General features: G+C 43.3%; 99 protein-coding genes and 1 riboswitch (2 of these 100 cut by a window edge). Of the genes, 80 read left to right on the top strand and 19 right to left on the bottom strand.

The window, feature by feature from the left end; genetic code table 11:
* Positions 1-51: the start of a YwpF-like family protein gene (locus NAF01_RS23595; protein ID WP_197217663.1), read on the bottom strand. 408 nt of this gene lie to the left of the window's left edge; the window shows 51 of its 459 coding nt (coding positions 1-51); its start codon is at positions 49-51; its stop codon lies beyond the left edge, outside the window.
* A gap of 265 nt (positions 52-316) precedes the next feature.
* Between NAF01_RS23595 and ssb the strand changes: the two genes are divergently transcribed.
* Positions 317-685, top strand: coding sequence for a single-stranded DNA-binding protein (gene ssb, locus NAF01_RS23590; protein ID WP_250801348.1), 369 nt, complete (start codon positions 317-319; stop codon positions 683-685).
* Between the two features lie 5 nt (positions 686-690).
* Positions 691-882, top strand: a complete 192-nt coding sequence (locus tag NAF01_RS23585; protein ID WP_250802533.1) for a hypothetical protein — start codon at positions 691-693, stop codon at positions 880-882.
* A gap of 146 nt (positions 883-1,028) precedes the next feature.
* On the opposite strand, the gene NAF01_RS23580 is transcribed toward NAF01_RS23585, so the two are convergent.
* Positions 1,029-1,430: a helix-turn-helix domain-containing protein gene (locus NAF01_RS23580; protein WP_163142370.1), complete on the bottom strand. Its 402-nt coding sequence runs from the start codon at positions 1,428-1,430 to the stop codon at positions 1,029-1,031.
* 205 nt (positions 1,431-1,635) lie between these two features.
* Between NAF01_RS23580 and NAF01_RS23575 the strand changes: the two genes are divergently transcribed.
* Entirely contained in the window at positions 1,636-2,022 is a 387-nt protein-coding gene (locus NAF01_RS23575; RefSeq protein ID WP_163142372.1) for a hypothetical protein, read from the top strand.
* A gap of 7 nt (positions 2,023-2,029) precedes the next feature.
* Here NAF01_RS23575 and NAF01_RS23570 read toward each other — a convergent pair whose 3' ends face one another.
* Both NAF01_RS23570 and NAF01_RS23565 read right to left on the bottom strand, forming a co-directional pair.
* On the bottom strand, positions 2,030-4,849 hold the full coding sequence (locus tag NAF01_RS23570) for a DEAD/DEAH box helicase (RefSeq protein WP_197246531.1): 2,820 nt from the start codon (positions 4,847-4,849) through the stop codon (positions 2,030-2,032).
* Positions 4,842-6,458, bottom strand: coding sequence for an SWIM zinc finger family protein (locus NAF01_RS23565; RefSeq protein ID WP_197246533.1), 1,617 nt, complete (start codon positions 6,456-6,458; stop codon positions 4,842-4,844). The genes NAF01_RS23570 and NAF01_RS23565 overlap by 8 nt, the downstream gene beginning before the upstream one ends.
* Positions 6,459-6,718: 260 nt before the next feature.
* Here NAF01_RS23565 and NAF01_RS23560 point away from each other — a divergent pair, with 260 nt between their 5' ends.
* A complete protein-coding gene (locus NAF01_RS23560) occupies positions 6,719-7,930 on the top strand; it encodes an MFS transporter (protein WP_197217679.1) in 1,212 nt (403 codons plus the stop codon).
* Between the two features lie 751 nt (positions 7,931-8,681).
* Here the strand turns inward: NAF01_RS23560 and NAF01_RS23555 are convergent.
* Positions 8,682-10,208 (bottom strand): alpha/beta hydrolase, encoded by a 1,527-nt coding sequence (locus NAF01_RS23555; RefSeq protein ID WP_434964689.1) that lies wholly within the window; start codon positions 10,206-10,208, stop codon positions 8,682-8,684.
* A gap of 166 nt (positions 10,209-10,374) precedes the next feature.
* Positions 10,375-10,458: riboswitch (cyclic di-GMP riboswitch) on the top strand.
* Positions 10,459-10,519: 61 nt separating this feature from the next.
* On the opposite strand from NAF01_RS23555, the gene NAF01_RS25025 reads away from it, so the two are divergent.
* From NAF01_RS25025 to NAF01_RS23460, 18 genes are all read left to right on the top strand, one after another.
* Positions 10,520-11,449, top strand: a complete 930-nt coding sequence (locus tag NAF01_RS25025; RefSeq protein ID WP_284709491.1) for a methyl-accepting chemotaxis protein — start codon at positions 10,520-10,522, stop codon at positions 11,447-11,449.
* 969 nt (positions 11,450-12,418) lie between these two features.
* On the top strand, positions 12,419-12,751 hold the full coding sequence (locus tag NAF01_RS25090) for a hypothetical protein (protein ID WP_319003795.1): 333 nt from the start codon (positions 12,419-12,421) through the stop codon (positions 12,749-12,751).
* Between the two features lie 28 nt (positions 12,752-12,779).
* A complete protein-coding gene (locus NAF01_RS23535; RefSeq protein WP_250801345.1) occupies positions 12,780-13,142 on the top strand; it encodes a hypothetical protein in 363 nt (120 codons plus the stop codon).
* Between the two features lie 39 nt (positions 13,143-13,181).
* The gene (locus NAF01_RS23530) at positions 13,182-13,586 is read left to right on the top strand and encodes a hypothetical protein (protein WP_250801344.1); all 405 of its coding nucleotides are present in this window, start codon (positions 13,182-13,184) and stop codon (positions 13,584-13,586) included.
* A gap of 33 nt (positions 13,587-13,619) precedes the next feature.
* A complete protein-coding gene (locus NAF01_RS23525; protein ID WP_250801343.1) occupies positions 13,620-14,426 on the top strand; it encodes a YwqG family protein in 807 nt (268 codons plus the stop codon).
* Positions 14,427-14,560: 134 nt separating this feature from the next.
* Positions 14,561-15,127, top strand: a complete 567-nt coding sequence (locus NAF01_RS23520) for an SMI1/KNR4 family protein (RefSeq protein ID WP_226618715.1) — start codon at positions 14,561-14,563, stop codon at positions 15,125-15,127.
* Positions 15,128-15,176: 49 nt separating this feature from the next.
* Positions 15,177-15,833 (top strand): hypothetical protein, encoded by a 657-nt coding sequence (locus NAF01_RS23515; protein WP_250801339.1) that lies wholly within the window; start codon positions 15,177-15,179, stop codon positions 15,831-15,833.
* The gene (locus NAF01_RS23510; RefSeq protein WP_250801338.1) at positions 15,764-16,333 is read left to right on the top strand and encodes a hypothetical protein; all 570 of its coding nucleotides are present in this window, start codon (positions 15,764-15,766) and stop codon (positions 16,331-16,333) included. Before NAF01_RS23515 ends, NAF01_RS23510 begins: the two co-directional genes overlap by 70 nt.
* 153 nt (positions 16,334-16,486) lie before the next feature.
* Positions 16,487-17,419 (top strand): GntR family transcriptional regulator YhfZ, encoded by a 933-nt coding sequence (yhfZ, locus tag NAF01_RS23505; RefSeq protein ID WP_250801337.1) that lies wholly within the window; start codon positions 16,487-16,489, stop codon positions 17,417-17,419.
* A gap of 68 nt (positions 17,420-17,487) precedes the next feature.
* Positions 17,488-17,862 carry a PRD domain-containing protein gene (locus tag NAF01_RS23500; RefSeq protein ID WP_197217709.1) on the top strand — a complete coding sequence of 125 codons (375 nt, stop codon included), beginning with the start codon at positions 17,488-17,490 and terminating at the stop codon, positions 17,860-17,862.
* A gap of 1 nt (position 17,863) precedes the next feature.
* Complete coding sequence (locus NAF01_RS23495) at positions 17,864-18,223, top strand: DUF2620 domain-containing protein (protein ID WP_061792828.1); 360 nt, start codon at positions 17,864-17,866, stop codon at positions 18,221-18,223.
* Between the two features lie 27 nt (positions 18,224-18,250).
* Complete coding sequence (locus NAF01_RS23490) at positions 18,251-19,543, top strand: YhfT family protein (RefSeq protein WP_048007995.1); 1,293 nt, start codon at positions 18,251-18,253, stop codon at positions 19,541-19,543.
* 30 nt (positions 19,544-19,573) lie between these two features.
* On the top strand, positions 19,574-20,491 hold the full coding sequence (locus NAF01_RS23485; RefSeq protein WP_048007996.1) for a phosphotriesterase family protein: 918 nt from the start codon (positions 19,574-19,576) through the stop codon (positions 20,489-20,491).
* Complete coding sequence (locus tag NAF01_RS23480; RefSeq protein WP_250801336.1) at positions 20,491-21,633, top strand: aminotransferase class V-fold PLP-dependent enzyme; 1,143 nt, start codon at positions 20,491-20,493, stop codon at positions 21,631-21,633. The genes NAF01_RS23485 and NAF01_RS23480 overlap by 1 nt, the downstream gene beginning before the upstream one ends.
* Before the next feature lie 27 nt (positions 21,634-21,660).
* Positions 21,661-22,821, top strand: a complete 1,161-nt coding sequence (locus NAF01_RS23475) for a YhfX family PLP-dependent enzyme (RefSeq protein WP_250801335.1) — start codon at positions 21,661-21,663, stop codon at positions 22,819-22,821.
* A 2-nt stretch (positions 22,822-22,823) separates the two neighbouring features.
* A complete protein-coding gene (locus NAF01_RS23470) occupies positions 22,824-24,017 on the top strand; it encodes a phosphopentomutase (RefSeq protein ID WP_250801334.1) in 1,194 nt (397 codons plus the stop codon).
* A 121-nt stretch (positions 24,018-24,138) separates the two neighbouring features.
* The gene (locus NAF01_RS23465) at positions 24,139-25,875 is read left to right on the top strand and encodes a methyl-accepting chemotaxis protein (protein WP_250801333.1); all 1,737 of its coding nucleotides are present in this window, start codon (positions 24,139-24,141) and stop codon (positions 25,873-25,875) included.
* 178 nt (positions 25,876-26,053) lie between these two features.
* Entirely contained in the window at positions 26,054-26,671 is a 618-nt protein-coding gene (locus tag NAF01_RS23460) for a cell wall hydrolase (RefSeq protein ID WP_197217733.1), read from the top strand.
* 46 nt (positions 26,672-26,717) lie between these two features.
* Here NAF01_RS23460 and NAF01_RS23455 read toward each other — a convergent pair whose 3' ends face one another.
* Positions 26,718-28,139 (bottom strand): YfcC family protein, encoded by a 1,422-nt coding sequence (locus NAF01_RS23455; RefSeq protein WP_250801332.1) that lies wholly within the window; start codon positions 28,137-28,139, stop codon positions 26,718-26,720.
* A 333-nt stretch (positions 28,140-28,472) separates the two neighbouring features.
* On the opposite strand from NAF01_RS23455, the gene NAF01_RS23450 reads away from it, so the two are divergent.
* The 12 genes from NAF01_RS23450 to NAF01_RS23395 all read left to right on the top strand — a co-directional run bounded on the left by NAF01_RS23450 (position 28,473) and on the right by NAF01_RS23395 (position 43,582).
* Positions 28,473-29,039, top strand: a complete 567-nt coding sequence (locus NAF01_RS23450; protein ID WP_197246561.1) for a LysM peptidoglycan-binding domain-containing protein — start codon at positions 28,473-28,475, stop codon at positions 29,037-29,039.
* A gap of 534 nt (positions 29,040-29,573) precedes the next feature.
* Positions 29,574-32,354: a DUF6359 domain-containing protein gene (locus tag NAF01_RS23445; protein ID WP_250801331.1), complete on the top strand. Its 2,781-nt coding sequence runs from the start codon at positions 29,574-29,576 to the stop codon at positions 32,352-32,354.
* 70 nt (positions 32,355-32,424) lie between these two features.
* On the top strand, positions 32,425-34,404 hold the full coding sequence (locus NAF01_RS23440) for a bifunctional metallophosphatase/5'-nucleotidase (RefSeq protein ID WP_250801330.1): 1,980 nt from the start codon (positions 32,425-32,427) through the stop codon (positions 34,402-34,404).
* Between the two features lie 229 nt (positions 34,405-34,633).
* Positions 34,634-35,659 (top strand): LacI family DNA-binding transcriptional regulator, encoded by a 1,026-nt coding sequence (locus tag NAF01_RS23435; RefSeq protein WP_197246564.1) that lies wholly within the window; start codon positions 34,634-34,636, stop codon positions 35,657-35,659.
* Between the two features lie 26 nt (positions 35,660-35,685).
* Entirely contained in the window at positions 35,686-36,954 is a 1,269-nt protein-coding gene (locus NAF01_RS23430) for an ABC transporter substrate-binding protein (RefSeq protein WP_250801329.1), read from the top strand.
* Positions 36,955-37,007: 53 nt separating this feature from the next.
* A complete protein-coding gene (locus NAF01_RS23425) occupies positions 37,008-37,931 on the top strand; it encodes a carbohydrate ABC transporter permease (RefSeq protein ID WP_197217751.1) in 924 nt (307 codons plus the stop codon).
* Between the two features lie 12 nt (positions 37,932-37,943).
* The gene (locus tag NAF01_RS23420; RefSeq protein WP_197217753.1) at positions 37,944-38,777 is read left to right on the top strand and encodes a carbohydrate ABC transporter permease; all 834 of its coding nucleotides are present in this window, start codon (positions 37,944-37,946) and stop codon (positions 38,775-38,777) included.
* Positions 38,778-38,789: 12 nt separating this feature from the next.
* Entirely contained in the window at positions 38,790-40,058 is a 1,269-nt protein-coding gene (locus NAF01_RS23415; protein WP_250801328.1) for an FAD-dependent oxidoreductase, read from the top strand.
* A gap of 36 nt (positions 40,059-40,094) precedes the next feature.
* On the top strand, positions 40,095-41,741 hold the full coding sequence (locus NAF01_RS23410) for a glycoside hydrolase family 13 protein (RefSeq protein WP_250801327.1): 1,647 nt from the start codon (positions 40,095-40,097) through the stop codon (positions 41,739-41,741).
* Between the two features lie 147 nt (positions 41,742-41,888).
* Positions 41,889-42,209 (top strand): hypothetical protein, encoded by a 321-nt coding sequence (locus tag NAF01_RS23405; RefSeq protein ID WP_197217759.1) that lies wholly within the window; start codon positions 41,889-41,891, stop codon positions 42,207-42,209.
* Between the two features lie 467 nt (positions 42,210-42,676).
* On the top strand, positions 42,677-43,174 hold the full coding sequence (locus NAF01_RS23400) for a hypothetical protein (protein WP_250801326.1): 498 nt from the start codon (positions 42,677-42,679) through the stop codon (positions 43,172-43,174).
* 246 nt (positions 43,175-43,420) lie between these two features.
* Complete coding sequence (locus NAF01_RS23395) at positions 43,421-43,582, top strand: hypothetical protein (protein WP_250801325.1); 162 nt, start codon at positions 43,421-43,423, stop codon at positions 43,580-43,582.
* Between the two features lie 79 nt (positions 43,583-43,661).
* On the opposite strand, the gene NAF01_RS23390 is transcribed toward NAF01_RS23395, so the two are convergent.
* The 5 genes from NAF01_RS23390 to NAF01_RS23370 form a co-directional block, all read right to left on the bottom strand.
* Entirely contained in the window at positions 43,662-45,776 is a 2,115-nt protein-coding gene (locus NAF01_RS23390; protein WP_250801324.1) for an SA1320 family protein, read from the bottom strand.
* Between the two features lie 13 nt (positions 45,777-45,789).
* Positions 45,790-46,722 carry a DUF1672 family protein gene (locus tag NAF01_RS23385; RefSeq protein WP_250801323.1) on the bottom strand — a complete coding sequence of 311 codons (933 nt, stop codon included), beginning with the start codon at positions 46,720-46,722 and terminating at the stop codon, positions 45,790-45,792.
* A 226-nt stretch (positions 46,723-46,948) separates the two neighbouring features.
* Positions 46,949-47,164, bottom strand: a complete 216-nt coding sequence (locus NAF01_RS23380) for a DUF1672 family protein (RefSeq protein ID WP_250801322.1) — start codon at positions 47,162-47,164, stop codon at positions 46,949-46,951.
* 160 nt (positions 47,165-47,324) lie between these two features.
* Complete coding sequence (locus NAF01_RS23375) at positions 47,325-48,266, bottom strand: DUF1672 family protein (protein ID WP_226618694.1); 942 nt, start codon at positions 48,264-48,266, stop codon at positions 47,325-47,327.
* A gap of 23 nt (positions 48,267-48,289) precedes the next feature.
* On the bottom strand, positions 48,290-49,192 hold the full coding sequence (locus NAF01_RS23370; protein WP_226618693.1) for a DUF1672 family protein: 903 nt from the start codon (positions 49,190-49,192) through the stop codon (positions 48,290-48,292).
* A 228-nt stretch (positions 49,193-49,420) separates the two neighbouring features.
* Between NAF01_RS23370 and NAF01_RS23365 the strand changes: the two genes are divergently transcribed.
* From NAF01_RS23365 to NAF01_RS23265, 21 genes are all read left to right on the top strand, one after another.
* Positions 49,421-50,716 carry an amidohydrolase gene (locus NAF01_RS23365; RefSeq protein WP_250801321.1) on the top strand — a complete coding sequence of 432 codons (1,296 nt, stop codon included), beginning with the start codon at positions 49,421-49,423 and terminating at the stop codon, positions 50,714-50,716.
* Between the two features lie 17 nt (positions 50,717-50,733).
* On the top strand, positions 50,734-52,155 hold the full coding sequence (locus NAF01_RS23360; protein ID WP_250801320.1) for a M20 family metallopeptidase: 1,422 nt from the start codon (positions 50,734-50,736) through the stop codon (positions 52,153-52,155).
* Between the two features lie 755 nt (positions 52,156-52,910).
* Positions 52,911-54,458, top strand: coding sequence for an AbgT family transporter (locus NAF01_RS23355; RefSeq protein WP_035328366.1), 1,548 nt, complete (start codon positions 52,911-52,913; stop codon positions 54,456-54,458).
* A gap of 20 nt (positions 54,459-54,478) precedes the next feature.
* Entirely contained in the window at positions 54,479-55,753 is a 1,275-nt protein-coding gene (locus NAF01_RS23350) for a M20 family metallo-hydrolase (protein WP_250801319.1), read from the top strand.
* A gap of 56 nt (positions 55,754-55,809) precedes the next feature.
* Positions 55,810-57,048 carry a M20 family metallo-hydrolase gene (locus NAF01_RS23345; RefSeq protein ID WP_250801318.1) on the top strand — a complete coding sequence of 413 codons (1,239 nt, stop codon included), beginning with the start codon at positions 55,810-55,812 and terminating at the stop codon, positions 57,046-57,048.
* 21 nt (positions 57,049-57,069) lie between these two features.
* Positions 57,070-58,380: a helix-turn-helix domain-containing protein gene (locus NAF01_RS23340; RefSeq protein ID WP_197246588.1), complete on the top strand. Its 1,311-nt coding sequence runs from the start codon at positions 57,070-57,072 to the stop codon at positions 58,378-58,380.
* A 305-nt stretch (positions 58,381-58,685) separates the two neighbouring features.
* The gene (locus NAF01_RS23335; RefSeq protein WP_048009178.1) at positions 58,686-59,576 is read left to right on the top strand and encodes an acyl-ACP desaturase; all 891 of its coding nucleotides are present in this window, start codon (positions 58,686-58,688) and stop codon (positions 59,574-59,576) included.
* A 713-nt stretch (positions 59,577-60,289) separates the two neighbouring features.
* Positions 60,290-60,646: a SpoIIAA family protein gene (locus NAF01_RS23330; RefSeq protein ID WP_048009177.1), complete on the top strand. Its 357-nt coding sequence runs from the start codon at positions 60,290-60,292 to the stop codon at positions 60,644-60,646.
* Positions 60,647-60,983: 337 nt separating this feature from the next.
* On the top strand, positions 60,984-62,252 hold the full coding sequence (gene codB, locus NAF01_RS23325) for a cytosine permease (protein ID WP_250801317.1): 1,269 nt from the start codon (positions 60,984-60,986) through the stop codon (positions 62,250-62,252).
* Positions 62,242-63,507, top strand: coding sequence for a cytosine deaminase (locus NAF01_RS23320; RefSeq protein ID WP_197246613.1), 1,266 nt, complete (start codon positions 62,242-62,244; stop codon positions 63,505-63,507). Before codB ends, NAF01_RS23320 begins: the two co-directional genes overlap by 11 nt.
* A gap of 424 nt (positions 63,508-63,931) precedes the next feature.
* Entirely contained in the window at positions 63,932-65,551 is a 1,620-nt protein-coding gene (locus tag NAF01_RS23315) for an ABC transporter substrate-binding protein (RefSeq protein WP_048009174.1), read from the top strand.
* A gap of 58 nt (positions 65,552-65,609) precedes the next feature.
* Positions 65,610-66,677: a M42 family metallopeptidase gene (locus NAF01_RS23310; RefSeq protein WP_250801316.1), complete on the top strand. Its 1,068-nt coding sequence runs from the start codon at positions 65,610-65,612 to the stop codon at positions 66,675-66,677.
* A 1,082-nt stretch (positions 66,678-67,759) separates the two neighbouring features.
* The gene (locus NAF01_RS23305) at positions 67,760-68,695 is read left to right on the top strand and encodes a 3-hydroxyacyl-CoA dehydrogenase family protein (protein ID WP_250801315.1); all 936 of its coding nucleotides are present in this window, start codon (positions 67,760-67,762) and stop codon (positions 68,693-68,695) included.
* 18 nt (positions 68,696-68,713) lie between these two features.
* A complete protein-coding gene (locus NAF01_RS23300) occupies positions 68,714-69,475 on the top strand; it encodes an SDR family NAD(P)-dependent oxidoreductase (protein ID WP_250801314.1) in 762 nt (253 codons plus the stop codon).
* A gap of 57 nt (positions 69,476-69,532) precedes the next feature.
* Positions 69,533-70,816 (top strand): histidinol dehydrogenase, encoded by a 1,284-nt coding sequence (hisD, locus tag NAF01_RS23295; RefSeq protein WP_250801313.1) that lies wholly within the window; start codon positions 69,533-69,535, stop codon positions 70,814-70,816.
* Between the two features lie 51 nt (positions 70,817-70,867).
* Entirely contained in the window at positions 70,868-71,872 is a 1,005-nt protein-coding gene (locus NAF01_RS23290; RefSeq protein ID WP_197217813.1) for a LacI family DNA-binding transcriptional regulator, read from the top strand.
* Between the two features lie 38 nt (positions 71,873-71,910).
* Positions 71,911-73,221: a GntP family permease gene (locus NAF01_RS23285; RefSeq protein WP_197246628.1), complete on the top strand. Its 1,311-nt coding sequence runs from the start codon at positions 71,911-71,913 to the stop codon at positions 73,219-73,221.
* An 820-nt stretch (positions 73,222-74,041) separates the two neighbouring features.
* A complete protein-coding gene (locus tag NAF01_RS23280) occupies positions 74,042-75,841 on the top strand; it encodes a sigma 54-interacting transcriptional regulator (protein ID WP_250801312.1) in 1,800 nt (599 codons plus the stop codon).
* A 152-nt stretch (positions 75,842-75,993) separates the two neighbouring features.
* Positions 75,994-77,190: an iron-containing alcohol dehydrogenase gene (locus tag NAF01_RS23275; RefSeq protein ID WP_250801311.1), complete on the top strand. Its 1,197-nt coding sequence runs from the start codon at positions 75,994-75,996 to the stop codon at positions 77,188-77,190.
* 15 nt (positions 77,191-77,205) lie between these two features.
* Entirely contained in the window at positions 77,206-78,555 is a 1,350-nt protein-coding gene (locus NAF01_RS23270; RefSeq protein WP_197246632.1) for a GntP family permease, read from the top strand.
* A 21-nt stretch (positions 78,556-78,576) separates the two neighbouring features.
* The gene (locus NAF01_RS23265; protein WP_197217825.1) at positions 78,577-80,034 is read left to right on the top strand and encodes a CoA-acylating methylmalonate-semialdehyde dehydrogenase; all 1,458 of its coding nucleotides are present in this window, start codon (positions 78,577-78,579) and stop codon (positions 80,032-80,034) included.
* Positions 80,035-80,110: 76 nt separating this feature from the next.
* On the opposite strand, the gene NAF01_RS23260 is transcribed toward NAF01_RS23265, so the two are convergent.
* The 5 genes from NAF01_RS23260 to NAF01_RS23240 are packed head-to-tail and all read right to left on the bottom strand — an operon-like array spanning position 80,111 to position 85,018.
* Positions 80,111-80,395 carry a PTS sugar transporter subunit IIB gene (locus NAF01_RS23260; RefSeq protein ID WP_250801310.1) on the bottom strand — a complete coding sequence of 95 codons (285 nt, stop codon included), beginning with the start codon at positions 80,393-80,395 and terminating at the stop codon, positions 80,111-80,113.
* 15 nt (positions 80,396-80,410) lie between these two features.
* Complete coding sequence (locus tag NAF01_RS23255) at positions 80,411-81,079, bottom strand: L-ribulose-5-phosphate 4-epimerase (protein WP_250801309.1); 669 nt, start codon at positions 81,077-81,079, stop codon at positions 80,411-80,413.
* 29 nt (positions 81,080-81,108) lie between these two features.
* Positions 81,109-82,467: a PTS galactitol transporter subunit IIC gene (locus NAF01_RS23250; protein ID WP_250801308.1), complete on the bottom strand. Its 1,359-nt coding sequence runs from the start codon at positions 82,465-82,467 to the stop codon at positions 81,109-81,111.
* Positions 82,468-82,497: 30 nt separating this feature from the next.
* Positions 82,498-82,956: a PTS sugar transporter subunit IIA gene (locus NAF01_RS23245; protein WP_250801307.1), complete on the bottom strand. Its 459-nt coding sequence runs from the start codon at positions 82,954-82,956 to the stop codon at positions 82,498-82,500.
* A gap of 19 nt (positions 82,957-82,975) precedes the next feature.
* Complete coding sequence (locus NAF01_RS23240) at positions 82,976-85,018, bottom strand: BglG family transcription antiterminator (RefSeq protein WP_250801306.1); 2,043 nt, start codon at positions 85,016-85,018, stop codon at positions 82,976-82,978.
* 284 nt (positions 85,019-85,302) lie between these two features.
* Between NAF01_RS23240 and NAF01_RS23235 the strand changes: the two genes are divergently transcribed.
* The 15 genes from NAF01_RS23235 (at position 85,303) to NAF01_RS23165 (ending at position 100,474) form a co-directional block, all read left to right on the top strand.
* Entirely contained in the window at positions 85,303-86,271 is a 969-nt protein-coding gene (locus NAF01_RS23235; RefSeq protein ID WP_250802532.1) for a sugar-binding transcriptional regulator, read from the top strand.
* 122 nt (positions 86,272-86,393) lie between these two features.
* On the top strand, positions 86,394-86,726 hold the full coding sequence (locus NAF01_RS23230; protein ID WP_250801305.1) for a bh protein: 333 nt from the start codon (positions 86,394-86,396) through the stop codon (positions 86,724-86,726).
* Between the two features lie 349 nt (positions 86,727-87,075).
* Positions 87,076-87,501, top strand: coding sequence for a transcriptional regulator GutM (locus NAF01_RS23225; protein ID WP_250801304.1), 426 nt, complete (start codon positions 87,076-87,078; stop codon positions 87,499-87,501).
* 14 nt (positions 87,502-87,515) lie between these two features.
* Positions 87,516-88,043: a PTS glucitol/sorbitol transporter subunit IIC gene (gene srlA / locus NAF01_RS23220; RefSeq protein WP_250801303.1), complete on the top strand. Its 528-nt coding sequence runs from the start codon at positions 87,516-87,518 to the stop codon at positions 88,041-88,043.
* A gap of 12 nt (positions 88,044-88,055) precedes the next feature.
* Positions 88,056-89,069 carry a PTS glucitol/sorbitol transporter subunit IIB gene (gene srlE, locus NAF01_RS23215; protein ID WP_250801302.1) on the top strand — a complete coding sequence of 338 codons (1,014 nt, stop codon included), beginning with the start codon at positions 88,056-88,058 and terminating at the stop codon, positions 89,067-89,069.
* Between the two features lie 144 nt (positions 89,070-89,213).
* Positions 89,214-90,152: a sugar-binding transcriptional regulator gene (locus tag NAF01_RS23210; RefSeq protein ID WP_250801301.1), complete on the top strand. Its 939-nt coding sequence runs from the start codon at positions 89,214-89,216 to the stop codon at positions 90,150-90,152.
* A gap of 253 nt (positions 90,153-90,405) precedes the next feature.
* Positions 90,406-91,683: an NAD(P)H-dependent oxidoreductase gene (locus NAF01_RS23205; RefSeq protein WP_250801300.1), complete on the top strand. Its 1,278-nt coding sequence runs from the start codon at positions 90,406-90,408 to the stop codon at positions 91,681-91,683.
* A gap of 37 nt (positions 91,684-91,720) precedes the next feature.
* Positions 91,721-92,074, top strand: coding sequence for a PTS glucitol/sorbitol transporter subunit IIA (locus NAF01_RS23200; protein WP_250801299.1), 354 nt, complete (start codon positions 91,721-91,723; stop codon positions 92,072-92,074).
* A 163-nt stretch (positions 92,075-92,237) separates the two neighbouring features.
* Positions 92,238-93,218 (top strand): thiamine pyrophosphate-dependent dehydrogenase E1 component subunit alpha, encoded by a 981-nt coding sequence (locus NAF01_RS23195; RefSeq protein WP_284709513.1) that lies wholly within the window; start codon positions 92,238-92,240, stop codon positions 93,216-93,218.
* 17 nt (positions 93,219-93,235) lie between these two features.
* Positions 93,236-94,225, top strand: coding sequence for an alpha-ketoacid dehydrogenase subunit beta (locus NAF01_RS23190; RefSeq protein ID WP_250801297.1), 990 nt, complete (start codon positions 93,236-93,238; stop codon positions 94,223-94,225).
* 16 nt (positions 94,226-94,241) lie between these two features.
* A complete protein-coding gene (locus tag NAF01_RS23185) occupies positions 94,242-95,579 on the top strand; it encodes a dihydrolipoamide acetyltransferase family protein (RefSeq protein ID WP_250801296.1) in 1,338 nt (445 codons plus the stop codon).
* A gap of 13 nt (positions 95,580-95,592) precedes the next feature.
* Complete coding sequence (gene lpdA, locus NAF01_RS23180) at positions 95,593-96,993, top strand: dihydrolipoyl dehydrogenase (RefSeq protein WP_250801295.1); 1,401 nt, start codon at positions 95,593-95,595, stop codon at positions 96,991-96,993.
* 56 nt (positions 96,994-97,049) lie between these two features.
* The gene (locus tag NAF01_RS23175) at positions 97,050-97,316 is read left to right on the top strand and encodes a phosphocarrier protein HPr (RefSeq protein WP_250801294.1); all 267 of its coding nucleotides are present in this window, start codon (positions 97,050-97,052) and stop codon (positions 97,314-97,316) included.
* A 178-nt stretch (positions 97,317-97,494) separates the two neighbouring features.
* Positions 97,495-98,463 (top strand): methyl-accepting chemotaxis protein, encoded by a 969-nt coding sequence (locus NAF01_RS23170; protein WP_226618664.1) that lies wholly within the window; start codon positions 97,495-97,497, stop codon positions 98,461-98,463.
* A gap of 13 nt (positions 98,464-98,476) precedes the next feature.
* Positions 98,477-100,474, top strand: coding sequence for a methyl-accepting chemotaxis protein (locus NAF01_RS23165; protein ID WP_250801293.1), 1,998 nt, complete (start codon positions 98,477-98,479; stop codon positions 100,472-100,474).
* Between the two features lie 672 nt (positions 100,475-101,146).
* Here the strand turns inward: NAF01_RS23165 and NAF01_RS23160 are convergent.
* Genes NAF01_RS23160 through NAF01_RS23150 form a run of 3 tightly spaced genes read right to left on the bottom strand, consistent with a single transcriptional unit; the run spans position 101,147 to position 102,696 of the window.
* Entirely contained in the window at positions 101,147-101,422 is a 276-nt protein-coding gene (locus NAF01_RS23160; protein WP_048009162.1) for a hypothetical protein, read from the bottom strand.
* Positions 101,407-101,667, bottom strand: a complete 261-nt coding sequence (locus NAF01_RS23155; RefSeq protein WP_250801292.1) for a CGCGG family putative rSAM-modified RiPP protein — start codon at positions 101,665-101,667, stop codon at positions 101,407-101,409. Before NAF01_RS23155 ends, NAF01_RS23160 begins: the two co-directional genes overlap by 16 nt.
* A 60-nt stretch (positions 101,668-101,727) precedes the next feature.
* A complete protein-coding gene (locus NAF01_RS23150) occupies positions 101,728-102,696 on the bottom strand; it encodes a nuclease-related domain-containing protein (RefSeq protein WP_250801291.1) in 969 nt (322 codons plus the stop codon).
* Positions 102,697-103,227: 531 nt separating this feature from the next.
* Here NAF01_RS23150 and argH point away from each other — a divergent pair.
* From argH to NAF01_RS23100, 10 genes are all read left to right on the top strand, one after another.
* Positions 103,228-104,718: an argininosuccinate lyase gene (gene argH / locus NAF01_RS23145; protein ID WP_250801290.1), complete on the top strand. Its 1,491-nt coding sequence runs from the start codon at positions 103,228-103,230 to the stop codon at positions 104,716-104,718.
* Positions 104,719-104,943: 225 nt separating this feature from the next.
* On the top strand, positions 104,944-107,061 hold the full coding sequence (locus NAF01_RS23140) for a BglG family transcription antiterminator (protein ID WP_250801289.1): 2,118 nt from the start codon (positions 104,944-104,946) through the stop codon (positions 107,059-107,061).
* Positions 107,062-107,074: 13 nt separating this feature from the next.
* Positions 107,075-107,344, top strand: coding sequence for a PTS sugar transporter subunit IIB (locus NAF01_RS23135; RefSeq protein WP_250801288.1), 270 nt, complete (start codon positions 107,075-107,077; stop codon positions 107,342-107,344).
* Between the two features lie 123 nt (positions 107,345-107,467).
* Positions 107,468-108,730 carry a PTS ascorbate transporter subunit IIC gene (locus tag NAF01_RS23130; RefSeq protein WP_048009154.1) on the top strand — a complete coding sequence of 421 codons (1,263 nt, stop codon included), beginning with the start codon at positions 107,468-107,470 and terminating at the stop codon, positions 108,728-108,730.
* 374 nt (positions 108,731-109,104) lie between these two features.
* On the top strand, positions 109,105-111,144 hold the full coding sequence (locus NAF01_RS23125; protein ID WP_250801287.1) for a sigma 54-interacting transcriptional regulator: 2,040 nt from the start codon (positions 109,105-109,107) through the stop codon (positions 111,142-111,144).
* Positions 111,141-112,559 carry a CoA-binding protein gene (locus tag NAF01_RS23120; RefSeq protein WP_250801286.1) on the top strand — a complete coding sequence of 473 codons (1,419 nt, stop codon included), beginning with the start codon at positions 111,141-111,143 and terminating at the stop codon, positions 112,557-112,559. The genes NAF01_RS23125 and NAF01_RS23120 overlap by 4 nt, the downstream gene beginning before the upstream one ends.
* Positions 112,534-113,220 carry a CoA transferase subunit A gene (locus NAF01_RS23115; RefSeq protein ID WP_250801285.1) on the top strand — a complete coding sequence of 229 codons (687 nt, stop codon included), beginning with the start codon at positions 112,534-112,536 and terminating at the stop codon, positions 113,218-113,220. Before NAF01_RS23120 ends, NAF01_RS23115 begins: the two co-directional genes overlap by 26 nt.
* On the top strand, positions 113,207-113,863 hold the full coding sequence (locus tag NAF01_RS23110; RefSeq protein ID WP_250801284.1) for a 3-oxoacid CoA-transferase subunit B: 657 nt from the start codon (positions 113,207-113,209) through the stop codon (positions 113,861-113,863). The genes NAF01_RS23115 and NAF01_RS23110 overlap by 14 nt, the downstream gene beginning before the upstream one ends.
* A gap of 13 nt (positions 113,864-113,876) precedes the next feature.
* Positions 113,877-114,881, top strand: a complete 1,005-nt coding sequence (locus tag NAF01_RS23105; protein ID WP_250801283.1) for a TAXI family TRAP transporter solute-binding subunit — start codon at positions 113,877-113,879, stop codon at positions 114,879-114,881.
* Between the two features lie 31 nt (positions 114,882-114,912).
* On the top strand, positions 114,913-115,343 hold the 5' end (the start) of the coding sequence (locus NAF01_RS23100; protein WP_250801282.1) for a TRAP transporter permease. It continues 1,537 nt past the right edge of the window; only the first 431 of its 1,968 coding nucleotides appear in the window; the start codon lies at positions 114,913-114,915; the stop codon falls past the right edge of the window.

Raw genomic sequence — 115,343 nt, 5'->3', positions numbered from 1 at the left:
CAGGCCATTTTCTTCCACCAATTGCAGAGAAACAAGTTTAAATGTTTTCATGGCTTACCTCCATCTCTAAAATAAGTTGTTTTAAAAAATTATAACACAGCCCAAACTGAAAGCGAATTTGACAGTTTGTCGAATTTTCTTTTTATTAATGCTGAAAATCGCATTATCGAGGCAGTTTTTTGCCGAAAAGGGGCGGAAAATTAAATTTTAACGGTGTTATTGCCGAAAAAGCACTGTGAAAAACACATTTTCGCTTTTTTACATAGTGAAGAAGTTCCGGCTATGATAAGGCTATCAAAGAGAGGAGATGAATACCATGATCAATCAAGTGACCCTGGTCGGAAGGCTGACAAAGGATCCTGAGCTGAAAAGGACACAGGAGGGAATTCCGGTAACAAATGTGACACTGGCAGTTAACCGCCAGTACCGCAACCAGAAGGGTGAAATCGATGCAGATTTTGTGCAGTGCACCTTATGGAAGAAAACGGCTGAAAATACATCTCAGTATTGCCGGAAAGGAACCCTGATTGGAGTAACCGGGCGGATCCAGACAAGGCATTATGATAATCAGGAAAAGAAGCGCATTTACGTAACAGAGGTGGTAGCGGAATCCGTCCGCTTTCTTGAACGGAAGAAGACAGAGGACATTTCGGTGACTGTAACCAAGGAGGAGCTTCCGTTTTGAATGAAGTGTCTGAAAGAGAAAAGGCATTGGAATATATGCTCGAAAGCCTCATCAAAATGCTCGGAAAATCAAACCACAGAGTCGATGATCTGAACAAACGAGTCCTCCAGCTTGAAGCGCTCATCCGTGAAACGGTCATGTTAAACGGCCATACACAAAAGCTTCAAACAGCTAAACGCTTCTCCATCATGAATTGACGGCATCCCCCATCCAGCTGTCCACACATTTTCCTTCCATATAGAGAATCAATCATATCCCCAAAACCTCCCCAAATTGGAACCCGGTACTCATGTGCCGGGTTATTTTTATGGTGACAGGCATCGCCCGAATTTTGTCGAATAACCTAAAATTCCTTCAATGCATGAATGTTGTTCTTAATCATTCTCACAGCGAGGGCTTTTTTCTTTTCGTTAAAGGTGTATATATCCAGGAGGGCTTTTTTCAGGTCCGGATAATGGCTGATGATCTCCCGGATCATTTCCATATCCTTATCATCCGGGTTTTCTTTTAAAACGGACTTGTCCGCCGCTGAGTAGGAGGACGGGCTCTCCAATTCATCAGTCAATAAGGTCTTATTCACTTTATATACTTCTGCCATTTGTACGAGGGTTTGGTAAGTGGGGGTGACCTTGCCTGTTTCGTATTTGCTGATGGTTGAGCGATCCACTTTCAGCATTTCTGCTGCAAAATCCTGAGTCCACTTTCGGTCTGTTCTTAACTTTTTCAGTATTTCAGGTAAAGACATCCTTTTTCACCGCCGTTTGCTTTCTTTCCTTTAACTTAGCGGGAATAAAGTGTAAAAAGGCTGTTTGTGAACGGTGGTCACACTAATAAACGTGATTATTATTCACGGATAATAAATACTGCTGCATAGGTATTAAGTACCAGGGAGGATTTTCACGGAATATGTCGAATATATTTTTTGAAAATAATAAAAAGGAGGGGATTTAGTGGGTAAAGGAGATAAAACCGGGTACCTGTATTTTCAAACAGAAAATAAAAATCTAAATACCAATCATCAGCCAAGCTTCTTTGATGCGCTTCAGCTCATTAAGCTCCAGAATAATAAATCCTATCAAAGAATTCCTCTTAGAAGCCATACTTCACTTATGTTCAACGATACGGAACGAACTATTCACTACAAGTTTAACTTCTTATTAAGTCAGGTGGCAATTAACGCCGGGGACAAGAAACCTACATACCAGCTGCTATCCTGTTTCATTATAAAGGAAGGAAGCAAAGTCACTTTCCTGACGCAAATGCCCAATAAGCCGGAATATGCGAAAATAGAAGAACAGCCTTCAAGCCTTTATGCATATCAAGGACTTGAAGACTGAACCATTTTTATGTCAGGTGAACCAGATCCCGCAGCTCATCTGTTGAAAGCTCGGTAATCCAGTTCTCGCTCGTAATGATCTGGTCATTAAGGGATTGCTTTTTTTCAAGCATAGCATCAATTTTTTCCTCGAGTGTGCCGGTGGCAATCATTTTATGCACATGAACAAAGCGATTTTGCCCAATCCGGTAGGCGCGGTCAGTCGCCTGATTTTCCACAGCAGGATTCCACCAGCGGTCATAATGGATAACATGGTTTGCTGCCGTCAGATTCAAACCGGTTCCGCCGGCTTTAAGCGACAGCAGGAATACCGGGAAATCATGATTCTGAAAACGGCTGATCATAGAATCCCGCTCCTGCTTTGGCACGCTTCCGTTTAAAAACGGCACGTCGAATCCGAATTGTTTTTTCAGCAGGCGGGCGATCATATTCCCCATTTCGATATATTGGGTGAAAATCAGGCAGCTTTCGCCCTGTTCATGAACAGCACTGACGAGTTCGCTTAATTTCTCAAGCTTTACAGAACGCTCAAGGACATGCTTAGGCTTCTCTTCTTTTAAATAAAGGGCCGGATGGTTGCACAGCTGCTTTAAGCGGCTTAATAACTGCAGAATCAGTCCTTTGCGCTCAAACCCTGAAAGCTTTTCGATCTGTGCGAATGTATCCTGGACAAGCTGCTCATATAGGGAAGCCTGTTCAGCAGTCAGCGGACAATACTCCTTCTGCTCAAGCTTATCAGGCAGGTTCAGGGCCACATCTTCATCCTTCTTCGTGCGGCGGAGCAGGAAGGGGCGAATATAGGCCTGCAGCTGCTTAACTTTATTTTTGTCGTCATCCTTCTCAATCGGCAGAACATAGCGCTTTTGGAACTGACCGAGACTGCCAAGATAGCCGTGGTTCGTGAAGTCAAAAATGGACCAGAGTTCGGTCAAACGGTTTTCCATCGGCGTGCCGGTGAGAGCAATATGATGCTTGCCCTTTAACTTCCGGACAGCCCTCGATTGTTTTGTCTGGGCATTTTTAATATTTTGGGCTTCATCAATCGAAATGGAGCTCCACTGGACTGCTTCAAAATCCTCCAGATCCATATGGGTTAGTCCATAGGAGGTCAGCACAATATCAGACTCCATTACTTTTTCAGAAAAGCTTTCTCCCTTCAGGCGGTTGGATCCGTAATGGAGATATACGCTCATGCCGGGGGCAAAGCGCTCGATTTCCTTTTGCCAGTTGCCGAGGACAGATGTAGGGCACACGATGAGAGATGGGCCGCTGTCTTCCTCTTTTTTAACTTTTAAAAGATAGGAGATCAGCTGAATCGTTTTTCCAAGACCCATATCATCTGCCAAAATGGCGCCGAAACCATACCGGCGCAAAAACAGCAGCCAGCTCATCCCGAGCTTCTGGTAAGGGCGGAGATCACCCTTGAAGCTTGCCGGGACCTCTTCAAGCGGAAGGTTTTTAATATCGCGGAGCTGCTTCACCATCTGTTTCCATTGGCGGTTAAGCTCGATCTGAATCCGGGCAAATGTTTTAGGGTTATCCAGATCATCTTCCTGAGGGCTCCCGTCAGCCATAAGCTCCTGCTCAATCAAATCGCGGACATGCAAACCTTCTTTTTCCGCTTTCTTCATTAAATCCTGGATATGGCGGACGAAGTGGGGGTCCAGCTTAATCCAGCGGCCGCGAACGTATACGAGCCGTCTTTTTTCCTCTACCATGCCCCGGAATTCTTCCTCTGTTAAGTCAACGCCATTCATGCTGAAGCGCCAATCATAATCAAGCATGGACTGCAGCCCGACAAACGAGGGGCGATGGCCTCCTGTTCCTTTCACTTTTGCTTTTACCTTGAGGCTTGCGTTCTTCATTGCCTGCCACCAGGATGGAAGCAGAATTTCCACGCCAAGTGCCAGCATGGTTTCGCTCGCCTCAGTCAGAAAAGTCCAGGCTTCATCTTCCGTCAGCATAGTCGAAATCTCGCCAGGCTTGCCTTCAAGCCAAGGGAAAAGCTCCAGCCAGCGCTGGATTTCTTTTTCAATTGAGTCTTCATAATCATGCCAGTCATGCGGATAATTCGAATAATCCTTGTAGTCGGCAAATACATCAGGGTTCTTTTTTCCGCGCAGAAAAATCGTCAAATCCCAGCTGGTATCGATATCGCCGGGTTCTTCCAGCTTAAGTCCGATTGAAAAAGGAGCTTCATTTGCTTTGACCCCGATCCATTCCTGCCAGCTTTGTTCATCAAAATAAGCGGCAAGGTCACGCGGTGAGAGATGCTCACTTCGCAAAGCTTCAAGCTTCTCACCGAACTGTGATTTTGCGTCCTGGTTTTGATTCATATAGCCATCAAGGGACAGGTGGAATAAATCCCCGATAAACTCCCTGACTGGAGAGCCCTCTACTGTCTGCTCCCAAAAGCTTGTGCCGAATTCGGTGATCACACTTTCCGGCAGTGCCCAGCGGAATTGATCCTGTTCCCAGGCGGCAAAGTCCGGCATCCATTCCTGGTCCACGATCGAGTCATAAAGAGCAGGAGAGGAGGCCAGCAGAATTTCTGCCGTTTCATCCCAGCTCCAATCAATCAAACGGTTGAATTGCTCTGCCGCAAACAGGGTAACCAGCTGCCAGCCGCTTACAGAGATCCCTGTGATCCCGTCTGACTCGGCAGCATCAAGCATGCTTCCGAAAAAGCTTTCCCTGTGGTGGTTAAAAAGAAGCGGCTTCCATTCCTTCGGAGAAAGCAGGCGCCCCTCTTCATCAACAGCAAAAATCAGGTAGCGGTCATTGTTTATTGGTTTCACTTTCACATGAAGAAATCTCGTTTTAAGCATCGATTAGCTTACCCCTTTTGCATTCTTCCTGAAAGGCGCGGAGACGTTTCGTTTTTTCAAGCAGCAATTCAAGAAAAAGCTGCCAGTCTTCCTGGCGTTTCAGCTTGTTGTACAGCGTGCGAAGCTTTTTCATTTTCCGGACGGCCTCGCGGTAATGATCTCTGTTTTTCATATTAATATGGCCTGTGATGGACTGATGATAAAGCGGCAGGAGGATGGAGGGCTCCTTTTTGCTGATTTCCCTGATCCGGTCCTTGCCAAGAGAATCAAGATCAAAGCCAATAAACGCCTGCAAGTCCGCCCATTTCATGAATTCACCTTTTTCGAAAAGCAGATATTCATAGTCACTGTAGCTGTACGGCAGCGTCTCCATCAAGGCTTTTTCGTATAAATCCATTTTGCTGCTCTCCAGGCAATAAGGAGAAATAGCTTTTATGGACATCCGGGTAAAATCCATGCAGGCGTAATAGTCATCAATTTCTTTCAGATAATCACGTAATTTATGGATAAATGCTTCTGCATACGGGCCCATCCGATTCCAGTCCTTATTGGCTGAAAAGTAATCGAGCCAGTAAAGCATGTAAGGTGTCATTAAGACATTTGGCACATTTAAAACACTAAGTGCCTGTTCATCATTGCGTTCAAGAATCTGAAGGTGCACATAGCCAGCCAATATCGGCAGGTTAGGCTCCTCTTCTATGGAGGATTTCAGGTTCTCGATCTCCGCTTCACGCCATTCTTTCTTTTTGAAAAAATGCGTCCATAGCAGCCGGTATAAATGTGTTCGTTCATATTCCATCCCAAAAGAACCGGTGATCAGTCCGGCAGAATCATCCTTCAGCTTTTCGATAAATTGATCGAACGCGAACGGGAGGGAGTGCACCGACAGTTTATTCATGATCTCAACGGAATCCTCCATCAGGGACTGATAGAGATGGCGGTAATAGCGGTCAATCAATTCCTTGCCATGGCCGTACTTCCTGCTCAGCGCCATTAGCTTTTTGAATGAAAAAACATAGCCGATCAGAAGGTAAAGAAGCTTCCATTCCTGCTCCACCGGTGCTCCCGCTTTCATGCGGCGCAGATACACATGGAAAAGCTCAGGCAGGACATAAGGACGAGGCTCTCCCTGTTTTTCCATCAGCTCGGTAAAGCTTTCGTCGAATGAAGCAGCCCAGAGATCATAATCCGCCTTCATCTGGCCGGAGGATTTTAAAAGATCCTTCGCTTTTTGAAGTCCCCAATTCTTGGCGGTCTGCTTTTCCTTAATCGGCTTCCGCCACTCTTCAATCCACGTGGACACACTCCTGGCCTTGGAAAGAAGCTGCAGAAAGACCGCGGTCTGATGGCGGCAAAAGCCTTCGGCCGGACAGGAACACTCACTTAAATGAATGTACTCAAGATCCAGTTCTACCTTTGCGGGAGTCACATCCTGTACGGTCGCCAACACCTTATCACCTTCAAAGCGAAGCTGATACACAAGCCCCTGCCGAAAAAGCATCAGTCCCTTCTGCACCAGGCGCGCATCCTCCTCATCCTCAGCCCGCAGCAGCCCCTTCAGCTCATTCGCTGCAAACTCCAAAGGCTCCAAAAACCGCTCCGGAATCATATTCATACCTCCTAATTGGTAACAGGCACCACCGAATTTTGTCGAATCTATTTAGAACAAGGCTCCCGTAAAACGGGTTAGTCGACCCTGTAAAGTACATTCCTTTATTATAACATTTAGGACAGCTGGAATGAAGGTGCGCACTGTTTCAAAAAAAGTTGAGGGAAGTTTTTAATGGGAATCGAGAGGGGGAAATTTTCGATTCCTTTTAAAGGAAATGGTATGATGAATTTAACGCTTTAATGGAACAGGGTGAAAAAATGACTGCCGTACAAGCTCGACAACAGGAATCAAATAAATATTCGCTGCAGGATGCAGGCTTCAAAAAAATGATGATTGCAATGACAAGTGCATCCATTTTAGTATTTGCCAATTTATACTTTGTGCAGCCGATTATGCCGCTGCTGGCAGATTCATTTGACGTCACATCAGCAGCAGCCGGTTTATCACTGTCTGCTGCTGTAGTTTCTATGATTTTCGGATTATTATTTTTCGGATTTCTGTCTGATCGAATCGGACGGGTTTCCATTATGAATTTCACACTTGTCTGCACCATGATTCCGCTGGTGCTATTGCCGATTGCACCTAACTTTGAAACCTTTCTGGTGCTTCGCTTCCTGCAGGGCTTTTGTATAGCGGGCCTGCCCGCAGCAGCCATCGCCTATTTAGGGGAGGAACTCGCTCCAGGCAGCATCAGCCTAGGCATCACCATGTATATTGCAGCGAATGCCATTGGCGGAATGGCCGGCCGCATCTTCGTCGGGTACATTGCAGATATGGCCAGCTGGCAGACTTCTGTCTACTGCCTGTTTGGATTTTCCATTTTGCTATTCATCATTTATTTTATAACTCTGCCAAAATCTCATTATTTTAGTCCCAGTAAAAGATCTGTACAAAAAGACCTGTCAGGAATGGCCTCACATCTGAAAAATACGAAGCTTTTCCCTGCATTCGCGATGGGGATCCTCCTCCAATTCTCGTTTACAGGAGTATGGACGTACCTGGCCTTTTATCTGGAACAGGACCCCTTTAATCTCTCTGTAAAAAATATTTCTTTTACCTACCTGGCGTACAGCTTTGGTATAGTAGGCTCCATTCTTGGCGGAAGGTTATCCTCTTATTTTAGGCAAACCACACTGGTTTCGGTTGGAACTGTCATTTTAATAGGAGGGACCTTGCTTACAAATGTGCAATCCTTATCGGTAATTGTGATAGGCCTATGCCTGACCTGCCTGGGGTTCTTTGTGGCGCATTCACTAATGGCGGCTATTGTAAATGAGCGCGCTGCCCATCACAAAGCCGGTGCTTCGAGCCTCTATCTCGTAAGCTATTATCTTGGAGTCGCAACCGGTGGGACGCTTGCCGGTCTGGTATGGCAGACCGGAGGCTGGACGGGGATTACCGTGGTTTCCTTTGGACTGATTCCGGTGGTGGTGTGGCTGTTGGCAGGAAGCAGGAAGGTTCTTCGCTGAAATGATAGGGTGTTTTGGGAGGGATGAGCGGATTTATCTGGGGTAACTTCGGACCGAATGAGAAGAAATGATGGAGTTTGAGTCTGAACTTGGAGCAACTTCAGACAGAGAAAGCAGAAATTATCCACTTTGAGTCTGAAGCCGGGGGAACTTCAGACACAGAATGCAGGAAAGCGCCAGTTAGAGTCCGAACCTGGGAGAACTTCGGACACAGAATGCAGGAAAGCGCCAGTTAGAGTCCGAACCTGGGGTAACTTCGGACACAGAATGCAGGAAAGCGCCAGTTAGAGTCCGAACCTGGGGTAACTTCGGACACAGAATGCAGGAAAGCGCCAGTTAGAGTCCGAACCCGGGAGAACTTCGGACACAGAATGTACGAGCGCCCGAGTTAGAGTCCGAACCCGGTCCAACTTCAGACACAAAAAGCAGGAAAGCGCCAGATACAGTCCGAACCCGGGGGTAACCTTCGCCTCTAATTTGCCCTCCAGCACAAACCCGAAGCAGGAAAGAACTGCTTATTAACCAAAAAACTCTTAAAAGCCCCAATCAAAAACGACTGGGGCAGCATATTTAGAAGATATTTTATCTAAAACTGCAACTAGATGCATTCATAAAAATCATTATGTGCGGATAGCCTCAATTTCTGTGCGGATAAGATTTTTTCTGTGCTTTTAACCCAAATTTCTGTGTGGATAGAAATTTTTCTGTGCGGAAGGCATTTGTCCAATTTCCGAACCACATCTCCGCCACTCTAACGAGGGTCCCGTTCCAGCCCAGTTTTCAAATCAATGACCTTAACCGGGTTCTCCGGTGCATCAACCGTTTTGCTCGCAGGAGCCGCATTTCCGTTTTCCACCCAGTCAACTAGCAGGTCAAATGATTGATGAGCATAAGGCAGCAGAGGCTGAAGCTCTTGATCCGGATCAGTGCCCGGGTTCCAGACAAGGCTGTCAACATGGTTGCCGTTCTCAATCGTATACATTCTGTGCAGGTCCTGCTTTCCGGCTTTCTTGACCAGCTTTTGATATCCCTTTGCATGGATCTCCGGGAAAATAAGCGAATCAAGGGAACCTGTAAAAGAAATGAGCGGCACATCAATATCGCCCGTATTGGCCACCGCCTTAATATTTTCTTTCACTTCCTTCGGACGGGTCACATACTTATAATCTTCAAAAATAGGATCATAGGAACGATCTCTCACGCCATTAACGAAGTTCAGGTAATTGCTCCAATCCGTCCGGCCTGGTGCTTCAGGATCGAAATGGTCCCGATAGATATTCAGCGAGATAAACCAGTATACCTGATCATGGTAGGCCCACAGTTTTTCCGACCCTTTTGGCAAACCTGCTTTATATAGCTCTTTAACCGCTTTTTGCTGGTCTTTGCCGCTGCCGTACAAAGCTTCCTCAGCATTATTCACAACAGTGGTCAGGGAACTGATCAAGTTTTCTTTTTTCTCCGTCCAGAGAACACCTTCCCAGTCGACTCCTCCATCAAAAAGCCGCGGTTCTCCGGTTTTCACCGGATCATCATTTTCAAGAGCATAACGCACGACGTATCCGCCATTGGAAATTCCCATCGCATATGTAGGAATCTTATGCTGTGCGGATACTAAATCACTCGCAGGGTCAGAAGAATCCGCCGGATCGATCAGCCCATCCGAATGTGAGCTGGCTAAGTACTGCTGTGCGGCTTTCGTAACCTGGCGGAACCGCTGATGCCACTCTGCTACAATATCATCTTCATTGACCAAAGCATTTTTTACTTTTGCAAATGGATCATCCGAATCAGTCTCACCCTGGGTGCCTTTATCGATCGCAGCAAAAGCATATCCTTTTTCCAATACATAATCGCTGAAAAGCAGATCGGTCGATGTTTCATTTCGTGTCGCCGGGATTCCCGAAACAACCAGCCGGCCATTCCAGTGATCCGGAACCCTTATGACAAACTGTGCATCTTCAAAAATACCATTTACCTGTGTTCCCGTTACAGAAGCCGGCTTGTACATTTGATGCCATCCGGTTCCTTCCGCTGCATTTCCCCATAGATAAGGAACCAGGCCGATATTACCGTAAAGGGTTGCCTGCTGATATTGCAGGGGATTCTTTGTTGTGAGCCAGTTGTTGCCGGCGCCGTCAAAGTATTGTTCTGTTACTGTGTGCGCACCAGGTATGATCGCCTGGTTTTCCACAGCAGTTTGCTCCGCAAAACTACTTTCCGGAAAAAGTGAAAAGCTTAAAACAGAAGCCAAAGATAATGCAATCAGCTTATTTTTCAGATAAATCCATCCCTTCTTCATCATTTCTTACAGTTCTATTCTACTTTTACTAATTATGGGAATCATGGGTCTTAATGTTTAATTATTAGAATTTTCAGCATATGAAAAAGCAGAGCATTTAAAATTGTGATACCAAACCGATACTAGTACTATAGACATATAAATAGAACAAGTTGGAAGCAATGAGAATTCAAGGTAATTTGGGCGCTTGAATGAATTCGAGCTAGTAGCGCAACCGGCCAGCACTTACAGGGGAACAGTTCTTTTGTAAGGATATGTTCTTACAAACTTTTTTTGAAAAGAGGAAGAGCATGCTTACAACGTATCAGCCTAATCATGTTAAAAGCACACAGGTCCTAGAAAAAGAAGCTGTTTTGGCTGCAATTGAAAATTCTCTGGCGATGATTGAATTTGATGGGAATGGGAAAGTGCTCTGGGCAAATGAAAATTTTGCCCGCACTGTGAAATATCGGGCAGAAGAGATGCCAAATATGATGCATAAGCAATTTTGCACCCGAGAATTTGCCGCCAGCAGGGAATACCAGGAGCTTTGGAGAAATCTGCGCAATGGCAAAAGCTTTCAGGAAAAAATCCAGCGTGTGACCAAAAAGGGAAACCTTATTTGGCTCGAGGCTACATACACACCGGTCTTCGGGAATGACGGCAAGGTCGCTGGTGTCGTGAAGATTGCAACAGATATAACAGAACGGGAAACGAATACAGCACAGGTGGCATACCAGCTTCAGGAAATGTCAGAAGCCCTTAGTGAAAAAGCAAAAGCTGGAATTGAGAGAAGTGAAGAGGCCGCTCAGGCAATAGGCAAGCTCGTTCATGAGTCCAAAGGAAACCTGGAAATCCTCCATTCTCTAAAATCACAGGCGCAATCCATCGGCAGCATCGTAAAAACGATCCGGGAAATAGCGGCGCAAACCAACCTGCTCGCCTTAAATGCAGCCATAGAAGCCGCGCGTGCAGGCGAGCATGGCAGAGGCTTCAACGTCGTTGCCGGGGAAGTGCGAAAGCTCGCAAACCGGGTGCAGGACTCCATTCAGGAAGTCAACGCCCATATTGAAGGAATATCAAGTGAAATCAACAAAATTAGTGACGCCACCCTGCAATCGCAGTCAGGCATCTCTGAAAATCAGGTTCTTAATGAACAGGCGGTATCCGCATTTAAAGATATCGGGGAAGCAGCAAAAAAGCTGGATGAGCAGGCGAAAGGTTTTAAGGGTATTTTATAGGAAAACGTATAAAACGTTATGATGGGGCTGCTTTTATAGCAGCTCTTTTTTTGTTGATAGGAAAAATGGATGGCGGCGGAGAAATTCTATAGTATGCAGTAAGTTAAATGAAAAAGAGGTATACATATGCCATTTTATTATGAAGGGAATGTCTATATCCGCAGGAGTGAAACTGGAGAGAAGGTAATCTTTGAAAATCCGGCCGCTATAAATGAGAGTGTGGAATATATCAATAAACATAGCATTAAACATGTGGGTGTGTCAGATTTTGATTCTCCAGATGTTTATTTTTTGAATGAATGCCCGGGTATTGAACATTTGGATGTTTTTAATTCTTTTATAAAAGACTTGAGCGGCATCTATAGCTTAAGGGACCTAAGGATTCTATCGATAAATGAAACAACCACTAAAAATGTTTTTAAAATAGGAGAACTTAAGAATCTGCAAGAAGTATACGGGCAACTGCCGAGTAAAACGGCCGGACTGAATGAATTAAGTAAGCTAACCAGAGCCCAGCTGTGGAGCTATAAGCCGAAAGCCAGGAATCTCACTGAATTTAGTGGGTTAAAAAGCTTAAAAGAGCTTATTTTAACACAATCAAATATTGTCACACTTGAAGGAATCCAAGAGATAGTGAGCCTGCAAATGCTTCAGTTGAATTATCTTAGGAGTTTAAAAGATGTTAGTGCGCTTCGCAAAGTGAAGGCTCCGCTGATTGATGTGGAGTTTGAGAGCTGCAAGGGGGTTGAAGATTTTTCATCTATTGGTGAGTTGATGCATTTGGAACAATTAAAGCTGATTAATTGTGGGGATATACCCTCAATTCGCTTTACTGAAAATCTGCCTAAGCTGAAGGCTGTTATCTTTCCCGATACGCATGTACAAGATGGCGATCTCTCTGTGTGTGAAAACATTGAGGAAGTGTATTACACCAAGCAGAAAATTAAGAATAGGGATCCGGAAAAGGATATGAAGCTGGGGGATCTGGCTCTGCCTACAAAAGAGTGGGAAACGAGAATGGCAGATGGTGATGATCTGTTCACAAAAGAAAATATAAGAGCTGCCAATAAGGTTCTTGATTCGTTTATGAAAAATCTGACCCAAGATAGCGGATTGACGGAAAAAGAGATCAAGAAATATGTAAAACAAGTGACTCTAAAGCTGAACAAGCTAAATGAAAAGTATGATTACTTTATTGAAACACTTGAAAGAGAAGAGCTCTGTGAATACATTATGGAAGCTGCAGGCATAGCGGGTTTGGAGTTTGACGGGGACATCACAGAGGAGTGGAGGGAATGGTAATAGCTGTTTTTGAAAGGAGGTTTTAATCATGGAGATTCCAGAAGAAGCTGACCTAATATCGGTGTTTGAATCATTGCCGGGGAGAAAAGATGAGACGGAGAATTTTTATTATGACACTTCATCTTTTATTTTTGAAAACGAAAATGAAGTAATGGAGGTCAGGCTATCTCCTTTTTATGATGAATTTATAATGGATGTAAAAGAAAAAAACTCTAATGAAGTTCTTTCCTATATGAAGCTGCTATCTGTAAGGAAAATAGAAATTGCCGCGGACGAAAAGGAATATGCGATCATTCGATTGTTTCATGGTGAATCAGATTTATATGAAAACATTATAGAAATAACGTTAAGGCCCAAGTTTAAGCTGATTTTTAAAGAGCAGTATCGGTGAGTTGAGCTTTTTTAAAGAATAATGAGAGTAGCTGATGGTATGAGAATTCAGGATAAAGACTTTACCCCACAGTTAAAAACGAAGATTGAAGATATTGAACAGAAACTCAAAGAACAGGCTGAAAGACTCCAAAAAGAGCATAAAACCGCTTTTTCAAAGAAAGGCCTCAAATTGGAAGCTGCCTTTGACCAAGAGGGCAATGATGTCTTTCAGCCTGGATACAGTTCCTCCATTTCAGTAGGATTTACTGACAAGAACGGTGACCTCATAGACTTAAAGATTATTAAAATTTGGGAATGCGAACGCATCCTTTTAGGCATGCCAGTCTTACGGAAATTCCCTGGTTCCAAAGTGGCCGGAGAGCTCCTGGATGAATCGCCGGAAGAAATAAGCATAGAATTAAAGGAATATATGGATGAAATTTTAACAGAAGAGACTAAATAGGTGGATTGAATAGAATTAGGAGGATAGAATCTTATGACCAGTTTAGTATTAAAGCTGCCGAAGGAATTTGAAAAATATCGGGCCGAATTAGAAAAAACAGCTAAACCGTTTGTCAGTATCCAAGCAGAAAGAGGGGAGACCACCCTTTTTGAAAGTAAGTTTGGAGGACATCCCTACCTTCCAAAGTTGAGCGATCACCCAAAGGATGAGCAGGGGAATTATATGAATCTATTTGCACAGATTAATTTCGAAGAAGTTCCCCGCATTGAGCCGTTGCCTGAAAGCGGGATTCTTCAATTCTATCTCTCGCCGGCTGATGATGTGTACGGGCTTGATTTTGATAACCCGACTGCTCAAAGAAACTTCCGGGTTATTTATCATCCAAGTATTGTAAAAGATGAGGAAGACCTGGTGACAGACTTTTCGTATGTACCTGATTTAAGTAATGAATATGATCCGATAGTCCAGGAAGCAAAGATGAGTTTCCAGCTTAAGATCGCTCCTGTACCTGCTGATGACTTCCGTTTTGAGGACATGGTCAATATCGACTTATTCGAATCCATCGATCATCCGGACTATGAAGATTTACATGAACTCTACTTTGAGGAGTTAGGTGCAGAGGGCCATAAAATAGGCGGTTATCCTTACTTCACCCAGCAGGATCCGAGAGAAAAAAGTGATCCAACAGGAGAATATACCATACTGCTATTCCAGGCGGATACGGACGATGATATTGACCTGATGTTCGGGGACAGCGGGGTTGCAAACTTCTTTATAAAAGAAGAAGATTTAAAAAACAGGAATTTCACTAATGTTCTTTATAATTGGGATTGCTGTTAGGTGAACCTGGTACATTCCCGTATCATGTTTATCAGTCTGAAAGTTTTTATGAATGTGAGCCTTTGCGAATAATACATTAAAACAATGAAAATTTAATTCCTATTGATACAGTCTTTCGGAAAAGGGGATTAAACATGTCAAAAATAGTCAAAGCTGATGTTCTAAAAAAAGAATTAGATCAAATCTATGAGACAGATAAGAAAAAGCTTCGAACCAATACTGTCCTATATGGCCATTTAGGAGAAGGCCGCTGGCATACCCACATACAGCCAGGCCTATTACTTAAGGCGATCGTGGATTATGAAACAAAAACAAAGGTTCACTTTCCATCAGTTTATAAAGAATTTCTAAGAAACTGCAATGGCTGTTACTTATTTGACATCCTTAGAGTGTCAGGAATAGGCCCGGAGACTTACAGAGGGCTAAGTTATGAAGAACAGGTTCACCAGGCATTTGATTTAGAAGTTATGCAGGACTTATACCGAAAAAAAGGAACCCCGGAAAATCATTTTATTTTTGCTGATTCGCTTGTGAAAAATACGTACTATGTGATTGATATGCTTAACGAGAATATATTGGAGATAGAATATAGATCCAAAAAAATCCTGAAATCCTATAAAAATCTGGAAATCTTTTTTAGGGAAGTGATTTTGGAGGGAAAAAACAATTTAGCAAATAGGATATTTTATGAATTTGAGTAAATTTATGATATTGAGTTCTTTCGATCACGTTAGGCAGAGGGGAATTTAGGTGGAATTAAAAGAGATTATTCTACACGATGCAACCAATAGACAAAAGAAGAATGAAGTTGGCTTTAATCTCCAGACGAATGTTTTTTCACTGATAGTAAGCCGTTACTTGCAAGGGGCATTAACTGATGAAGTGGAATCTTTGATGGTTTACTGTTTGGCAGATATGAAGGAAACCATCGTGGATTCCTATACAATCGAGAATGGTTTAACCATCAAGATCCCATATAATCCAAAGGAATTTTTGGATTTACGTGATCCAGAAGAAAAATATATCGAGTATTGCAGAGTATTCAATGAATTTATTTCTCCTGTTTTTCAGGAAAAGAGCTGGAATTATACTCCGGTTAAGGATGCTCTTGAAAAAATTAAAGAACACAAGTATTCGGTAGAGTTTTTATTAAAAGGCACTCCCAAAAAGAGCACTGATAAAGAACACACTGCCTATGTTGTCGGAGTCCATACGGTTGCTTCCTTTAAGCTAATGGCCAAAATTTATCACAAAAGCGGCCTGATGGTTAAGGAAGAAGTCCTTGTTGAAGAGGTGCCAAGCCATGTCGTTTATGGAAGATTTTTAGGAAAACCGGAGTGGGTGGATCATCGCACCTTTCAAGTAGCATCGAAATCAAGCCAGTGGGTTGGGGTTATTACAATATAGTAAGGGGATGGAATGTGAACTGGTTTAGGAGAAGAAAAATGGTTTCTTTGGATAAAAAAGATAAGGAATTTGCTGAAGCAGCTTTAAAGCAGATCTTTGTAAAAGGAATGGTCATCAGAATAAAATCTGCTGGGCCAGATTCTTTCTATCTCTATTTCTCTTTGAAACATCCGTCTAATCAATCCCAATCCTGGCTTCATATTGAGGATCCTAAATGGACAGTTTTTGACCAGGCGGTGAACTTTCATGAAAAGACTATAACAATTAAAGAGAATACCATGTCTATAGATAGTCTTTTAAATGAGGAAGTTGTGGATATTTGGTTAGGTGAAAACATGCCGCATTTGTATGTAGCTTTTCAATCAGGAAAAATATTATCTGTGAACGGATCTCATGAAATGTATGAGTGCTGGCAGGCTGGCGATGGTTGCCGTCAAGGCGAGGAGGAATGGTTAATTGCAGCTGTTCCGGGTAACCGTATTGCTTATTGGACACCTTAATCACATAAGCAGAAATTTAACAAAATATGAATCCTTTATAGACTAAATAAACAAACAAATGAAAAAACTTTAGCTTGAATTACTTAAATAAAAACGCTACACTCATAATATACAGTTTTCCGTATATTGATCAAAGTAAAGAGGTATTACAATATGAGCCGTATTTGGGAAAGTTTATATTCAAAGAATGGGCTGGCTGCCAAGTTTATTGCAAAGGAGCTTATTCAGTTTTCAGAGGGAGAGAGAATCCCCCGGGTAAGTGATTTTACAGACAAGCTATCCCTGGGCCGCGGGACTGTGCAGGGGGCGTTAAGGGTGCTGGAGGATCTGCATGCCATCTCGCTTGAATCCAGAGGGCATCTGGGAACGTTTCTGAAAAAAAGGGACATCAACCTGCTGTATGAGATTGCTGGCATCGGGCCGGTTATGGGCGTAATGCCGCTGCCTTATTCCCGCAAGTATGAGGGATTGGCGACTGGCATTGTCGAAGGGTTTGAAGAGATTAACAAGAAGTCTGGCCTCGCTTATATGAGAGGAGCCCGAAGGCGGGTTGAATCATTAAAAACCCGGCGCTACGATTTTGCTATCATGTCCCAGCTGGCGGCAGAAGAGGCCGTACAGGAGTTTGATGGCCTGGAAATACTCCATACTCTTGGACCGGAGACTTATGTCACGTCCCATAAAGTCTTTTTTTCAGATAGCAAAAACAGCGAGATTACAGATGGCATGAAAATTGGAATTGACTATTCATCTGCTGACCAGGCCAATATCACCCTCCTTGAATGTGAAGAACACAAGGTTGAATTGATAAAGGTGGACTATATGCAGCTTTTCAATATGCTGAAAAACGGCAGTATTGATGCAGCTGTCTGGAACGCAGATGAAGCGAGAGCACTAAAAACGTTTGCTTCCTCTGATTTTAAATCGAAAAGAGCAAAGGAACTGGCCGTAAAAGCAACCAGAGCAGCCATTGTCATTGAAAGTGAAAGAACAAATATCAGGGAACAAATCGAGCTCCTCCAGTTCAATAAAGTGGAAGAGATCCAAATGCTGGTAGAGGAAGGGAAAAAATATCCGCACTATTAAGAAACTGAAGTTCTAGTTTCTTAGCACTATTAATATACTAAATACTGTATTTTGGAGGGATTAAAATTATGGATCTAAACCAACTGCAAGAAAGAATGGATATCCTATTAAGCTCATCAGTTGTCAGCACAATAGCCGCTGATATAACGACATTGGCTTTTATGCACCTGCAGTCACACTTGAAAAAGGATGCTATAGAAGGGGCGGAAATGCTTTTCACCCATTTGCCGACAGCTCTGACGAGAATTGAAAATGGCGAACAGGTGGAGGCTCCGCATCCTGCCCTGCTGGATGAAGTCAAACAGTCACCGGAAGCATCCACAGCAATGAAGGAAATCGATTTTGTACAGCAGCAATGGAAGAATCAGCTCCCCCAAGAGGAAATCGATTTTCTGCTTATACATTACACAAATGTACTGCAAATCAACAAAGGAGGAAATTAAGATGAAAATTGTAGTTGGCGGACAGGTGGATAAAAAAGAGATTGAGAGCTTAATAAAAGAGATTGATAGCAGCATAACGACGATGGTCAAGTCCGATCTGGAAGCAGCGATGGCTGTTAAGACGGGACAGGCAGATTATTATGTAGGAGCCTGCCATACAGGCGGCGGCGGTGCTTTAGCCATGGCGATCGCCCTTCTCGGCAAGCCAAACTGCGAGACAGTTTCCATGCCGGGGAAAAAGCCTGTTGAGGAGAAAATTGTAACCGCTGTCAGCGAAGGGAAGAAAGCATTCGGTTTTACAGCTGACCACAAAGAAGCCGCAGTGCCTATGATTATCAAAGCTTTAAAGAATAAAAGCTAATCCATTTTAATTGAGGGGGAAAAAGAAATGGAAATGACATTAATTATCCTGATCGGTGCCGTTGCTGCTGTTTTGGCCAATATGAATATTGCCGTTTTTAATGATGGGCTCCGTCCAATTGTCTCCGAACATGTGGAAGGGCGAATGACGAGAAGGGACCTGGCCTTTACTGCCTTTGCAATGAGTTTCGGACTTGTAATCGGATTTGGAATACCTTTTACACTCTCGGCGAGTATCATCCTCGTTCACAGTATCCTGCTGGGAACAGATATTATCGGTTTGCTGACGCCGAAAAATAAATGGGGAACCCCGCTTGCGGCAGTAATTGGCGGTGCTTATGGAGCAGGGCTTTTAATCGGGCTCGAAGGCTTTGTGAAGCTGTTCGATTATCTTCCGCTTAATTTCCTTGAAGCTATGGGAGCGGTCGGAACACCGGTCGTCGTTACATTTATGGCATTCCCGGCACTTGCGGTGGCCATGCAATTCAGCGTAAAAAAAGGGGTTATTACGTTTATCGTATCCGCATTGATCAGACAGCTTGCTGTCTGGCTGAATGAAAGCGGAGTTCTGACGATTTCAGGCACGACAGTAACACTGAACCAGGAAGGAATGGCCCTTATTACAGGAATGATCTTCCTGCTTGTTTTTGCCATGAAGGAAAAAGCTGAAGAAGGCTCATCCATCGACCTTGCCGCTGTATTCAGTGATAAAGTGGCTAAAATCAGAAAAAATGTTGTGTTCTTTATGATTATTGGCGGTCTTATTGCAGCTGCTACGAATCTATGGATTATGGCAGGAGACCCGATCTCTCTAAATCTATTAGCAGAGGGCAAAGCAACAGATGCCGGAATTGCTGCGGCTGCCCGTGCGCTCGGCTTTATTCCGCTTGTCGCCAGTACAGCGATCGCAACAGGTGTATACAGCCCGGTCGGATTCACACTCATTTTCGTCGTCGGATTTTTCTCCCCGAATGTTTGGGTAGCCTTAATCGGCGGTGTCATTATTATTTTCATTGAAGTTATGCTATTAAGCTCAATTGCAAGATTCCTTGATAAATATCCCGGTGTCCGTAATTCCGGGGAAAATATCCGCAGTGCGATGACCAAGCTTCTGGAAGTAGCACTATTAATCGGTGGAGCGAACGCTGCCAATGCGATTGCACCAGGGTTTGGATTCTTCTTTATTGCAGGCTTCTACTTGCTTAATGAAGCGGCAGGACGCCCGATTGTCCGCATTGCGGTTGGCCCTGTGGGTGCCATTGCAGTCGGAATCATAGCCAATATCCTGGTTGCAATTGGAATCATGAACATACCTCAGTAAAAAACATTAAAGAGAACGGAGCGGACAGCCATGATACAAACCGTACTTGGAAAAATTGCTCCGGAAGAATTGGGGATTTGCTCGGCTCACGAGCATCTCTCCATTGATCTTTCGCGAGTGAAAAAAGATCCGGATACGATTCTGGATGATGAACAGGGCATGCGTGAGGAACTGGAGGATTTCTATCGTCTCGGCGGAAGGTCAATGGTGGAAGTGACAAATGACGGCATGGGCCGGGATGCTCTTGTGCTAAAAAGGCTGAGCGAGGCAACCGGGGTTCACCTTATTACATGCACAGGCTTTTATAAAGATCCTTATATCCCGGATTTTGCAGACGGCTGGAAAGCGGAGCAGTTTGCACAGCATTTTATAAAAGAAGCCAAGGAAGGGATTGCTGATACGGGCATACTTCCGGGTGTCATCGGGGAAGTGGGCACAAGCAAAAATGAAATGAAGCCGATCGAACGTGAGCTGTTAATTGGTGCCGCCATGGCCGGTACCGAAACCGGCCTTCCGGTGACCACTCATACAACGCTCGGAACACTCGGGCTTGAGCAGGTGCAGCTGCTGACGAAGCATGGCCTGCCGGCTGATCAGATCATCATCGGCCATCAGGACCTCAACCCGAATAAAGACGAAGTTCTCGCTGTTTTGGAAACAGGAGCCTATATCGCGTTTGATACGATTGGAAAAAATAATTACCGTCCCGATGAAGATAGAGCTGACTTTCTTATTGATTTTATAAACCGCGGATATGAGAAGCAAATTCTTCTGTCAGCTGACTTAACCCGCAAATCCCATTGGAAGAAGAACGGAGGCCCGGGCTACGGTCTTGTGCTTGAGACGTTTATTCCAAAATTGAAGAAATCCGGAGTGCCGGAAAGCATCCTTCATCAATTTTTGACCGTTAATCCATCCAGAGCTTTTTCAATAAGGGAGCGATCATAGTGTCCACATACAACCGAGCCCAATTAAAGTACGCAAATTCAGTTTTGCCAAGCTTATCCATACAGGAAGCACAGGAAAAACAATTCAAACTGGTTGACAGTATGAGCCGCCATTTCAAGGGCAGGCAATTTCTTTCGATGGGAGACCTTGGAGTTTCCCCCATATATAAGCGTCCGGAACAAACGTATCTTGTTGAAAGAGTTCTGGCTGATTTCTTTGAAACAGAAGACTGTGCCCTTGTCAGGGGAGCCGGAACAGGCGCGATCCGCAATATTCTAAGCATGCTTCTGTCTCCTGGAGATGAAATGTTCATTCACACGGCCCCTGTTTATACGACGACAAAGGAAACGTTAAGAATCTTAGGCATCAAAACAGTCCAGGCAGATTACAACCATCTTGAGGAAGTCAGAACAGCCATCAGAACTAATCAAAGTCCTAAAGTTTTCTATATTCAGCATGCCCGCCAGCAGCCTGCAGATCATTACCAATTGGCCGAAGTCATCAAAGCTGTGAAGGAAGAACGCCCGGATCTTCCAATTGTCGTGGATGACAATTATTGTGCATTGAAGACAAAGGGAATTGGCGTGGAATTAGGAGCGGATTACTCAACCTTTTCGGGATTTAAGCTTCTCGGGCCGGAAGGAATTGCCGTCATAGCCGGCAAAAAAGACGCCATCGAACGGGTGCATCACAATAACTACTCGGGAGGCGGCCAGGTACAGGGCTACGAAGCCATGGAGCTATTAAGAATGATGACCTTCGCGCCTGTCTCGCTGGCTATTCAGAATGAGCAGGTGGAAGAACTTTGCCGCCGTCTGAATGAAGGCGCTGTGAACGGAATTCGTGCCGCTTACATGACGAATGCCCAATCCAAAAACGTCATTGTAGAGCTGGAAAATCCGATTGCCCAAAGCGTGATCAGCATCAGTGACGAGCATGGAGCGGCCACCCATCCGGTTGGGGCGGAATCAAAATATGAAATCATACCGATGATTTACCGCGTTTCCGGCAGCTTTTTGGAAGCACAGCCCGAGCTGAAGGAATATGGCCTGCGCATCAATCCGATGAAATCAGGAGCAGACACGATTATCGGCATTCTCGAAAAAGTGATTCCTATTGCAAAAGAAGTGCAGCATCGTTGATACCCGTAAATAAAGGGGGAAACTTCCATGTTTTTAGATGTAACAAAGCGCAGAAATCCTAAGCTGATTCAATCAGGTGTCACCCTGCATCAAAGTGGGCAGATACCCCCGAATACGTACGTGATTGACCTCGATATACTCGGAGAGAATGTGGCAGCTCTGGCAGAAACGGCAAAAAATCATGACTTTACGCTTTATTTCATGAGCAAGCAGCTTGGAAGGCTTCCATTTATAGGAAAGTTTATTGCAGAGCACGGCATTGAAAAGGCGGTTGCTGTTGAATTCGATGAAGCCAAAACACTGGCAGAAGGCGGCGTAAAAATGGGGAACGTCGGCCACCTGGTCCAGCCGGGGAAAAATCAGTGGCCGGAAGTGCTGTCATGGAATCCTGAGGTCATTACCCTATTTTCCCTAGCGCGTGCCAGACAGCTGTCTGATGCGGCTGTTCAATCAGGAAGGGTGCAGGATGTACTTCTCAGGGTATATGCAGAAGGCGATATGATTTATCCCGGACAGCAGGGCGGATTTCGATTGGAAAAGCTGGATGAAGAGCTTCCCGAACTGGCCGGGCTTCCCGGGATTAACGTAGCAGGCGTCACAACCTTTCCGAACTTTCAGCTATCTGAAGATAAGAAAAGCATGGAACCGACTCCTAACTTTACAACCCTTTTAAAAGCAAAAGGCATTCTGGAGAAAAAGGGCATTACTGTAAAACAGGTAAACGGTCCAAGTGCGACCAGCTGTGAAACCATACCGTTCCTGGCAGAACAGGGTGTAACACATGGAGAACCGGGACATGCCCTTACCGGAACGACCCCGCTGCACGCGTACCGGGATCTCCACGAGAAACCTGCCATTGTATATGTAACCGAAGTGTCCCACCAGGACCAGGAGCAGTATTACGTCATCGGCGGGGGCTATTACGGCCGTTCCCATTTAACCGGGTGTCTTGTCGGTAATAATGAAAAAGACATACTTAACCAGTATGTAAAAGCAATCGAACCGGCTCCTGAAGCAATTGATTACTATGGTGCGATTGAGAAACCGAACGGCTTTCAGGTTTCTGAAGGCGATACAGCTGTTTTCTCTTTCCGCACCCAGGTGTTCGTCACAAGGGCCCATATTGCCCTGGTTAAAGGAATTCAAAGCGGAAAGCCGGAATTGGTTCACTTTGAGAGGAAGTGGTAAGGATGGCAAAAGCAATTCTGCTGGTGATTGACAGCTTTGGCATCGGTGCAATGGAGGATTGCGGAGAGTTCAGCCCTTCTGACTGCAGGGCCAATACCTATAAGCATATTCGGGAATCGGCTGATTTTTTAGAAATACCGACTCTATATAAGCTTGGGCTGGGAGCGCTTGTGGATGGGAAGAAAGCCCCTGCCAATGCTTACGGCTTCTCGGCATTGGCACATCACGGGGCAGACACGTACCTCGGGCACCAGGAAATTGCCGGGAGCTGCCCGAAGCGCTCGAATAAAAGACTGATGAAAGATATTCATCCAGATCTGGCCAAGGCATTAACTAAAGCAGGCTATCAGGTTGAATACCCATGGAATGACCGGCCGGTTCTATTAGTAAATGGTGCCTGTGTCATCGGGGATAATCTTGAGTCCTCACTGGGAAATATCATCAATCTAACTGCTGATTTTAATAAAATGCCTTTCCAGGAGTTAAAGGAAGTCGGGAAAATTGTCCGCCAGAATGTAGATACCAGCCGGGTCATTGCTTTTGGAGGACCCTATACAACCATTGGACATATCCTGTCAGTTGTACATGAAAAAAATCCAGGCCAGTGGGGAGTGGATGCCCCGAAGGCCAAGGTGTACGGAAAAGGCTATGAAGTCTATCACATGGGCTACGGCGTAAACATAGACGGACAATTTCCGATGATCGCTGCCCGGCATGGGCTCAAAGTCCATCGGATTGGCAAAACGGCAGATGTCCTGCATGGCGAGGGGCCGGCAGACCCTATCGTTGATACTGAAAAGGTTCTGCAAGCTTTAGAGAATTCCTATTTAAAAGAAAAAGAGGATGCCGCGTTTCTGGTAAATGTACAAGAGACAGATTTGGCAGGCCATGCGGAAGATACAGAATGGTATGCGAGTCTGCTCAATACAACCGACCAGTGGCTCAGAGAATTCCTGCCCAAGATGGCAGAGGAAGATCTAATAATTATCATGGCTGACCATGGCAACGACCCGACCATCGGACACTCCAACCACACGAGAGAATACGTTCCGATCCTCGCTGCCGGTAAGCGGATAAAACCGGTTAACATCGGAAAGCGCAATTCGATGGCGGACGTTGGGGCGACATTCAGCGAGTTTTTTGGACTGCCTGCCACTGAGGAAGGCAAGAGTTTTTTGAAGATGATGATAGATTAAGAGAGATGCTGGAGCCGGAATGGTTTCAGTATTTTTTGTTTTTCCTGATTTTTCTAGTGCTATTTAACTAGGTTAAAAGTTATAATTCATATATGAAATATTTACTAATGGAGTGAAATATATGAAAAAACTCAGCGCTAGAATTGCATTGGTCATGGCTCTTGGAATGGCAATTGTATTACTCGGCAATATTGCTATGCTCTACTTGAGCACGAAAAATTCAGTAGAGTCCTCTATTGAAAATTTTAGTTTAAGCATTGCAGATAATATAGCTTCAAAGATGGATACCGAAAAATATGATGATTTTTTAAAGAATCCCAATCAGTCGGAAACCTATTGGGACCTTCGGGAGCAGCTGAATGATTTTCGCGAGAAGACAGGCGCGTTTTACGTATATACGTTAATGGCTGATTCCGACAAGAAAGAACTCTTTATAATGGTTGATGGCCTGCCGAAGGACTCCGATATTGCTGCAGACATTAAAACACCGACAACGGCTACAACATATGAAGATATTTCTCCTGTCCTGGATGGAAAAGGATCAAGTTCACCGATCGTTCATGATCCGGAATATGGAGACTATCTTTCAGCATTCGTACCCATTAAATCAGATGGAAAAGTAATCGGGATATTGGGTGTCGATATTAATGCAGAGAATGTTAACAGCATTTCAGATCAAGTACTCCTGGAAGTGCTGCCGATGAACCTGGTGATAAATATACTGTTAATCCTTGTTGTGGTTACCATTCTGGCCTGGTTCGTCAAAAAAAGACTGCACCCGCTGCAAAGCATCAGTTCAGCCGCTCAATTAATGGCTGATGGCGATCTTCGCGGAGCAGAAGAGAAGGCAAGTTCGATTAAAGTAAAAGGAAATGACGAAATTAGACATGTGACAGAGTCTTTCAAAAAAATGACACAATCTACGAAGGAGATGGTTGAAGACATAAAATCATCCTCAGAAGCACTCCTGGTTTCCTCAGGGAAAATAGAAAACAAGATGGAAGAAATCAGCCAGGCCAGCAGCCTGATTGTCAGAGGGATTCAGGAAGTGGCAGGGGCTACTGATACACAGCTGATCAGAAGCGAGGAATCTGCAAAAGCAATAGAAGAAATGGCTATAGGCATTCAGCGCATTGCGGAGGCTTCCACAGATGTGAGCGAACAATCCAATACAGTTACACATCAGGTAAAAGAAGGATTTGATGAAATTCAGTCCATCATCCGGCAGATCAATGAGATTAAAAAGACCGTAAATGATTCATCTCTATTTATAGAAGAGCTGGGTACGCAGGCTATTGAAATTGAGGATATCGTGAACCTGATATCCGGCATAGCGGAGCAAACCAATCTGCTTGCATTAAATGCAGCCATTGAAGCTGCACGGGCAGGAGAACATGGCAAAGGCTTCGCGGTTGTATCCCAGGAGGTTAAAAAGCTGGCTGAAGGTTCAAAAGCATCAGCTGCACAAATTGCCGAAAAGCTAAATCACTTTAGATCGTCTATTGAACAGGCAGTCGGAAATATGCATGCGAGCTCCGGCAAAGTGGAAGAAGGCACAGTTCTGGTTAATAGCGCCGGCGAGAAATTCAATCAGATTCTGCATGCGGTTGAAGGAGTTACCGGGGAAATTCAGGAGGTTTCTGCTGTAACAGAAGAGTTATCAGCCGGATCAGAAGAGATCTCTGCATCCATTGATGAATTTGCGGGTCTATCTAAAGACACAGCGCAAATTTCCCGGGAGGTCGCAGCCTCAACAGACCAGCAGGAGAATGCGGTAGAAAAGATTTCAGAACTGACTCTTCAGCTGAGCAGTCTTTCTAAACAGCTGGAACAGTCGGTGGAGAAGTTTAAATTATAAATGGGGAGCCGTTCTTTATAGAGAGCGGCTTTTTCTATCCCTTTGACCTATCCGGAAAATTAAACCATTTGACCGAGTTTTCTAATGGATCATATAGGGAAACAAGCAAAGGTACTCTTATTACCCTTATCAAAAGGAGGGCAGTTGAGTTCTAAAAAACATAAAGAGGAGTGTCCAAATGAATTACATAAAGTGGATTACGGCCGTTGCCGCAATGGTATTTGTGCTGAGCTTCAGTCAGCCGAAAGCAGATGCTGCTGTTTTAAAGAATGGCTCTGCAGGCCCGGAAGTTACATATATTCAATCAGCATTGCAAAAGCTTGGTTATTTTAATACAGACCATACAGGGTATTATGGAATGGTAACAGAGAACGCGGTTAGAAACTTTCAATATGATTTCGGTTTAGCGGCTGATGGCATCGTAGGAGTTAACACAGCAGAAATGCTTCGGAATGTGGACATGCTGGCTCATGTCGTTTATGGGGAAGCGCGCGGAGAGAGCTATGAAGGCCAGGTGGCAGTTGCCGCTGTCATTCTCAATCGTATGGAGTCAAATGAATTTCCGGATACACTCTCCAATGTCATTTTCCAAAAGAATGCCATTACAGCTGTGAATGACGGACAGTACTGGCTGCAGCCGGATGCTACAGCTTACCAGGCAGTAAAAGATGCTTTTGATGGCTGGGACCCCACAAATGGTGCTACATACTATTACAACCCTTATACGGCGACAGATCAATGGATTTTCACTCGTCCAGTGATAAAACAGATTGGCAATCATAAATTTGCCTATTAAATATAAGGCACCTTTACCCCATGTAAAGGTGCCTTAAATCTTCTTATTAAACAGGCCCCCAATTAATCAGAACCCCGGCACTAAGCATGACAACAGCAATCACACACCAAATCAGGAAGAGCGGCATCATCCACTTGGCCCATTTGATCCAAGGTACACCGGCTACGGCAAGGCTGGCCATGAGCGGACCTGATGTCGGGAAGATACTGTTGGTGAATCCATCACCAAACTGGTAGGCCTGCACCGCAACCTGGCGGGTAATCCCAATCATATCTGCCAGAGGAGCGAGGATAGGCATCGATATCATCGCTTGCCCGCTTCCCGATGGGACAAGGAAATTTAGAATGGCATTGGAAACAAACATCCCGATTGTCGCCAGGATAGGGGATAGCCCTTCCAGTGGAACGGAAAGTGCATGGACAAATGTATCGAGAATACTTGCGTTTTCCATGACAATCAGAATGGCTCTGGCAACACCAATAATTAATGCTCCGTATACAAGCTTTTGGCAGCCTTCCAAAAAGGTTAAAGCCACTTGATTATAATTCATGCCTGCAATAATACCCGAAATGAGACCAATGATTATAAAAAAGGCAGCCATATGATTAATTGTCCATTGGAATTGAATGGTGGCAAAAATGAAAAATAGCAGTGACAATCCGACAAAGCTGAGAATCAGTTTATGCCGCCCTGTGAAAGGTGCTTCAAGATTGTCATCTAAAGAGGATGTTGCATTGGATACTCCGACCAGGCTTTTAGATGGATCAGCAAGGACCTTCCTGGCATAGCGCCAGGTGTAGAGGATGGTTACACCTACGATTACAACAAATGCGATAAGCCTTAAGGCCATTCCGGAGAATAAGGGGACATCGGCAATCGATTGAGCGATGCCAACCGTATAGGGATTCAGGAACCCGACATTAAAGCCGGCAAAAGTGGCCCCGAACGTAATGGAAACTGCTACAAGAGCATCAAGCTTGAGGGCCCGGGTGATGATCAGTCCGATTGCGACAAAAGGGATAACCGAATTGGCCACAGCCCCGACGGCCCCTCCTAATGCAAATAAGATAGAAACAACAGCGATAAGCCAGAATTCTTTTCCCTGTGTTTTGGTAACAGCACGTAGAATACCTCCTTTGATAGCACCTGACCGTTCAACTACCTCAAAGGCTCCGCCTGCAAAAAGAACAAGAAAAATCAAGCCGCCAGACTGGACCATTCCTTCCTGAAGTGCCAGGAATATATCCATAAAACCAGTCGGATTCCCTTCCGCTTCTGAATATGTACCTGGTACAACTCGTTCTACCTCATCGACGGTTTCTCTTTCAAAAGCTCCGGCCGGCACAAAATAAGTAGCTGCTACTGCCATTAATAAAACAGCGAAGAGGATAACATAAGTATCCGGCATCTCCCATTTTCTTTTCTTATTAGTTTCTAATCCTGTTTCTTGCGATGTCTCTGCTCTCAATATTCTTAAATCCCTCCATTCGTTTTTTCCTTTATACAACTGCAGTATTACCATGTAAAAGGAAGTTGCTGTCTATTATAAAGAGATATAAACAATAGTTCAAATAGTTAGAAAATGGTACAGAGTTTTAAATTTACTATTTTCCTGGCACATTAAGCTGCAAATCCAAAAGAATATTAATACGCATAATGAATTTCAAATGCAAATCTGGTAATTTTTATTACAAATATATTAAAAACGTCTTAATTTGTAACAAAAAAAGAGTTTTACTGACATCTTTCTGTTATCTAATGGTGTTAATATGTTCCTATCAAGGGACATAAAGGAGATATCATGAAGAAATTAGTAATCTATTTAATCACAGCTGTTTTTCTATCGTTTGGATTTTCCAATGTCACTTCAGCCGCAGGAAATACGTATACAGTAAAAAAGGGAGATACGCTTTGGGCCATCTCTAAAAAACATAACGTTACCGTAAAGCAAATCAAATCATGGAATAAATTATCTTCAGATACAATTAAACCAAAGCAAGTGCTTAAAGTTACCGGAGCTTCAGCGAAAGCTGCAGCACCTAAAAAGACAGCTGTAAAGGCTGCATCAAAGAAAGCTTATAAAGAAATTAAAGTGAAAGCGACTGCCTACACTGCCAGCTGCAAAGGCTGCAGCGGCATTACCTATACAGGAATCAACCTGAAAAAAAATCCGAACGCCAAGGTTATTTCAGTCGATCCGAAAGTCATCCCACTGGGTTCAAAAGTATATGTTCCAGGTTACGGGGAAGCAATTGCCGCGGACAAAGGTTCTGCTGTAAGAGGCAACAAAATTGACGTCTTCATTCCAAATAAACAGAAAGCCCTGCAATGGGGCAGCAAAACGGTTACTATAAAAGTTTATAAGTAGCATAAACTTGAGAGAATCTCCCTGATGGAGGTTCTTTTTTTATTCCCAATTGTGAACACTGCAAATAAAAGGAATAAAATTGCAAATCAAACATCATAGTTGCAAATAGAATCCCTAAACTTGCAAATAGATCTCCAAAACTGCAAATAGAATCCCGAAAACTGCAAATAAAATAATTCCACTCATGCAAAAAGCTAAAAAAAGCCTCGCGATGGCCATTTCTCTAAAAATGTCACATTCGGAATGCCACCTGTGTAAGCTCCGCAAGCGTATATCCAGATACATTTTAGTAAAAGGTTACTATGATTACAAAATTATAAAATTATATCTGCAAAACAGAAAACTAGTGCTAAAAGATTAGTGGGAGTCCCGTTTTAGGGTCTTAATGCCTGATGATTATATATGCACATTTGCTTATTTTTTATAGTTTACTCAATTTTTACAAATATCAGATTGTACGCTAAAAAGAAGAGTGATTTACTAGAGTGGTAGTATGTGTAAACGCTTTAAAATATGGATATAGGAGAGGATCGCATGATAGAAAAGCAGCGCATAAAGTTCATTAGCTTTATGAGTATTTTTGCATTAATTCTTAGTCTATTCAGTCCCTTTGCCGCGGCGAGTGCAGAAGAAGTGAAGTCTGTGGCAGAAGCGATTGCGGATAATAACGGCACAGCAACGGTTGAAGGATATATTGTGGGAACGACCGCAAATGGACCGAAATATACCCATACCGGCCCATTTTCTGTGAATACAAATTTGGCCATTGCCGATTCCCCAAGTGAAACAGACCCCAGTAAAATACTGCCGGTTCAATTACCGAATAATTCCATCAGGACAGATCTGAATTTAAAGGACAACCCGGATCATCTCGGGAAAAAAATCCAGATTACAGGCTCTCTTGAAGCATACTTTTCAGTCCCGGGGTTAAAAAGCCCAACAGCTTACACATTTGTAGAAGATACTGGCACACCACAGGTTTCAGCTGTCACAGCTTCCCCTGAGGCGGGCCCTGTTAAAGCTGGAACAGAAGTAGAACTATCGACCTCCACTGATGGCGCTGTAATTCATTATACAGTTGATGGATCAGAACCGACTGCTGAAAGCACAGTATATTCCGATCACATCGTTATTAATGAAGAGACAACGATTAAAGCGATAGCGGTCAAAGACGGTTTAACAGACAGCAAGGTGTCTGTATTTCAGTACATGATTGGGCTGGAAGATTTGCGCATTCATGATATTCAAGGTGCAGGCCACTATTCCCCATATGCGAACCAGCAGGTTTCAGATGTTGAAGGAATTGTCACTAAGGTAGTGGATAACAGCAATTTCTACATGCAGGATCAGCAGCCGGATGATGATGAAAATACATCTGAAGGTATCCTCATTTATAAAAAGGGCCACGGTGTAACGGCTGGAGATCTGGTATCCGCTTCGGGCCAGGTTAAAGAGTGGGTGCTTGACGGCTATTCAGACAAGCTGAAAACAGACCTTCCTGTGACAGAAATCAATGCAGCATCGATCGAAATCATTGCTTCCGGTCAGGAACTTCCTGCTCCGGTGGTTATTAACAAAGAAAATCTTCCGACTGAAACTATTGATAATGATGAATTAACAGAATTTAATCCAGAGCAGGATGGAATCGATTTTTACGAAAGCCTGGAAGGCATGCTGGTTCAAGTGGACAACGCTAAAGTAGTTGCCCCGCAGAAATACGGCGAGCTTGTAGTTGTGCCAGGAGATGTGGATACGAACACAACGGCAGGCGGACTGCGCATTTCAGAAAACGATTTTAATCCAGAGAGAATCACGCTTGATATTAACGATGAAGATTTTGTTGCCAAAATGGGTGACAGCTTTAAAGGCAGCATTCAGGGTGTTGTCAGCTACGGCTTCAGTAACTATAAAGTGTTAAGTGACGCAGACTCCCTACCGGAATTCGTGGAAGGCTCTGCGACAAGAGAAGAAACAAGCCTTGTCCCTGAAGAGGATCAACTAACGATCGCTTCTTATAATGTTGAAAACTTCTCAACAAAAACAGATGCGGAAAAGGTTACGAGATTAGCAGAAGCAATCACAGATAAAATGAAGCAGCCGGATATCATTGGCCTGACAGAAGTACAGGACAATGACGGACCAACTGATAGCGGCACAACAGCAGCAGATCAAAGTGCAGCATTATTAATTGAAAAAATTAAAGAGCTTGGCGGGCCAGCCTACACATACACAGACATTGCACCGGAAGATAAACAGGATGGCGGCCAGCCGGGAGGAAATATCCGTGTCGGCTTCCTTTATAATGCTGAACGGGTGACATTAACCCAAGGAGAAAAGGGATCAGCAACCGATGCTGTTGATTTCGAAAACGGCCAATTAACGCTGAACCCAGGGCGTATTGATCCAACAAACGAAGCTTTTGAAGATAGCCGTAAAGCATTGGCAGCCCAGTTCGAATTCCAGGGCGAAAGCGTTATTGTCGTAGCTAACCATTTTAACTCGAAAGGCGGAGATCTTCCGTTATTCGGAAAAGAGCAGCCGCCAGTCTTAAGCAGTGAAATCCAACGCATGAAAATCGCTAACGTTATTAACGGTTTTGTAAAGAATGTAAAAGCGGAAGACCCTGATGCCAATGTCGTCCTGCTTGGCGACTTTAACGATTTTGAGTTCTCCAATCCTTTACAGGCACTAAAGGGCGATGAACTGACTAATATGATTGAAAAAGTGCCGGCTGAAGAGCGATACACCTATACGTACCAGGGAAATGCACAGGTGCTCGATCATATTTTAGTATCCAACAACCTGGCAAAGAAAACAGAAGTAGATATTCTTCATATCAACTCGGGCTTCATGGAAGAGCACGGCCGTGCAAGTGACCATGACCCTGTCCTGATTCAGACAAGCTTAAAGCCGGCAGTAAAACCGGAAGAGCCTAAATATGATCATGTTTTCAATCTGGTAAACCACCATGCGAAGAAATTCGTAGTAGGACCGCATAATGCATTAGTTGTGATGGATGGCACTTCCAGCCTCTCGCAGGGTCTATGGCTGAAGAAATCAGCTGCCGTTAAAGGCGAAGGCCTGAAACATACAAAAGTGGTCATCAGCTCCGCCAACAAAGGGGCAGTTGTGGATCTAACAGGATCAGAAATTAAAGAAGTCATGATCGAAAGTGACAAAGTCGTGGAAATCCGCGGTGCTGAAAATGTGCAGAAGTGGACACTTGGGAAAAAGGCTGATCCATCTCATATCATTTTCAAAGATTCGGATGGGGAAGTAATGGAGTCTCCTTATGAGGAAGAAGGAGCGGCATAACAATTGAAGCCGGAGTGCAGCAGCTCCGGCTTTCAATCCCTTTGATTAAAAATTGAAAGGAGCATTTATTATGAAATTACCTATTAAAGTATTATCTACAGTAGCCTTATCAGCAGCATTAACCATCTCTGCAGCCATTCCGGCAGGCCTGGTTTCAGCAAATGAGACTTCAGCTTCAGATTTCACACTTTCGTTAATGCATACCAATGACTCACACGCAAATATGGACAGCGCCGCAAAGAAAGTGACGGCGGTAAAGGAAGTAAGAGAAGCAAAGCCGGATGCCCTGCTAGTTGATGCAGGAGATGTTTTTTCCGGAACTTTATATTTTAATAAATTCCTTGGACAAGCTGATCTTGAATTTATGAATCTCATGGGCTATGACATTATGACTTTCGGTAATCATGAGTTCGATTTGGGTTCAAGTGCGGAAGGACATAAAGCACTGGCTGACTTTGTAAAAGGAGCACAATTCCCATTCGTCAGTTCAAACGTGAACTTTTCTCAAGATGCCAACCTGCAGGGACTGTTCAGTGATCTTATATCGAGCGAACCTGCTGATGGTAAAATATATAATGGCATCATCAAAGAAGTTAACGGAGAAAAAGTAGGATTCTTTGGCTTGACTACAGCTGAAACAGCCAGCATTTCAAGTCCGGGTAATGTAACATTCGAAGATTATCTTGAAGAAGCAGAAAAAGCAGTAAAAGCTTTCGAGGGCATGGGTATTAATAAAATAGTAGCTGTCACACATATTGGCTATGATGATAACCCGAATGTGGATAATGACTTAAACCTGGCGGCTCAAGTAGATGGAATTGATGTGATTGTTGGCGGACACAGCCATACGCAATTAAATGCCCCAGTAGTTGTGGTAGCTGACGAAACAGGAACGGCAAAGGATCCTACAGTTATTGTACAAGCCGGCCAGTACAATAATTATCTCGGAACGCTGGATGTGCAGTTTGACGAGGCAGGAAAAGTAGTCGGGCATGCTGGCCAGCTTATTAAAGTAGCGGATAAAGCAGAGGACCCTGAGGCAGCAGTGCTGCTTGAAAAATACTCTTCACAGATAGAAGAATTAAAGAACACGGAAATCGGAGCAGAAACGCTGGCTGCCCTTGAGAATCCGCGTACAAGCGGAGACAGCACAGGACCAAGTGTACGGAAAAATGAAACCGCCCTGGGCAACCTGATTACAGACGGAATGCTGGCAAAAGCAAAGCAGTATAACAGCAATGTCATCATGGCACTCCAAAATGGAGGCGGCATTCGTGCAGGGATTGATGCAGGGCCAATCACAGTTGGCGAAGTAATCACTGTTCTTCCATTTGGCAATACATTAGCCACTATGGAGGTAACGGGAGCTGAATTAAAAGAGGCCTTTGAAATCAGCGTAGGACAATATCCTGCAGAAAATGGCGGCTTCCTGCACGTGTCCGGTGCAAAAGTAAAATTCGATTCGACTAAACCTGCCGGTGAGCGGATTGTTTCGATTGAATATAAAAATGAACAGGGCACTTACACTGAAATCCAGGACAATCAAACCTACACAATCGCTACGAATGCTTTCACTGCTAAAGGCGGAGATGGATATACAGTCTTCGCAAAAGCTTACCAGGAGGGCAGAGTAACAGATCTTGGACTTTCCGATTGGGAAAACTTCGCGGATCACCTATCCAGCCTGGGCACAATCAAACCGGCGGTGGAAGGGCGTATCATAGATGTTGACAGCCTGCCTCCAGTAACAGAGCTAGATTTTGAAAAGGAATATAATCTTACTGATGATAAAAAGAAGAAATTAGTAGTGAACAAGGTTTCCTTTATTAATGTGGAAGAAACAGCAGAGATTAAAAATGGCATCTGGCTGAAAAACTCTGCTGTATTGCAGGGTGATGGCCTTAAGAATGTGAGTGTCCGTGTAACGCCAAAGAAAGAGCCAATCATCGTGGACTTTAGCGGTGCAGAAGTGAAGGAAGTCATTATTGAGAAAAGTGATTTAGTGGAGCTTCGAGGAGCAGAGAATATTAAGAAGCTTACTATTAAATAAGTAGTAATTTGATGCCGGCCCTGTGTGGCCGGTATTTTTCTGTTGTATTGGGGTTCAATACTCTGTTAAACCAAGTGGGAAAGGTAATAAATAAAAAGAGTAAATTTTATATTGACAGTCATTTTCGAAAAGTCTATTATTATGTTAACGCTAACATAATATTTCATTTAAGAGTGTTTTTTTTAAACGCAAAAATGTTAACGTTAACATTTCGAAAAGAGTAAGAAGGATGATGCTGGTGACTCGAAGTTCAAATTTAATAGAAGTCGCAAAAGCTGCCGGAGTCTCTAACATGACCGTATCCAGAGTCATCAATAATAGCGGAAATGTGTCAGAGAAAACCAGGCAAAAAGTATTAAAGGCAATAAAAGAGCTTAATTATCAGCCCAATTTAATTGCCAGAAGTCTTGCAAGGAAAAAAACGAACATCCTTGGGCTTGTCGTGTACACCGATAAAGGCGTCCACCCTGCTTTTTACAATGAGATTATTAACGGAGTTCAGAAGGGGGCATCCGAATTAGGGTATGATCTGCTGGTTTTCGCAAATCGTGAAGATCAATCATACAGTGACCGGATCACTCATTCGAGCTTTGTTGACGGTGTAATATTTATGGGCGTAAAGATTAATCAGCATGATATCAGGAATGTACATGAAAAAGGGTTTCCTTATGTCTTTATTGGAAAGAGAGAGATTGAAGGAATTCAGCCTTATTTCATATCGCCTGATTACGTGAAAGGCACGAGGATGGCAGCTGAACACTTAATTGAGCTGGGGCACACGAAAATAGGATTCATAGGACAATCAAGAATCATTGAACCTGACTATGATAAATTGCTCGGATACCAGGAAGCTCTGTTTAAGCACCATGTTGTCTATAATCCTCAGCTTGTTTTCGAAGAAAGCCAGACACAATTGGATGGCTATAACGCCATGAAAGAATTGCTGAAGCAAAAGCCCACAGCTGTGATTATTAACAACACGTATGCAACGATTGGGGCAACGACTGCCATTAAGGAAGCAGGCCTTCAGATTCCGGAGGATATCTCCGTTATTGGATTTGATGATAACCAGGAGCTTAATGAACAGTTTAATGACTTTATTGGGCTGGAGCTTTCCACTATCCGAATCCCTAAGGTGGAGCTGGGCAGGGAGGCAGCAAGGATGGCGATATCTTTACTGGAAGGAAATGAAACGCCTAAGGCCAATTTTATAGATCTTCACTTTATGAAAAATAGTTCATGTAAAAAGTTATAAATTCATATTTTTTGAGGAGGATTAAGATGTTAAGAAAAAGTAAAATGTCTTTGCTGTTCGCATTCGTCCTTATTTTATCCCTGTTTGTAAGCGCTTGCGGTGGATCTGAGAACGGGGGCGGCGAAGACGGAAAAGTTGAACTCCGTTTCATCCTTAATAATGACAGCCCAACTCTTGTAGAACAAATTAAGGAATTTGAAAAAGAAAATCCCGACATTAAAGTAAATGTTGAAAAAGTTCCTTTAGATCAATTCTTTGAAAAAATTGAAACAATGATTGCTGGAGGCAGAACACCTGACTTATTATACACTCCAGTACTAGCAACTCAGCGATATGCCAATATGGATCTGCTTTTGGATGTTTCCGGCGATCTTAAGGAAGAGAAGGATGATTTTCTCCCTTCTACTCTTGTAAGTGTAAAGAATGGAGATAAAGTAGTGGGAGTTCCTCATTTTACAGACAGCATTGCTGTTTTCTATAATAAAGATCTTTTTGAAAAAGCTGGCGTGAAAGTACCTGAATCCATTGAAACAACATGGAACTGGGAAGAATTCACTGCAGCTGCGGAAAAAGTAAAAAGTGCCAACAACTTAAAATATGGTGTCAGCACAGGAAGTGATGTATCACAATTTCTTCCATTCCTTTATCAAAATAAAGGAACTGTCTTAAGTGAAGACCAAAAATCTGCTGGAATCAATTCTGATTCCTCCATTGAGTCCATCGAATTTTTCAAATCATTATTTGATAAAGGTCTGGCTTCCAAAGAGTCCTTTATCGGGTCAGAAAAATCAGATGAGCTATTCAAGCAGGGACAGCTTCCAATGGTTATCACTTTCTCTGGACTGATCAATTCATTTGAAAAAGATATTCAAGGGTTTGAATATGGTGTGACATACTTGCCGAAAAAAGAAGTAACGGCAACGAAGCTGGGCGGGGCGAACATTGTTTCTTTTAATGAGACAAAGCATCCAAAAGAAGCAGTCAAACTGATGAAATACTTAACAAGCGAAGAGAAAATGGCTGAGTTTGCAGCTAAAGAAGGGGTCGTTCCTACCCGGACGAGTGCACAGGAATCTGTAGATTATGGGGCTATTGATGAAGGAATGCAAATCATTATTAACGAGATTAATAGTGTTCCTGAATTTGCAGTGAAAGATTTTTCAATTCCTGAATACTTAGGCTATAAATCAATTCTGACAAGCGAAATGCAATCGGTGATCTTAGGCGAAAAGTCTCCGCAAGAAGCTGCTGAATCTATGGAAAAGCAAATAAACAATTCGGTGCTAAAAAAATAATGAAGGATGGAGGGGCAGCATCCCCTCCTTTCTAATTCCAGGGGTGATATTACATGGATTTGGTCAAGTCAATAGAAGTGAAAGAGGGACGCAATCATCTGGCGGCAAAACGATATAAATGGAAACAAAAATTAACTCCGATTGGATTTATGTCACCTGTTCTTCTTATTTTCTCCCTATTTTTATTCTTCCCGGTTTTATTTGCTTTCTTTATGAGCTTCCACCAATGGGGAATGATTGGAACGCCCGAATTTGTAGGCGTTGAAAACTATGTGCGTCTATTCAAAGACCCGCTTTTCTGGATTTCGATTAAGAACACTCTAATCTTCTCTCTTTCTGTTCCTTTAAAGGTGGCCATCGCTTTATTTATTGCGGTGCTTTTGAATCAGAAGATAAGGGGCTTAGGATTTTACCGGGCTGCCTTTTTCTTCCCGGTAGTTCTTTCCATGGTTGTCGTCGGATTGGTCTGGCAATGGATGTTCAGTCCAAGCTACGGCTTTATCAACTATGTATTAGAAAAGCTTGGCTTGCCGCTGCAGAATATGCTGATTGATTCAGATCAGGCAATGATTGTTTTGATTATTGTAAGTATCTGGAAAGGACTGGGGAGCAACCTGTTGTTATTTCTTGCCGGTTTACAAGCCATTCCGAGCAGTGTATATGAAGCTGCAGAAATCGATGGTGCTAATTCCTGGCAGAAATTTTGGCATATTACCGTACAGCTCCTGAAGCCTACAACACTATTTGTACTCATCATTACGTTAATCGGTTCATTTAAAATATTTGATCTGGCGTATGTCATAACAGGCGGCGGACCTGGCACGAGCACAATGGTTCTTGTTCATTATATTTATCAGGAGGCATTCCAGCGATTTGATATGGGGTATGCATCTGCGGCAGCATATGTATTCTTTATCATTCTATTTATTTTAACGCTGGTTCAAATGAGAGTGTTTAAATCCGACAGTGAATTCTAGGAGGGACTTTCTATGAGCAATAGACGCAGAGAGATGTTAAAGCGAATACCTTTATATGCATTTTTGATATTCGGTTCAATTGGGATGCTTGTTCCATTTGTCTGGATGATTTCAAGTGCTTTGAAGCCCAATAATGAAATCTTTACAAGTCCTCCTACATTCCTGCCCAAGGATGCAAATTGGGGGAATTTTATAGCAGCATGGAACTCGGGAGACTTCACTCAATATTTTATTAACACTTCGATTATATCAGTATTAACAACAGTCATTACCTTATTTATCTGTTCTTTGGCGGGCTATACGTTTGCGAAATTTAACTTTATGGGAAAGAAGCTGCTCTTTCTGTTATTTCTGGGAACGATGATGATCCCCATGCAAGTCATTATGATTCCGATATTTCTGATGATGTCAAAAATCGGTTTATTAAATTCTTATTGGTCTGTTATCCTGCCGCTGGTGGCAAACGCTTATGGGGTTTTCCTGATGAGGCAGTTTATGAGCACTATTCCAACTGAGCTTATGGAAGCGGCCCGAATTGACGGATGCTCGGAATTCCGGATTTTCTGGCAGATTATTTTGCCTTTAACCAAACCGGCACTGGTCACCTTGGGAATCTTAACGTTTCTTGGAGCCTGGAATGAATTTTTATGGCCATTAATTATGCTGGATTCACCGGATATGATGACGCTCCAAGTCGCTTTAACTCAGTTCCAGGGACAGTATGAGGTGAAATGGAATCTTTTAATGGCGGCATCTGCCTTATCCATGATTCCGATTGCTTTAATCTTTATTGTTTTTCAGCGTTATTTGGTAGAAGGAATCGCATCATCAGGGGTAAAGGGATAGGAGGAATTGGAGATGGAAATGTATACTCAGATAAAAAATATAGAGATTTCAAAACAGGCAGATGTAATCGTAGCTGGCGGCGGCCCTGCCGGGATTGCGGCTGCCATTGCATCAGCAAGGCAGGGAGCAGATACCATCCTACTTGAACGCAATGGTTTTTTAGGAGGAATGGGCTCCGCTGCACTTGTAAATCCGTTCATGAGTTTTTCCTCAGGGAAAACCCAGCTGGTGAAAGGCATCTTTCAGGAAATGATTGATCGTCTGAAGGACGCGGGAGCATTTGGAGGAGGAGGGCATGCCTGGTCCTTTGATCCTGAAGTTTATAAATATGTCCTGAATGAAATGGCTCTCGAAAGCGGGGTCCGGCTTCAATTCCATTCTTTTGTGGTCGATGCGGTGACAGAGGGGAATCTGATTTCAGGGATAATCATTGAAAGCAAATCAGGACGTCAGCTGTTAAAAGCAAAAACATTCATTGATTGTACTGGGGATGGCGATCTGGCAGCCAGAGCAGGAGCGGAATTCAAGATTGGACGTGAGTCTGATGGCCAGTGTCAGCCTGCAAGCATTATGTTCAAAATGGGTGGAGTCACAAACCGGAAAAAGGCTTGTGAGTATGCAGTTGAAGATGAAAGGCTTCCACAGGGAAGGGTATTATTTTTTAAGATGCCGCGTGAAGGAGAGGTCATGATTAATATGACCCGCATCGTCAACGTGGATGCCCTGGATGTGGATGATTTAACAAGAGCAGAAATCGAAGGCAGAAAGCAAGTCAAAGAGATTGTTGAATATATGCAAGAAAACGTGGAAGGGTTTGAAAACTCTTACCTGGTTACGACAGGTCCGCAAATTGGCATTCGTGAATCACGCCGGATTATGGGTGAATATGTTTTAACTGCTGAGGACGTACTGGAATGCCGAAAGTTTGATGATGCTATTGCTTCCTGCTCCTATATGATTGATATTCATAATCCAACAGGGGCCGGGACTGAGAAGGTGATTCTGCCGAAGGGTCAATGGTATGACATTCCTTACCGCTGCCTGCTTCCAAAGGATTTCGATAACCTTCTGGTAGCGGGGAGATGTATTTCTTCTACACATGAAGCTCATTCTTCCCTCCGTATTCAGCCGACATGCTATGCAATGGGCCAGGCAGCAGGCATGGCAGCAGCACTGTCTGTCGATAAGGGCATCCATCCTAAAGCACTTAATACGGAAGAGTTAAGAAGCAATCTATTAAAAGAAAATTGCTTTATCAGGGAAAGTATTTCATCAAGCTGACCTATTTATCAGGATGTGTGAAGGCGGGGGATAGTCTTGAAAAAAACATGGTGGAAAGAATCGGTGGTCTATCAGGTATATTGGAGAAGTTTCTATGACTCCAATGGAGACGGGATCGGTGACCTGGAAGGCCTTCTGTTAAAGCTGCATTACATTAAAGATCTTGGGGCGGACGTCATCTGGCTGAATCCTATGTATCAATCTCCTGACAAAGATAATGGATATGATATTTCGGATTATTATGGGGTAATGGAAAAGGCAGGGGATATGCAAACTGTCGAGCGGTTAATCTCTGAAGTTCATAACCTTGGTATGAAAATAATTATGGACTTAGTCGTTAATCATACGTCTGATCAGCATCCATGGTTTCTGGAGTCCAGGTCTTCGAAGGATAACCCGAAAAGAGACTGGTATATTTGGAAAGATGCTAAAGATGGAAAAGAACCAAACAATTGGCGCTCCTACTTTGCCCCCTCACCGTGGACGCTGGAAGAGAAAACGGGCCAATATTATTTCCATTCTTTTGCTGCAGAACAGCCTGACCTGAACTGGGAAAATCGCGAAGTGCGTGAAGAAATCTACAGGATCATGCGTTTTTGGCTCGATAAAGGAATAGACGGATTCCGTATGGATGTTATCAATCTGCTGGCAAAACAGAAGGACTATAGAGATGCGGCTAACCCGTATGACCTCTCCTACTTAGGCAATAACCCGGGAATACATGAATACCTGCAGGAAATGAACCATGAAGTCCTTAAACACTATGACATCATGACGGTGGGGGAAATCCCATTTGTCACGCCTGAAGATGGCTTATTATACGTTGGAGAAGATCGAAATGAACTCCATACCTTATTCCATTTTCAGGTGGCTGATGATATGCCATCCTGGGATATGCTTCGATACAAGGAAATTCAGAAGCAGTGGTATGAAGGGTTAAAGGGGAAAGGCTGGAACTCGCAGTTTTTAAATAACCACGATCATACACGGCAGGTAACCAGATATGGAAATGATGGGGAATACCGGGTAGAATCGGCTAAATTACTCGGTACGCTAGTTCATACCATGCCGGGAACTCCCTATATTTTTCAAGGGGAAGAAATAGGAATGACCGGTGTATGTTTCGAAAATATCTCAGATTACCGGGACATCGCTATGAAAAATAAGTACAATGAGCTGGTAAGACGGGGTGAAGATCCTGTTCAGGTCCTTAAAGATCTGCAGCCGCTAAGCAGAGACAACTCACGAACACCTGTACAGTGGGATGACAGCAAAAACGCCGGTTTCACAAGCGGTATTTCATGGATAAAAGTAAACCCGAATTACAAAGAAATCAATGTTAAAAGGGAGCTTGAAACTCCGGACTCCGTCTTCCATTATTATAAAAAGCTGATAGCATTGCGGAAAGAAAATGAAGTTATGGTTTACGGTGACTATGCGGATCACTCTGATGGCCAGGAAGAATTATATATCTATACCCGGTCTTTGGGGGAAGTTACATGGCTGATAGTCCTTAATCAAAGTGAAAGAACAAATGAGGTCAAATTACCGGAGATTGCACATGGTACCGGGAAAGAACTTCTGCTTGGCAATTATGCTGAAATTCCAGTAGGAGATTCTGCAGAAAAGCTAGTTATGCGCCCTTATGAAGCAAGGATTTATAGAATTTTGAACAAGCGGTGAAATGATGAACCTCTTGCATAGTATAAAGTTATTCTTCCCAGTAAGCTGGAAAGCATGAGGACGGTTGAACCGTCCCCATGTTCACCCAAAATTGTCACATTTACCTTAGGAAATTTGTTATATACTATAATAGAGGAGGTGTGAACAATGAACGAAGCAAAAATGGAAAGTATGCTTGCCCAATTAATAAAAATGGTTGGCAGTCTTCAATCTGATATGCAGGAAATGAAAAAAGAACAACTAGAAATGAAAATAGAGCAGCAAGGAATGAAGTACACCCAGCAGAGTATGCAGGGGGAACTCAAAGAGGTTCAAAACAAGCTGAAGGAACTGGAAACTAAAAGTGATCAGCGCCATCAAGAGATCTTAGAGCACTTTAAAGTCCTTGAAAGAGACCAGGATTTTATATGGGAGAAAACCGCAAGAAATGAAAGAGATATCGGCAATATCAAAAGACAGCTTACTTGAAAAGTCAATCTCCTTTGAAATTAAAACTCAAAGTGTAATTTAACAGATCATTTACACAGCAAAGTTTATATTTTCCCCTCTTTTTCTCTTCTTTGGTTATTGCTAAACCCCCCACAAAAAATTTCAAACAAAAAGTCAAGCACTGTAGATGCCAGCATCTAGAGTGTTTTTCTTTGTTTAAGATATATTGAAAAATTAGTGCTGGAAGAGAGCACACCCTAGTTCCTCAGAACTTCTCCTGAAATTTCTTTAGCAAAGCCTTGCTCCGAATTTAGTAACATGTAAAGGGTACGTATATATAGTGGGCTATGCTTTCGTATGTTACATTATATTTATAGATTTACATTGAATGCTGACCCTATTAAAGCAAATGTTGAAATTAGACTCAGCAGCTTTGCGCTTTATTAAATATGCTAAGACAATGCTATTGTTTGATGCAGCTTTTATGGAATATGGGAGGAACAAGGATGTCTGCTATAAAGTTTATAAATCTTGATGGAGAAGAAATATATGTGTTTAACAGTGCCATCTATATTTTTGAATCGTCATCCGGAAGTACGCTGGAAGTAGACATGATTGTTAGCGAAGTTACTCTAAGAAAATATCAGGACAGGGACAGTCTGATCACAGAAGTTGTATTGGAGGACGGCAGGCAGATAAGCTCCTTTATGTTTCTAAAGGCTGTGCCAGGAAAGCTGCCCCGGCTGAGCTTATTTTGCGAAATAGATCCGGAAGAGTCATATGAAGGGCTCTTAAGAATAAGAGAGGATGCTCCGGATTTTCCCGATATTGAAGCTGGCATTACCCTGGAACAGATTCGAAAAGTGGAGATGCCCAATGAAAAAATCACACTTAAATTAAACCTGCCCATTAACCAGGTGGAATGGCTGAAGGAGCAGAAAAATAAGGAATTGAATGAGCTTTTTAAAGAGCTGTTAGGGGAGTATCTTGAGAGGGCAGAATAATTCAATCTAACGTTTGTTTAAATCGTACACTACACTTACCAGCGGCTGCATAAAGAGCAGGCCTTTGGCGGTTTGGCGAATTTGCAAATAGAATTATGGAATCTGCAAATAGAGGAATTAAATTTGCAAATAGGAGCCTGAAACCTGCAAATAGCTGCCGGAAACTTGCAAATAGAGCAATCAATTTGCAAATAGCCGCTGGAAACTTGCAAATAAACAATGGGCTTGCAAATAGGAGCCGGAAACTTGCAAATAGAGCAATCAAATTTGCAAATAGCCGCTGGAAACCTGCAAATAAACAATGGGCTTGCAAATAGGAGCCTGAAACTTGCAAATAGAGAAATGAAAATTGCAAATAGCTGCTGGAAACCTGCAAATAGAATAATCAATTTGCAAATAGACAATTAAATTCTGCAAAAAAACTATCAAATACAGCCTATATAAAAGGAAAACCGAGCTGCCACTCAGCTCGGTTTATTTATGCCTATTAATTTATCGTCCCGCGATCCACCTGTTCGTACAATACCCCCATATTACCCTTCACTTTTTTAGAAACGTCACACAATGCCTCAATCGCTTCAGCTTTGTGATTCCCAAGCTGATACACCACATCATCAAACAGCATTTCCATTTCTCTTAAAATAGCAATGGATGCAAGGTTATAGAGGTGGACATTATAGTAGCCGCTGTTATTGAATATGGCTGTCTCAACATAAGGCCTGAAATTCTCTAATAGAGTAGGATACTCCGCCATTAATCGGTCTAATCCTTTTCTGATGCCTTCAATCGTACCGGCAAATTCATCCAAAGGCTCCAGCGCGTTGTTGACGCTGTTTCGGATTTTATCGTCAAAGTCCGAAAACAGGCCGAATAACTTGCCGGGGATGGTGTAGTCCAAGGCGAATTTGGTTGCGCCTTTGATAGTGCTCGACAGGAGTTCAAGTGCATTTTCAATGTTCAGGGTAATCACCCAGCCCTTATGCAATATAGGAAAGAGAAGTGCCTGGGTTGATGCAGTGAAAGCAGAATAAGACGTATCCATCTGGAATTCCTTAATCTTCATCCTCAGCTCCATATATGGGGAATCTTCCAGCTTATACGTATTCGTTCCCTGTACGGATATGGAATTGGAATGGGTGGATTTGCTTCTAATCGACTGTCCCAGGGAAAGGTCCCGGTCATGAAAGTTAGAGGCAACATCCTGAACTTGTTTCTGATATTCGCTGATATGCGAAAGAAGCTTATCCCTGTTATTGTTCACGATTCCATAATGGGCTTTTAATTCACTGACTACAGCATCATACCAAAGTTCTTTTCCGCCCTCAAAAAGTTCCGGGATTTTATTGGAAATAATCCGGATAAGGCTTTTGGAAAGATCCTGAACATCTGCTTTCAAATCGTACAAAAAGCCGCGGATTTCATTAAAGATGCCTTCCACACTGACGTTCGTCCGGAAAATATGTTCAAGCAGCTCAGCAGGCGGTGAATTCAGTATATAGTTCAGGGATTTAGCATGACTTTCCGCCACATTTAACAAAGAAACCAAATGGTCAATTTCGGCTGTTAATCGGTTGCTGATCGAAGTAATCCCCATAAACAGCGGTTCACTGATCAGATTTTCAAACATCTCTTCGAAAATCTTCTGCAGACGGCTGAGCCGTTCATAATAACGGCTGGCTTCATCGTCTACAATGGCAACCGAATTGCCCAAGTATTCGTGAGCAAGATTCAGTCTTTCCATTACATGGTTTTGCAGGGAGGAAGCCAGAAGATCAAGGCTCTCCTTGTTAATCTCAATGCGGTCTGAGTGCCCGCCATACAGCGGTACTCCCGTCCAAATGCTGGATACGATATGGGCATCTGCATCCACATAGATTTTTCCATAACCCGGCTTGCCGACTTCTCCGATAACATAAAACTGAGTGCCATCTTCATTCCTCAGATAGCCTGTATGGTTTGTAGCAAGCTTTGAGAATTCTGGAATCCCATTGAAGATTTCATACTGTTTTCCTGGAATCCTGCCATGCAGATCCAATGCGATTAAAGTCTGAGTCAGCACATCGTAGCTGCTGAAGTAGTTTGTGATGTTGTCATACGTTTTATCAGGGTCCATCATTCCATCAGGAAGGAGGGCAGGGTTCAGTGTTACGGCCTTAACCTCTGGATTTTCAATTGCTACTGCACCAACCAGACCGCCGCCAAGTGAATTTCCTGCGATCGATTGGACGCCGCCAAATTGTTTGTATTTTTCATTCATTTCATTAAAATAATTTCTTGCTTCAGCTAGCTGTGCAGGTGTCAGGTCACTTAAAAGCTGGGCATCTGTAATAATATCCTGCTTGCCGTATTCTCCATGTGCATCTGTTCCTACATAGATGATGGATATTTCTTCAGTCTCCATATTTACAACTGTCATTGCATCAAGCCCGGTTGGATCTTCATAGTGCTCGTGGCGAACCTGATATTTTATTCCATTTACTTTTAGGATTTCCCCTTTTTGGGGATAGGTATAGGCATAGTAGCCAGCTAGCTCAACCAAATCTTTATCATTGTTTATGGAGATATTTTCATTTATATTTGGTGAACCATTAAGTGTATTCATTTATTCACCTGCTTTATTCTTTGATAATATCTTTTAGTAAATCCAGTGAATTATCTCCCATACCGCTGGAGCTCTGCTTATCAATAAAATTATCATTTAACACAAAACTATATGAACCTCTAGGGATTGAGGTCATTTCTTCAAGGTCTTTTATGATTTTATCAAACAACTTTTTATCTGGATTTGCACTTTTATCAGCCATAAATAATTGAATATTAATGAAAAGGTTTTCTGCCGAGAATGAATTGTCCTCAAAAGCCTTCCTGAGGTTTTCTGCACTTTCATCAGGATTTTTCATGAAAAGGTCATATACAGGTTGGATAGCTGTCTCATCGGCTATTGAAATAAAATAATAAGGGGTTGAGAAACCCTTGCCTCCAACTTTTTGAATGGCTTCATAAGTTTTGCCAGTAATTTGACCTTCTGCTGCAAGTGAATCAAAGTAGTTATCGAGTTGATTAAATTCTTTTTTGAAGATCATGCCATACAACCCGCCTTTAATGGCATTCTCGACCTGGAATTCGTCCGCCCATATCTTTTCCGTCATTACTTTCTTTTCCAGTTCATCTATTGGTACTACAGCATAGGTGTAGAAATGCGGTTCGCCTTTTGATTCTACAAACACAGTGGCCCCATCCTTTGCACCTACCACATTATGCACAGTTACGTCTGTCATATATTTCTCTTTGAAAAAGCTGGTGGCAGCTTCCTCTATCTGAGCAAGGTTTTTATCAGCAATTTCATCTGTCACTCTTCCATATGGTAATGCATAGCCCTCACCTGTATAATCCTGAACGCTAATCTTAGTTTCTTCAGAAGGGGCAGCCTGTGTTTCTTTTGTTTTTTCAGTGTCTTGATTGTTATTTGTGCTATTCATACCAGAACATCCTCCAAGCATTAATGATATCCCAACACTGCAGAGTAAAATTTTTGTTTTCTTGTGCATTATTTACATGTCCTCCCTAAAGGAATGTGCCATTCAAAGTTATATCCCTTATTTTAGCGGATAGAGTTATATTTTTACAGTTTAAACGTGGAAAATTACACTTTTTAGGTGAAAATAGGTAAATAGTCAGATAGGGGAAGGGAAGATTGTACTAAAGTTAGATCGTCCATGCTGTTTCAAATGGTATGGAGCTTAATATTACAGTTCTTACTCCTTGACAACTTGGTTAGGGTAATCTCTCTAAGGAATTTTCTTTAAAGCCCTCAGAAGTTTCCCTGTGGATTAAGTTATCATTAAGGAATATCCCATAAGAGCCTCTAGGATTGTTTTTCATTTCATCCAGATCTTTTACAGCGTGATTAAAGATCTTTTCACTTGACTTAGCATCCTTGTCTTTCATAAATAGTTGAATGCCGATTGTTAAATTTTCTACTTTCATCAAATGCAGTTTTTTAGTTTCTCAACCTTCTCCTTATTGACTCATTGATCCTAACAATCCATCTCTCTTAAAATGGCAATGGATGGGAGGTCTATCATTTATCTGACGAAATATCTTAGCAACAGTTGGTGAACTCTTATTTGTATTCATTTATTCACCTTCTTTAATCTTTTATAATATAGTCAGGGAAGGACTGTTCCAAAGAGTTATCCTTAGTCCCATCTGCACTCTGTTTATCAATGAAATTATCATTAAGAAAAAGACTGTAAGAACCTCTAGGAATTGAAGTCATCTCTTCGAGTTCGTTCACGATTCCATTAAATATTTCTTTGTTTGGTTCTGATTCTTCGTCAGCCATGAAATATTGTATATTTATAAAGAAATTTTCAGGATTAAATTGTGTTTCATCATAAGCTTTCCGTAAGTTTTCTACACTTTCATCAGGATTATTTATATAAAGGTCATAGACTGGCGTAATAGCCAACTCTTCATCTGTCATGGAAATAAAATAATAGGGTGCCATAAAACCTTGTCCGCCAGCATTTTGGAGGGCCTCTTCTGTTTTACCTGTTACTTGTCCATAAGCCGCAACTGACTCAAGGTAGTTATCGAGCTTCTTGAATTCTTCATTAAAAATCATGTGATACAATCCGCCTTTAATGGCATTCTCCACCTGAAATTCATCCGCCCAAATCATTTCTGTCTTCACTTTTTTTCCTTGTGCATCAATTGGTACTACAGCATAAGTGTAGAAATGCGGCTCACCTTTTGATTCTACAAACACAGTAGCCCCATCCTTAGCACCGACTACATTATGCACCGTTACATCGGTCTTATATTTCTCCTTAAAAAAATTGAGGGCAGCTTCCTCTATTTGAGCAAGATGATCATCAGCGATTTTATTCGTTTCTTTTCCATATGGAAGTGCATAGCCTTCCCCGGTATAATCCTGAACACTTACCATTGTTTCTTCAGAGGCGGCAGCCTGTGTTTCTTTTGTTATTTCACTGTCTTTATTGTTGTTCGTGCTATTCTTACCAGAACATCCTCCAAGCATTAGGGGTATTCCAATAATAGTAAGCATTATTCTTGTTCTAATATTCATCGCTCCAATAATCCTCCCAACCTTTAATCTCTCACAATATAATCCGGATAACTCCTCCTTAAAGAATTATCTTTAACACCTTGAGACGTTTCTCTCTGAATCAGGTTGTCATTTAAAGTAAAGCTATAGGACCCTTTGGGAATACCGCTCATTTCTTCGAGATCCCTGGTTACCCGATTGAAAATTTCCTCACTCGGCTCTGCACCTTTATCGCTCATGAACAGCTGAATATTAATAGAGAGATTTTCTAAGTCAAATAGGTTTTCAGCAAAGGCATTCCTTAACTCTTTTTTACTGGCATCAGGTTTTCTTAAGTATAGGTCATATACTGGTTTAATCGCTGCCTCAGCACTGAGCATGTTAATAAAATAATAGGGAGTCATAAAACCGAGACCGCCTGCATTCTGAAGTGCTGCCTTTGTTTTCCCCGTTACGCGCCCTTCTTCTGCAAGGGACTCTAAATACCCATCGAGCTTTTGAAACTCTTCTTCAAAAATCATGTGATATAAACCGCCCTGAATGGCTTCCTGTATTTTGTATTTCTCAGCCCCGATGAGGTGAGGCAGTACCTTATTATCCTGGATCTGTACATAAGCATAAGTATAAAAATGCGGTTCACCTATTGATTCCACAAATACCTTAACACCCTCCAGTACACCGACCATATTATGAACCTTCACATCGGTTTTGTATGTTTCCTTGAAATATTTAATTGTGGCTTCCTCAATCACATCCTGGTTTGCTTCAGCAATCTTATCCGTTTTTTTCCCGTAAGGCTGACGGTATTCTTCTCCAGTGTAATCCTGAACACGGATATACACCTTTTGAATATGTTCCTCTTCACTATCACGAAAGAAATAGGAACACCCTCCAAGAAAAATAGACAACCCAATTAGTACAAGCAGGAATATTTTTTTCATAGGCATGTTTTTCCTCCAGATTAGATGATTGCCTTTATTTTAGTGTAAAAAGTAACTTTATTACAGTATTAAATATGAAATTTTACACTAAATATGTAAATTAGGAAAAAGGTATTGTTGTTAGATTATTTATTGGATAAAAACCAATTTGAATTTTCTAATAATATGTGTATAATACATTTAAGGTAATGAAACGGAAAATGTCCGAAATAAATTTCAACAAGGGGGATCACAATGGACAGCAGCTTTTTAAAGGAAATAACTCCCCAGCTGATCAAATGGCGGCGCACTTTACATGCACTGCCTGAACTGGGGTTCATGGAGTACATCACTACATACCGGATCGGAAAAGAACTGGAAAAGATGGGTTTCAAACTTTATATAGGTAAAGACGCGCTTGAAGAGAATTCCCGTATGGGGCTTCCTGCACAAACTGATCTGGAGGCACAAGAGAAAAAGGCAAGGGAATGGGGAGTTGAAGAGTCCTGGCTCGATCAAATGCGCGGCGGCAATACCGGGCTTGTGGCAGTCTGGGATACTGGCAGAACAGGAGACCATGTTGGTTTCCGCTTTGATATTGACGCCCTGCCGATAAATGAATCAGCAGATCCTGCCCATCGTCCAGCTCAATACGAATTTATCTCAAAAGAAGAGAATGTGATGCATTCGTGCGGACATGACGGACATACCGCCATCGGCCTTGGGGTTGCTCAGTATATTTCTTCCCATAGTGACCAGCTTAAGGGCCGCTTTACCCTTTTGTTTCAGCCGGCAGAAGAAGGTGGTCGAGGGGCTCGGGCCATGACAGACAAAGGCTGGCTTGATGATGTTGATTATTTTTATTCAGGCCACATCGGCATTAAGTCCCTGCCCGTTGGAACAATCGCAGCCATAACGCCAGGATTTCTGGCTTCAACCAAATACAATGCATATTTTAAAGGAGTTTCCTCACATGCCGGCATCAATCCCGAACTCGGGAAAAATGCTTTATTGGCAGCGACAACAGCTGCTAACAACCTTTACGGCATTCCGCGCCACCATGATGGTGTCACCAGGGTGAATGTTGGGAAGCTGGCCGCAGGAAGCGGCAGGAACATCATCCCGGGCGACAGCTATATGGAAATTGAGGTACGTGGTGAGACTCCGGAAATTGCACAATATATGGCTGAAAAAGCGACCCGGATTCTTCAGGCGGCAGCAGATATGCACGATGTGTCCTGCACACTTGAAGCAGTCGGAGTTACGGAAGTGGTTGTCTGTGATGAAGAGCTGATCCCGAAAATTACCGAATGGTGTGCATCAAGCGAGCTTGTGAAGGAAGTGCTGCCATCTGTCCCTGTCTCCGGATCGGAAGATGTCAGCTTTATGATGAACAGGGTCCAGAAGCATGGCGGCAAAGCTACGTTTATGCTGTTTGGAACGAAGCTTGACTATCCTCACCACCATCCTCAATTCGATTTTGACGAAGATGCTTTACTGGTTGCGGTCGATGCTTATATTCATATCTTAAATGGCGGTTCGGCCATTTAGAATTAAGGGAGGAAATCATGAACTTTACAAAATCCTTTTTGGCAGAAAATAAAGAGACATTTGAAAAAATAAGCGAGTATATCTATCACCATCCTGAAACTAGATTTGAAGAGTATGCATCAGCAGAATTTCTGGCATCCCAATGTGAAAAAGCAGGCTTCCAGGTTGAACGGAATGCTGGAAATATTGAAACTGCTTTTGTAGCTTCTTACGGAAGCGGAGCTCCTGTTATTGGCTTTCTTGGTGAATTCGATGCTCTGTCCGGATTGGGGCAGGTGCCAAATAAAACTTCGTATGAACCAACCGAGCTGAATGTCGGTCATGGATGCGGCCATAACCTCCTGGGGACCGGCGCCTTTGCGGCAGCCTGTGCTGCAAAAAAATATTTAGAAGAAAACAATCTGCCTGGGACGGTTAAGTTTTTTGGCTGTCCAGGCGAAGAGGGCGGCTCCGGAAAAACCTTCATGGTCCGCGAAGGAGTATTTGAAGGGGTGGACGCAGCCTTAACATGGCATCCATCTCCGGCCAACAGCATCATGAGCTTATCGAGTCTCGCAAACTATCAGGTTTATTTCAGATTTAAAGGCTTATCCTCACATGCGGCGAACTCGCCTCATCTTGGACGAAGTGCCCTCGATGCGGTTGAGCTCATGAACGTAGGTGTGAATTACCTTCGCGAGCATGTCGTGCCGGAAGCCAGAATGCATTACGCCATCACCAACACAGGAGGCATCTCGCCGAATGTCGTACAGGCAGACGCCGAGGTCCTTTATCTGATCCGAGCGCCAAAGGTTCAGCAGGTGGACGAAATCTATAAACGGGTATGCAAAATCGCGGAAGGCGCAGCTCTGATGACAGAAACAGAGCTTACCATTGAGTTTGACAAGGCCTGCTCCAATTATATTCCAAACCGCAGCATTGAAAAAATTCTCTATCAAAGCCTTCAGGAAGCCGGAATTGAAAAGCCGGATGAAGAAGAAAAGGTCTTTGCCGAAAAGCTTTGGACAACCCTATCAGATGGTGAAAAAGAAAGCTATTTAGATATTTTACGAGGGTTTGGCTATGTGGGGGATGGCAGTGAATTTGAGGGGAAATACCTGGCTGAAACCATCTCAGCCTATGAACCTTCCAAAGAAGTCCTTGCCGGCTCTACCGATGTCTCAGATGTAAGCTGGGTTGTTCCAACTGCGCAGCTGACAGCCTCAACATCAGCACTGGGAACACCGCTGCATACCTGGCAGATGACCACTCAAGGCATCAGCAGCTATGCGCACAAAGGGATGCTCCGGGCAGCAGAAGCTATGGCATTAACCGGTGTAAAACTGCTGACCGACCAGGAGAAATTGGAAGCTGTTAAACAGGAATTCAAAGAGTTTAAGGAAGCTAATCCTTACACATGTCCAATTCCGAAAGAGGTTAAGCCTTCTGCTTTAAAGTAGAAGGGGACGAGTGAGTCTGAGCTGGAGCAACTTCGGACAGAGAAAGCAGAAATACGGTGGTTTGAGTCCGAACCCGAAGCAACTTCGGACAGAGAAAGCAGAAATACGGGGTTTAGAGTCCGAACCCGAGGCAGCTTCGGACAGAGAAAGCAGAAATACGAGCTCTTGAGTCCGAACCTGGAGCAACTTCGGACAGAGAAAGCAGAAATGCGGGGTTTTGAGTCGGAACCCGGAGCAACTTCGGACAGAGAAAGCAGAAATGCGGTGTTTAGAGTCGGAACCCGGAGCAACTTCGGACAGAGAAAGCAGAAATACGGGGTTTAGAGTCCGAACCTGGAGCAACTTCGGACAGAGAAAGCAGAAATACGGGGTTTAGAGTCCGAACCCGGTGCAACTTCGGACAGAGGAAGTAGAAATGCTGTATTTAGAGTCCGAACCCGGTGCAACTTCGGACAGAGAAAGCAGAAATGCGAGCTCTTGAGTCCGAACCTGGAGCAACTTCGGACAGAGAAAGCAGAAATACGGGTTTAGAGTCCGAACCCGGTGCAACTTCGGACAGAGAAAGCAGAAATACGGGGGTTAGAGTCCGAACCCGGATTACCTAGAATCCCTTCGAACAAAAGATCATAAACCCGAGGGGGTGAATCTCAATCCGGCGAACTTGCCAGAACGCGAAAGCAAGCATACACATTGAAAACCAACGAGGCTTAATTCATAAGTAATAAATACCAAAAACAGAAAAGCGAGGGGAGTATATGAAAACAGAAAAACAAGGAAAGAAAGTGGTAACAGAAAACAAGAAGCCAGGGATTGCCCAGCGATTCCTCAATGGGGTCGAAAAGGTAGGAAACAAGCTCCCGGATCCATTTATATTATTTGCCGGGCTCGCAGTGTTAGTTATTATTGTTTCAGCTATATTTAGTGCCTTTGGTGCTACTGTTGTCCACCCTGGCTCGGGAGAGGAACTGGAAGTTAAGAACCTGGCATCTGGAGAAGGCCTGAATTTTATCCTGACATCCATGCTTGATAACTTCACCGGGTTCGCACCTCTTGGCCTGGTTCTGTCCATGATGCTCGGGATTGGTCTTGCCGAGAAAGTCGGCATGCTGGATTATGCCATTAAGAAAACAATTTTAAAATCACCGCCGGCATTAATCACGTACACTGTTGTGTTTGTCGGGATCATGGGGAATATCGCATCCGATGCTGCGATGGTTCTGGTGCCGCCGCTTGCCGCAATGGTCTTCTACAAAATCGGCCGTAACCCGATTGCCGGTTTGGCAGCAGGGTATGCATCAGCCGGAGCCGGCTTTACAGCAAACCTGCTGATTGCTGGAACAGATGCACTATTGGCCGGGATTTCAACAGAAGCTGCCAAGATTATTGATGAGAATATGGTCGTTACACCAATTGATAACTGGTATTTTAATATTGTTTCCGTATTTGTTTTAACCATTGTCGGTGGACTTGTCACGACTAAGTTCATTGAACCGCGTCTTGGAGAATACAAAGGCGAAGAGGTTAAAGAAGCGATTAAGGAAGATCCACCTAATGCAGGGAAGGCTTTGCGAAATGCAGCGATTGCCGGATTCGCCTATATTGCCCTAATTGCGGGAGCGATCCTTATACCAAATAGCCCGTTAACCAATGAAGATGGCGGACTCGTTCCATCTCCATTCCTGGATGGCATTATTCCAATCATTCTCTTCTTCTTCATTATTATCGGTACTGTATATGGAGTAACAGTCGGCAACATTAAGAGCAGTAAAGATGTGGCTAATTTCATGGCAGAGGCTATGAAGGACTTAGCATCCTATATTGTCTTAATCTTCGCAATCGCTCAATTTATCGCGTACTTCAGCTGGTCTAATATCGCAACATGGGTAGCGGTTAATGGAGCAGAGTTCCTGAAAGACGTGGAGTTCACCGGAATCGGATTGATTATTGGCTACATCATTTTTACAGCTTCCCTGAACTTCCTGATCACTTCAGGTTCAGCGAAGTGGGCGCTTGAAGCACCAGTCTTCGTTCCAATGTTTATGCAGCTTGGCTATCACCCTGCATTTACACAGGTGGCTTACCGTGTAGCAGATTCATCTACGAATATTGTGACACCGATGATGCCATATATGGTTATCGCCCTGTCGTTTATGCAGAAGTATGACAAAAAAGCGGGAATTGGAACATTCATTTCCTTAATGCTTCCGTACTCGATTACGTTCCTGATCACGTGGATCATTATGCTTTTAGTTTTCGTTTTCTTTGGAATCCCGTTTGGTCCGGGAATCGGTCCTTATCTATAAGAATAGGATGTGGTTAAAAAGTGAGTAATCTTGAAATTCAATTAAAAGAGTGGCGCCGTGATTTTCACCGTTATCCAGAGGGAGGCTTCCTGGAAATGCGGACAGCCTCCATTGTCGCATCGATCCTGGATGAACTTGGCTTCGGGCTGGAAATGGGCAGGCAGGTAATGGCTGCTGATTATTTTATGGGTAAGCCAAATCAAGAGGAAACTGCCGCACATTATCAATGGGCTCTCGAAAATGGGGCGAAAAAAGATTATATTGAACCCTTCAAAGATGGATACACAGGCATTGTCGCGACTATGGATACAAAAAAGGAAGGACCGACCATCGCCTTCCGTGTGGATATGGATGCATTGCCGATCCATGAATCAGAGGCAGACAGCCATTTTCCGCAAAAAGAAGGATTCAGGTCTGCAGTTCCAAACACCATGCATGCCTGCGGACATGATGCCCATACAACCATCGGGCTTGGCCTGGCAAGCTTGATTGCTGAAAACAAAGACAGCCTTAAGGGGAAAATCAAACTGATTTTTCAGCCTGCAGAAGAAGGCACCCGCGGGGCTCGTTCAATGGCCGAAGCCGGAGTTATCGATGATGTGGATTATTTAATTGCCTCACATGTCGGCACAGGAGTTCCAGATGGACATTTTGTGGCATCAAAAAACGGATTTCTGGCAACGTCAAAACTTGATGTAACGTTTAAAGGAGTTTCTTCCCATGCAGGCGGAAATCCGGAAGAGGGGAAAAACGCCCTGCTGGCATCCGCTTCTGCCGCTCTGAATATTTACGCTATTCCGCGTCATTCAGAAGGGGCAACCCGCATCAACGTGGGTGAATTGCATGCAGGCTCAGGCCGCAATATTATCGCAGATAAAGCGGTGCTGAAAATTGAAACACGCGGGGAAACGACAAAAATTAACGAATATGTCAAAGCACAGGCCGAAGCAGTTATTGCAGGATCAGCCCAAATGTATGGAGTAGAATACGAGATTCATACTGTAGGCGAGGCCATTAGTGCTCATGGTTCAAAAGAGCTGGCATCCGTCCTGCATGCCTGTGCACAAGAAGCTTCCTATATAAAAGAAAGCATCCTCGAAGACAATTCACCTGCAGGCTCTGAGGACGCAACCTTCTTCATGGAGCGTGTTCAGCAAAATGGAGGACAGGCCACCTACTGCATTTTCGGCACAGAACTGGCGGCAGGCCATCATAACGAGAAGTTCGATATTAATGAAGGCACGATGAAGAATGCCGTCCAGCTGCTGTTTGAATCTATAAAAAAATTAAATTAAGGAATAGATGAGGCAGAGCAATCTGCCTCATTTTAGATCAGGGAGGAGTGTTGAGAATGAAAGAATGGCTGGATAAGCATCTGAAAGCGTTAAATTTAACAGACAGCATGAACCAGGCAGAAGGGTTCTGCCGGTTAGGCTACACGGAAGAAGAATGGCGGGCCATTGATGTATTTGTTTCCATTGCTGAGGATATCGGTTTGAAGGTTCGAAGAGATGAAGCGGGGAATGCGATTGCCCGCTGGGAAGCTGAAGATTCATTACCGGCTGTTGCCGTAGGTTCTCATGTGGATACCGTAAAGGGCGGAGGAGGCTATGATGGAGTTGCCGGTGTCCTTTGCGGTCTGGCTGCCGTAAAGAAATTGAAAGAAGAAGGGTTCCAGCCTGCTTCCTCAATTGAAGTCATTTGTTTTGCATCTGAGGAATCATCCCGTTTTGGCGTATCAACCATTGGCAGCAAGGCAATGAGCGGCCTTCTTAATAAGAATGATGTGGAAGGTGTAACGGATGAGGATGGCATCACCATCCTCCAGGCAGTCGAGGACATGGGACTGTCATGGGATGCAATTGAAGATGCTGAACGGCCGGAGTCAGCTTTAAAAAGTTTTATCGAGCTTCACATTGAGCAGGGAACCAGAGTGGAAGATGCCGGTGCAGACTTTGGAGCAGTAACGGCAGTTGCCTGTCCAATCCGCTTAAAGGTAATCGTCAATGGACAGATGGGGCACACAGGAACGACCCCGATGGGCAAACGAAAGGATGCCTTTGTTGCAGCGGCACCTCTCGTTCCATTTATATCAGAGAAAGCTCTTGCTTTATCGAATTCCAGTGCGGTGCCAATTGTGGCAACAGCAAGCACCTTTGAACTAAAGCCGAACGCCATGAATGTAATTCCCGGAACGGTTGAGCTTGGAATTGATATCCGCAGTGTGGATGATTCACTGAAAAAAGAAATGGAGAAGCGTATCCGTGAAAAATGTCATCAGCTTGCGGAATCTTTTGGTGTTACAATAGAAGTAAAAACGCTTGTTCATAATCCATCCGTTCAGCTTGATGAGGCAGTGATGCGAAAATTGCAGCATTCAGGTGAAGCGTTGGGATACAAAGCCTTGGTGCTTGAAAGCGGCGCAGGCCATGATGTGATGAACATGGCGGCCAAATGGCCTTCAGGGCTTTTATTCATTCCCTGCAAAAATGGCCTCAGTCATCATCCTGAGGAGTTTGCCTCTATTGAAGATCTGGAAATGGGAACAAAGATTATCGCACAATATTTAAAAATTGAAACTAGCATATAAAGAAGAAGCAGGTGGAAAAGAATGAAAATTCGCGTTGGGGTAGTGGGACCGGGAGACTCCGTTGGACACATTCTTGCCTTGTCGCGTGAATACAGCGAGCTTGAGATGATTCCATACATTTATAAGGAAACAAAAGAAACGGAAAAGATAATCAGGGAACATAAAACGGAAATTGATTTATGGTTTTTCTCCGGACAGGCCCCTTATTTTTACGCGCGTTCAAAAGGGCTGATCGGGGAAGAAAATGCCCATTATCCCCCTCTATATGGCTCCAGCCTGCTGGGAACACTCCTTGAAGCGCATCTCAGGGAAGGCGGATTTCAGCAGGCAAGCTTGGACACCATTCAGGAGTCCGAGCTGGATATACTTAAGAATACATATTTTTTAGGAGATTTGAACATCCACACATTTTCTTACAATGAATACGAACCGGCAGAGGAAATCATCCTTTTTCATAAGGAGCTTTATGAGAAAGGAAAAACGGAGGTCGCATTGACATGTGTCCAGGAGGTTCATGACCGACTGAGGGAGCAGGGAATCCCATGCTACCGGGTGGTTCCGTCACCTGTCGCGATCAAACTTGTGCTCCGCTACTTAAGGGAAAGAGGCCAATCCAACTGGTATAAACGCTCCCAGATAGCGATTATGGGAATGGAAGTCGTTCACTCTCCAAGCTCACTCGAAGAGCAGCATTTTACCTATGAAATGAAGCGGCATGAGCTGGAAATCAAGCAGGTCATGCTTGACTATGCCGAAAAAGTGCAAGGCTCCTTTGTGCAGATCGGGGATGGTCTATTCTTTATTTATACAACCCGGGGCGAGATGGATATGCACTTTCAGGAAGCGTCCATGTACTCTCTTATAGAAGAAGCGAAAATCCACAGCAAGCTGAAGGTCAGAATCGGTGTGGGGTACGGGCTGACAGCTTATGATGCAGAGCAGAATGTGAGGCTCGCCCTCCAATATGCGCGTGACCAGAAAGCTTCTCCTGTGATTAGTGTCGATGAAAACAAGGAAATTAAGGAACACCTTTCCGAAAGCGGCGAAGAGGCAATTTCCTACCAGCAGCGCATCTGGGGAGAGGAATGGGAAGAACGCTTTAAAGGCGCCAAAATCAATCCGGCAATCGTATCCAAAATCGAATACCTTTCAAGGCACTATCAAAAAAAGATTGTCACTGCACAGGAAGTCTCAAGGTGGCTGAAGAACACCGAACGCAACTCAAGAAGGATTATGGCGGAGCTCGAGCGGCTGGGGCTTGCCAAAGTGACGGGTGAAGAACAGCCTGGACAGCGCGGGCGGCCGCGGAAGGTTTATGAGTTGAAGTTTTGAAAAACTGGAGCTTAATATGTTTGAACAAAAGTTTCATCAAACATTTCAAAAAGCCTGGCTGATTATTCAGCTGGGTTTTTTGGTTTGTTTAACTTTTCAAACCGGGAGAAGAAAATCAGTTTTTACAGATATGTACGATGGAAAAATGTTCAAAACTATTGATCTAAATAAGAAAACGAGCTATAAAAGTCCTAATTTCCCGAAAATTCGACTTTTATGTTAGTTAGTTAACGCAGAAATGTGATATAGTTAAATTAGTAACAGGTCATAATAGTTAGCTATAAAATAGCGATGGAGGTCTACACTTGTTAACAAATCATCTCGATTTTCGTTTGGAGCCGAAGGTAAGGGAATTGTATGAGGAGCACAAAAAGCGGGCTGAAAAAATAGATTGGGGCTATCACGAATTTCTTCCTTGGGATAAAGCGCAGGATTTCCGGCGTGTACCATGGGATGAAAGCCAGGTGACGCTTCCGGAGTCCGTCATTACGGCTGTGGAGACAGCTCTCCTGACAGAAGTGAATCTCCCATGGTTCACCTCTTATTTAGACCAGACCTTTAAAGGGTCATTGAGTGTTATTAAGGAATTTGTGCATACCTGGACAGCGGAAGAAGATCAGCACTCCAATCTGCTTGAAACCTATCTCTTAATCACGCGTAATGTCCATCCGGGCAGGCTTCACCAGCTGCATAAGCAGACAGTGGAAAACGGCTGGAATCCTGATTTCCATACCCCATTTGAAACAATGGTCTATACCTCCATGCAGGAGCTGGCCACCATGGTGTTCTACTATAATGTAGCGAAGGTAGCGGGTCCACATGATAAGGATTTGTCCACCTTGCTGAGGCGTTTGGCCAAGGATGAGACCCTGCATTATACTTTTTACAGGGACGTTATAAAACATCACCTGCAATTAGAACCTAACTATTGCTACTACCTCGCGAACGTCATCATGAACTTTAAAATGCCGGGTGCTGTCATGCCGGATTTTGAAAACCGGATGGCTATCATTGCAAAAGAAGCCAACTACGGCCCGCTGGAATACTTTGATCAGGTTCTCGATGTCATTATAGACTATTGGGAAATTGAAAAGCTTCGGCCGATCGCACCTGAAGCAGAGAAAGCAAGACTCGATATCCTAAACTATCATGCCCGCCTCAAAAAGGTTCGGGATCGATTTTACAGCAAGAAATAATTTATAGAACCGGCTTTGCTGGTTCTATTTTTGTTGGAAAAGAACCGAATTGTGAACGCTGCAAATAGAGTATTTGATTCTGCGAATAGAATCGCAAACTTGCAAATAGAGTTTTTCATTCTGCAGATAGGATTGCAAACTTGCAAATAGGTTCTTCATTCTGCAAATAGAATCGCAAACTTGCAAATAGAGTATTTGATTCTGCAAATAGAATCGCAAACTTGCAAATAGAGTTTTTCATTCTGCAGATAGGATTGCCAACTTGCAAATAGGTTCTTCATTCTGCAAATAGAATCGCAAACTTGCAAATAGAGTATTTGATTCTGCAAATAGAATCGCAAACTTGCAAATAGAGTATTTGATTCTGCAAATAGAATCGCAAACTTGCAAATAGAATATTTGATTCTGCAAATAGAATCGCAAACTTGCAAATAGAGTTCTTCATTCTGCAAATAGAATCGCAAACTTGCAAATAGAGTTTTTCATTCTGCAGATAGGATTGCCAACTTGCAAATAGGTTCTTCATTCTGCAAATAGAATCGCAAACTTGCAAATAGAGTATTTGATTCTGCAAATAGTAGCGCTAAACTTGCAAATAGAATCCAAACCTGCAAATAGCACACTCCATTTCCAATAAAAAACTCCCCACAGCTAGTTTCGCAGCCCGCTTAATCGGGAAATTACCTCAATAAAACCACTTGGAGGTAACCTTTATGCTTCAATTCATAGAATCCCGCTCTCCCTCTACCATCGCCCTCGCATTCAATGGCAATGCAACAAAGGAAGATGCCGAAAAGCTGGATCAATACGTAAGAGAAAATTTTAAAGATGACCAGAAATTCAATATCCTGGCCATTATGACGGATGTAGACGGAACAACTTTCCAGGGAGCAACGGAAGGAATGGAATTTGATATAAAAAGGTGGAAGCAGTTTAATAAATTCGCTGTTGTCAGTGATAAAGACTGGATTGGCACTGTATCAAAGCTCACGAACTACCTGCCTGGAATTACAGTCGAATATTTTGAAGGCCATCAGCTTGAAGAAGCGTGGGCCTGGATATTGAAATAGCCTAATAAGGGCTATTTTCGATCGCAGAATATCGGGCAGTGACAACAGGGTTCGCAACCTGCTACACAGCATCCTAAAATTTACCACCTTGACACTGCTGGTATTTTCTGAAATAATAATAGACAATTAAATACTGGTACCTTTAATTCAGTCCCGTGAGGCTGACAAGGACAGCGGAAGTATGATGACCAATGGGTGAGGTGTATCCTGCCCAAGGGTTCTTCATACAGGAAAAAGGCTTCTTGTCGGAAAACGGCGAGAAGCCTTTTTCTTTTTCCACCCACTTACTATCGAAGATCCTTCGGTACCAGTTCAAAAAACGATTGGAGGAATTGGTATGAAAAAAGTAGATTTGGATTTTTCGTTAGAAGCGGTACCTCAAGGTCATCGCAATGGTTTTTGGAAAATGCTTGTGGTGATGCTCGGCCTGACCTTCTTCTCGGCCAGCATGTGGTCAGGAGGAACGCTTGGAACAGGATTAACGTTCATTCAGTTTATCGGAATCGTTCTGGCAGGCAACTTGATTTTAGGTGCTTACACAGGGGCACTTGCCTATATCGCGGCAAAGACAGGCCTATCAACGCACCTGCTCACCCGCTATGCTTTCGGTGAAAAAGGATCCTATCTATCATCCTTCCTGCTGGCTGCCACTCAGGTGGGCTGGTTCGGAGTTGGAGTAGCGATGTTTGCGCTGCCGGTTCAGAAGGTAACAGGAATTGATGCGTATCTTCTGATTGCGGTGGCAGGTCTCCTGATGACAGGCACAGCCTTCTTTGGTATGAAGGCACTGGCAATCTTAAGCTTCATAGCAGTACCTTTAATCACTGTTCTGGGAAGCTTCTCCGTTTTTAAAGCAACAGAAACAGCAGGCGGCCTGGAAGGGCTTATGCAATATCAGCCAACAGAGGCCATTAGTCTGGCTGCGGCTTTAACAATTTGCGTCGGCTCGTTTATCAGTGCGGGCACGCTGACTCCGGACTTTGCACGTTTCTCAAATACAAAGCGTTCAGCGGTAGTATCAACCGTCATCGCCTTCTTCATCGGAAACTCGATCATGTTCCTGTTCGGTGCAATTGGTGCAATCGCAACAGGGCAATCGGATATTTCAGAAGTCATGTTCATCCAAAAGCTGATTTTCCCGGCGATTCTGGTTCTTGGTTTAAACATCTGGACAACGAACGATAACGCTCTATATGCATCAGGCTTAGGATTTGCGAGCATTTTGAAAATCCGAAAAGGAAAGGTTGTCATCTTCAACGGGATTGTCGGAACGATTGCGGCCATGTGGCTGTACAACAACTTTGTCGGGTTCCTGACGATTCTCGGATCGACGCTGCCATCCATCGGAGCTATCATCCTGGCAGATTACTTTATCGTAAATCGCGGAGAATATAAGAAGTTTGCAGATATGAAGTTTAAGGCTGTAAACTGGATCGCGATTCTTGCCTGGGCAGCCGGTGTAGCCGCTGCAAATTTCGTGCCGGGGATCCCGCCAGTCAACTCGCTGTTAGGTTCAGCAATCACATTTGTCCTGGCATCAAAGTTGGCTGCTTCATTACAAGGCAGAAATACAGTTCAGGAAGGGGAACTAAGAAGTGATTATTAAAAACGCGAAACTGAGAGGCCGGGAAGGCTTATGGAATATAACGATACAAGATGGAAAGATTCACAGCCTGACACAAGGGGAAGCGGATGCCGGCCAGGAAATTCTGGACGCTGCCGGATCCCTGGTTTCGGAACCCTTCATCGAACCCCATATTCACCTGGATACAACCCTGACAGCAGGAGAACCGGAATGGAACCAGAGCGGAACATTATTCGAAGGCATTCAAAGATGGGCACAAAGAAAAGAAACCCTGACACATGAAGATGTGAAAACAAGGGCGAAAACGGCACTCAAATGGCAAATTGCACAGGGAATCCAGCATGTCCGTACACATGTGGATGTAACAGACCCCAGTCTGACTGCTTTAAAAGCCCTGCTGGAAGTAAAAGAAGAAATGGCTGACTATGTGGACCTCCAGCTGGTAGCTTTCCCGCAGGAGGGAATAAATTCGTATCCAAGCGGCGCTGAACTCATGGAGGAAGCGCTGAAAATGGGCGCTGATGTGGTAGGAGGCATTCCTCATTTCGAGTTCACAAGGGAGTACGGCGTGGCTTCAATGAAAACGGCCTTTGATCTTGCAGAAAAATATGACCGCCTTGTCGATATCCACTGCGATGAAATCGATGATGAACAGTCGCGCTTTGTGGAAGTGGTGGCAGCGGAAGCCTATGAACGCGGATTGGGCAGCCGGGTAACAGCCAGCCATACAACGGCAATGGGATCTTACAATGATGCTTATACCTACAAGCTGTTCAGACTGTTAAAGCTATCAAACATTAACTTTGTCGCAAACCCGCTCGTAAACATCCATCTGCAGGGACGCTTTGATACGTATCCGAAACGCAGGGGAATTACAAGAGTAAAAGAGCTGCTTGAAGCAGGGCTGAATGTTAGCTTCGGCCATGACGACATCTTCGATCCATGGTATCCGCTTGGCACCGGCAATATGCTGCAGGTGCTACATATGGGCATCCATGTGTCACAGCTGATGGGGTATGAGCAAATTGTTAACTCGTTTGACCTGATAACAACTAACAGTGCTAAAACTTTAAACATTGATGAGAAATATGGAATTGAAGAAGGAAAGCCGGCCAACCTGATTATTCTTGATGCGGAAAATGAGTATGAAGCAATCAGGAGGCAGGCGGCTGTCAGGTATTCAATAAGAAATGGAAAAATAATTGCTGAAACGAAACCCAGCCAGACATCAGTGGTGTTTGGTGAAGAAAAAATGAATGTGGATTTTCATAAATGATAGAATGACTGGCTCAGACTGACTGGGTCAGTTTTTTTCTGTTTAGGAATTTATAACGATGTGAATCACTTTGATGAAAGATTTTCTGCATTCAGCTTCAGCGCCCAGTCATAAGCCAAATCACTCCAGAAATCGAGATTTCCTGCGTGATTCGTTATGCCTATCGGAGCTGATCAGGCGCTTCCGCCTTTGTTTCTATCAAGAAAATTATTAGAAAGTCACGAAATTAATGTAATCGCTTACAACCTTAATAGTAAAGAAGCTGGTAAAACAAGCTTTCAAAAATAAGTATTTCGACTCTAAAAATATAGTAGAATATTTCGATAATCTAATATATACTAATTTTTATTAAAAAGTATGAAAAGTCTAAAAATAAGACTTTATCTTACTTTCATCTACATAAAAATCACAAGGGGGAAAAACAATGAAAGGCAAGTCTTCACTGGTTTTAAGCATTTTACTGATTCTTTCATTACTGCTTTCAGCATGTTCCGGCAGCGGTGAAAAAGCATCCGGAGGCAGCAGCGGCGATCCAAAAGAGGGCGGTTCACTAATTTATGCCCGCGGTGCTGATGCGATTGGGCTGGATCCCATCAATGTAACGGATGGTGAATCTATCCGTGTAACAAGCAATATTTTTGAAACATTGTTTGTATATGACGAAAATCTTGAAGTCCAGCCGGGATTAGCGGAATCTCACAAAGTCTCTGACGATGGACTGACATGGACAATTTCACTGAAAAAGGGCATCAAGTTCCAGGATGGAACCGATTTTAATGCGGAAGCGGTCGTGTTCAACTTCGATCGGTGGATGGATCCTGAAAACCCCTACCACAAAGGGGATTTTCCATACTACCCATTCTTGTACGGGGGCTTTAAAGGAGACCCGAACCATAAGATCGAGTATGTAAAAGCAGTTGATGAATCAACAGTAGAGTTTAAATTAACGGAAAAGACAGCTCCATTTATCAGCTATTTGGCTATTCCTATGTTTGGAATCGCAAGTCCTGCGGCGATCGAAAAGCATGGTGACAAATTCTATCAACATCCAGTGGGAACAGGCCCGTTCGAATTTGTCAGCTGGAAAACCAATGACAAAATCGTCCTAAAGAAAAATGAAAATTATGCAGGAGAAGGTCCATATCTGGATGAACTGATTTTCCGCGTCATTCCGGAGAATTCCTCACGTCTTACGGCACTTCAAGCGGGTGAAGTTGATATCATTGATGGGCTGAATCCGGATGATGCCACGACCATTGAAGCTGATTCAAACTTAAGTCTTGTCAAGCGCCCAAGTTTTAACATCGGCTATATGGTTCTTAATACTCAAATGGCGCCTTTCGATGACGTTAAAGTCCGCCAGGCTGTCAATATGGCCATTGATAAACAGGCCATTGTGGATGCGTTTTATAACGGCTATGCCGAAGTGGCGAAAAACCCATTCCCATCTGTGCTTTGGGGCTACAATGACAGCATTGAGGACTACAAATTCAATGTGGAAGAAGCGAAAAAACTATTGGCAGAAGCAGGATATCCAGATGGATTCAAGACCCAGCTTTGGGCTATGAGCAACCCAAGACCATATATGCCGCAGCCAATGAAGGTGGCAGAAGCCATCCAGTCAGATCTGAAAAAAGTAGGCATCGAAGCTGAAATCGTAACCTATGAATGGGCAACGTACCTTCAAAAGTCTGGCAACGGGGAACATCCAATGGGCTTATACGGCTGGACAGGCGTTATGGCCGATCCGGATAACTTCCTGTTCCCGAACCTGAGTGCAACGAATACGGAGAAACCTGCCAGCAACCGTGCGTTCTATGAAAATGAAGAATTCACGAAGCTTCTGCAGGACGCACGTGTAACATTTGACCAGGACGAACGGGCAAAGCTTTACCAGCAGGCCCAGGAAATTTTCCACAAAGATGCCCCATGGGTGACGCTTGCACATACAACACCGCCAATCGCAATGGCGGCCTATGTCCAGGGATTCACTGCACACCCAATGGAAGATGATGACTTTACGAAGGTTTACTTGACGAATTAACAGCCAGAGCCCCTGCGTTTGCGGGGGACTCTTTTCATATCTAAGGGAGGGTTTCACTGTGTATGAATTATTAAAAGGGTTATGCGAAATCGTAGGTCCAAGCGGTTTTGAACAGGATGTCCAACGATTTATCTTAAATGAAGTAAAGGATTATGTAGATGAATACCACGTCGATTCAGTCGGGAACCTGATTGTGAAAAAGAAAGGGAATAACCCGGATTATCCTTCGTTAGTCATTGCGGCCCACACCGATGAAATTGGGTTTATCGTGAAAAAAATCGAAGAGAATGGGTTAATTCGTTTTGAGAAATTAGGCGGATTCGATGATCGTATTCTTTTATCATTGCCGGTTAAGGTCCGTTCTGAAAAAGGCAATATTGATGGAGTGATCGGAACCATTTCAGCTCACTATGTGAAGTGGGATGATCCAAAACGCATTTCCAGCCACCGCGATCTGTATATTGATATCGGCGCCCGTACTGCAGAAGAAGCCGTGGAAATGGGAATCAAGATTGGACAGCCCATCAGCTATGGCACCGAGTTTAAGAAAATAGGAAAAAACCGCGTTACGGGCAAAGCTTTGGACGACCGGGCAGGCTGTGCCCTATTGATTCATCTGCTCCAAAATATCGGAGGAAATGGGACTCAGCATGGCGACATTTACGGTGCCTTTACGGTTCAGGAGGAAGTTGGGTTAAGAGGGGCATCCGTTGTATCTGCTGCTGTAGAACCGGACTTTGCACTGGCACTGGATACAACACCAACCAGCGACACATTTGACGTGCTCATGACAGGCACAAGAATCCTGGGCAATGGCCCATGCATCAAAATCGCTGATAAATCACTGATTGCCCATCCGCTTGTCACTCAGCACCTAGAAAAAGTGGCGGAAGAAGGAGGTATCCCATATCAGCATGAAGTTTTCATGGGAATCGGAACAGATGCTGGCGCTATCCATATGACGAACAAAGGCGTCACAGCAGGGGTTATCTCCATCCCATCCCGCTATACACATACGCCGATTGAAGTAGTCGACTTGGACGATATGGAAAACTCCTACAAACTGCTGCACGACTTTGTGGTGACGTTGGATCAGCTGAAGGGGAAGACGTTTTTGGATACTTAATCTTATCAGAGAAGACAGGGGGCTTAGGCTCTTTGTCTTTTTTCCATAAAAGCAGCCGTACGAAACGGCCAATTTGCGGAATTCTCCTCTCTATTTGCAGGATTGGTCATTCTATTTGCAGATGCAACCAATCTATTTGCAAAATAAGCTTCTCTATTTGCAGGTTTCCCGATTCTATAAGTAATGTTCACACTCACACATCACATCTGCCAAACCCTGTAACTGGAATCAGTCTATCTTCTTAAAAGTGTTATTTTCTATTAAAACGGCAGCATCTGCCGTGCTGGATTGCTCTATTTGTAAAATTTCCCCCTCTATTTGCAGGTTTGGCCATTCTATTTGCAGATTCCAGCAATCTATTTGCAAAATGAGCTTCCCTATTTGCAGGTTTCGCAATTCTATTAGTAATGTTCACACTCACACATCACATCTGCCAAACCCTGTAACTGGAATCAGTCTATCTTCTTAAAAGTGTTATTTTCTATTAAAACGGCAGCATCTGCCGTGCTGGATTACTCTATTTGCAAAATTTCCCCCTCTATTTGCAGATTGGCCAATCTATTTGCAGATTCCAGCAATCTATTGGCAAAATAGCTTCTCTATTTGCAGGTTTCGCAATTCTATTAGTAATGTTCACACTCACACATCACATCTGCCAAACCCTGTAACTGGAATCAGTCTATCTTCTTAAAAGTGTTATTTTCTATTAAAACGGCAGCATCTGCCGTGTTGGATTGCTCCATTTGCAAAATTTCCCCCTCTATTTGCAGATTAGCCATTCTATTTGCAGATTCCAGCAATCTTTTTGCAAAATAAACTTCTCTATTTGCAGATTTCCTGATTCTATTAGTAATGTTCACACGCACGGGTCAAGGGACAGTCAACCTGTCCCCTAAGCAGTGGCCTGGCAGGATTTGATCTGTCAGTCACTTTATTAAAATCCATCAAACGTTTGATTAAATTTTCAGCTAAAAACAAATGAATATTTTAACAATTTATAATTTTATGTTGAAATTACAGCGCTTACATTGTATATTGAATACGTATTCAAAAACTAGAAATTTCAGAAAGATGGTGAGCGATTGGAGAGAATAGCTGTACTTGGGTGCGGCACGATGGGCCATTCCATTGCGCTTAATGCGGCCTGGGCCGGACTGAGCGTGACCATGCAGGGAATCAGCGACGCCGACCTGGAACAGGGCTGGACCAACATGCTAAAGAAGCTTGAGGTTATGCTCAATAACGGTATTTTATCCGAATCGGAAGCTGGCCACATTCAGGAAAATATTAAAATGACTGTCTCTGTTGAAGAAGCAGTTCAGGGTGCTACTTTCGTGATTGAAGCTGTACCGGAAAACATTCAATTAAAAATTGACTTATTTAAACGTCTCGACGCTCTCTGTGATCCCGATGTCATTCTCGCAAGCAATACTTCAGGCCTTAGTCCAACGGAGATTGCTTCAGAGACTGCCCATCCGGAACGCACGGTAGTGACGCACTTCTGGAACCCGGCACATTTAATTCCACTTGTCGAGGTTGTTCGCGGTGAGAAGACCGGCGATGAAGCAGTGGAAAGATCCTTTCAGCTTTTAAAGCAAATGAAGAAAAAGCCGATTGAAGTGAAAAAAGAGGTTCCCGGTTTTGTCGGCAATCGCCTTCAATATGCACTTTTCCGTGAAGCCCAATACCTTCTAGAGGAAGGCATCGCGAGCAAAGAAGATATTGATGATGCCGTTACTTACGGCATTGGACGCAGGCTCCCTGTTTCAGGCCCGTTGATGACGGCCGATATGGGCGGACTGGATGTCTTCTCCGCCATATCTGATTATTTGTTCCAGCACTTATCCAGTGCAGAGGAATCTTTGCCGGCACTAAAGAAGCTTGAGTCTGAACAGAAGCTCGGCGATAAAACGGGTGAAGGCTACTACAAGTGGGATGAGGCTTTTTCCAAAGAGTACAATCAGAAAAGGGAAGCTGAGCTGATCCGTTTTCTAAAGAAGGATCTGGGAATCCAATAAAGCTGATGGAGGAATGGCATGAAGAACTTTCCTGATCTGGAGAATAAATCGGTAATCGTGACAGGCGGAAGCAAAGGAATCGGAAGGGATATCGCCATGTCCTTTGCCGAAAACGGAGCGAAGGTTGTGATCGTGGGCAGAAATGAAGACGCACTCCGCCAGACTACCGATGAACTGAAAAAAATAAATAATAATAGTTTTTATGTTGCAGCGGATTTGAACAATGTCTCAGAGATTAAAAGAATGACAGAAGCAGCAGTGGATTATATGGGCTCTCTCGATGTGCTGATCAATAACGCCGGAATTAACCGGGCCAAGCCTGCCATGGAAGTAACCGAAGAGGACTGGGACCTGACGCTTGATACCAATTTGAAGGCAGCGTTTTTCTGCAGCCAGAAAGCAGCCGAGTATATGATCCCGAACCAATCCGGCAAGATTGTCAATATTGCTTCCCAGATGGCGTTTGTCGGCTACTACAAACGGGCGGCCTATTGTGCCAGCAAGGGAGGCATGGTGCAGCTGACGAAAGCGCTCGCGGTAGAGTGGGCATCACATGGCATTAATGTTAACGCGGTGGCACCAACCTTCATCGAAACCGAGCTGACTTCAAAAATGTTCGAGGACAAGGAATTTGAAAAGGAAGTCTACGGCAGAATTCCGCTAGGAAAGCTTGCGGATGCCGGGGATGTTTCGGCCGCAACTCTATTCCTTTCTTCCAACCTATCAAAGTTTATTACAGGCGATACGATTAAAGTTGATGGCGGATGGACAGCCATATAAATTTTTTTCCTTAATTTTGCATACGTATTCAAAAATAAAAACAGGAGTGATATCAAAATGGCAACTTTCTTAAAACAAGGCAAAAATGATCAAGAGGTACAGGAAGCAGATGTAAAAGTAAGAGAATCGGTGAGCGCCATTCTTAAAAATATCGAAGAAAATGGAGATGCAGAAGTCCGCAAGCTTTCCGAGCAGTTCGATAAGTGGTCACCGGAGCAATTCAGACTATCTGAAGAGCTTATCAAAGATATTGTTGCATCTGTACCTGAACAGACAATCAACGATATCAAGTTTGCGCAGGAACAAATCCGCAATTTCGCTGAACATCAAAAAGCAGCATTGCAGGACATTGAAGTGGAAACATTGCCTGGCGTGTTCCTTGGCCATAAAAATGTTCCGGTAAACAGTGTTGGCTGCTATATCCCTGGCGGACGCTACCCAATGGTTGCTTCCTCCCACATGAGTGTTCTGACTGCTAAAGTGGCAGGCGTTAAGCGCGTGATTGCCTGCACACCTCCGATTAAAGGAGAAATTCCTTCTGCAACGGTTGCTGCGATGCATCTTGCTGGCGCTGACGAGATTTACCTGCTTGGCGGAATCCAGGCGATGGGTGCAATGGCAATCGGAACAGAAACCATTGAGCCGGTTGATATGCTTGTGGGACCAGGAAATGCGTTTGTGGCGGAAGCGAAGCGCCAATTATATGGAAGAGTCGGAATCGACCTGTTCGCCGGTCCAACAGAGGTCCTTGTTATTGCAGATGAAACAGCCGATGCGGAAATGATTGCAACAGACCTTCTAGGACAGGCAGAGCATGGACCAAACTCTCCGGCATGTCTAATTACAACATCTGAAAAATTAGCGAATGAAACAGTAACAGAAATCGAGCGCCAGCTTGAGACTCTTCCAACAGCAGATGTTGCAGGAGCGGCATGGAAAGACTACGGCTCCATCATCTTAGTAAACAGCCTGGAAGAAGCCGTTGTGGAAGCGGATAAATTGGCTTATGAGCATGTGGAGGTTTTAACTGAAGATCCGAACTACTTCCTTGAGAACATGACTAACTACGGTGCACTTTTCCTTGGGCCTGAAACAAATGTGGCTTACGGTGATAAAGTAATCGGAACAAACCATACGCTTCCAACGAAAAAAGCAGCCCGCTACACTGGCGGACTATGGGTGGGCAAATTCCTGAAAACATGCACATACCAGAGAACAACTCCGGAAGCGAGTGCGAAAATCGGTGAATATGCTTCCCGCCTATGTGACCTTGAAGGCTTTAAAGGCCACCAGGCACAGGCAGATCTTCGTGTAAAACGCTACAGCAGTCTCGTGAAGTAAGCAAAATCTGATATAATTTCTCTGTCTAGACTCGGGCAGGAGGAACACGCGTTGAAAAATAAAAAAGTGACAGCCATGGATGTCGCTCGATTGGCAGGCGTTTCCCAATCGAGCGTATCCCGGGCTTTTAGTGAAAATTCAAGTATCTCATCAAAAAAGAAACAGCTTATTCTGGATGCTGCCGAACAGCTTGGATATCAGCCGAATGCCATAGCACGGGGCCTGATTACCAATCAGTCCCGCATCATTGGCGTTGTCATGCGGAATATCCAGAACCCTTTTTATCCGGAAATCCTTGATAAGTTTTACAGCAGGCTGGCTGAAAAAGGGTACAAGGTAATGTTTATCAACTCCCAGAATAACGAGATCCAAGAGGATGAAGTGAGCCATTTAATTGAATACAGCGTCGAGGGAGCCATCATCACAGATGCGCTTTTGACCTCATCGACTGTGCAGAAATTTACACGCAATGGCATCTCGGTCGTCCTGTTTAACCGATATGTGAACGATTCCTTAAGCAGTGCTGTTGTATGCGATAACTTTGCTGCCGGGAAAAGGATTGGGCACTACTTGATAGAAAAAGGACATGAAAATCTCGCCTTTATCTCCGGACCGATGAATACATCAACAACAGTTGATCGAAAAAATGGTTTCCAGGAAGCTTTGGCAGAACACGGCATCTCTTCCTTTTTAACCGAAAACGGCCTTTATTCATATGAAGGAGGATTTGCTGCAGCCCAAAAGCTGCTGGAACGCAGTAAAAAGATAGATGCCATCTTCTGTGCAAATGATATATCCGCTTTTGGCGCAATGGATTATTTGAAAAAACAGGACATCAGAGTCCCTGAGGATATCTCTGTTGTAGGCTTTGACAATGTGGCTATGTCAGATTGGTCATCTTATGAATTAACCACCTGGCACCAGCCGGTTGACGAAATGGTCGATTATTCGATTAACCTTCTTTTGGAGCATATTAATGGGGACACGGACACCCCTGAAATCCAAAGATTAGAAGGCCATTTGGTGGAGAGAGGATCCGTAAAGGACAGAAGGTAATGGAGAGAAGGCAGGGGTTTTCGGGATAGGAGGAACTTATGCTAAGTATGATTGGATTGCTTGGGGGGATCGGGCTTCTCATCTATTTGACGATGAGAGGGATGAATCTGCTGCTTGCTGCCCCTCTTTCAGCATTTATTGTTGCAATATTCAGTGGATTGCCGATTTTCCCTCAGCTGGCAGGCGAGGGTGAGGTCAATTTTCTGACCAACTATATGAACGGTTTTGCCGGATTTATCACATCGTGGTATTTGATGTTCTTATTCGGGGCCATTTTCGGAAAACTTATGGAAGACAGCGGAGCAGCAGACAGTGTTTCCAAATGGATTATCGATAAAATTGGCATGAAACGGGCTGCATTAGCCGTTGTCATTGCCTGTGCGGTCTTAACCTATGGTGGCGTAAGCCTGTTTGTTGTTGCCTTCTCCGTCTATCCAATGGCATTGAGCCTATTTAAGGAAGCCAACCTGCCAAGAAGATTCATTCCGGCAGCTCTTGCCTTCGGTTCAACTACATTTACCATGACATCGGCGGGTTCCCCGGAGATCCAGAACTGGATTCCGATTGAGTTCCTGGGCACTTCCCCATATGCCGCCTGGGAAGTCAGCTTGATTGTCGCTATCTTTATGATGGCATTTGGATACTGGTGGCTGAAGAAAATGATTAACAAGGCGCTTCGCAATGGAGAAAAATTTGAGGCAAGAGAAACGGATTCTGCTTTGATCCGTGAAAACTTGCCAAGCCCAATGTTAAGTATGGTGCCGCTCTTAGTCGTCCTAGTGATTTCGTTTATTTTCCATGATTCATTGGCTCAGTCAGCCTTGATTATTGCCTTATTGAGCGGCTGTTTTGCCACCTATTTTCTTAACCTTAAATATTTCACGAATGTATGGGGTGCCGTATCAGAAGGAACCATCGGCGCATTGATCGCCATTGCCAATACATCAGCTGTTGTGGGCTTTGGCGGTGTGGCTAAAGCAACCCCTGCCTTTGCCAGTGCAGTTGATGCCATGACCAGCATTCCGGGAAGCCCTTTAATCGGCGGAGCCCTGGCTGTTGCTGTCATTGCCGGCCTGACCGGATCTGCTTCCGGCGGCCAATCGATTGCCCTGCCGCTTCTGGCTCCGCACTATCTGGATATGGGTGTCAATGCAAGTGAGCTTCACCGCGTTGTGGCGATATCATCCGGATCAATTGATTCCCTGCCGCATGGCGGTTACGTTGTGACAACCATCCGGGCGATCTGCGGCGAGTCCCATAAGGATGCCTATCCGGCATTTGGCGCATTGACAGTGATTGTGCCGATACTTGGTGTTATTTTAGCTGTCATTTTATTCTCGATTTTCTAAAGTGCTTAGCAGAAAGACAGAGGGGTTAAGGCTCTCTGTCTTTCTTTCTATTAAAATCGGGTGGCATCTGCTGTGCAGGCTTGCCCTATTTGCAGAATTTCTGGGACTCTTTGCAAGATGGGCCATGCTATTTGCAGGTTCAACCGTCTATTTGCAAAATAAGCATCTCTATTTGCAGATTTCCCGTCTCTATTAGTAATGTTCAAAACTCCAAACTGGAATTTTTAAAAGTGAATTTTCTTTTAAAATCGGCGGCATCGGCTGTGCGGAATTGCTCTATTTGCAGAATTTCTATCACTATTTGCAAGATGGGCCATGCTATTGGCAGGTTCAACCGGTCTATTTGCAAAATAAGCATCTCTATTTGCAGATTTCCCGTCTCTATTAGTAATGTTCAAAACTCCGAAACTGGAATCAGTTTATTTTTAAAAATTGTTATTTTCAATATAAAATCAGGCGGCATCGGCTTTGCGGAATTGTTCTATTTGCAGAATTCATATCACTATTTGCAAGATGGCACATGCTATTTGTAGATTCAACCAATCTATTTACAAAATAAGCATCTCTATTTGCAGTTTTCTCGTTTCTATTAGTAATGTTCAAAAATCCGAAACTGGAATCAGTTTAATTTTTAAAAGTGATATTTTCTATAAAACTCGGCGGCATCGACTTTGCGGAATGCTATTTGCAAAACAAGCATCTCTATTTACAGGTTTCCCATCCCTATTAGTAATGTTCACACTCAGGCACCACACTGGAACCTATCTATCTTTTAAAAGTGTTATAATTTAGAAAATTAAAATTACCGGAGGAGTTCCGTATGCCTCAATCCATTTCTGATAAGAAAGAGGACTTACTAAATGATGAGCACCTTAAAGTGAAAAACTGGATGACACCCAGCCCGTTTTGTATTCAGCCGGGGCAGACTCTGGCAGAAGCTTCAAAAATGATGGCGGATCTTCATCTGGAAAGCCTGCCTGTCACAGATGAAACCAATCATCTGGTTGGAATGATCACTTCCAGGAAGCTGCTTAACTACTTTGCCCAGGGCAACCCGGGTGATGCTTTAATTGGCAGCATTCCCAAATCGAATCAGGCATCTGTCCGGCCAGATGATTCTATCCTCGATATTATGTCGCTTCCATACGATCAGCTTCCTGTCACGGGTGAAGATGGCAAACTCCTGGGTATTCTGACAGCCAGGGATATCCTGGATGGACTCTCCAAATACCTGTATAAGCTGAGGCAGCAGCATAATTCCGAGGATGCACTTGGCGCCATTTTGGAAAGCGCCTATGAGGGAATAGCGGTTGTCGATGAAAACGGCATTCTGCAGGAATTCAATGAAGCCTATAGCCGTTTTACTGGCATTAAACGGGAGGATGCAATTGGCAGGCATGTCACAGAGGTCATTGATAACACACATCTTCACGAGACTGTAAAGACTGGAATCGCTGAACGGGGGGTTCTGCAGAACATCCAGGGACATGACATGGTGGTGCACCGGATTCCCCTCTGGAAGGAAGGACGGATTGCCGGCGCCATCGGAATGCTGATTTTTGAGGGAGTCACAGAAGTTTATAAAATCTATGAAAAACTGCAGGAAAATCAAGAGGCCAAGCCTGACCTTTTCACAAAGAAAAAGGAAAATGACAGCCGGGTCACCCTTGACCAGATCATTGGGACAAGTGAAGGAATTACGGAAGTGAAGCGGCTGGCACGGAAGGCTGCCAGGACTGCGGCTACTGTCCTTATAACAGGAGAAAGCGGGACGGGAAAAGAAATGTTCGCCAAGAGCATCCATCACCTCAGCCCATTTTCCACCGGGCCTTTCATCAGTGTTAACTGCGGGGCCATTCCGGAGCCTTTATTCGAGTCTGAACTGTTTGGCTATGAAGAAGGCGCCTTTACCGGGGCGAAAAAAGGCGGCAAACCCGGGAAGTTTGAGCTTGCAGACAACGGCACGATTTTTCTCGATGAAATCGGAGAGATGCCGCTTGTCATGCAGACCAAGCTGCTGCGGGTCCTGCAGGAAAAGGAAGCTGAACGTGTCGGCGGTGTGAAAAAGTATCAGATTAATGTGCGAGTTATTGCCGCGACAAACCGCAATCTTATGCAAATGGTTGAAACCGGGGAATTCCGGGAGGATCTTTATTACCGGCTGAACATCATCCAGCTCCATATCCCTCCGCTGCGGGAACGGAAAAAGGATATACCAGTCCTGCAAATCCATTATTTGAAGGAAATCTGTGAGCGGTACCAGGTACCTGGAAAACTATTTACATCTGAGGCGGTGAACGCTTTTGTCCAGCATCCGTGGAGGGGGAATATACGCGAGATGGTGAATACGGTGGAACAGCTGGTGACACTGGTTGATGGGAAGGTCATTGACTATCATCATTTGCCGGAGATGCTGAAAAAGCCGGAACCCACTTTGAAAAAGGTGGATCGGGCTGCAGGGTCTATTGAGGAAGCTAAATTACTGGGCAGCCAAAGAGAGTCTGAAATTATTCTGGATGCATTAAGAAGAGCAGGCGGAAATAAATCGAGAGCTGCCGATTTGCTTGGAATTCATCGGACAACTCTGTACCAGAAGCTGAAAAAACATGGAATAACCTGATGACAATGTAGTGATTACGCTACAAAAAATCTACAGTTGTAGTGTAGTGACTACACTTTCACAGAAAGAAAACACTGACTTTACTGGGTTTCAAAGTTGGCACGCTCTTTGCAAGTATAAGCAGTAATAGAACAAAAGGGGTGGAATGTCCAATGGAGAAACCAGCAGTTTTCCGGGTGCCGGAAGCGATTTTTTATGGAAGGGGATCTTCCGAAAAAGTTGGTGCTGAAGCGGCGGCTAGAGGGAAAAACGCGTTAATTATCAGTGATAAAATAATGGATCAGCTTGGATATGTAAGTGAATGCAGAACTTATCTTCAGGAAGCGGGCGTACAAAGTGAGGTTTATCTGGGGGTAGCATCAGAGCCGACTGACGAGTATGTAGCAGAAGCGCTCGAGCTATTTCAAAAACAGCAATGTGACCTGGTTATTTCAGTAGGAGGCGGCAGCTGTATCGATACGGCAAAAGCCATAGCGGTTTTAGCAACAAATGGCGGCTATATCGGCGAGTATATGGGAGGAAAGAAACTGGCCCAGAATGCACCGGTTCCTCATATAGCGATTCCGACAACAGCCGGGACTGGCTCTGAGGCCACAGATGTAACTGTCATCACAAATTCATCCAATGATGTCAAAATGATGATTAAACAGCCTGCTTTTATGCCGAGCGTGGCAATTGTGGATCCGCTGCTTACATTTTCATCACCGAAGAATGTCACATCCGCAACCGGGGTTGATGCCCTAAGCCACGCGGTTGAAGCATATCTATCCAAAAAGGCACATCCGATGACAGACACAATAGCAATATCGGCCATGAAGCTGATCGTGAAAAATATTTTAACCGCTTACAATGAGGGAGACAATGTCGATGCCAGGGAGGCAATGAGCCTTGGGTCCCTGCAGGCTGGAATGGCGTTTTCAAACGCATCTGTATGCCTTGTGCATGGAATGAGCCGTCCAATCGGCGCATTATTCCATGTTCCTCATGGAATCTCAAATGCCATGCTTCTGCCGGCTGTTCTTGAGTTCAGCCAGGAAGCATGTGTGGACCGTTTAGCGGACATAGGAAGAGTTTTTCAGCCAGAAAATGAAAGCCTTACCAATGAAGAAGCTGCAGAAGTGGCTGTTCAATCCGTCAAAGAGCTTTGCGGGAAATTAAATATTCCTAACTTAAGAGGATGGGGAATAGACGAGGAAGCCTTTACGAATGCGGTTGGCAAAATGGCAGACGACGCCATCGACAGCGGCAGCCCCGGCAACAATCCAAGAGTTCCGGCTAAGAGCGAACTCGAAGAGCTTTACCATGTTTGTTACGATTATCAGTTTTCCTCTGAAACCGAGAAAGTGTAACAGGGGGACACACAGATGATTGGAATGCTGGGGTTAATCGCTTCACTGCTTCTATTAATGTATTTAACTATGAAAGGCGTAAATATTATTATCGCCGCGATCATCAGTGCAGTTGTGGTTGCTCTGACAGGAGGGCTTAACCTTGAGACAGCCCTGACAGAGCATTACATGACAGGCTTTACAGGCTATTTTTACTCGTGGTTCCTCATCTTTTTATTGGGAGCCATATTCGGAAAAATCATGCAGGTAACCAAGGCGGCTGACAGCATTGCGAATTGGGTCAAGGATACACTTGGGCCATCAAGAGCGGTATTTGCAGTCGTGGCGGCAGCAGCCATCATGACTTACGGAGGCGTCAGCCTGTTTGTTGTAGGCTTCGCCGTTTATCCAATTGCTGTGTCACTATTTAAAGTGGCCAACCTGCCGCATCGTTTTATCCCGGCGGCATTGGTGTTCGGATCCATCTCCTTTACGATGACAGCACCGGGCTCGCCGGAGATCCAAAACCTGATTCCGACCGAGTTTTTCGGAACAAAGCCGACAGCAGGCGGAATCATCGGGGTGTTAATGGCCCTTTTGATAATGATAATAGGCGGTATTCTGCTTAGCCGAATGGTGAAAAAAGCAGTTAAAAATGGCGAGGTTTTCTCATTGCCAAACCAGCCGTCGGGTGCCAATGAGACGGCAGCAGCTCTTGAATCGGAGCTGTCCATGCAAAGGCCAAATGCTGCTCCGGCAGGGAAGGATTATCCTCATGTGATTATGGCCATCTTACCGCTGGCGTCAGTAATTGCGATTTTAAATACGGCTGCTAACTTCACTTCTTCGACGGCGGCCGCATTGATCTCTCTGACAAGCGGCATCATTCTGGCATGTGTGCTGATGATGAAATATTTAGTCGGATTCTGGGAGGCGCTTGCCAAGGGTGCCCAGGATGCTTTAGTTGCCGCAGCTAATACATGTGCGGTTGTAGGCTTCGGAAGTGTTGCGGCTCAGGTTGCTGCGTTTGACACCTTTGTAGATGCACTGGTAAATATCCCGGGACCGCCGTTAATGGGACTGGGGATTGCCGTTACCCTGATATGCGGTATTACCGGGTCGGCATCAGGCGGCTTAGGCATTGCGCTGCCGATTCTGGCGCCAATGTATCTGTCGCAAGGACTGGACCCTGGTGCCATGCATAGAATTTCAGCCCTTGCATCCGGCGGACTGGACTCACTGCCGCATAATGGCTATGTCGTGACAACAATCCGGGCGATATGCGGAGAAACCCATAAACGCTCCTATTGGCCAATATTCATTCTAAGTGTAGCAATGCCAACGGCTGTACTATTCCTGGCAATATTCTTATATTCAATCTTTTGATTTCGAAAGGGGATTTTACTTATGACAGCGACAACAACAACGGTATTAAAAAACTTTATCAATGGCGAATGGGTGGACGCCAATACTGATAAATTTGAAGTGGTGCCAAATCCGGCAACAGGCGAGGAGCTTGCCCGCACACCGATTTCTACACGTGAAGATGTCGACAATGCTGTACAGGCTGCCAAGGAAGCTTTTAAAGTCTGGAGTAAAACGCCAGTGCCAAAAAGAGCGAGAATTCTATTTAAATACCAGCAGCTTTTAATAGATAACTGGGACGAGCTGGCAAAGTTGATTACACAAGAAAACGGCAAAAATTATAAAGAAGCCTATGGCGAGGTGCAGCGCGGAATTGAATGTGTGGAATTCGCTGCAGGTGCTCCATCTCTCATGATGGGCAAGCAGCTTCCTGATATTGCGACCAATATTGAATCAGGCATGTACCGCTACCCTGTAGGTGTCATTGGCGGCATCACGCCTTTCAACTTCCCGATGATGGTTCCCTGCTGGATGTTTCCGCTAGCGATTGCATGCGGCAACACATTTGTATTAAAGCCATCTGAGAGAACACCAATCCTTGCTAACCGTCTGGCAGAGCTGTTCACAGAAGCGGGCCTTCCAGCTGGCGTATTCAATATTGTTCATGGCGCGCATGACGTGGTAAACAGCCTGATCGACCATAAGGATGTTCCGGCAATTTCATTCGTTGGCTCCCAGCCTGTTGCCGAATATATCTATAAATCTGCAACAGCAAAAGGCAAACGCGTTCAGGCGCTGGCTGGTGCCAAGAACCACTCAATCGTGCTGCCTGATGCAGACCTTGATGGAGCGGTTAAGGAAATTATCGCTGCTGCATACGGTTCAGCTGGTGAACGGTGCATGGCCTGCTCTGTAGTAGTAGCCGTGGATTCCATTGCCGACGAGCTTGTTGCGAGATTAAATGAACAGGCGAGTCAGCTGACAATCGGTAACGGCTTGGATGAAAATGTATTCCTTGGCCCAGTCATCCGCCAGGAAAACAAGGAACGCACAAGCAATTACATTGAAATTGGCGAAAAAGAAGGAGCAAAACTTGTCCGTGATGGCCGCAAAGACGAAGCATACCACGAAAACGGCTACTTCATCGGACCAACGATTTTTGATAATGTGGATCCATCAATGAAAATCTGGAAAGAAGAAATTTTCGCACCGGTACTTTCTGTTGTGCGTGTAAAAAATCTGGAAGAAGCAATCGAGCTTACGAACAAATCCGACTTCGGAAACGGTGCATGCCTATTCACTGACAGCGGAAGCAGCGTCCGCTACTTCAGAGAAAACATCGAGGTCGGCATGCTCGGAGTGAACATTGGAGTACCGGCGCCAATGGCCTTCTTCCCATTCTCCGGCTGGAAAAACTCCTTCTACGGAGACCTCCACGCAAACGGGACGGATGGAGTGGAATTCTATACAAGAAGAAAGATGCTGACTGCACGCTGGTAGGAATAAAACATAAGAGACACCTGCATTGAAATGCAGGTGTCTCTTATGTTTTTAATAGGTTATTATTCTCTATATATTATGCTAGAATTTGCTCTTTAATTTTCTCAAACATGTCCTCTTTGCCAATGCCTGTCAATAAAGGGACACCATCAATGACCTTGCTTTTAATATTATCTGGAACAAGTGTAGTGGATACGATGATATCATACTCATCAATCCGGCCGAGTTCTTCGCTGATTTTAGATTGAAATAACTTTACTTTCGTTTGCAGGTTGTTTTCTTCCAGCCAGGATTTAACTTTTCCAGTTACAATTGTTGATGTAGCAATTCCTGTTCCGCACATAATTAATAATTTTTTCATTTTTTCCTCACCCTTTTATATAGTATTGTTTGTTTTTTCGCTTTGGCCATAAGACGTTTTATAGAAACCATAACATTGAAGAACAATATCTCTGCTTAGTGGTGCGAGATCAGGCTCATGCAATGTGGCATAATGCGCGTACTCTGCCGTTTCTTCCAGCAGAACAGCAGCCTTTAGTGCACTTTCAATATCCTTGCCTACCGTAAAGACTCCATGGTTCCGCAGCAGCACAGCTGGCACATCCCCAATGTGGTTAATAATTTGCTTGCCGACTTCATCTTCACCAATCGCTGCATAATCTGAGCAGGGGACACCTTCTTTAAACATATTGGCAGCTGTTGTGGTATACGAAGGAATTCCTAACCCTCTTATTGCAAAGCTGGTAGCATACGGTGAATGGGTATGGACAATGCTGTGAATATCGTCACGTCTCCGATAAACAAATAAGTGGCTGGCGGTATCTACTGAAGGCTTCAGCCGCCCCTCCACAACATTTCCATCAAGATCGAGTACAACCATATCCTCTGGCTTTAGAACATCAAAGTGGACGCCGCTTGGTTTAATGATTACATTATTACTCTCTTTATCTCTATAACTGACATTTCCGCTGGTCCATTTGACAAGCTGCAATTCTTTTAATGTCTTGTTTGCATCGCATACTAATTGTTTCCAAACCTGATACATATAGATCACCTTCTTCAATCAGGGTAATGTTATAAACCGACTCCGCTATCATTATTAAGTTTCGCCTCACGTTTTGGCTTGATCTTATTCAAGTAAATCAAACCTCCAAAGGCGACTAAACCTATAAGCGTTATTCCTGTCCAGTTGAGCACCTTAGCAAGGCCAACAAAGATAAATGTTGTCCATACAGCTCCGTCAACAAGGGCAGAGATACTGGAATTTCCGGCCATATCAAAATTTGCTGCAATAGCGGAATCAGTGATTAAAGGAGCAGCCCAAGAAGCGATAAGCAGACCTACTGCCATATAAAGGGTTCCGGCGACAACAGTTCTGATAATATTTCCTCTAAATACTGGAGTCATTAAGCAAACTAAGAATGGTATGGTTGCCAAATCGCCAAACGGCAAGACTGTATTTCCAGGCAAAATGACCGCTAAAAACAATGTAATTGGCACAATAATTAATGAGGCTGATAAAACAGCGGGATGACCTACCGATAATGCACTGTCCATACCAATATAAAGGTCACGGCCCGGCATGCGTTTTCTGACAAAGTCACTGGCTGCTTCAGAGATCGGGGCAAGCCCTTCCATAAGCAGTGAAACCATGCGGGGCATTAACATCATCACGGCACCAGTTTGTACAGCAAGCTGCATAACTTCCTTCGCATTATATCCTGCCAGGAATCCAATCACGATACCGATTAATACACCCATTACAGTCGAATCCCCGAATATTCCTAATCTTTTTTGGATGGTCTCAGGATTAGCTTCTAATTTATTAAAGCCGGGAATTCGATCAAACACCCAGTTTAAAGGTTTTGCTACAAGATAAGATGGTGCAGAGGCCCCGTGAGGGAAAGTGATTTTTGGAAAACCATAGAACTTTTCAATATCCTTTGCAATTAAATCCCCTAAGAAGAAAATGACAACTAAATGAATGGCGATTGTATATAAGCCAAGAGCGAAGTTTCCTGTCAAGGCATACACTAGAGATCCTGTGAAAGCACAGTGCCAATAATCCCAGATATCAACGTCCAGCGTTTTTGTCAGGCCGGTAATCAATAAGACTACATTTAAGCCAATTCCCAAAGGAATTGCCAAACTTCCTAAAGCGGTACCATAAGAAATGGCAGCCGCAGCCGGCCATCCTACATCTATGGTGTCAAGCTGGAAACCAAAATTATCAACCATGGCCTTTGCTGCAGGTCCTAAGCTGCTGGTTAACAGCCCTATTACAAGATTCAGCCCAATAAAGCCAATGCCGACGGTTAATCCAGCTTTAAAAGCTTTTGAAGGCTTTGTTCCTAACACAATCCCAAAGATAAACAAAAGAATTGGAAGCATTACGCTGGCACCAAGGTCAACAAACCATTGTAAAACCGACATTTAAATCCCCCTTTTTTATTGTCTGAAAAGTTATTTCAGACCAATTCTGTTTAATAAATCTTCAAACTCATTTTTGTTCTTACATGCAGAAAATTCGGTTAGTAAAGTTTGGTCTTGAAGAATCTCCATTAAGCGCTGCAGCATGGCCAGCTGATCTGCTGGATTCTTTAAAGCCAGCATAAAGATAAGCGAGACATCTATCTCTTCTTGTGCGTTATTGCCCATGACAAGGAACTTCACTGGGTTTTTTAGAGAGGCGAAAGCGATTTGCGGACTTATGACTTTATCTGCATCTGTATGGGGAATAGCCACCCCGAATGGTTTCACTGCTAAACCAGTTGGAAAAGATTCCTCACGCTCTAAGATTCCTTGTTCAAAAGAAGCTGCCACTAAGTTCTCTGCACGCAGGGAATTCACCATTTGCCGCAATGCATCCTGGCGGTCGCATGCTTCTAAGTTAAATAAAGTAACTTTCTTATCAAAAAACATTTTCCTTCCTCCTGCCCATTCAACTTCCATTTATAGTAAACCAGGCATCGGCAGCGTCTTTTGCTTCTATTAATCGTTCCATTTTCACTTTATCCTCAGCTAGCTCAGCTAATTGGGATAGTGCTTTCAGATGCTTGTTCTGGTTATAAATGGCGAGTGGTGTAACTATGGAAACCTTGTGCCCATTCGCAAAGGTAACTGGATTTTTTAGTATCAGCATGGCGAAGGCATCGGCGGATACTCCTTTTTCAGGAGATGCATGCGGGATCGCCATACTGTTTCCTAAAAAGCTATAAATCTGCTGATGATTATTTTCTTCAAGAAGGGCTTTTACATATGATGGTTTGATAATGTTATTTCTTATCAAGGGGTCACATGCAAGAACTATGGCATCCTGCCAGGTTTCTGCCCGATCTTTTATTTGGATAAACTCATTGGGCAAAAACTGTTTCAAACCATAGGCAAGGATTCTATTTCCTGCAGTCTCTATACTTTGTTTAGGCTGAAACAAATTGGACAACGAGGTTAATAGGGCTACTTCATCTGTTACGATAGCATTCTCTTTAATTGTTTCCATTACCCTGCTAATATTTACGGTTGTATAACTGGCCTCATCAATGGAATTGATTACCTGATTTCGCAATGTTTCTTTTTCAATTAAAGTCATAAGTGGATTAATTAAAAAAGAGGGCTTTGATGATTGAACTGGAATGGTGCTAAACACAATATCGTATTCAAGCTGGTAAGCCTGAAATTGTCTTAATGATAGACTTTCAACAAAGTGAAACTCCGGAAAAATCTCCCTCAATGTTTGTCTCATGATTTTGGAAATGGTAAGCCCATTTGTACAAACGACCAAGGCTTTCTTCTTTTTTTTGAGTTCCTCTCCCTGTTTAATAAGCTGTCCGGCCAGAAACATTGTAATAAAGGCAATCTCACCAGGAGGAAACTGATCTTGGATTAGCTCCTCCAGAGGACTAATTGAAGAGGAAACCATATCATGTAATTCCGTATATTCCTCAATCATTTCAAAAGAATAATGCTCCCTAAGAGTAAGGTGATATTTGATGCGGTAGTATGCTGGTCTCATATGGAGCAGAAGTTTTTCAAGAATCTCGTTCTTATCAGCAATGAAAATACACGACTTTTTCTCAAATAAGAGGAGTACCTCATTAATTGCACCTTTTAGATCCTGTAAGTGCTGGTCAGTAAGGATCTCTGCTGAGTGAACATTTGAAGTTAATAACTGAAGTGTGAGCCATATTCTCTCACTAACTGGAATATCCGTTTCATCCTTTAATAGCTTTTGGGATGCAGTATATTCTTTAGTATCTGCTAATTCCTCTATCCCAACATGAAAGTCTTCATTCATTAAATGCCCTTGATTTATTCTGATAAAAATTAATTCTATGACATATGGCAACCTCTCATAGCTTTCATCTGTTAAGTGGATCTCTAACAGCTCTTCAATAGATCTTATTTTTTCTTGCATGTGACGTATATCTATTTGCAGGAACTTTTCAAAGTACATATGCCCATTAAAGAGATTTAAAACGGATTTAACAACTATGATTAACAATTTACGTATTTGGAATTCTTCTCCGCTAATATCATAGCCTTCCGTCCTCGAATAGTGGATAGCCAAAGAATATTCCCCCAGGAACTCTGAGGCTTCTTTGATATCTTTAATGGCTGTATTTTTGCTGACATTTAAGAGATCCATAATATGGAATAGTGATACTTCTTCCTTTTTGCCTAGTAAATATAAAATAATTAATAATGCCCGTTCTTTTTCCGTAGGAATATACTCCTCAAGGAGTGCAGACTGTGAATGGTAAATGGAAAAATAATCAAATACCTTTTTATCGATAATAAAATATCCATTGCGGCTTTTGGTGATGGGCAATAAATTTTTCAGGCCCAGCCACTGATTGATCTTTTCGATAGAATAGGCGATTTGCCGTCTGCTAAGGTTTAATTTTTCTTCCAGTTCCTTACTTTTTATTTGAGGTGTCCGTATTAATACATTTAGTAAATTAACACTTCGATCATCAAGGAACATGTCTATAACCTCCTTGGGACTTATTATATTTTAAATTATTTGATAATTGTAAACGTTTTCATAACAACTTTTATCCTGCAAAGCGAAAAATTTTGTATAAGACTGCACTGAACAATTGTTCGACATGGGAACTTTTGTATAAATTACCTGATTGGAACGGAATAGTCAATCACTATTTAGAAATACAACAGATTTCGATCCTTTTTTAATTAAAAAAGGGAGTATGGTAAAATAGCCTAAACTATCAAAAAATGATTTAATAACCTGGCGTTAAAGGAGTAATGATTGTGGACTGGCATGAAAAGAGGCAATTGGTGAAGGTTGCAAACCTATATTATAAAGAAGGTCTGACACAGGCGGATGTAGCAAAAAAACTAAAAGTTTCGAGGCCTGTCATTTCAAAGCTGCTGCAAAAAGCAAAAGAGGAAGGTATCGTAAATATCTACATTAAAGATGAGAGTGTTATGACAGTGGAGCTGGAACAGAAACTGGAGCAATATTTCCATCTGGAAAGTGCTATTGTGGTCCCCAATGATAATTTACCGGGAGAAATGGCCAAACAGGCAATTGGTCAGGCTGGAGCCACATATATATCCCGAAATTTAAAAAATGTGCAGAGTATAGGAATATCCTGGGGTACCACACTTGCCAGCCTAATACAGGAATATCCCTATGAACGCCGAAATGATATTCAAGTAGTTCCTTTAGAAGGAGGAATGGGCGTTAAGGAAGTCGAAATACATGCTAATCACTTAGCAAATGAACTGGCGAAGAAAATTAAAGGGCAATGTACTTATTTATATGCACCGGCCATAGTGGCAACAGAAGAACTCAAAGAAAGGCTCATGGCTATGCAGGATATTGAGCTGGTTTTACAAAGCGGGCGAAATGTGGATATGGCGATTATTGGCATCGGAAATCCATATAAAGAATCTACTTTAATGAAAATAGGATATTTACAAGAGGATGACCTTTCACAGCTGCAAAAGCTTGGGGTGGTAGGTGATATTGGCTTCAGATTTTACAATAACCAAGGTATACAAGTAGATGATACAATAAATAAGCGGGTAATCGGAATATCGCTCGAGGAATTAAAAAATATTGAGACGGTCATTGCTCTTGTTGAAGGGCAGCAAAAAGCAGAGAGTGTTTTGGGTGCACTGCATGGCCGGATTATTAATGTCTTGATAATTGATGAAAAGACGGCAAGCGCTGTAATAAATAAGTACGAAAGCGAAAACGAAAAGTTTTGAACAGAACAGTGTCTGACCAAAAGTTTTCTGTATATAATATAATTAGATTACTGAATTTAAATAAAAATCAAGGTATTCAGGATTTCAATTTTTAAGAATCCTTAATAAGGAGTAGAGTATAAATGAAAATTTCAGAAACCGATACCTATCTTTTTTGCTCAAAATGCCTGGACGAAACCCTGCATCATGTAAGATATTTAAATGGGAAAATTAATAAGATACAATGTGAAAATTGTAAGCGTACAAATGAGATGAATATGGATTTTAAAAGAGAATTATACAAGGAAGTATATAAAAGAATTACTTCAAAGCCGTTTAGATTAACCGAAGAATTAAAAAAAGATCCTAACAAATTAGCAGAAGATCTGCCCAAAAGAGTCCTTAGCAAACCATATCGTCTTATGAAATATTTGAATGAAACAAAAGAATCCTATAAAAAAATAAAGGGAGAATAGTATTTCATTCTTTTATTCTGTATACAGTCCGGCAAAGGCTGATTCAGAGCTGTTTTTAATGCAGTTCTGAGTCAGCCTTTTTATATTGTAAAAAAATGCTTCAGCCAGGAAATTCATGGTGCGTACAACTTACTCTCCATAAGATTCAGATAAATATAAAAATTGATTGACAGTACTGATGATTTAAATTATTCTTAATACTAACAAATGTAACAGAGTGTGTCATATGTGAAATAATTAAGATTATTGTTTAAAGGTTTAACATTTGTTCCGATGGGTTTATCTGTCTTCTAAATGTAAGCGGTTACTATTCTGGGATTAATGCAAATTTATATTAAGGGGGAATTTTGTGAAACTCGTTGTAATCCTATGTGCCCTTCTAATCATTCAACATGCCCTTTCGCTTGTGCAGATTAAATATTATAAGAAAAGCCTCGACAAAATCATCAGTAATTATAAAGGGGAAGACGGTTATTTCGTATTCTCCGGCATGGAAAGGTCAAAATTCAGCCCTGGCGCTATCGTCATCATGGTGGTAGACCAGGACTACATGATCCATGAGTGTTATATGTTAAAAGGAATGACAGTTTTTACAAAATTCAAGCCATTAGATCCATATAAAGGCAGTCATGTAGGTGAAGTTTTGAAAACGATAAAGGATAAATCTGTAGATAAAAAGGATAGGGGTATACCGTCCTATTGGAAGGCATTGGCGAAGGCAGGGGAATCTGCCCTGTTATCTATTTCAAAAAATAAAATTTCGGTTGGACATTAAAGGGGGAGCGTATTATGGAATGGGTAAAATGGTTTGGAGAACATTTTATAGGAATGTTTAATGCAGGTGGAGAAACATTTATGGGATTATTTACAGGAATTGTCCCGACCTTAGTTGTGCTTTTGACGTTTACCTATGCAATTATGAAGTTTGTAGGTGAAGAAAGGGTAACTCGGATTATTCAATTTGCTGCAAAGTACCGTTTGCTGCGTTATACATTAATGCCGGTTTTATCGGTTCTGTTATTAACCAATCCAATGGCTTACACATTTGGCAGGTTCCTGCCTGAAAAGCAAAAGCCTGCTTTCTATGATTCAGCCGTTTCATTTGTTCATCCTGTAACTGGCTTATTTCCTTACGCTAACGCTGGTGAGCTTTTTGTTTATCTGGGAATTGCAAATGGAATTAAGGAGCTGGGTCTTCCAGTAGCAGACCTGGCTGTCCGTTACTTTTTAGTTGGGGTTGTTATCATTTTGATACGCGGAATAGTAACAGAGTTAATTACGAATTATTTAGCTAAAAAAGAAGCAGGAGTACAATAAGGGGGTATCCAAATGAGTGAGCGTACAGTATTTGTTGCAAAAGGATCAGGCGGATGGGGCATCGGTCTTCATATTCAGCCTAAGGGAAAGAAGAATAAAGTTGTTTCTATTACTGGCGGCGGCATCCACCCTGTTGCAAAAAGAATTGCAGAACTGACTGGCACTCAGGCTGTTGATGGTTTTAATGGGTCATATCCGGAAGAAGAAATGATGTGTGTGGTCATTGACTGCGGAGGAACTGCCCGTATTGGCGTTTACCCTATGAAGCGTATTCCTACAGTTGATGTTTTGCCGTCTTCTCCATCCGGCCCGCTTTCAAAATATATTACTGAAGACATTTTTGTATCTGGTGTGACAGTAAAAGATATTACACTAGCGGAAGACTACGAAGAAGTTGCCGGGGCGCAGGAAGCTGTAAATGAGCCTAAATTTGATACGAAAGATAAAGAAAAATTTAAAGAAGATTATGACCAGCTGAAGAAAGAGCACGCAGGCAAGGGAGATAACTTCCTTCTCAGGTTTTCTAAAGGGATTGGGAATGTCACGGGGACATTCTACCAGGCCGGCCGTGATACGGTTGATATGCTAATAAAAAACATTATTCCGTTTATGGCTTTTGTCAGTATGCTGATCGGTATCATAAACTATACTGGAATTGGTGATGTGATTGCGAATTCCCTCTCCCCATTAGCCAGCTCGATCTGGGGACTGCTAGTGATTGTTATTGTATGTACAATCCCATTTTTATCCCCTGTTCTTGGACCCGGGGCAGTTATTGCACAGGTAGTGGGTGTTCTAATTGGGAGTCAGATTGCATTGGGGAACATTCCGCCGGCCTATGCTCTGCCAGCACTATTCGCCATTAATGGGCAAGTAGGCTGCGACTTCATTCCTGTTGGCCTGTCACTTGGAGAAGCCAAGCCGGAAACGGTCAGATACGGGGTTCCTGCTGTACTTTACAGCAGATTGATAACAGGGGTATTATCAGTTGTAATTGCCTACTTTGCGAGCTTCGGTATGTATTAAAATATTGTTAAAGGACTCAGAAACTATGCAAAAATGAGCCAAGTAATTGTGCTTTTGATGCATAGTTTTCTCTTCTTTATTCTAATTGGAAGTATTTTCAAGTAAAATCTAATCAGAATAGGAGTTTCCGATAGAGGAGGAAATATGATTACGCTGGATAATCGGAGAATTTTAGTAAAGGTAGCACAAATGTATTATAACGAAGGCGCTACTCAATCAGAAATTGCACAGAAAATCGGGGTCAGCAGATCCCTGATTTCAAAGTATTTAACGAAAGCAAGAGATTTGGGGATCGTTGAAATAACCATTCATGAGGAAGGCCTGCAGCAGTTCAGTCAGTTAGAAAGAAGAGTTGAGCTTTTATACAATATCCGGGAAGTAGTTTGTATTGAAAGTGTCGGGCAGGAATCGTCAAAAAGGCAGTTGGGTGAAGCCGTAAGTGATTTTTTACAGAGAGTTATTAGGGACGGACAGATTATTAGTTTTTCATCAGGAACTACATTGAATGAGGTTGCTAAAGTGCTTCATTCGCCCCAAATATACCCTGAATTAACGGTAGTGCCTTTAGTAGGAGGTGTCGGAAACGAGAATGTAGATATTCATTCTAACTCCATTGTGGCTAAAGTGGGCTCAATCCTTCAGGCTAACTATAAACTGCTGCATATTCCAGTAATGGTGGATACAAAGGAAGCTAAGGAAATTTTGATGAGACAGCCATCAATAAAAAGTACATTTGATTTAGCAGCCAAGTCTGATATCGCTGTCGTAGGAATTGGAGGAAAACCTGAGCATTCAACAATGGTGAAATCCTATCTGGGACCAGATCATGAGTCTATTGCGTGTAATTCAGAAATAGTGGGAGATATATGCTACAACTTTATTAACAAATTTGGAAAGCCTGTTCAGAATCCGTGGAATGATAGAGTGATCTCTCTGGAACTTGAAAAATTGAGTCAAATACCGCTTGTAATAGGTGTGGCTTCGGGGCTGGAAAAGGTTGAAGCTATTAAGGCTTCGCTTGAAGGAAAATTGATTGATGTTCTAATAACGGATGAAGCTACGGCAAATGGGCTTCTTACATAATTCAGAGCTATGCTGATCATTCAGCGTAGCTTATCTTTTATCGAAAATAAATAATTAAATAAATTTTTTGAAAGTTCTTACTTGACATCCCTTTTATTGAGGCTTAAACTTGCATTGTAGGAACAAATGATAATCTAATTCACAAATGTTAATAATTTTGTTTAAATGTTATGGTTGGTAACGCATGTTACATCATCATAACCGTACAATGAAAATGTAAGCGCTACAATATAAAAAGCTGGAGGTCTGGAAAATGTCTATTTATCAGCAACTATTGACACGTGAACGGGAAAACGCTCCTATCCGGGTGGGGGTTATAGGGGCAGGTCAAATGGGATTCGGTATGATTACACAAATCTCAAGAATCCCTGGAATGATCGTAACAGGAGTATGTGACGTAAATACTGAGGCTGCACGTAAGGCAGCAGATTACTATAACTCACAATCAAAAAAAAGGAATCCGGTTTTGGTAACGAACGACTATCGGGAGGTCATCCAATCAAGAGACGTGGAAGTAGTTGTTGATGCGACCGGAGTTCCTGAAGTTGGTGCCAATATCTCCCTTGAAGCATTAAGGTCCAAAAAACACCTTGTTCTTCTGAATGTAGAAGTGGATATTACTATTGGATCAGTCATGTACCAGCTTTTCAATAATGCAGGACTGGTTTACACCGGTTCAGCAGGTGATGAACCAGCTGCGACTCTTGAACTCTATGAATTTGCAAAAACGATGGGCTTGGAAGTATTAGTTGCTGGAAAAGGAAAAAATAATAAATTAAATCCTCTTTCCAATCCTGACGTCTGCAGAGAAGAAGCTCAAAGGAAACATATGAGTGCGCATATGCTCGCTGCATTCCAGGATGGAACAAAAACGATGGCAGAAATGAATCTGCTGAGTAATGCCACAGGGCTAATTCCGGATCTGACCGGAATGCATGGGGTTTCTGCAACACTTGAAGATGTGGCTGATAAGCTTAATCTAAAGGAAAATGGCGGGGTTTTAAATAACTTTGGAGTTGTTGAATATGTAGATGGCCTTGCACCAGGTGTATTCGTCATTGTGAAAAGTGAGCTGGAGCCGGTTGATGAAGAATTACGCTATTTAAAAGTAGGAAACGGGCCGCATTACACACTATACCGTCCATATCATCTTGCAAGTTTAGAAACACCGGTCACAATTGCAAAGGCTGTTCTTCAGCATGACTCTTCTATTCATCCGCTTGGAGCACCTGTATCCGAAACAGTGGCCGTAGCAAAACGGGATATTAAAGCTGGAGAGTCCGTTGATGGAATTGGCGGATATTCTGTAAGAGGAGTTCTGGAGACGCACTCTGACATGAAAACCAATGGCCATATCCCTATTGGACTTATCAGCGGAAAAGTCGTTGCAAAAAAGGATATTAAAACGGGTCAATTCTTAACTCAAGACGATGTTGAGTTAGACAAGGAAACAACTGTCTGGAAACTGAGATCCCTCCAGGATCAGCTTTTTACATTAAATCCAGAGAAAAGCCCTGTTATCAAACTATAAAAATAAAACAAAAGTAAGGTTAATGGAGGTTAATAAGGTGACAAAAACAGTTGTAAAAGAAATTGGAGTGCTGGTGCCAACCTTTAAAGAAGACAGGATTGTAATTTTATTTGGCCCTCAGGCACCAAAAGAGCTAAGGGAAATGGCAGTAATTCATGAGGTTGAAAGTTTAACAGATGAGCCATTAAAAGCAGGCGGAACTATTTCGTTTGATAATGAATCCTTTACAATTACAGCACTTGGATCCCACGCCAATAAAAACTTTAAGGAATTGGGGCACATTTCCATATATTTTCAAGAGCCATTAGAGGATGTATTGCCAGGGGCAGTATTTGCCTCTCCGCATAAATTCCCTTCTATTCAGGATGGAACCGTTATTACTTTCAATTAATTTTAATAATAAACGAACTTATTAAAGGGAGAAGGAGGAAAAGATTTAACATTTTCCCTTTCCCCCTTTTTTTGTTGACACTTGACTTATTGGTGTTTAGATTATATGATTTTTACAAATGTAACACATATGAACAAATGTAAAAGGAGGATGAAAAATGAAGGTGCAAAAGCTAGAACTGCCTAAAATGATTACGGAAGATAAGTTGAAAGATCTGTATAAAGAAATGTGGATGATTCGATACTTTGATGAAAAAGTCGATCAGTTTTTTGCCAAAGGGATGATTCATGGAACTACCCATTTATGTGTTGGGCAGGAAGCCTCTGCTGCAGGTTCAATTGCTGTGATCGGAAGAAAGGACAAAATTGTAAGTACACATCGGGGACACGGTCATTGTATTTCGAAAGAAGGAGACGTCAATAAAATGATGGCGGAGCTCTTTGGCCGAGAAACAGGCTATTGTAAAGGGAAGGGCGGCTCGATGCATATTGCGGATGTGGAAAAAGGCAATCTGGGTGCAAACGGCATTGTCGGCGGCGGTCTCCCTCTTGCTGTAGGAGCAGCTTTAACCTCGAAAATGAAGAAGGAAAATTATGTAGTGCTCTGCTTCTTTGGAGATGGAGCTTCAAATGAAGGAAGCTTCCATGAATCTGTTAATCTTGCGGCTATCTGGGATCTTCCCGTTGTGTTTATTTGCGAGAATAATCAATATGGCATGTCAGGACCGGTTAAAGACATGACCAGAATAGAAAATATTGCTGATCGCGCGGGTGCTTACGGGATACCAGGAAAGGTCGTTGACGGCAATGACATGATTGAAATCATTAATACAGTAAATGAAGCTGTGGAAAATGCGCGGGATGGAGCAGGCCCGACTCTAATTGAAATGAAAACGTACCGCTGGAAAGGACATTCCAAGAGTGATGCAAAAAAATACCGCACCCGTGAAGAAGAGCAGGAGTGGAGAGCGAAAGATGGCATTAAACGCTTTAAAGAAACCCTGATCAATGCAGAAATATTCACTGAGGAAGAAGCAAAACAGCTGCAGGATGAAGCTTATCAGGCCATAGAAGAGGCAGTAAAGTTTGCAGAAAATAGTCCGGAACCATCAATGGATAGCTTACTGGAAGATGTATATGCCTAAGGAGGAGGATGAAAATAATGGCAGTTAGAGAGATTACTTATTTGGAAGCAGTTCGCGAGGCAATGAGCCAGGAGATGCGGCAAAACGATGATGTTTTTATCCTTGGTGAAGACATTGGTGTTTACGGAGGAGCTTTTGGAGTTACTCGTGGAATGATAGAAGAATTCGGGCCGGAGCGTGTTCGCAATACACCGATATCTGAGGCGGCCATTGCAGGGGCTGCGGTTGGTTCTGCTTTAACTGGAATGCGCCCTATTTTAGAACTTCAGTTTTCCGATTTCATTACCATTGCCATGGATCAAATGGTGAACCAAGCTGCCAAAACCCGTTATATGTTCGGAGGGAAAGGCAAGGTGCCAATGGTTTTAAGAACCCCTGCTGGCTCCGGAACTGGAGCGGCAGCCCAGCATTCACAAAGTCTTGAAGCTTGGATGGCTCATATTCCTGGATTAAAAGTAGTTCAGCCTTCAACAGCTTACGATGTAAAAGGATTGTTAAAAGCTGCAATTGATGATGATAACCCTGTCATTTTTTATGAGCATAAACTTCTGTACAAAACATCTTCCCATGTTCCTGAAGAAGCATATTCAATCGAACTGGGTAAAGCAGATATCAAACGTGAAGGCACCGATGTGACCATCGTTGCTACAGCAATTATGGTTCATAAGGCGCTTGAAGCGGCTTCAGAACTCGAAAAAGAGGGCATCAGTGCCGAAGTAATCGATCCCCGAACTATAGTACCGCTGGATAAAGAGACCATTATTAATTCAGTTAAAAAGACTGGCAGATTAATAGTTGTACATGAAGCCGTGCAGCGCGGAGGCATTGGCGGGGAGATAGTCAGTGTAATTGCTGAGAGTGAGGCCTTTGACTATCTGGATTCTCCAATTAAACGCCTTGGGGGCAAGGAGGTTCCCATTCCGTACAACCCTAAATTAGAAAAAGCTGCTATACCACAGGTGCCAGACATTATTGAAGCAGTTAAAGAAACGGTAAAGTATAAATAAGAAGGAGGGGGATACGGTGGCTAAAGAAATATTTATGCCTAAACTCAGCAGTACCATGGAGGTCGGCACTCTCCTTCAATGGTTTAAGGAAGAAGGCGACTCAATAGAGATAGGTGAACCGCTTTTTGAGATCATGACCGATAAAATTAATATTGAAGTTGAGGCATACGACCAGGGAGTTTTGCTGAAAAAGTACTTTCAGGAAGATGACCAGGTGCCTGTTAACCAAATAATTGGATACATTGGAGAAAAGAACGAGCAAGTACCTGAAAATTCTCCCGGTATTTCAGGAGGTACAGAAGCTGAAAGCCAAAGTCCTGATGAAGAACCTGTTACGGAAAAACAGGAAGTACCTAAAGAAGCTGGAGCATCCAATGAAGGCGAAAAGGTCAGGGCAACACCTGCTGCCCGTAAACAAGCCCGGATGAATGATGTAGAGCTAGTATTTATCCAGGGAAGTGGTCCTAAGGGAAGGATCCAGAAAAAGGATGTATTGGCTCACTTGGCATCCTCTTCACCTAAGGCAACCCCGCTTGCGCGTAAAGTGGCAGCTTCAGAACAAGTGCCTCTTGGTGACATTAAAGGAAGCGGAGTTAATGGCAAGATTTTGAAAAGTGATATCTCTACTGCTGTAAATAACAGGACCTCGAGTACTGCAGCAGCAGAGCCGAATCGCAAACAGATGTCAGGGATGAGGAAGGTTATAGCTAAAAGGATGTCTGAAAGTGTTAATACAGCACCTCATGTGACACTTACTACAGATGCAGACATGACAAAGGTTAAGGAACTTAGAACTTCGTTATTGCCTGTCATTGAGAAACAGACTGGGCTCCGTTTATCTTTTACGGATATTCTAATTAAAGCAGCAGGGAAGGCACTTTCCAGACACCCGGGAGTCAATGTTTCCATTGAGGGAGAGGAAATCATTCAGCATGAACAAGTTCACATTGGTCTTGCCGTGGCTGTTGAGGATGGGCTTATGGTTCCTGTTATCAAGAATGTTAATGAAAAAGGACTGGCACAAATTACGGAAGATGCCAAAGAGGCAGGCAAACTTGCCCGTGAAAATAAATTGCACCCAAATCAGCTGAAGGGTTCAACCTTTACAATCAGTAACTTGGGCATGTATGCAGTCGATGTATTTACACCGATCATTAATCAGCCAGAGAGCGCCATCCTGGGAGTTGGCCGAATTCTGGATAGGCCAGTAGCAGTTGAGGGAAATTTGGCTGTACGCCCAATGATAACACTGAGTCTTTCCTTCGATCACCGTGCAATGGATGGTGCGCCAGCGGCTGCTTTCCTTACAGAATTAAAGTACATTCTTGAAAATCCATTCGAATTATTGGTGTAGGGAGGTGGAGAGCTTGGAGAAAACATATGATGTGATTGTTATAGGTGGAGGACCTGGAGGATATGTTGCCGCTCTTCATGCAGCGGAGTTAGGTAAGAAGACAGCAGTAATTGAAGCCGACTTTCTGGGGGGAACCTGTTTAAATAGAGGCTGTATCCCCTCTAAGACTTATTTAAAACACTCAGAAATAATTGAACAAATTGAAAAAGCAAGGGATTGGGGAATCGATTCAGGTGAGTTAACCTTATCTCTAAGTAAAATGAGACAAAGAAAAGATGAAGTGATAAATCGTTTGCGCAGCGGAATCTCCTATCTGCTCAAACAAGGAAAAATAGACATTTATAATGGCTTCGGGTTGATCCAAAAAGATGGAAATATTAGAGTAACAATGGGTTCCGAGGAGAAAGTGCTAAAATCCGAAAAGGTTATTCTTGCTACAGGCTCGACTCCAGCTATTCCCAAGATTCCAGGTCTTGAAGCAGTTCAATACGAAACGAGTGATACGATCTTTGATCTGGAAGAGATACCCGAATCGGTGATTATTATAGGGGGCGGAGTAATTGGGGTTGAGTTTGCAACAATCTTCGCATCTCTAAAATCAGATGTAACCATTATAGAAGCAGCCAGTCAGATTGTGCCTTCTGAAGATAGTGAGGCTTCCAAATTTCTGACAAAATCATTAAAAAAGAAAGGCATCAAAATACATACTGGCGTCAGTGTCCAGGATGTAAATGAGACTGGCGGTTTGAAACAAGTAAAATGCAGTGACTCAAAGGGAAATATAGTATCGTTTGATGCAGCGTCACTACTGGTTTGCACAGGCCGCCGTCCGAATCTTTCAGCAGCTAAAGAGGTAAACATTGAACATAATGGGCCATTTATAAAGGTTAATGACAGATTGGAAACCAGCTTGCCGAATGTCTATGCTGTCGGTGATATAATTGGCGGCTGGCAATTAGCACACGCTGCAAGTGCGGAAGGTACGGTAGCTGCTGCCAATGCGGCAGGCGGCAACGAAAAAATTGATTATAAAGTAATGCCCCGCTGCATTTATACACTTCCTGAAATTGCATCAGTAGGATTAACAGAGGACGAAGCGCGCAAGCAAGGGCTGGATGTAAGAGTAGAAAGGTTCGATTTTGCTGGAATTGGTAAAGCCTTGAGTGCTGGGGAGCCGGAAGGCTTTACGAAGATCATTTACGAAGCAAAATACGGTGAAATTATCGGAGCGGTTATGGCAGGCTCACACGTTACAGAATTAATTGCTGAGGCATCTGCTTTTATGTATCTCGAAGGAACAATAGAAGAAGCTGCAAAAATGATTCATCCACACCCATCTTTGTCCGAGTCCTTTTATGAGGCAGCTGTTAAAGCAAAATACAAATTAAACAGTTCTCATAAGGTGCTCACCTAAAAAAAGACATTTGTAATTTGATAATTAAATAATCTAAAAGGGTGAAAAAACGGAATATGATTGAAAAAACATTCACTGTTATTGATGAAACCGGTATCCATGCAAGACCGGCAACGATCCTGGTACAGACAGCAAGTAAGCATGATTCGGAGATAAAGTTGGGCTATAAAGAGAAAGCTGTTAATTTAAAATCGATTATGGGTGTAATGTCACTTGGAATTCCCAAAGGTGCAATGATAACCATAACAGCAGAAGGCGCTGACCAGGAAGAAGCGATAAAAAACCTGGCGGCTTTGCTAAATGAGCATAAGCTTGCTGAATAGTAAAAAGCAACGCCTGCAAAGGAACGTGTTTTTAACATGTTCCTTTTTTGTGTTTCCTGGGAACTTTACTGTTTACTTGTTAAAAATATTTATAAAGAACTATTGTATTAAAAAAAAGAGTGAAAAAGGTCACAAAATTTCACGTTTTCTGTCGATATAATAAAGGAGTATATAAGAGATGGGGAGATCAATGATGTTCGGAAAAGGAAAGGTTAAGCAGCTGGAAGAGGAAAAACGGGAACTGGAAGCAAAGCTCCAGTTTGCTGAAGAAGAATTTCAGCGCAGAGAAAAATATTATCAGACACTAATAACTTCTTTTAATGAAGATTTGACGACTACAGTAAGCCAGCATGAAATAGTTAATGGTCAGCATTATATGCTGGGCGACCTGGTTCTGAAAATAAAAGACGGTTTTGAAAATGTAAAAAGACATAGCGAAGCTACTTTTTCAAACAGCCTCACTTTATCAGATAAAGGGGGAAATCTGATTCAATCTGCAAAAGAGATGGTCAAAAGCTCGGAGGAAGGCCGCGGATCCGTCAGTAAGTCTGAACAGCTGATTAAGCAGCTGGGAGAGCAGCTGGAAGTGAACTCACAGAAAATGGAGGCGCTGAGCAAACGGTCAAAAGAAATCGAGATGATTGTTCAGGTCATTAAAGATATTGCAGACCAAACGAACCTTCTTGCTTTGAATGCGTCCATCGAAGCGGCACGAGCAGGCGAGCAGGGCAAAGGATTTGCAGTCGTGGCGGATGAGGTCCGGAAACTGGCCGAAAGCACAGCGACAAGCACCGCGAATATCAGCTCCCTGACGAAAAATATTCAGGACGATATTGAAGCAACATTGAATTCAACAGTCGCCAGCACCGAGTTAATTAAAAATGGCATGTCACTGAGCGGCCAAACTACCAGCAAAATTGATTCGATCACGAACCTGATCCGTACAGTTGAATCAGAAGTCGGTGAAGTGATTGAAATGATCAACATTCAGAAGGGGTATTCCGAGGAAGTAGCCGATGAGATTGCGGATACCAAGTCTGTTTTTGATCAAGTGAAGGAACTGATTCAGAGGCATATTGACGATGCCAGGGTGGTTGACGAGAAGCTGGAAGGCGCCATCTCGCAGGTTAAAGCTGTAAATTACTAAAAGGGGTAAATCTATGAAAAAGAAAAGACAGAAACAAAAAGGGTCGCTGTTCTCATTTACGATTAGAAAAAAATTATTGCTTTCATTTATTATTATTCTATTAATTCCTTCTATTTCAATCGGATACATATCCTATCAGAAGGCACATGATGAGATAAAGAATCAGATTACCATGAGTGCAGATGAGAATGTTAAAATTCTTGATCAATTTATTATGAACTTTATTAAACCTAAGATGGAGGATACAAATTACTTTTCCAAGCGGATCAAAAAAGATTTCTATACAGAGGAAGAATTAGATAAAACAACAAATGCTTTTAGCCAGTATAAAGAGCTCCATCCGGAGGCAGTGGCTATTTATGCAGGCTCTGAAAATGGCGATTTGGTTATCTACCCCCGTGCAGATCTGCCAGCTGACTTTGATGCCACTACACGCCCCTGGTATCAGGGAGCAATGGAGGCAAAAGGAAAAGCCTTCATTACAGAGCCATATGTTGACGCTGTAAGTGGAAATATCCTAATTACAGTAGCCCAAAAGCTTGGCGACAGCTCTGGCGTTATCGGCATTGATTTAAGCCTGTCCGCTCTAAGCGAGCTATCCAATAACATTAAAATTGGAAAAGAGGGCTATCCTGCCATTTTAAGCGCGGAGGGAAGCTTTTTAGTACATCCGCTGGAGAAGCCGGGCACCCAGGCAGAAGGCAGCTGGCTGCCGGAAGTCCTGGAAAAGGAAAAGGGACAGGTTGAGTACACGCTTGAAGGCGTAGAGAAAGAAATGCACTTCACCACCAATGGCCTGACAGGCATGAAGGTAATCGGCACGATGAACCTGGGAGAAGTGACGTCAGCTGTCCAGCCTATCTTAGTGTCGACAATCATATTTATTGCCATCTTCGTCCTTGTGGGTGCACTTGTTTCTTACATTATTGTCCGTTCGATTACCCGCCCGCTCAATCAGCTGATCGCTGCAACCGATAAAGTCAGCGAAGGGGATCTGACCCAGAAGTTTATTGTCAGGAACAACGATGAAATCAGCAAACTGGGTGTCAGTTTTAACAAGATGGTCCTATCGCTGCAGCAGCTGATCAACCAGGTGAGCGAAAAAGCGGTCCATCTTGCATCCTCATCGGAACAGCTGACAGCAAGCTCTGAGCAGAACAACATGGCAACAGAGCAGGTGGCCAATTCCATCCAGGAAGTAGCTTCGGCAACTGAGCAGCAGACAGAAAAAGTGAAAGAAAGCACCTCTGTCGTCAAAGAAATGTCCGGCCGCATTCAGCAAATTATGAGTAACACAAATGTCGTGGCAAAAACGGCCAATGAGACAAATGAAGTTGTGGTAAAAGGAAATGAAGCCATCGACCTTTCGACGAACCAGATGAAAAATATTAATGTAACAGTCTCTGAACTGGGTTCCATTGTTCATACATTAGGGAAACGTTCGGAGGAAATTGGCCAGATTGTCAATGTTATTTCTGCCATTGCCGACCAGACGAACCTGCTCGCACTAAACGCAGCTATTGAAGCTGCAAGAGCAGGCGAGCACGGAAGAGGCTTCGCCGTTGTCGCTGATGAAGTCCGCAAGCTCGCAGAACAATCATCCAAGTCAACCGAAAGCATCCGCGAATTGATCTCAACGATTCAGACGGATACAAACAAAGCCATCTCTTCCATGGAAAAGGGAACGGCTGAAGTGGAGAAGGGAATTGACCTGGTGAACAATGCCGGAGATGCCTTCAGCCACATCCAGCAATTTGCTGACACCGTTTCGGGCCAGATCGCAGAAGTCTCCTCATCCATCAGGGACATGGCCGAAGGCGCAGACCAGGTAGTGGAACTCGTCAGCGCAATCGAAGAAATTGCCGCAGTCACCACAGCCGAAAGCCAGGACGTATCCGCTGCTACAGAAGAACAGCTGGCGTCGATGGAAGAAATTGCGGCATCGGCTGCATCACTTTCAGGGATGGCGGAGGAACTGCTGGATTCTATTAAGAGGTTTAAAGTGGAGTAAATGTGAGGGACCCGCCAGATTTGGCGGGTCTGTTTTTATGTGGCCGTGGGTTCGGAATGTGAACGATGCAAATAGCGTGCGGAAACTTGCAAATAGATGCTTTAACCTGCAAATAGGGCCAGGAATTCTGCAAATTGAACAGGTTAAGTACAAATAGTTAGCTCGATTCTGCAAATAGACAAACTGCATAAGAACAGGAAACGGCTCGCTTAGTAGATTTGCAAATAAAACCGTGGATTCCGCAAAAAGAAGAACTGCATACTGAACGGAAACGGCACACATAGTAGATGTGCAAATAAAACTGGGGATTCTGCAAATAAAAACGAAGTAAGCTGCAAATAGCAGACTGGATTCCGCAAAAAAACGAACTGCATACTGAACAGAAACGGCACCATAGTAGATTTGCAAATAAAACCGGAGATTCTGCAAATAGAACAGAGTAAGCTGAAAATAGCAGGCTGAATTCTGCAAATAGAACTATAAAATTACAAATAGCAAGCTGATTCCTGCAAATAGACGAGCAGCAAAAGATCCGGGAACAGTATACGATAATCAACTGGAAAATAGAGTCATAGATTCTGCAAATAGACGCAGGCTTCCTGCAAATAGAGACCACTCCTCACCAAATAAAAAAAGCTGCAAAAGCGCATCCAGTGCTTTCGCAGCTCCCGTTTAAGGAAAATAGATATCAATCCGATTCTTATCTCTCCGCATAATATAATAATTTTGAAAGTCCTCGCCTATCAATATATTACGATACTTCTTAGAATTGATGGTTACGATCCGTTTTTTATTTTTGATAAAGTAAATCGTTCCGTGATGAACATAAATCTCATTAAAACTAATCCCATCCCGATCGATAAGTTCATCTTCATAATAGTAATTTAAAATAACATGCCGGTTCTTATAATCACACAAAATGGTCAGGTCCCTCACTTGTTTTTCCATACCCTCAAAACATACCCCCCGCATCCGCATTGATCGATAAATTGAGAGTCCACTTTATTTCCGAAGTATAGGAGCAGTGCTTCAGTTAGGTAGTTATCGGGATTTCCTAACTCAGCTGGTGTGACTATATTGACATAATACCCTTTAGCTGTCTGGCTTACTGCCGCCATCGTATCGTTGATGAGAAGCTCCACATCACTAGCGTAATTACCATGCTCAAGTGAAATAGACCAATTCTTTTCCATATTAGCACCTCAATTCAGCTTAATTATAAATTAACTTATTGGAAAAAATTGTGAGGTGTATCACTGTTCAAGTGTTTTTTCGTGGATACGGTGTCTTTTATTTCTTTTAGAAGAAAGGTTCATCCTGGAGAGTATTCTTGAAGCAGTATAGGGGGATGGGATATGGGTGAAAGAGCGGAATTCCGAGTTGGTAATTGCCGGTTTAATAAGCCGGAAGTAGTCTTGGACTGCAGCCTCATGGGCTAAGTGAGAGGAAAATAAACACATTGGACAGTGCCATTTCCCCCAATGGAATATCATCGGAAGGGAAGTGCATTTAGGACAGCTGACACCAGTCAGAATTTCTTCAGCTGAGACATTGAAGTGCTCGAGAATCTCGGATTGTACAGGGGTATGTTTTTTTAACAAAGTCCGGCATAGCTTCCGAATCTCCTTAGAATCAGTTTTTTCCTGAGGGTACTTATTTTCAATGCCATTCATTTTGGATAAAAGGTGATGAGAGTGTAAGACTTTCTTAGATATTTGCAGCGGATCTGTCTCTGCCTTAATTATGGTGGAAGGATGGCTGATTACAACTAAAAAATCAAGAGGAATGCGAGGAAACCCATTAAGATCAAGCCAGTTTCTAAACTGGTTCGTCTGATGCCAGGCTTGTGAAATGGGGTCTGGAAATCCTTCTTCTTTGTCGTTTTGGATGCGGATGACCTGCTGGAATTGAGGGTTGAAAATCAAGGTGCCTGTCCAATTTTTAACTTCCAATATGAGTGCAAAATTTGCCGTGAGCAGCAATGCATCGATTTGAAAAAATTGCGATCCGTTTGATAACCGCAAATCATGAAATATCCAATACTTTTTATGTTCCAGAAAGCTTAAGTAATAAAATAATCTTTCTTCTCCCTTAAATCCCGCGCTTCTCTTTTTATATTCTGAGATCACTTTCTCACGTGAGGGGTGCTGTTCGGGGATTCTTCTTACCAACGCTTCAAGCTGGAGGTTCAATTCGGGGACTTTCAGGCTTTTACTAATCAAGTATAGCTCTCCTTTCTGTGTTTACTTAGTTATTTTCGATATAAATGTCTATATACCTCTTTTTAGATGGGAGTCTATTTGCAAGTTTTCGTGCTCTATTTGCAGATTCTCCACCTCTATTAGCCGCGGGCACTTCCACGGTTTCTCTATTTGCAGGAAGAAGGTAGCTATTTGCAATTTTCCCGTCTTATTTGCGCAAAATCCCCTTCTATTTGCAAAATCCCTCATCTATTTGCAACCTTCCCCACTCAATTTGCAAAGTTCACAATCGACAAAATTCGGCTAGTGCCTGTCACCAAGGGGCGAGGGGACAAAAGTTATTCAATTGTCCATCTAATGGAAACCCGGATTGATCCCAATCCCGTTAAAGATTTATTCCGGCTGGATGAAGTGCCTTTTACAATAGCTGCAATATCAGCATTTTAATTGCCCACGCATATACTAAGATATATTTATTTCCATAGCTTATTTCATTGAAGAAGCCTCCAGAAGCTTTGGTCGGAATCATTGTCATAAAACGGAGTTGAAAAAATGAGCAAATTAGAAGAGTTTATTAAAAATGAAGGCCATGTCTTTCCAGGCAAAACATATGCAGAAGAACTGCTGATGCCGGTTTTCAATGACCAGAGGGATTATCTGTTTCATGTCATGTTTGATATCCACCGGGCTCATGTCATCATGCTGGCAGAACAGGGAATCATTCCGGAAGATGAAGCAAGAACTATGCTCGAAGGAATTAATAAAGTGGCAATGTCAGACACAAGCTCATTATCCTACCAGCCTCAATTTGAAGATCTCTTTTTTATGATGGAAGCGAAAATAGGAGAAGAGATCGGCGATGAGCTGGCCGGGAAAATCCATATTGCCCGAAGCCGAAATGATATGGGCATCGCGATGTACAGGCTGGTCCTGAGAGAACACCTGCTCCAGCTTTTGGGCAGTGCCTATCAGCTTAGTGAGGCATTGCTTGAGCAGGCGGATGAGCATAAAGAGACCTATATGACCGGGTATACCCATACACAGCCGGCCCAGCCGACCACGTTGGGGCATTACCTGCTGGCTGTTTATGATGTCCTTCAAAGGGATATCAACCGGCTGTGGGCAGCCTATAAAACCGTAAACAAATCCTCTCTTGGCGCAGCGGCCCTGACAACGACGGGCTTCCCGATTTGCAGAGACCGCACGCGTGAACTGCTGGGATTTGAGGGAATTATCGAGAATTCATATGACTCGATTGCGGGAGCAGATTACCTGCTGGAGACCTCATCAGCCCTGATGACCTGCATGGTGAATACCGGCCGGTGGATTCAGGATTTCCTTCAGCATGTAACGAGAGAGTTTGGCACCTTCCAGGTGGCGGACCCTTACGTGCAGGTAAGCAGCATAATGCCTCAGAAGCGGAACCCGGTTTCCATTGAGCATTCCAGATCCATTGCCAGCAGCGCCTATGGTGAAGCGTATGCTGCCATGAACATGGTCCATAACACGCCATTCGGCGATATTGTCGATACTGAGGATGATCTGCAGCCCCATCTGTATCGCGCTTTTAATAATGCGAATCGGGTATTAAAGCTGATGTATGCCGTGATTGCCACTTTAAAGGTCAATAAAGACCATGCGAAAGAAATGGCCAAAAAGTCGTGCATCACGATCACCGAACTGGCTGACACCCTGGCAAGAGACTACAGCATCCCATTTCGGAAAGCCCACTCCATTGCCGGCTATATTTCGAAACAAACCGTGAAAGAACAGAAAGAGCTGTGCGACTGGAAAGTAGAGGATGTAAATGAAGTTATTAGGGGATATGTTCCCGTTTCCCTGTCAGAGGAAGAGTGGAAGAAAATCATCTCCCCTGAATACTTTGTACAGATCCGCAGCCTCCAGGGAGGACCGAATCCGGATGAGGTCTCGAGAATGATCAAGGATCGTAATGAAACCCTCACAGGGGACCTGCTCAGCTATGAGGGGATTGTGAGAGGACTTAAGGAGAAACGGGAGAATTTAATTAACTTTAGATTTTGACTAGTGTTGTATTTAAAAAAGCGAAACTCGCCATTAGCGAGTTCGCTTTTTTTATTTCTCTGCTAATATGAGTCCAACTCTTGCAAAAACCCCTTTACAGAATTCGGACTTCATTTTGTGCAGTACAGGAGTATAATACGTAGTAAGCAGACAATTCAATGAATTTAAAGTCTGACTTTTTGCAAACTTACTATTTAGAATCAGGTAAAGGAGGGAGCGCTCCCGATGATTCTTGACCAGCGCTGCATGGCGATTTTGACGAAAATGGTCCATGCACCTACACATGTTTCTCCGCAGGAGCTTATGGAGGAATTACAGATTTCCAAGCGGACTGTTTATTATGATGTTGACAAAATTAATAGCTGGCTAAAAGACCAGGGTTTAGATGAGCTGAAGTATGTTCGTGCTGCTGGATTTTTTCTCGATGAAGAAGAAAAGCAGCAGATTAAACAGCGGCTGCATTCGTTTGATAAAGCTGGCAGTTATGAGTTTTCGCGCAAAGAAAGAATGGCCTGGACTGCCATCCTTATCCTGACCCGTGAGAAAACCATTTATCTTCAGGACCTGATGGATAAGCTGGGTGTCAGCAGGAGTACGCTTCTGGCAGATATCAGGGAATTAAAAAAGCAGCTAAGCCAGTTCCAGGTTCAGTTGAATTTCCATAAACCTTCAGGCTACTATATTGCCGGCGAAGAGCAGGATAAGAGGAAAATGCTGATAAACTTCCTGTCACAGGTTTTAACCAACCGCGGCTGGAATGATCTATTATCTGAAGTCCAGTTAACCATCCAGGACACGCCTGGACTGTCACCTGAAATGTTTCAGCGGACTGATTTAGAGACGATTTATGAAATTCTGAATGAAAGTGAATCATTTTCCGGCGTTCATTACACAGATGAAGTGATGGAGACGCTAAGCGCCCATATATTTATGCTCATCAAAAGGTTTAACCAGGAAAAATACATCAAGATGGATCCTGTTGAAAAACAGGTCATTAAAGAAACGAAAGAGTACACCGCTGCTCAATTTATTTGCCGGAAAATTGAAAGCGGTTTCCATATTGAGGTTCCTGATGATGAAGCCTGCTATCTTGCAACTTACCTGTTAGGGGCGAAAATAAGCGACTATGATACACATGAGCTGGAAAATCAGGACCTTGCTATCCTCAAATCAATAGCAGTAGGAATGGTCGATGATTTTCAAAAGTATGCCTGCGTATTTTTTCAAAACCGCAAGGAACTTGAACGAAATCTATTGATTCATTTAAAACCGGCATATTTCCGAATCAAATATGGGATTGAACTGGAGAATCCATTATCTAAATCTGTACAGGAGTCTTATCAGGACCTGTTTATTCTAACCAAAAAGGTGGTTCATCATTTTGAATACGTGCTTGGCAAAAAAGTATCGGATGATGAAGCGGCCTATATTGCGATGCACTTTGGAGGCTGGATTGATAAAGAAGGCGTCAGGGTGGAAGCCCGCAAAAAAGCGGCTGTGGTGTGTGCCAGCGGAATCGGCACGTCCCGAATACTTCAGAAACAAATTGAAGATCTCATGCCGTTTGTCGATGTGGCGAATGTATACACCGTCCGTGAATATGAGAAAGCGCCCCTGGCTGATTTGGATTTTGTCATTTCGACCACGCCGGTATCCCTGAAAAATGTACCGGTGTTTATTGTAAATCCGATTCTTAACCCGTCTGAGAAGGAATCCCTGCTTAAGCAGGTTCAGGCATCAGAAAAAAAGCCTAGATCAGAAAACATAGACGCATTGATAGACATTATCCGGAAGCATGCAGATATAAAAGACGAAAGCATGCTGATCCAGGAATTGAAAGTTTACTATCAATCAAATAAAGAAGCAAAAAGTGAGGTGGATCAAAAGCCAATGTTAAATGAAGTTCTAACCGCCGATAAAATTCAATTTGCAGATTCTGCTGCAAGCTGGCAGGAAGCACTGCAAATGGCGTCACAGCCGCTATTGGCTGATCAATCCATCAGCCAGAATTACATTGATGCCATGATTGAAAATGTGAAAGAAATGGGGCCATATATCGTCATCGCACCTGGAATTGCCCTTCCTCATGCCCGCCCTGAAGCTGGTGTGAACAAGCTGGGAATGAGCTTTCTGCAATTAAAGGAGAGCTGTGCTTTTTCGGAAAAGCCGGAACATCAGGTTAGATTATTCTTTGTGCTGGCAGCCATCGATAATGAAACCCATTTAAAAGCATTATCCCAGCTGTCCAAAATGCTGTCTGACAGCGATAACCTTGAAAAGCTCCAGAAAGCTGATACAGCAGCTGGCGTATTGGAAATTATTAATCAATATTCACAAGACTAAGGAGGAAATAAAAATGAAAAAAATTCTAGTAGTATGCGGAAATGGACTTGGAAGCAGCTTTATCGTGGAAATGAACGTGAAAACAGTTTTAAGTCAATTGGGTGTGGAAGCAGATGTTTCACATACAGATTTAACAACGGCTAAATCCGAAAAAGCGGACATCTACCTGGGATCTAAAGACCTGATTTCCAATTTGGATGACGGAACAAGAACGATCATTGGTTTGACAAACATCCTTGATCAAAATGAGCTAAAAGCGGCATTGGAATCACATTTATCCTAATAGAGAAAAAAAGAGCAGGCGGAAAAATCCGCCCGCTGAAAAATATAAAGAACAAGTACAGTATAACTAAAAAACTGGTCAGATGAAAGAGAGATACAGAGGATTTAAAAAGGAGGGGTTAACATGTTTGATTTCATCATGAATGATATATTGGGCACACCCGCCATCCTGGTTGGCTTATTCGCCTTGTTTGGCTTGCTTCTGCAGAAGAAAGGTATTGCCGATGTCATATCAGGCACGCTTAAAACGATCATGGGCTTTCTCATCCTGAATGGAGGAGCAAGCATCTTAATAGGCTCACTTGATATTTTCGGAAAAATGTTTGAAAAGGCCTTCCATATCCAGGGTGTTATTCCGAACAACGAGGCCATCGTTGCGATTGCCCAGCAGACATTTGGGAAAGAAACCGCGATGATCATGCTATTCGGGATGGTCATGAACATTATAATTGCCCGTTTCACACCGTTTAAATATATTTTCCTTACCGGACATCATACTTTATTCATGGCCTGCCTGATCTCAGCAGTATTTGCAACCGGCGGAGTGACAGGGCTTCCGCTGATCATTATCGGGTCTATTATTCTGGGATTATTAATGGTATTCATGCCTGCGCTTGTCCAGCCATATGTACGAGAAATTACGGGCAATGACAGCATCGCTGTCGGCCACTTCGGATCTTTCGGCTACTTTGTTTCCGGCTTTATCGGAAAGCGTGTAGGGGATAAATCCAAATCGACGGAGGATATCAAAGTGCCAAAATCACTTGGATTCCTGCGTGATACCTCTGTTGCGATGTCTCTGACAATGACGATTCTCTTCCTGGTTGTGGCGCCGATTGCCGGAAAAGGCTATGTGGAATCTGAATTGAGCGGCGGAGTGAACTTCCTTGTGTTCTCGCTCATGCAGGCCATTACGTTTGCAGCAGGTGTATATGTCGTCCTTGCCGGTGTGCGGATGCTGATTGCGGAAATTGTTCCAGCTTTTAAAGGAATCGCTGATAAAGTGGTAAAAGATGCGAAGCCTGCCCTTGATTGTCCGGCAGTGTTCCCTTTTGCGCCAAATGCAGTTATTATCGGATTCCTATTCAGCTTCGTAGCTGGCTTGCTTTCCATGTTCCTTCTTCCATTATTCGGATTGAAAATTATCGTGCCAGGTCTGATTCCACACTTCTTCACAGGTGCGGCGGCAGGGGTATTCGGAAATGCGACTGGAGGCAGACGGGGAGCGATGATCGGTTCTTTTGCCAACGGTCTATTAATCTCATTCCTTCCGGCCTTATTGCTGCCGGTTCTTGGCTCACTAGGATTTGAGGGAACTACCTTTGGAGACTCGGACTTTGGGGTTGTGGGGATTTTATTGAGCTTCCTTATTAAACTATTTTCTTAATCTAGTTATTATTGGGACTTCACTTTGATGTGGAGTCCCTATTTGTTTTTCAGAAAAAATTTGGGTTAGCCTATCGGCAACTGTAGATAGTCATAGTAATCTATTTATAAAATTCGAGATATGTTGCAAAAACGCAACACCGCTAAAAAGGAAAAGAATGAATCATAGGTCCTCCTGCCTCGTGGAGAACTGTTTTTTTCACCCTTTAATGCGCTGTCGCAACACCTGTTGCGGTATTGCAACATTTTTCTACTAAATATATAGTTAAAATATTACAAAAAGCGGGAAATATCAGCATTTTTCGAATTTTTAAATGTTGGCACACTTCTTGCATTAATAATTTATGAGTGAATCACTCAGAGGGAGCGGGAAATTTGTTAGTAAAAGACGCGATGACTCGTACTTCTATTAAATTTTTTGAAAACGATTACATCAAAGAGGCAGCAAAGACCCTGCTGGAATCCCATATGAAAGGCGGGCTGGTCTATAACGTAAGAGATGAGCTGGCGGGATGCTTTACAGAGCATAATCTATTAGAAGGTTTGTTAAATCTAAATAAGGCAATATCAGAAATTTACCAGACTGACTTTTGTTTCCTTAATGAAACGGATGAATTAAAGAATATAAAGTCCGTTGAACAGGAAATCTGGCCAATTCTAAATAAAAATGGGGAAATCACCGGCTTCCTGACAAAAGAACAGTATCTGGCTGCCTATGCCAGAACTTCTCAGGTGGAGCTCAGCCGCATGGATGCTATTTTTAATTCGGCACATAATGGGATTCTTTCCATCGATTTGGAGGGAAGGATTACATCAATGAATCCTCCAGCAGAAGAAATGGCTATGACAACTAAGGAGAAAGCCATTGGAAAGTTTTTAACTGATGTTGTCACTCCAAGCGGATTATTGAATGTTATCCGCACAGGCAGGGGACATACAGAAAAATACCGGGTAGGAAAAAGAAAATATTTAACTCATCGAACACCGCTTTATGATGGCGAGACTCTTGTAGGAGCGGTTGGCGTCTTTCAGGACATTTCAGAAATAGAATTTGTATCCAATGAACTTGAATCAGTCAAGCAGCTAGTAAAAGAACAGGAAACGATCCTCGATAACTCAACAGACGGCATCTGTATCACAGATGGGTCAGGAACAATTATCAAATGCAACCAGAGTTTTCGGCAGCTATTTGATGTAAGGAAAGATACTCCTGACTACATAAAAGATATAGCCCGGCAGGTAGAAGCTAAGGGCAGATCGCATAACATCATGGAAACAGGCAAAGACAATAAAAATTCCTTGATTATAACGGCAAATCCCATTAAGAACAGCAGCAATCAAATTGAAAGAGTTGTTATCAATGTGAAGGACATGACTGAATTCGATGCACTTAGAAGTGAGCTGGCAAAAACAAAGTCAATCCTTGAAAATATGCACCTTTCCGAAAGATCGGAGACGTTCATAGCCAAATCACCCGAAATGGAAAGACTGCTTGAGACCGTTCAGCAAGTGGCAAAGGTGGATGTTACGGTTCTATTATCAGGTGAGTCGGGAGTGGGGAAAGAGGAGATTGCCAAGCTGATTCAACAGTCGAGTCCAAGATCAGAAGAGCCATTTATTAAAGTGAATTGTGGGGCTATTCCTGAATCATTAATGGAATCTGAGCTTTTTGGATACGAAGGCGGTGCCTTTACAGGTGCCCTGAAAAAGGGAAAAGCCGGTTTATTTGAACAAGCGAATAATGGAACTATTTTTCTGGACGAGATTGGGGAAATCCCAAACCACCTGCAAGTCAAGCTGCTTCGGGTATTGCAGGAAATGGAGATTACCCGGGTAGGTTCAGCCAAAACGACAAAGATTGATGTGCGTGTAATTGCCGCTACAAACAGGGATCTTAAAGAATTAGTCCTGGAAGGCAGTTTTCGGGAGGACTTATTTTATAGGCTGAATGTTATTCCCATATCAATTCCGCCTTTAAGAAGAAGAGTCGAAGATATTCCAATCCTGATTGATGCGTATGCAAGAATGTTCGCAGCAAAATATCACAAACATCTCAAATTCACCAAAAAAGCCATTCAGGTCCTTACTAATTATCAGTGGCCAGGGAATGTAAGGGAACTCGTCAATATGATTGAAAGAATATATGTAACAGCTTCGAATCTGGAAGTGGGGGAGCAGGAGGTTCTTTCTTTATTCAGCAAAAGCGATAACCAGGGAATGAGTCATGATCAAGCCATTGTCGTAAATCAGTTATTACCGCTAAAAGAGGCTGTAGACCTGCTTGAAAGAGAGCTGATCTATAAAGCGTCACAGTCAGAAAAATCCTATCGGGGCATTGCCCGTGTGCTGGAAGTGAATCCTTCTACCATTGTTCGAAAGGTGAAAAAATTAGAAGGGGGATTATTAAAATCATGAGATCATTGCAGACGCTTGTTTCCCCTAATAGCATTGCCATAATAGGAGCTTCGGAAAGGTTCCATCAAAATGCGGGACGTGTCATGGTCAATCTTCAAAAATCAAAATTTTCCGGGGAGATTTATCTCGTAAACCCAAATTATGACACCATTTCGGGAATTCACTGCTATTCGAGTGTACTCGAGATCAGAGAAGAAGTCGATTTGGCATGTGTAATTGTTCCTTTCAAACATGCCCCTGACATCTTAAGAGAATGTGTAAAAAAACAAGTGAAGAGTGTCATCATCATCAGCTCGGGTTTTTCTGAAAGCGGTCCGGATGGGATAACCCGGGAAGAAGAGCTAAAGGAAATTGTTAAAGGTACAGAAACAGCGGTTTATGGACCAAACTCTCCCGGATTCTATCATTTTATAGGAAACTGGGGAATCTCTTTTTCACCCCGTTTCGAACCTAAGAATTTTCATAAGGGATCTGTTGGATTGATCAGTCATGGAGGAAGTTTAGGCCGCGCTGTCCTTGATGCGAATGAAAAAGGGCTAGGATTTTCCTATTGGCTGTCACCTGGAAATGAGATGGATATCACGATTAATGACTGCTTTGAATTTTTAATTAGTGATCCATCAACAGAAACCATTCTATTAATCATTGAATCCATTTCCGAGGAAGAGCGTTTTTTCCGGCTGCTGCACCAGGCCTATATCAAACAGAAGCCGGTGATCCTGCTGCCAATCGGCCATTCGAAGATTTCAAGAATTGCCGTTAAATATCACCTTGGAAGAAACAATGATTACTCTATTCCATGGGATATGGTCAATCACCCCGGACTGGTAAAAGCTGAAAGCATTGATGAAGTTGTTGCCCTTTCATGGCTGTTTGATACATACAAAAAGGCAGCAGGAAAACGGACGGCTATCTTTTCCTGGGCAGGGGCTACTTCCATTTATCTGGCGGATTTATGCGATAAGTATGGGATTCAGCTTCAGCCTTTGTCATCAAAACTTCAGCAGAAAATGAAAACGATTACAGGTATAGAGAAGTCATTCATGAATCCTTTAGATTTGACCACCATCGTATACGATGACTTGTCAAAATTAACAACCTGTCTGGAAGTGCTTCATAAATCGGGTGATTTCGATAATATCATTGTTCCTTTCCCATTCCAGGTAGACTATCAAAATGAAATTCTCTCGGAACAAATGAAAAAGCTGATGGAGGAAAGAGATAGTATTTTTATTCCGATTTTCATGTCCCAGGGATACCAGGGGGAGCTGGCCATTGACATATTAAAGGAAACAAAGAAACCTTACTTCTTTCATGAAAATACAGCCATCAAATCATTGTCTGCTTATATAAATTACTCGGAAACCCAGAGACAAGAGGAGGAACATAATGAAAAAACGATTAAATCCTGCTGATGCACTGCAGTTTATTAAAAGCGGCGACACATTGCTTGTCGGGGGGTTCGGCCTTTCGGGAACACCGCTTACCTTAATTGATGAGCTGGTGAAATCCGATAAAGATAATCTCACAGTCATCAGCAACAATTTAGGCGAGGAAGGGAAGGGGCTCGGAAAACTGCTGGTGGCAGGTAAGCTGAAAAAAGCGAAAGGCTCTTACTTTACCACTAATCGTGATGCGGTTAAGGCCTGGTCAAAAGGTGAACTGGAGATTGAATTAATTCCTCAGGGCACTTTGGCAGAAGCCATCAGGTGCGGCGGGGCAGGCATCGGAGGGTTCTATACGAAGACAGGCGCCGGGACCAAACTTGCTGAAGGGAAAGAAGAGAAAGTGATCGATGGCGAATCCTACATTTTTGAAAAAGCAATCAAAGGGGATGTGGCCATTATTAAAGCCCTTAAGGCTGATACACTGGGAAATCTGATTTATGACAAAACAGCGAGGAATTTCAATCCGGTTATGGCAACGGCTGCGAAGGTGGTTATAGCTGAAGTGGATGAGATTGTGGAAGCTGGTGCATTTGCACCGGAAGAAGTGGTAACCCCTCACTTATACGTAGATTATGTCTTAATCAATCAATATGTAAAAAAAGGAGGGAGATACGTTGAGTCTATCTGACAGAATTAAAATCGCCAAAAGGGTTGCACAGGAATTGAAGGAAGGAGAAATTGTCAATTTAGGAGTCGGCATTCCAACCATTATTCCAGATTACCTCGATGACAAAAAGGTTTACCTTCAATCAGAAAACGGTCTTCTCGGGATGGGTCCGACTCCTTCTGATGACGACATTGATATGGATTTGATCAGCGCCAGTAAGAAGCCCGTTTCCATGGACGCAGGGGCATCCCTCTTTGATAGTTCGGATTCGTTCCTGATGATTCGCGGAGGACATATCGATACCGCTGTACTGGGGGCTTTGCAGGTCGATGAAACCGGTGAAGTCGCAAATTGGGCAGTACCCGGAGAAACCATTCTTGGAGTGGGAGGGGCCATGGATTTAGTTGCGGGAGCAAGGCGGATGATTATTGCTTCCATGCACTTGTCTAAAGATGGAAGTCCGAAAATTGTGGAAAAATTATCGTTTCCAAGCAGCGGTACAAGAAAAGCAGATATGATTGTCACCGAACATGCTGTATTTAAGTTTCTTGAAGGAAAAATGTACCTCATAGAAACGCTTTCCGATGTTTCCATCGAAGCGTTGCGGGAGATGACAGATGCGGAATTTCATGTGCTGGAAAAAACCAAAATGGAAACAAATTAAGGGGGAAAATAAGTTGAAAAAATTATTGGCAGTTTTAATGGCTTTTATGTTAGTCGTATTGGCAGCCTGTTCTTCGGATGAGGCGGGAAGCAGCGGTAAAGGAAGCGGAGGCGGAGGCGGAGGAGCAGAGGGAGCCCCGCGGGATATGGCTTTCGGTTCTGCAACAGTAGGCGGTTTCTGGTACACATTGTCAGGGGCAATGGGAGAGAAAATGAAGGAAGTCTACCCGGAATCCTCCGTTACGGTAGTAGAGGGCGGATCTGTTTCCAATTTGTTGGGCTTAAGTCAGGGGACATTTGCTCTTGGATTCAGTAATGGCCAAACAGTGCCTGAGGCATTGAACGGAATCAATGCTTTTAAAGAAAAAGTGGATAATGTCAGCACGGTTGCAACCCTGTATCCAAATGTATTCCAGATCGTTGTTCGGGCAGATTCTGATATAAAGTCCGTGAAAGATTTAAAGGGAAAGAAGGTAAGCCCGGGAATTAAAGGATACAGCGGAGAGCTGGCATTCCTGGATATTTTAAAGCTGAATGACATGAGCTATGACGATCTTGGCGGCATTGAATATATCGGAACGGCTGATGGAGCCGACCTTCTGCGTGACGGGCATATCGATGCCATTGTAGGGATGGTTTCTGCACCGGTTTCCACTTTCCAGGAGCTGGATACAACCCTCGGAATCCGCCTGATTCCTTTGGATGATGAAACAGTAAAAGGCCTGCATGAGTTAAATGAAGGATATTTGGAATATGACATTGAAGGCGGAACTTATTCGAATGTGAAAGAAGATGTTAAAACGGTTGCCGGCTATACGGTTCTGCTGGTTAATGATGATCTAATGGACGAAGAGTCGGTTTATAAGCTGACAAAAATGATGGTAGAAGAAAAAGATACATGGACGACATTATCCCCGATTATGAAAGACTTTAATGCAGAGTATTCAGTGCAAAACAACGTGGGCAAGCTTCACCCGGGTGCAGAAAAATATTACAAGGAAGTCGGGGCACTTAAATAAACCAAAATAATCCTTTTAAAAAGAAGGTGGAATGATGTCTAAACATGACGTAACGGAAGCAGAAGCTTCAAAAGTGATTGCGGAATATGACGAAGATGGAAATCTGAACAGCAAGCTGCGCCTATTAAAGGGCGCGGCTGCCAAAATCATTTCCATTATTGCCGTCTTAATGTCTCTTTTTCATTTGTATACAGCTTTCTTTGGAGTATTCGAATCCATCCTGCAGCGGTCGGCACACCTTGCATTTGCGCTGGCTTTAACATTTGCCATTTATAAGCCTTCCAAGAAGGCGGTAAAAAATGAAAGTATCCCCTGGTATGATTGGCTGTTTATGATGTTGTCCATTGCTTGTTATTCCTATTATGTGATGAATTCCCAGGTCATTTCATCGCGGATGAGTTATATTGAGCCGCTGACAGCACTGGAAATTGCAATAGGAATCATATCCGGCTTGCTGCTGAT

Origin of the sequence: Cytobacillus firmus, from assembly GCF_023657595.1 — a bacterium.
GTDB classification, from domain to species: Bacteria; Bacillota; Bacilli; order Bacillales; family Cytobacillaceae; genus Cytobacillus; species Cytobacillus firmus_B.
The sequence above is the reverse complement of the archived record's forward strand: the minus strand, read 5'-3'. Positions and strand labels throughout refer to the sequence as shown.

Excerpts from the sequence above, each read along its gene's own strand:
- NAF01_RS23260 (WP_250801310.1), bottom strand. The coding sequence starts at position 80,395 with ATGAAAAAATTATTAATTATGTGCGGAACAGGAATTGCTACATCAACA.
- srlA (WP_250801303.1), top strand. The coding sequence starts at position 87,516 with ATGGAATGGGTAAAATGGTTTGGAGAACATTTTATAGGAATGTTTAAT.
- NAF01_RS23255 (WP_250801309.1), bottom strand. The coding sequence starts at position 81,079 with ATGTATCAGGTTTGGAAACAATTAGTATGCGATGCAAACAAGACATTA.
- NAF01_RS23385 (WP_250801323.1), bottom strand. The coding sequence starts at position 46,722 with ATGCACAAGAAAACAAAAATTTTACTCTGCAGTGTTGGGATATCATTA.
- NAF01_RS23565 (WP_197246533.1), bottom strand. The coding sequence starts at position 6,458 with ATGATTCCGGAGCGGTTTTTGGAGCCTTTGGAGTTTGCAGCGAATGAG.
- NAF01_RS23460 (WP_197217733.1), top strand. The coding sequence starts at position 26,054 with ATGAATTACATAAAGTGGATTACGGCCGTTGCCGCAATGGTATTTGTG.
- NAF01_RS23580 (WP_163142370.1), bottom strand. The coding sequence starts at position 1,430 with ATGTCTTTACCTGAAATACTGAAAAAGTTAAGAACAGACCGAAAGTGG.
- NAF01_RS25090 (WP_319003795.1), top strand. The coding sequence starts at position 12,419 with ATGAAGCTGGGGGATCTGGCTCTGCCTACAAAAGAGTGGGAAACGAGA.
- NAF01_RS23265 (WP_197217825.1), top strand. The coding sequence starts at position 78,577 with ATGACAGCGACAACAACAACGGTATTAAAAAACTTTATCAATGGCGAA.
- NAF01_RS23370 (WP_226618693.1), bottom strand. The coding sequence starts at position 49,192 with ATGCCTATGAAAAAAATATTCCTGCTTGTACTAATTGGGTTGTCTATT.
- NAF01_RS23440 (WP_250801330.1), top strand. The coding sequence starts at position 32,425 with ATGAAATTACCTATTAAAGTATTATCTACAGTAGCCTTATCAGCAGCA.
- NAF01_RS23465 (WP_250801333.1), top strand. The coding sequence starts at position 24,139 with ATGAAAAAACTCAGCGCTAGAATTGCATTGGTCATGGCTCTTGGAATG.
- NAF01_RS25025 (WP_284709491.1), top strand. The coding sequence starts at position 10,520 with ATGCTTACAACGTATCAGCCTAATCATGTTAAAAGCACACAGGTCCTA.
- NAF01_RS23275 (WP_250801311.1), top strand. The coding sequence starts at position 75,994 with ATGGAGAAACCAGCAGTTTTCCGGGTGCCGGAAGCGATTTTTTATGGA.
- NAF01_RS23405 (WP_197217759.1), top strand. The coding sequence starts at position 41,889 with ATGAACGAAGCAAAAATGGAAAGTATGCTTGCCCAATTAATAAAAATG.
- NAF01_RS23535 (WP_250801345.1), top strand. The coding sequence starts at position 12,780 with ATGGAGATTCCAGAAGAAGCTGACCTAATATCGGTGTTTGAATCATTG.
- NAF01_RS23165 (WP_250801293.1), top strand. The coding sequence starts at position 98,477 with ATGAAAAAGAAAAGACAGAAACAAAAAGGGTCGCTGTTCTCATTTACG.
- NAF01_RS23300 (WP_250801314.1), top strand. The coding sequence starts at position 68,714 with ATGAAGAACTTTCCTGATCTGGAGAATAAATCGGTAATCGTGACAGGC.
- NAF01_RS23135 (WP_250801288.1), top strand. The coding sequence starts at position 107,075 with ATGAAAAAAATTCTAGTAGTATGCGGAAATGGACTTGGAAGCAGCTTT.
- NAF01_RS23315 (WP_048009174.1), top strand. The coding sequence starts at position 63,932 with ATGAAAGGCAAGTCTTCACTGGTTTTAAGCATTTTACTGATTCTTTCA.
- NAF01_RS23485 (WP_048007996.1), top strand. The coding sequence starts at position 19,574 with ATGATACAAACCGTACTTGGAAAAATTGCTCCGGAAGAATTGGGGATT.
- NAF01_RS23120 (WP_250801286.1), top strand. The coding sequence starts at position 111,141 with ATGAGATCATTGCAGACGCTTGTTTCCCCTAATAGCATTGCCATAATA.
- NAF01_RS23430 (WP_250801329.1), top strand. The coding sequence starts at position 35,686 with ATGTTAAGAAAAAGTAAAATGTCTTTGCTGTTCGCATTCGTCCTTATT.
- NAF01_RS23140 (WP_250801289.1), top strand. The coding sequence starts at position 104,944 with ATGATTCTTGACCAGCGCTGCATGGCGATTTTGACGAAAATGGTCCAT.
- NAF01_RS23245 (WP_250801307.1), bottom strand. The coding sequence starts at position 82,956 with ATGTTTTTTGATAAGAAAGTTACTTTATTTAACTTAGAAGCATGCGAC.
- NAF01_RS23530 (WP_250801344.1), top strand. The coding sequence starts at position 13,182 with ATGAGAATTCAGGATAAAGACTTTACCCCACAGTTAAAAACGAAGATT.
- NAF01_RS23390 (WP_250801324.1), bottom strand. The coding sequence starts at position 45,776 with ATGAATACACTTAATGGTTCACCAAATATAAATGAAAATATCTCCATA.
- NAF01_RS23415 (WP_250801328.1), top strand. The coding sequence starts at position 38,790 with ATGGAAATGTATACTCAGATAAAAAATATAGAGATTTCAAAACAGGCA.
- NAF01_RS23115 (WP_250801285.1), top strand. The coding sequence starts at position 112,534 with ATGAAAAAACGATTAAATCCTGCTGATGCACTGCAGTTTATTAAAAGC.
- NAF01_RS23130 (WP_048009154.1), top strand. The coding sequence starts at position 107,468 with ATGTTTGATTTCATCATGAATGATATATTGGGCACACCCGCCATCCTG.
- NAF01_RS23280 (WP_250801312.1), top strand. The coding sequence starts at position 74,042 with ATGCCTCAATCCATTTCTGATAAGAAAGAGGACTTACTAAATGATGAG.
- NAF01_RS23270 (WP_197246632.1), top strand. The coding sequence starts at position 77,206 with ATGATTGGAATGCTGGGGTTAATCGCTTCACTGCTTCTATTAATGTAT.
- NAF01_RS23525 (WP_250801343.1), top strand. The coding sequence starts at position 13,620 with ATGACCAGTTTAGTATTAAAGCTGCCGAAGGAATTTGAAAAATATCGG.
- NAF01_RS23495 (WP_061792828.1), top strand. The coding sequence starts at position 17,864 with ATGAAAATTGTAGTTGGCGGACAGGTGGATAAAAAAGAGATTGAGAGC.
- srlE (WP_250801302.1), top strand. The coding sequence starts at position 88,056 with ATGAGTGAGCGTACAGTATTTGTTGCAAAAGGATCAGGCGGATGGGGC.
- NAF01_RS23520 (WP_226618715.1), top strand. The coding sequence starts at position 14,561 with ATGTCAAAAATAGTCAAAGCTGATGTTCTAAAAAAAGAATTAGATCAA.
- NAF01_RS23360 (WP_250801320.1), top strand. The coding sequence starts at position 50,734 with ATGAACTTTACAAAATCCTTTTTGGCAGAAAATAAAGAGACATTTGAA.
- NAF01_RS23205 (WP_250801300.1), top strand. The coding sequence starts at position 90,406 with ATGTCTATTTATCAGCAACTATTGACACGTGAACGGGAAAACGCTCCT.
- NAF01_RS23210 (WP_250801301.1), top strand. The coding sequence starts at position 89,214 with ATGATTACGCTGGATAATCGGAGAATTTTAGTAAAGGTAGCACAAATG.
- NAF01_RS23345 (WP_250801318.1), top strand. The coding sequence starts at position 55,810 with ATGAAAGAATGGCTGGATAAGCATCTGAAAGCGTTAAATTTAACAGAC.
- NAF01_RS23230 (WP_250801305.1), top strand. The coding sequence starts at position 86,394 with ATGAAAATTTCAGAAACCGATACCTATCTTTTTTGCTCAAAATGCCTG.
- codB (WP_250801317.1), top strand. The coding sequence starts at position 60,984 with ATGAAAAAAGTAGATTTGGATTTTTCGTTAGAAGCGGTACCTCAAGGT.
- NAF01_RS23425 (WP_197217751.1), top strand. The coding sequence starts at position 37,008 with ATGGATTTGGTCAAGTCAATAGAAGTGAAAGAGGGACGCAATCATCTG.
- NAF01_RS23420 (WP_197217753.1), top strand. The coding sequence starts at position 37,944 with ATGAGCAATAGACGCAGAGAGATGTTAAAGCGAATACCTTTATATGCA.
- NAF01_RS23170 (WP_226618664.1), top strand. The coding sequence starts at position 97,495 with ATGGGGAGATCAATGATGTTCGGAAAAGGAAAGGTTAAGCAGCTGGAA.
- NAF01_RS23355 (WP_035328366.1), top strand. The coding sequence starts at position 52,911 with ATGAAAACAGAAAAACAAGGAAAGAAAGTGGTAACAGAAAACAAGAAG.
- NAF01_RS23450 (WP_197246561.1), top strand. The coding sequence starts at position 28,473 with ATGAAGAAATTAGTAATCTATTTAATCACAGCTGTTTTTCTATCGTTT.
- yhfZ (WP_250801337.1), top strand. The coding sequence starts at position 16,487 with ATGAGCCGTATTTGGGAAAGTTTATATTCAAAGAATGGGCTGGCTGCC.
- NAF01_RS23375 (WP_226618694.1), bottom strand. The coding sequence starts at position 48,266 with ATGAATATTAGAACAAGAATAATGCTTACTATTATTGGAATACCCCTA.
- NAF01_RS23560 (WP_197217679.1), top strand. The coding sequence starts at position 6,719 with ATGACTGCCGTACAAGCTCGACAACAGGAATCAAATAAATATTCGCTG.
- hisD (WP_250801313.1), top strand. The coding sequence starts at position 69,533 with ATGGCAACTTTCTTAAAACAAGGCAAAAATGATCAAGAGGTACAGGAA.
- NAF01_RS23160 (WP_048009162.1), bottom strand. The coding sequence starts at position 101,422 with ATGGAAAAACAAGTGAGGGACCTGACCATTTTGTGTGATTATAAGAAC.
- NAF01_RS23500 (WP_197217709.1), top strand. The coding sequence starts at position 17,488 with ATGGATCTAAACCAACTGCAAGAAAGAATGGATATCCTATTAAGCTCA.
- ssb (WP_250801348.1), top strand. The coding sequence starts at position 317 with ATGATCAATCAAGTGACCCTGGTCGGAAGGCTGACAAAGGATCCTGAG.
- argH (WP_250801290.1), top strand. The coding sequence starts at position 103,228 with ATGAGCAAATTAGAAGAGTTTATTAAAAATGAAGGCCATGTCTTTCCA.
- NAF01_RS23570 (WP_197246531.1), bottom strand. The coding sequence starts at position 4,849 with ATGCTTAAAACGAGATTTCTTCATGTGAAAGTGAAACCAATAAACAAT.
- NAF01_RS23470 (WP_250801334.1), top strand. The coding sequence starts at position 22,824 with ATGGCAAAAGCAATTCTGCTGGTGATTGACAGCTTTGGCATCGGTGCA.
- NAF01_RS23365 (WP_250801321.1), top strand. The coding sequence starts at position 49,421 with ATGGACAGCAGCTTTTTAAAGGAAATAACTCCCCAGCTGATCAAATGG.
- NAF01_RS23435 (WP_197246564.1), top strand. The coding sequence starts at position 34,634 with ATGATGCTGGTGACTCGAAGTTCAAATTTAATAGAAGTCGCAAAAGCT.
- NAF01_RS23340 (WP_197246588.1), top strand. The coding sequence starts at position 57,070 with ATGAAAATTCGCGTTGGGGTAGTGGGACCGGGAGACTCCGTTGGACAC.
- NAF01_RS23240 (WP_250801306.1), bottom strand. The coding sequence starts at position 85,018 with ATGTTCCTTGATGATCGAAGTGTTAATTTACTAAATGTATTAATACGG.
- NAF01_RS23490 (WP_048007995.1), top strand. The coding sequence starts at position 18,251 with ATGGAAATGACATTAATTATCCTGATCGGTGCCGTTGCTGCTGTTTTG.
- NAF01_RS23285 (WP_197246628.1), top strand. The coding sequence starts at position 71,911 with ATGCTAAGTATGATTGGATTGCTTGGGGGGATCGGGCTTCTCATCTAT.
- NAF01_RS23445 (WP_250801331.1), top strand. The coding sequence starts at position 29,574 with ATGATAGAAAAGCAGCGCATAAAGTTCATTAGCTTTATGAGTATTTTT.
- NAF01_RS23155 (WP_250801292.1), bottom strand. The coding sequence starts at position 101,667 with ATGGAAAAGAATTGGTCTATTTCACTTGAGCATGGTAATTACGCTAGT.
- NAF01_RS23475 (WP_250801335.1), top strand. The coding sequence starts at position 21,661 with ATGTTTTTAGATGTAACAAAGCGCAGAAATCCTAAGCTGATTCAATCA.
- NAF01_RS23400 (WP_250801326.1), top strand. The coding sequence starts at position 42,677 with ATGTCTGCTATAAAGTTTATAAATCTTGATGGAGAAGAAATATATGTG.
- NAF01_RS23190 (WP_250801297.1), top strand. The coding sequence starts at position 93,236 with ATGGCAGTTAGAGAGATTACTTATTTGGAAGCAGTTCGCGAGGCAATG.
- NAF01_RS23250 (WP_250801308.1), bottom strand. The coding sequence starts at position 82,467 with ATGTCGGTTTTACAATGGTTTGTTGACCTTGGTGCCAGCGTAATGCTT.
- NAF01_RS23330 (WP_048009177.1), top strand. The coding sequence starts at position 60,290 with ATGCTTCAATTCATAGAATCCCGCTCTCCCTCTACCATCGCCCTCGCA.
- NAF01_RS23175 (WP_250801294.1), top strand. The coding sequence starts at position 97,050 with ATGATTGAAAAAACATTCACTGTTATTGATGAAACCGGTATCCATGCA.